101 protein-coding genes, 2 tRNA genes and 3 pseudogenes (2 of these 106 cut by a window edge) are annotated in these 113,551 nt (G+C 69.9%); 58 read left to right on the top strand and 48 right to left on the bottom strand.

The window, feature by feature from the left end:
• The 6 genes in view from ACYVF7_RS12645 to ACYVF7_RS12670 are tightly spaced (at most 30 nt apart) and all read left to right on the top strand, a layout consistent with a single transcriptional unit that may run on beyond the window.
• On the top strand, positions 1-353 hold the 3' end of the coding sequence (locus ACYVF7_RS12645; RefSeq protein WP_460339116.1) for an ATP-binding cassette domain-containing protein. The gene continues 496 nt to the left of window position 1, outside the view; 353 of the gene's 849 nt are visible here — the last part of the coding sequence; its start codon lies off the left edge, out of view; its stop codon occupies positions 351-353.
• On the top strand, positions 346-1,590 hold the full coding sequence (locus ACYVF7_RS12650; RefSeq protein ID WP_460339118.1) for a sugar ABC transporter permease: 1,245 nt from the start codon (positions 346-348) through the stop codon (positions 1,588-1,590). The genes ACYVF7_RS12645 and ACYVF7_RS12650 overlap by 8 nt, the downstream gene beginning before the upstream one ends.
• 30 nt (positions 1,591-1,620) lie before the next feature.
• Positions 1,621-3,111, top strand: coding sequence for an FGGY family carbohydrate kinase (locus tag ACYVF7_RS12655; protein ID WP_460339120.1), 1,491 nt, complete (start codon positions 1,621-1,623; stop codon positions 3,109-3,111).
• Positions 3,108-4,685, top strand: coding sequence for an FGGY-family carbohydrate kinase (locus tag ACYVF7_RS12660; protein WP_460339122.1), 1,578 nt, complete (start codon positions 3,108-3,110; stop codon positions 4,683-4,685). Before ACYVF7_RS12655 ends, ACYVF7_RS12660 begins: the two co-directional genes overlap by 4 nt.
• Positions 4,682-5,308, top strand: coding sequence for a histidine phosphatase family protein (locus ACYVF7_RS12665; protein ID WP_460339124.1), 627 nt, complete (start codon positions 4,682-4,684; stop codon positions 5,306-5,308). Before ACYVF7_RS12660 ends, ACYVF7_RS12665 begins: the two co-directional genes overlap by 4 nt.
• Positions 5,305-6,318 carry a 2-hydroxyacid dehydrogenase gene (locus ACYVF7_RS12670; protein ID WP_460339126.1) on the top strand — a complete coding sequence of 338 codons (1,014 nt, stop codon included), beginning with the start codon at positions 5,305-5,307 and terminating at the stop codon, positions 6,316-6,318. Before ACYVF7_RS12665 ends, ACYVF7_RS12670 begins: the two co-directional genes overlap by 4 nt.
• 145 nt (positions 6,319-6,463) lie before the next feature.
• Here ACYVF7_RS12670 and ACYVF7_RS12675 read toward each other — a convergent pair whose 3' ends face one another.
• Complete coding sequence (locus ACYVF7_RS12675) at positions 6,464-7,462, bottom strand: NmrA/HSCARG family protein (RefSeq protein WP_460339128.1); 999 nt, start codon at positions 7,460-7,462, stop codon at positions 6,464-6,466.
• A 21-nt stretch (positions 7,463-7,483) separates the two neighbouring features.
• Positions 7,484-8,311: a polysaccharide deacetylase family protein gene (locus tag ACYVF7_RS12680; protein WP_460339130.1), complete on the bottom strand. Its 828-nt coding sequence runs from the start codon at positions 8,309-8,311 to the stop codon at positions 7,484-7,486.
• A gap of 171 nt (positions 8,312-8,482) precedes the next feature.
• Between ACYVF7_RS12680 and ACYVF7_RS12685 the strand changes: the two genes are divergently transcribed.
• The 3 genes from ACYVF7_RS12685 to ACYVF7_RS12695 all read left to right on the top strand — a co-directional run bounded on the left by ACYVF7_RS12685 (position 8,483) and on the right by ACYVF7_RS12695 (position 10,382).
• A complete protein-coding gene (locus ACYVF7_RS12685; RefSeq protein ID WP_460339132.1) occupies positions 8,483-8,899 on the top strand; it encodes a LysR family transcriptional regulator in 417 nt (138 codons plus the stop codon).
• A 19-nt stretch (positions 8,900-8,918) separates the two neighbouring features.
• On the top strand, positions 8,919-9,383 hold the full coding sequence (locus ACYVF7_RS12690) for a LysR family transcriptional regulator substrate-binding protein (RefSeq protein ID WP_460339134.1): 465 nt from the start codon (positions 8,919-8,921) through the stop codon (positions 9,381-9,383).
• 144 nt (positions 9,384-9,527) lie between these two features.
• On the top strand, positions 9,528-10,382 hold the full coding sequence (locus tag ACYVF7_RS12695) for a hypothetical protein (RefSeq protein ID WP_460339136.1): 855 nt from the start codon (positions 9,528-9,530) through the stop codon (positions 10,380-10,382).
• Between the two features lie 29 nt (positions 10,383-10,411).
• Here ACYVF7_RS12695 and ACYVF7_RS12700 read toward each other — a convergent pair whose 3' ends face one another.
• Both ACYVF7_RS12700 and ACYVF7_RS12705 read right to left on the bottom strand, forming a co-directional pair.
• Positions 10,412-11,350 carry an alpha/beta fold hydrolase gene (locus ACYVF7_RS12700; RefSeq protein WP_460357869.1) on the bottom strand — a complete coding sequence of 313 codons (939 nt, stop codon included), beginning with the start codon at positions 11,348-11,350 and terminating at the stop codon, positions 10,412-10,414.
• A gap of 78 nt (positions 11,351-11,428) precedes the next feature.
• Positions 11,429-11,503: pseudogene (locus tag ACYVF7_RS12705) on the bottom strand (twin-arginine translocation signal domain-containing protein); the annotation flags it as partial.
• 296 nt (positions 11,504-11,799) lie between these two features.
• Here ACYVF7_RS12705 and ACYVF7_RS12710 point away from each other — a divergent pair.
• Positions 11,800-14,109: a serine/threonine-protein kinase gene (locus ACYVF7_RS12710; protein ID WP_460339138.1), complete on the top strand. Its 2,310-nt coding sequence runs from the start codon at positions 11,800-11,802 to the stop codon at positions 14,107-14,109.
• A gap of 96 nt (positions 14,110-14,205) precedes the next feature.
• Here ACYVF7_RS12710 and ACYVF7_RS12715 read toward each other — a convergent pair whose 3' ends face one another.
• Positions 14,206-15,186 carry an alpha/beta hydrolase family protein gene (locus ACYVF7_RS12715; RefSeq protein ID WP_460339140.1) on the bottom strand — a complete coding sequence of 327 codons (981 nt, stop codon included), beginning with the start codon at positions 15,184-15,186 and terminating at the stop codon, positions 14,206-14,208.
• A 413-nt stretch (positions 15,187-15,599) separates the two neighbouring features.
• On the opposite strand from ACYVF7_RS12715, the gene ACYVF7_RS12720 reads away from it, so the two are divergent.
• Positions 15,600-16,826, top strand: coding sequence for a hypothetical protein (locus tag ACYVF7_RS12720; RefSeq protein WP_460339142.1), 1,227 nt, complete (start codon positions 15,600-15,602; stop codon positions 16,824-16,826).
• Between the two features lie 19 nt (positions 16,827-16,845).
• Here ACYVF7_RS12720 and ACYVF7_RS12725 read toward each other — a convergent pair whose 3' ends face one another.
• On the bottom strand, positions 16,846-17,610 hold the full coding sequence (locus tag ACYVF7_RS12725; RefSeq protein ID WP_460339144.1) for an SDR family oxidoreductase: 765 nt from the start codon (positions 17,608-17,610) through the stop codon (positions 16,846-16,848).
• A 100-nt stretch (positions 17,611-17,710) separates the two neighbouring features.
• On the opposite strand from ACYVF7_RS12725, the gene ACYVF7_RS12730 reads away from it, so the two are divergent.
• The 8 genes from ACYVF7_RS12730 (at position 17,711) to ACYVF7_RS12765 (ending at position 27,389) form a co-directional block, all read left to right on the top strand.
• Positions 17,711-18,559, top strand: a complete 849-nt coding sequence (locus ACYVF7_RS12730) for a helix-turn-helix transcriptional regulator (protein WP_460339146.1) — start codon at positions 17,711-17,713, stop codon at positions 18,557-18,559.
• A gap of 141 nt (positions 18,560-18,700) precedes the next feature.
• Positions 18,701-19,132, top strand: coding sequence for a DUF6623 family protein (locus ACYVF7_RS12735; RefSeq protein WP_460339148.1), 432 nt, complete (start codon positions 18,701-18,703; stop codon positions 19,130-19,132).
• Between the two features lie 12 nt (positions 19,133-19,144).
• The gene (locus tag ACYVF7_RS12740; protein WP_460339150.1) at positions 19,145-20,911 is read left to right on the top strand and encodes a hypothetical protein; all 1,767 of its coding nucleotides are present in this window, start codon (positions 19,145-19,147) and stop codon (positions 20,909-20,911) included.
• A 14-nt stretch (positions 20,912-20,925) separates the two neighbouring features.
• Positions 20,926-21,375, top strand: a complete 450-nt coding sequence (locus tag ACYVF7_RS12745) for an LGFP repeat-containing protein (RefSeq protein ID WP_460339152.1) — start codon at positions 20,926-20,928, stop codon at positions 21,373-21,375.
• A gap of 174 nt (positions 21,376-21,549) precedes the next feature.
• Positions 21,550-23,484 (top strand): arabinofuranosidase catalytic domain-containing protein, encoded by a 1,935-nt coding sequence (locus ACYVF7_RS12750; RefSeq protein WP_460339154.1) that lies wholly within the window; start codon positions 21,550-21,552, stop codon positions 23,482-23,484.
• Positions 23,485-23,572: 88 nt separating this feature from the next.
• The gene (locus ACYVF7_RS12755; protein WP_460339156.1) at positions 23,573-25,417 is read left to right on the top strand and encodes a glycoside hydrolase family 76 protein; all 1,845 of its coding nucleotides are present in this window, start codon (positions 23,573-23,575) and stop codon (positions 25,415-25,417) included.
• Positions 25,418-25,597: 180 nt separating this feature from the next.
• On the top strand, positions 25,598-26,467 hold the full coding sequence (locus ACYVF7_RS12760) for an LLM class F420-dependent oxidoreductase (protein WP_460339158.1): 870 nt from the start codon (positions 25,598-25,600) through the stop codon (positions 26,465-26,467).
• Between the two features lie 133 nt (positions 26,468-26,600).
• Entirely contained in the window at positions 26,601-27,389 is a 789-nt protein-coding gene (locus tag ACYVF7_RS12765) for a polysaccharide deacetylase family protein (protein WP_460339160.1), read from the top strand.
• A 61-nt stretch (positions 27,390-27,450) separates the two neighbouring features.
• On the opposite strand, the gene ACYVF7_RS12770 is transcribed toward ACYVF7_RS12765, so the two are convergent.
• Positions 27,451-29,445: a putative Ig domain-containing protein gene (locus ACYVF7_RS12770; protein ID WP_460339162.1), complete on the bottom strand. Its 1,995-nt coding sequence runs from the start codon at positions 29,443-29,445 to the stop codon at positions 27,451-27,453.
• 217 nt (positions 29,446-29,662) lie between these two features.
• On the opposite strand from ACYVF7_RS12770, the gene ACYVF7_RS12775 reads away from it, so the two are divergent.
• Positions 29,663-30,454, top strand: a complete 792-nt coding sequence (locus ACYVF7_RS12775; protein ID WP_460357872.1) for a TrmB family transcriptional regulator — start codon at positions 29,663-29,665, stop codon at positions 30,452-30,454.
• 94 nt (positions 30,455-30,548) lie between these two features.
• Here ACYVF7_RS12775 and ACYVF7_RS12780 read toward each other — a convergent pair whose 3' ends face one another.
• Both ACYVF7_RS12780 and ACYVF7_RS12785 read right to left on the bottom strand, forming a co-directional pair.
• On the bottom strand, positions 30,549-31,223 hold the full coding sequence (locus ACYVF7_RS12780; RefSeq protein WP_460339164.1) for an NPCBM/NEW2 domain-containing protein: 675 nt from the start codon (positions 31,221-31,223) through the stop codon (positions 30,549-30,551).
• Entirely contained in the window at positions 31,220-34,684 is a 3,465-nt protein-coding gene (locus ACYVF7_RS12785) for a beta-galactosidase (RefSeq protein WP_460339166.1), read from the bottom strand. Before ACYVF7_RS12785 ends, ACYVF7_RS12780 begins: the two co-directional genes overlap by 4 nt.
• 380 nt (positions 34,685-35,064) lie before the next feature.
• Between ACYVF7_RS12785 and ACYVF7_RS12790 the strand changes: the two genes are divergently transcribed.
• Positions 35,065-35,820 (top strand): SDR family oxidoreductase, encoded by a 756-nt coding sequence (locus ACYVF7_RS12790; RefSeq protein ID WP_460339167.1) that lies wholly within the window; start codon positions 35,065-35,067, stop codon positions 35,818-35,820.
• 19 nt (positions 35,821-35,839) lie between these two features.
• On the top strand, positions 35,840-36,271 hold the full coding sequence (locus ACYVF7_RS12795) for a cupin domain-containing protein (protein ID WP_460339169.1): 432 nt from the start codon (positions 35,840-35,842) through the stop codon (positions 36,269-36,271).
• Positions 36,272-36,323: 52 nt separating this feature from the next.
• Here ACYVF7_RS12795 and ACYVF7_RS12800 read toward each other — a convergent pair whose 3' ends face one another.
• Positions 36,324-37,442 (bottom strand): PrpF domain-containing protein, encoded by a 1,119-nt coding sequence (locus tag ACYVF7_RS12800; protein ID WP_460339171.1) that lies wholly within the window; start codon positions 37,440-37,442, stop codon positions 36,324-36,326.
• A gap of 156 nt (positions 37,443-37,598) precedes the next feature.
• On the bottom strand, positions 37,599-38,420 hold the full coding sequence (locus ACYVF7_RS12805) for an SAM-dependent methyltransferase (protein WP_460339173.1): 822 nt from the start codon (positions 38,418-38,420) through the stop codon (positions 37,599-37,601).
• Between the two features lie 262 nt (positions 38,421-38,682).
• Here ACYVF7_RS12805 and ACYVF7_RS12810 point away from each other — a divergent pair, with 262 nt between their 5' ends.
• A complete protein-coding gene (locus tag ACYVF7_RS12810; protein ID WP_460339175.1) occupies positions 38,683-39,696 on the top strand; it encodes an arabinan endo-1,5-alpha-L-arabinosidase in 1,014 nt (337 codons plus the stop codon).
• Positions 39,697-39,734: 38 nt separating this feature from the next.
• Positions 39,735-40,763 carry an SGNH/GDSL hydrolase family protein gene (locus tag ACYVF7_RS12815; protein ID WP_460339177.1) on the top strand — a complete coding sequence of 343 codons (1,029 nt, stop codon included), beginning with the start codon at positions 39,735-39,737 and terminating at the stop codon, positions 40,761-40,763.
• A gap of 468 nt (positions 40,764-41,231) precedes the next feature.
• On the opposite strand, the gene ACYVF7_RS12820 is transcribed toward ACYVF7_RS12815, so the two are convergent.
• Entirely contained in the window at positions 41,232-41,417 is a 186-nt protein-coding gene (locus ACYVF7_RS12820) for a hypothetical protein (protein WP_460339179.1), read from the bottom strand.
• A 795-nt stretch (positions 41,418-42,212) separates the two neighbouring features.
• On the opposite strand from ACYVF7_RS12820, the gene ACYVF7_RS12825 reads away from it, so the two are divergent.
• Positions 42,213-43,199: a hypothetical protein gene (locus ACYVF7_RS12825; RefSeq protein ID WP_460339181.1), complete on the top strand. Its 987-nt coding sequence runs from the start codon at positions 42,213-42,215 to the stop codon at positions 43,197-43,199.
• Between the two features lie 94 nt (positions 43,200-43,293).
• On the opposite strand, the gene ACYVF7_RS12830 is transcribed toward ACYVF7_RS12825, so the two are convergent.
• From ACYVF7_RS12830 to ACYVF7_RS12840, 3 genes are all read right to left on the bottom strand, one after another.
• Positions 43,294-46,014, bottom strand: coding sequence for a hypothetical protein (locus ACYVF7_RS12830; RefSeq protein ID WP_460339183.1), 2,721 nt, complete (start codon positions 46,012-46,014; stop codon positions 43,294-43,296).
• Positions 46,015-46,675: 661 nt separating this feature from the next.
• The gene (locus ACYVF7_RS12835) at positions 46,676-48,292 is read right to left on the bottom strand and encodes an FAD-binding oxidoreductase (protein ID WP_460339185.1); all 1,617 of its coding nucleotides are present in this window, start codon (positions 48,290-48,292) and stop codon (positions 46,676-46,678) included.
• Between the two features lie 249 nt (positions 48,293-48,541).
• Positions 48,542-50,434 carry a sialidase family protein gene (locus tag ACYVF7_RS12840; protein ID WP_460339187.1) on the bottom strand — a complete coding sequence of 631 codons (1,893 nt, stop codon included), beginning with the start codon at positions 50,432-50,434 and terminating at the stop codon, positions 48,542-48,544.
• Positions 50,435-50,807: 373 nt separating this feature from the next.
• Here ACYVF7_RS12840 and ACYVF7_RS12845 point away from each other — a divergent pair, with 373 nt between their 5' ends.
• The gene (locus tag ACYVF7_RS12845) at positions 50,808-51,890 is read left to right on the top strand and encodes a sialidase family protein (RefSeq protein WP_460339189.1); all 1,083 of its coding nucleotides are present in this window, start codon (positions 50,808-50,810) and stop codon (positions 51,888-51,890) included.
• Positions 51,891-51,922: 32 nt separating this feature from the next.
• Here ACYVF7_RS12845 and ACYVF7_RS12850 read toward each other — a convergent pair whose 3' ends face one another.
• Positions 51,923-52,702: an SDR family NAD(P)-dependent oxidoreductase gene (locus ACYVF7_RS12850; RefSeq protein WP_460339191.1), complete on the bottom strand. Its 780-nt coding sequence runs from the start codon at positions 52,700-52,702 to the stop codon at positions 51,923-51,925.
• An 86-nt stretch (positions 52,703-52,788) separates the two neighbouring features.
• Between ACYVF7_RS12850 and ACYVF7_RS12855 the strand changes: the two genes are divergently transcribed.
• The 4 genes from ACYVF7_RS12855 to ACYVF7_RS12870 all read left to right on the top strand — a co-directional run bounded on the left by ACYVF7_RS12855 (position 52,789) and on the right by ACYVF7_RS12870 (position 56,564).
• A complete protein-coding gene (locus tag ACYVF7_RS12855) occupies positions 52,789-53,640 on the top strand; it encodes a helix-turn-helix transcriptional regulator (RefSeq protein ID WP_460339193.1) in 852 nt (283 codons plus the stop codon).
• A 115-nt stretch (positions 53,641-53,755) separates the two neighbouring features.
• Complete coding sequence (locus ACYVF7_RS12860) at positions 53,756-54,631, top strand: SAM-dependent methyltransferase (protein WP_460339195.1); 876 nt, start codon at positions 53,756-53,758, stop codon at positions 54,629-54,631.
• A gap of 147 nt (positions 54,632-54,778) precedes the next feature.
• The gene (locus ACYVF7_RS12865; RefSeq protein WP_460357875.1) at positions 54,779-55,633 is read left to right on the top strand and encodes an MEDS domain-containing protein; all 855 of its coding nucleotides are present in this window, start codon (positions 54,779-54,781) and stop codon (positions 55,631-55,633) included.
• Positions 55,623-56,564, top strand: a complete 942-nt coding sequence (locus ACYVF7_RS12870; RefSeq protein WP_460339197.1) for an anti-sigma factor RsbA family regulatory protein — start codon at positions 55,623-55,625, stop codon at positions 56,562-56,564. Before ACYVF7_RS12865 ends, ACYVF7_RS12870 begins: the two co-directional genes overlap by 11 nt.
• Positions 56,565-56,688: 124 nt before the next feature.
• Here ACYVF7_RS12870 and ACYVF7_RS12875 read toward each other — a convergent pair whose 3' ends face one another.
• Together ACYVF7_RS12875 and ACYVF7_RS12880 are read right to left on the bottom strand one after the other, a co-directional pair.
• A complete protein-coding gene (locus ACYVF7_RS12875) occupies positions 56,689-56,898 on the bottom strand; it encodes a hypothetical protein (protein WP_460339199.1) in 210 nt (69 codons plus the stop codon).
• A 19-nt stretch (positions 56,899-56,917) separates the two neighbouring features.
• Positions 56,918-57,319 (bottom strand): LUD domain-containing protein, encoded by a 402-nt coding sequence (locus ACYVF7_RS12880; protein WP_460339201.1) that lies wholly within the window; start codon positions 57,317-57,319, stop codon positions 56,918-56,920.
• Positions 57,320-57,594: 275 nt separating this feature from the next.
• On the opposite strand from ACYVF7_RS12880, the gene sigJ reads away from it, so the two are divergent.
• The 3 genes from sigJ (at position 57,595) to ACYVF7_RS12895 (ending at position 59,895) form a co-directional block, all read left to right on the top strand.
• Positions 57,595-58,476, top strand: a complete 882-nt coding sequence (sigJ, locus tag ACYVF7_RS12885; protein ID WP_460339203.1) for an RNA polymerase sigma factor SigJ — start codon at positions 57,595-57,597, stop codon at positions 58,474-58,476.
• A 142-nt stretch (positions 58,477-58,618) separates the two neighbouring features.
• Positions 58,619-59,206 carry a DUF4126 domain-containing protein gene (locus ACYVF7_RS12890; protein ID WP_460339205.1) on the top strand — a complete coding sequence of 196 codons (588 nt, stop codon included), beginning with the start codon at positions 58,619-58,621 and terminating at the stop codon, positions 59,204-59,206.
• 89 nt (positions 59,207-59,295) lie between these two features.
• Positions 59,296-59,895 carry a hypothetical protein gene (locus tag ACYVF7_RS12895; protein WP_460339206.1) on the top strand — a complete coding sequence of 200 codons (600 nt, stop codon included), beginning with the start codon at positions 59,296-59,298 and terminating at the stop codon, positions 59,893-59,895.
• A 66-nt stretch (positions 59,896-59,961) separates the two neighbouring features.
• Here the strand turns inward: ACYVF7_RS12895 and ACYVF7_RS12900 are convergent, their stop codons facing one another.
• The 4 genes and pseudogenes from ACYVF7_RS12900 to ACYVF7_RS12915 all read right to left on the bottom strand — a co-directional run bounded on the left by ACYVF7_RS12900 (position 59,962) and on the right by ACYVF7_RS12915 (position 63,610).
• Positions 59,962-60,840, bottom strand: a complete 879-nt coding sequence (locus tag ACYVF7_RS12900; protein ID WP_460339208.1) for a GNAT family N-acetyltransferase — start codon at positions 60,838-60,840, stop codon at positions 59,962-59,964.
• 187 nt (positions 60,841-61,027) lie between these two features.
• Positions 61,028-61,862: pseudogene (locus ACYVF7_RS12905) on the bottom strand (IS5 family transposase).
• An 84-nt stretch (positions 61,863-61,946) separates the two neighbouring features.
• Complete coding sequence (gene def, locus ACYVF7_RS12910) at positions 61,947-62,486, bottom strand: peptide deformylase (RefSeq protein WP_460339210.1); 540 nt, start codon at positions 62,484-62,486, stop codon at positions 61,947-61,949.
• Positions 62,487-62,587: 101 nt separating this feature from the next.
• A complete protein-coding gene (locus tag ACYVF7_RS12915) occupies positions 62,588-63,610 on the bottom strand; it encodes a hypothetical protein (RefSeq protein ID WP_460339212.1) in 1,023 nt (340 codons plus the stop codon).
• A gap of 380 nt (positions 63,611-63,990) precedes the next feature.
• Here ACYVF7_RS12915 and ACYVF7_RS12920 point away from each other — a divergent pair, with 380 nt between their 5' ends.
• Positions 63,991-64,566, top strand: a complete 576-nt coding sequence (locus ACYVF7_RS12920; protein ID WP_460339214.1) for a dihydrofolate reductase family protein — start codon at positions 63,991-63,993, stop codon at positions 64,564-64,566.
• A 138-nt stretch (positions 64,567-64,704) separates the two neighbouring features.
• Here the strand turns inward: ACYVF7_RS12920 and ACYVF7_RS12925 are convergent, their stop codons facing one another.
• Positions 64,705-68,967, bottom strand: coding sequence for a molybdopterin-dependent oxidoreductase (locus tag ACYVF7_RS12925; RefSeq protein ID WP_460339216.1), 4,263 nt, complete (start codon positions 68,965-68,967; stop codon positions 64,705-64,707).
• Between the two features lie 367 nt (positions 68,968-69,334).
• Here ACYVF7_RS12925 and modA point away from each other — a divergent pair, with 367 nt between their 5' ends.
• Together modA and ACYVF7_RS12935 are read left to right on the top strand one after the other, a co-directional pair.
• A complete protein-coding gene (gene modA, locus ACYVF7_RS12930; RefSeq protein ID WP_460357878.1) occupies positions 69,335-70,132 on the top strand; it encodes a molybdate ABC transporter substrate-binding protein in 798 nt (265 codons plus the stop codon).
• A 246-nt stretch (positions 70,133-70,378) separates the two neighbouring features.
• Positions 70,379-70,588, top strand: coding sequence for a TOBE domain-containing protein (locus tag ACYVF7_RS12935; protein WP_460339218.1), 210 nt, complete (start codon positions 70,379-70,381; stop codon positions 70,586-70,588).
• A gap of 170 nt (positions 70,589-70,758) precedes the next feature.
• On the opposite strand, the gene ACYVF7_RS12940 is transcribed toward ACYVF7_RS12935, so the two are convergent.
• The 6 genes from ACYVF7_RS12940 to ACYVF7_RS12965 all read right to left on the bottom strand — a co-directional run bounded on the left by ACYVF7_RS12940 (position 70,759) and on the right by ACYVF7_RS12965 (position 75,047).
• Positions 70,759-71,322 (bottom strand): TetR/AcrR family transcriptional regulator, encoded by a 564-nt coding sequence (locus tag ACYVF7_RS12940; protein ID WP_460339220.1) that lies wholly within the window; start codon positions 71,320-71,322, stop codon positions 70,759-70,761.
• Between the two features lie 88 nt (positions 71,323-71,410).
• The gene (locus ACYVF7_RS12945; RefSeq protein WP_460339221.1) at positions 71,411-71,746 is read right to left on the bottom strand and encodes an SPW repeat protein; all 336 of its coding nucleotides are present in this window, start codon (positions 71,744-71,746) and stop codon (positions 71,411-71,413) included.
• 157 nt (positions 71,747-71,903) lie between these two features.
• Positions 71,904-72,941: a zinc-dependent alcohol dehydrogenase family protein gene (locus ACYVF7_RS12950; RefSeq protein ID WP_460339223.1), complete on the bottom strand. Its 1,038-nt coding sequence runs from the start codon at positions 72,939-72,941 to the stop codon at positions 71,904-71,906.
• A 26-nt stretch (positions 72,942-72,967) separates the two neighbouring features.
• Positions 72,968-73,876 carry a glycosyltransferase family 2 protein gene (locus tag ACYVF7_RS12955; RefSeq protein WP_460339225.1) on the bottom strand — a complete coding sequence of 303 codons (909 nt, stop codon included), beginning with the start codon at positions 73,874-73,876 and terminating at the stop codon, positions 72,968-72,970.
• The gene (locus ACYVF7_RS12960) at positions 73,873-74,133 is read right to left on the bottom strand and encodes a hypothetical protein (protein ID WP_460339227.1); all 261 of its coding nucleotides are present in this window, start codon (positions 74,131-74,133) and stop codon (positions 73,873-73,875) included. Before ACYVF7_RS12960 ends, ACYVF7_RS12955 begins: the two co-directional genes overlap by 4 nt.
• A complete protein-coding gene (locus tag ACYVF7_RS12965; protein ID WP_460339229.1) occupies positions 74,115-75,047 on the bottom strand; it encodes an MFS transporter in 933 nt (310 codons plus the stop codon). The genes ACYVF7_RS12960 and ACYVF7_RS12965 overlap by 19 nt, the downstream gene beginning before the upstream one ends.
• Before the next feature lie 561 nt (positions 75,048-75,608).
• On the opposite strand from ACYVF7_RS12965, the gene ACYVF7_RS12970 reads away from it, so the two are divergent.
• Genes ACYVF7_RS12970 through ACYVF7_RS12980 form a run of 3 tightly spaced genes read left to right on the top strand, consistent with a single transcriptional unit; the run spans position 75,609 to position 78,231 of the window.
• Complete coding sequence (locus ACYVF7_RS12970; protein WP_460339231.1) at positions 75,609-76,400, top strand: radical SAM protein; 792 nt, start codon at positions 75,609-75,611, stop codon at positions 76,398-76,400.
• 11 nt (positions 76,401-76,411) lie between these two features.
• A complete protein-coding gene (locus tag ACYVF7_RS12975; protein ID WP_460339232.1) occupies positions 76,412-77,047 on the top strand; it encodes a hypothetical protein in 636 nt (211 codons plus the stop codon).
• Positions 77,044-78,231: an HD domain-containing protein gene (locus ACYVF7_RS12980; protein ID WP_460339234.1), complete on the top strand. Its 1,188-nt coding sequence runs from the start codon at positions 77,044-77,046 to the stop codon at positions 78,229-78,231. Before ACYVF7_RS12975 ends, ACYVF7_RS12980 begins: the two co-directional genes overlap by 4 nt.
• Positions 78,232-78,363: 132 nt before the next feature.
• Here the strand turns inward: ACYVF7_RS12980 and ACYVF7_RS12985 are convergent, their stop codons facing one another.
• The gene (locus tag ACYVF7_RS12985; protein ID WP_460339236.1) at positions 78,364-78,753 is read right to left on the bottom strand and encodes a helix-turn-helix transcriptional regulator; all 390 of its coding nucleotides are present in this window, start codon (positions 78,751-78,753) and stop codon (positions 78,364-78,366) included.
• A gap of 203 nt (positions 78,754-78,956) precedes the next feature.
• Between ACYVF7_RS12985 and ACYVF7_RS12990 the strand changes: the two genes are divergently transcribed.
• Positions 78,957-79,370, top strand: a complete 414-nt coding sequence (locus ACYVF7_RS12990) for a Dabb family protein (RefSeq protein WP_460339238.1) — start codon at positions 78,957-78,959, stop codon at positions 79,368-79,370.
• Between the two features lie 54 nt (positions 79,371-79,424).
• Entirely contained in the window at positions 79,425-80,468 is a 1,044-nt protein-coding gene (locus ACYVF7_RS12995; protein ID WP_460339240.1) for a medium chain dehydrogenase/reductase family protein, read from the top strand.
• Between the two features lie 124 nt (positions 80,469-80,592).
• On the opposite strand, the gene ACYVF7_RS13000 is transcribed toward ACYVF7_RS12995, so the two are convergent.
• Positions 80,593-81,276, bottom strand: coding sequence for a LysR family substrate-binding domain-containing protein (locus ACYVF7_RS13000; protein WP_460339242.1), 684 nt, complete (start codon positions 81,274-81,276; stop codon positions 80,593-80,595).
• 55 nt (positions 81,277-81,331) lie between these two features.
• On the opposite strand from ACYVF7_RS13000, the gene ACYVF7_RS13005 reads away from it, so the two are divergent.
• The 4 genes and pseudogenes from ACYVF7_RS13005 to ACYVF7_RS13020 all read left to right on the top strand — a co-directional run bounded on the left by ACYVF7_RS13005 (position 81,332) and on the right by ACYVF7_RS13020 (position 83,805).
• Positions 81,332-81,715 carry a DUF5997 family protein gene (locus ACYVF7_RS13005; protein WP_460339244.1) on the top strand — a complete coding sequence of 128 codons (384 nt, stop codon included), beginning with the start codon at positions 81,332-81,334 and terminating at the stop codon, positions 81,713-81,715.
• A gap of 396 nt (positions 81,716-82,111) precedes the next feature.
• A complete protein-coding gene (locus tag ACYVF7_RS13010) occupies positions 82,112-82,600 on the top strand; it encodes a DUF6597 domain-containing transcriptional factor (protein WP_460339246.1) in 489 nt (162 codons plus the stop codon).
• 48 nt (positions 82,601-82,648) lie between these two features.
• A pseudogene (locus tag ACYVF7_RS13015) lies at positions 82,649-82,855 on the top strand (helix-turn-helix domain-containing protein); the annotation flags it as partial.
• 23 nt (positions 82,856-82,878) lie between these two features.
• The gene (locus ACYVF7_RS13020) at positions 82,879-83,805 is read left to right on the top strand and encodes a hypothetical protein (RefSeq protein ID WP_460339247.1); all 927 of its coding nucleotides are present in this window, start codon (positions 82,879-82,881) and stop codon (positions 83,803-83,805) included.
• Here ACYVF7_RS13020 and ACYVF7_RS13025 read toward each other — a convergent pair.
• Positions 83,774-84,217: a hypothetical protein gene (locus ACYVF7_RS13025; protein WP_460339249.1), complete on the bottom strand. Its 444-nt coding sequence runs from the start codon at positions 84,215-84,217 to the stop codon at positions 83,774-83,776. The two genes, ACYVF7_RS13020 and ACYVF7_RS13025, sit on opposite strands and share 32 nt — an antisense overlap.
• A 441-nt stretch (positions 84,218-84,658) precedes the next feature.
• Here ACYVF7_RS13025 and ACYVF7_RS13030 point away from each other — a divergent pair, with 441 nt between their 5' ends.
• The gene (locus ACYVF7_RS13030) at positions 84,659-84,898 is read left to right on the top strand and encodes an AfsR/SARP family transcriptional regulator (protein WP_460339250.1); all 240 of its coding nucleotides are present in this window, start codon (positions 84,659-84,661) and stop codon (positions 84,896-84,898) included.
• On the top strand, positions 84,805-85,164 hold the full coding sequence (locus tag ACYVF7_RS13035; RefSeq protein WP_460339252.1) for an integrase core domain-containing protein: 360 nt from the start codon (positions 84,805-84,807) through the stop codon (positions 85,162-85,164). The genes ACYVF7_RS13030 and ACYVF7_RS13035 overlap by 94 nt, the downstream gene beginning before the upstream one ends.
• 49 nt (positions 85,165-85,213) lie before the next feature.
• Here ACYVF7_RS13035 and ACYVF7_RS13040 read toward each other — a convergent pair whose 3' ends face one another.
• From ACYVF7_RS13040 to ACYVF7_RS13080, 9 genes are all read right to left on the bottom strand, one after another.
• A complete protein-coding gene (locus ACYVF7_RS13040; RefSeq protein ID WP_460339254.1) occupies positions 85,214-86,461 on the bottom strand; it encodes a hypothetical protein in 1,248 nt (415 codons plus the stop codon).
• Between the two features lie 56 nt (positions 86,462-86,517).
• Positions 86,518-87,864 carry a family 43 glycosylhydrolase gene (locus tag ACYVF7_RS13045; RefSeq protein WP_460339256.1) on the bottom strand — a complete coding sequence of 449 codons (1,347 nt, stop codon included), beginning with the start codon at positions 87,862-87,864 and terminating at the stop codon, positions 86,518-86,520.
• 1,750 nt (positions 87,865-89,614) lie between these two features.
• Entirely contained in the window at positions 89,615-90,784 is a 1,170-nt protein-coding gene (locus tag ACYVF7_RS13050) for an acyl-CoA dehydrogenase family protein (protein ID WP_460339258.1), read from the bottom strand.
• Positions 90,785-90,796: 12 nt separating this feature from the next.
• Positions 90,797-91,966 carry an acyl-CoA dehydrogenase family protein gene (locus ACYVF7_RS13055; RefSeq protein WP_460339260.1) on the bottom strand — a complete coding sequence of 390 codons (1,170 nt, stop codon included), beginning with the start codon at positions 91,964-91,966 and terminating at the stop codon, positions 90,797-90,799.
• A gap of 16 nt (positions 91,967-91,982) precedes the next feature.
• Complete coding sequence (locus tag ACYVF7_RS13060) at positions 91,983-94,037, bottom strand: acetate--CoA ligase family protein (RefSeq protein WP_460339261.1); 2,055 nt, start codon at positions 94,035-94,037, stop codon at positions 91,983-91,985.
• A complete protein-coding gene (locus ACYVF7_RS13065; RefSeq protein ID WP_460339263.1) occupies positions 94,034-94,225 on the bottom strand; it encodes a ferredoxin in 192 nt (63 codons plus the stop codon). Before ACYVF7_RS13065 ends, ACYVF7_RS13060 begins: the two co-directional genes overlap by 4 nt.
• Positions 94,222-95,451, bottom strand: a complete 1,230-nt coding sequence (locus tag ACYVF7_RS13070; RefSeq protein ID WP_460339265.1) for an NADH-ubiquinone oxidoreductase-F iron-sulfur binding region domain-containing protein — start codon at positions 95,449-95,451, stop codon at positions 94,222-94,224. Before ACYVF7_RS13070 ends, ACYVF7_RS13065 begins: the two co-directional genes overlap by 4 nt.
• Before the next feature lie 79 nt (positions 95,452-95,530).
• A complete protein-coding gene (locus ACYVF7_RS13075; protein ID WP_460339267.1) occupies positions 95,531-95,923 on the bottom strand; it encodes a hypothetical protein in 393 nt (130 codons plus the stop codon).
• A 152-nt stretch (positions 95,924-96,075) separates the two neighbouring features.
• Positions 96,076-96,438, bottom strand: coding sequence for a hypothetical protein (locus tag ACYVF7_RS13080; RefSeq protein WP_460339269.1), 363 nt, complete (start codon positions 96,436-96,438; stop codon positions 96,076-96,078).
• Positions 96,439-96,468: 30 nt separating this feature from the next.
• Here ACYVF7_RS13080 and ACYVF7_RS13085 point away from each other — a divergent pair, with 30 nt between their 5' ends.
• The 9 genes from ACYVF7_RS13085 (at position 96,469) to ACYVF7_RS13125 (ending at position 105,456) form a co-directional block, all read left to right on the top strand.
• Entirely contained in the window at positions 96,469-97,488 is a 1,020-nt protein-coding gene (locus tag ACYVF7_RS13085) for an aromatic ring-hydroxylating oxygenase subunit alpha (RefSeq protein WP_460357881.1), read from the top strand.
• Positions 97,485-98,165, top strand: a complete 681-nt coding sequence (locus ACYVF7_RS13090; protein ID WP_460339271.1) for a TetR/AcrR family transcriptional regulator — start codon at positions 97,485-97,487, stop codon at positions 98,163-98,165. The genes ACYVF7_RS13085 and ACYVF7_RS13090 overlap by 4 nt, the downstream gene beginning before the upstream one ends.
• A gap of 382 nt (positions 98,166-98,547) precedes the next feature.
• Positions 98,548-99,282 (top strand): polyamine ABC transporter substrate-binding protein, encoded by a 735-nt coding sequence (locus ACYVF7_RS13095; RefSeq protein ID WP_460357884.1) that lies wholly within the window; start codon positions 98,548-98,550, stop codon positions 99,280-99,282.
• 3 nt (positions 99,283-99,285) lie between these two features.
• Positions 99,286-100,167: an ABC transporter permease gene (locus tag ACYVF7_RS13100; RefSeq protein ID WP_460339273.1), complete on the top strand. Its 882-nt coding sequence runs from the start codon at positions 99,286-99,288 to the stop codon at positions 100,165-100,167.
• Positions 100,164-101,027, top strand: coding sequence for an ABC transporter permease (locus ACYVF7_RS13105; protein WP_460339275.1), 864 nt, complete (start codon positions 100,164-100,166; stop codon positions 101,025-101,027). The genes ACYVF7_RS13100 and ACYVF7_RS13105 overlap by 4 nt, the downstream gene beginning before the upstream one ends.
• A 33-nt stretch (positions 101,028-101,060) precedes the next feature.
• Complete coding sequence (locus tag ACYVF7_RS13110; RefSeq protein WP_460339278.1) at positions 101,061-102,149, top strand: ABC transporter ATP-binding protein; 1,089 nt, start codon at positions 101,061-101,063, stop codon at positions 102,147-102,149.
• Entirely contained in the window at positions 102,146-103,456 is a 1,311-nt protein-coding gene (locus ACYVF7_RS13115; RefSeq protein ID WP_460339280.1) for a flavin monoamine oxidase family protein, read from the top strand. Before ACYVF7_RS13110 ends, ACYVF7_RS13115 begins: the two co-directional genes overlap by 4 nt.
• A gap of 66 nt (positions 103,457-103,522) precedes the next feature.
• Entirely contained in the window at positions 103,523-104,953 is a 1,431-nt protein-coding gene (locus ACYVF7_RS13120) for an aminobutyraldehyde dehydrogenase (protein WP_460339282.1), read from the top strand.
• A gap of 242 nt (positions 104,954-105,195) precedes the next feature.
• Positions 105,196-105,456, top strand: a complete 261-nt coding sequence (locus ACYVF7_RS13125; protein ID WP_460339284.1) for a hypothetical protein — start codon at positions 105,196-105,198, stop codon at positions 105,454-105,456.
• 461 nt (positions 105,457-105,917) lie between these two features.
• On the opposite strand, the gene ACYVF7_RS13130 is transcribed toward ACYVF7_RS13125, so the two are convergent.
• The 6 genes from ACYVF7_RS13130 to ACYVF7_RS13155 form a co-directional block, all read right to left on the bottom strand.
• Positions 105,918-105,990, bottom strand: a tRNA-Lys gene (locus ACYVF7_RS13130).
• Between the two features lie 75 nt (positions 105,991-106,065).
• Positions 106,066-106,617: a response regulator transcription factor gene (locus tag ACYVF7_RS13135; protein ID WP_460339286.1), complete on the bottom strand. Its 552-nt coding sequence runs from the start codon at positions 106,615-106,617 to the stop codon at positions 106,066-106,068.
• 331 nt (positions 106,618-106,948) lie between these two features.
• A tRNA-His gene (locus tag ACYVF7_RS13140) sits at positions 106,949-107,024 on the bottom strand.
• A 47-nt stretch (positions 107,025-107,071) separates the two neighbouring features.
• Entirely contained in the window at positions 107,072-107,668 is a 597-nt protein-coding gene (gene orn / locus ACYVF7_RS13145) for an oligoribonuclease (RefSeq protein ID WP_460339288.1), read from the bottom strand.
• A 20-nt stretch (positions 107,669-107,688) separates the two neighbouring features.
• Positions 107,689-108,696 (bottom strand): DUF2510 domain-containing protein, encoded by a 1,008-nt coding sequence (locus ACYVF7_RS13150; protein WP_460339290.1) that lies wholly within the window; start codon positions 108,694-108,696, stop codon positions 107,689-107,691.
• Between the two features lie 26 nt (positions 108,697-108,722).
• On the bottom strand, positions 108,723-109,409 hold the full coding sequence (locus ACYVF7_RS13155; RefSeq protein ID WP_460339292.1) for a pyridoxamine 5'-phosphate oxidase family protein: 687 nt from the start codon (positions 109,407-109,409) through the stop codon (positions 108,723-108,725).
• 35 nt (positions 109,410-109,444) lie between these two features.
• Here ACYVF7_RS13155 and pdxR point away from each other — a divergent pair, with 35 nt between their 5' ends.
• Positions 109,445-111,589 (top strand): MocR-like pyridoxine biosynthesis transcription factor PdxR, encoded by a 2,145-nt coding sequence (gene pdxR, locus ACYVF7_RS13160; RefSeq protein WP_460339294.1) that lies wholly within the window; start codon positions 109,445-109,447, stop codon positions 111,587-111,589.
• A 189-nt stretch (positions 111,590-111,778) separates the two neighbouring features.
• Positions 111,779-112,849, top strand: a complete 1,071-nt coding sequence (locus ACYVF7_RS13165; RefSeq protein ID WP_460339296.1) for a phosphotransferase family protein — start codon at positions 111,779-111,781, stop codon at positions 112,847-112,849.
• A gap of 6 nt (positions 112,850-112,855) precedes the next feature.
• Here ACYVF7_RS13165 and ACYVF7_RS13170 read toward each other — a convergent pair whose 3' ends face one another.
• Positions 112,856-113,551: the 3' portion of an isocitrate lyase/PEP mutase family protein gene (locus tag ACYVF7_RS13170; protein ID WP_460339298.1), read on the bottom strand. The gene runs 93 nt beyond the window's last position; 696 of the gene's 789 nt are visible here — the last part of the coding sequence; the start codon falls outside the window, past its right edge; its stop codon occupies positions 112,856-112,858.

The following is a 113,551-nucleotide window of genomic DNA, read 5'->3' on the forward strand; positions in this document are numbered from 1 at the left end:
CGAAGATCGTCATCCTCGACGAGCCCACCGCGGCACTCGGCGTCGCCCAGACCGCCGAGGTCCTCAACCTGATCGACCGGCTGCGCGAAGGCGGCCACGGAGTGATCATGATCAGCCACAACATGGACGACGTGCTGTCGGTCGCCGACACGGTGGCGGTGCTTCGCCTCGGCCGCAACAACGGGGTCTTCGACGCGCTCGAGGCCTCCACCGAGCAGATCGTCACCGCGATCACCGGGGCCGCCGACAACGCGGTCACCCGGCGCAGGAGGCGCGGGCGCCGCACCGCGTCGGCGGCCGTAGAGGAGGGCACCGTGTCTGCGGGCGCCAAGGAAGGGGCCGACCATGAGTGACGTGGGCACCGCGCCACCGCTCGCCGAGCCCGAGCAGCCGGAGCCGTACGAGCCGGAGGAGCCGGGCGGGCTGCGCGCGCTGGCCTCCCGCTTCCGCGGCGGCGACCTCGGCGTCCTCCCGGTCGTGGCGGGCCTGGTGGTGATCTGGACGGTGATGCAGTCCCTCAACAGCGTCTTCCTGTCCAGCACCAACCTGGTCAACCTGACCCTCGAGTGCGCGCCGGTCGGCGTCATCGCGCTCGGCGTGGGACTGATGCTGCTGGTCGGGCAGATCGACCTCTCGGTCGGATCGCTGAGCGGGCTGGCGGCGGCCCTCACCGCCATCCTGTTCGTCGATCAGGGACTGTCGCCCTGGCTGGCCGTGCCCGCCGCGGTGGTGACCGCCGCGGTCATCGGCTGGCTCTACGCGCAGGTGTTCAACCGGCTCGGCGTGCCCAGCTTCGTCATCACCCTCGCGGGCCTGCTCGGCTTCCTCGGCGTGCAGCTGTGGGTGCTCGGCACCAAGGGCGCGATCAACCTGCCGTACGACTCCGGGCTCGTCACCTTCGCCCAGCTCGACTTCCTGCCCCAGTGGCTGTCGTACGCGCTGACGGTCGTCGCGGCGGGCTGGCTGTTCGCCACCGGATACCTGCGGGCCACGGCGCGGCGGCGCGCCGGGTTGCCCGCCGCGTCGCTGCGCGGTCTGCTGCTACGGAGCGTCGTGCTGCTGGCCGGCCTCGGGGTGTCGGTGTGGTACCTCGGCCAGACCCGCGGCGTGGGCTGGATGTTCGTGCTCTTCCTCGCGCTGGTGCTGGCGACGCACTACGTGCTGGCGCGCACGAAGTTCGGCAAGTCGATCTACGCGGTGGGCGGCAACGTCGAGGCGGCCCGCCGGGCCGGCATCAACGTCAAGGCGGTGTACACCTCGATGTTCGTCCTGTGCACCACGCTCGCGGCGATCGGCGGCGTGCTGGCCGCGGCCCGCCTCGCCGCGGCGAACCAGAGCACGGGGGGCGGCGACGTGAACCTCAACGCCATCGCCGCCGCGGTGATCGGCGGCACGAGCCTGTTCGGCGGGCGCGGCAACGCGTTCGCGGCGCTGCTGGGCATCGTGGTCATCCAGTCCATCTCCAGCGGGCTCACCCTGCTCAACCTCGACTCCTCCTTCCGCTACATGGTCACCGGAGCGGTGCTGCTGCTCGCGGTGGCGCTGGACGCGGTGGCCCGGCGTTCGCGCGCCTCTCACGGCCGTGCCTGACGACATGATGAGACCAGGAAGGAAGTAGCCATGGCGGTGGTCTGCGTCGACGCGGGCACCACGATGATCAAAGCGGTCGGCTACGGTGACGACGGCGCAGAACTGGCGGTCGAACGCCAGAACACCACCGTGCGGAACCCTGCGCACGGCCACGCCGAGCAGGACCCGGCCGAGGTCTGGCAGGCGGTCGTCCGTGGCATCCGGCGGGTGGTCGAACGCCTGGACACACCCGTGACGCACCTGGCCCTGACCGCGCAGGGCGACGGATCCTGGCTGGTCGACGCGGCGGGAGCGCCGACGGGGCCGGCGATCCTGTGGAACGACGGGCGGGCCGGGGCGATCGTCGAGCGCTGGGCGCGCGACGGCGTCCTGGAGCGCGCGTTCCGCCGCAACGGGTCGCTGACCTTCGCCGGCCTGCCCAACGCGATCCTCAGCTGGCTCCGTGAGCACGACCCGGAGCGGCTCGCGCGCTCGGCGGCCTCCCTGACCTGCGGAGGCTGGGTCTTCCTGCGGCTCACCGGGGAGGCGGTCGCGGACGTGTCGGACGGCTCGGCGCCGTTCATGGACATCCGCGAGCGCCGCTACTCCGACGAGCTCCTCGCCCTGTACGGGATGGAGTGGGCGCGGCCGCTGCTGCCCGAGCTGCGCGGCGACGGGCGGCGCGTCGGCGAGCTGACCGCGTCGGCCGCCGCGGAGCTCGGCCTGCCCGAGGGCACGCCCGTGGTCCTCGCCCCGTACGACATCGCGACCACCGCGATCGGCGTCGGCGCGGTCGACGCCGGTCAGGCGTGCACCATCCTCGGCACCACGCTGTGCACCGAGATCGTGCTGGACGAACCCGGGCTCGACGGCGACCCGTCCGGCCTCACCGTGGCGCTCGACCGGCGTTACCTGCGGGCCTTCCCGACGCTCGCCGGCGGTCAGGTGATCGACTGGGCCTGCCGCATGTTGGACCTCGGCGGCGACCCGGCCGCGCTGTCGCGGCTCGCCGAGCGGTGCTCGCCGGGCGCCGACGGGCTGGTCTTCCTGCCCTACCTGTCACCGGCGGGGGAACGGGCGCCGTTCCTGGACCCTCGCGCGCGTGGATCGTTCCAGGGGCTGTCCGTCGATCACGAGCGCGAGCATCTGGCCCGCGCCGTACTGGAGGGGCTCTGCCTGGTGATCCGCGACTGCCTGACCGCCTCCGGGGCGCGGCCAGTGGAACTGCGGGTCAGCGGCGGCGGATCCGCCAGCGCGGCCTGGCTGCGGATGCTGGCCGACGTGACCGGCGTCCCCGTGGTGCGCACCGCGGACGCCGAGGCGGGCGCGCGCGGCGCGTTCATCGTCGGGGCCGTGGCGACCGGCCGGGCCGCCGGCGAGCGGGAGGCCGCCGACGCGTTCATCCGGCCCGGCGACGTCTTCGCACCGGATCCCGGCAACGTCGAGCGGTACGCCCGCCTGTACGAGGCGTTCCTTGAGGTGCGCGGCGCCACCGCGGCGGCCTGGCCGACCCTCGCGACCCTGCGCGGCGGAGCGGCGTGAACGGCCACGACGAGGTGTGGCTCGGCATCGACCTGGGCACCCAGAGCGTACGGGTCGTCGCCGCGACGGCCTCCGGCCGGATCGCCGGGGCCGGCGCGGAGCCGTTGACCGGACGGCGCGAGGCGGGCCGCCACGAGCAGGACCCGGAGCAGTGGTGGCGGGCCACCGCTGCGGCCTGCGCTCAGGCGCTCAAGGACGTACCGCCCGGCGCGGTGCGCGCCGTCGCCGTCGACGGCACGTCCGGGACGATCCTCCTGACCGACGACGACGGGACGCCGCTGACCCCGGGCCTGATGTACGACGACACGCGCGCCACCGAGGAGGCCCGTCGGGCCGACGAGGCCGGCGCGGCGGTGTGGGATGAGCTGGGGTACCGGCGGATGCAGCCGGCGTGGGCCCTGCCGAAGCTGCTGTGGCTGCTGGAACGGCACGAAGGACCCGCCCGCCTCGCCCACCAGGTCGACTTCGTCAACCGGCGGCTGGCCGGCCACGCCGTCCCCACCGACCTGAGCAACGCGCTCAAGACCGGCGCGCACCTGATCGAGGAGGCCTGGCCGACGGCCGTCCTGGACGCGCTGGGAGTACCGGCCGGCACGCTGCCGGAACTCGTCCGTCCCGGCACGCCGATCGGCGCGGTGTGCGCGGCCGCGGCCGAGGCCACCGGCATCCCCGAGGGCACCCCGATCATCGCCGGGACGACCGACGGCTGTGCCGCGCAACTCGGCGCCGGGCGGCTGACCGTCGGCTCGTGGAACTCCGTGCTCGGGACCACGCTCGTGCTGAAAGGCGTCTCCACCGAACTCGTACGCGACCCGTACGGCGCGGTCTACTCGCACCGCGCGCCGGACGGCGAATGGCTGCCCGGCGGCGCGTCGAGCACCGGCGCCGGCGTGCTCGCCCGCGACTTCGCCGGCCGCGACCTGGCCGCGCTGGACCGCCTCGCGGCGGGGCACGAGCCCGCCCGCGCCCTGGCGTACCCGCTGGTCTCGGAGGGGGAGCGGTTCCCGTTCGCGGCACCGGACGCCCGCGGCTTCCTGCTCGACGGCACCGGCGACGAGGCCGACGACTACGCCGCCGTCCTGCAGGGCGTCGCGTACGTCGAACGCCTGTGCTTCGACCACCTCGACCTGCTGGGCGCGCCCACCGGCGGCGACATCACCCTCACCGGCGGCGCGGCGCGCAGCGCATACTGGTGCCGGCTGCGCGCCGACGTCCTCGGGCGGCCGGTGATCGTGCCGGCCAACCCCGAGCCCGCGCTCGGCGCCGCCGTCCTGGCCGCCTCGCCCGGCCGCCGCGTGGCCGAGGTCGCGGCCGAGATGGTCGAGGTCCGCGACACGATCGACCCGGGCCCGCACGCCGGCCGGTTCGACGACGGGTATCTGCGCCTGGTGGGGGAGCTGGAGCGACGCGGCTGGCTGCCCGCCCCCACGGCCGCACACGCACGCGCGCGGGCGACGTCCGGCGGGACCGCGTCCGGAGAGGCGGGGCCCGGAGGGATTGCGTCCGGAGGGACGGGGCCCGGGGGGACCGCGTCCGGAGGGGCCGCGCCGACTCAGGAAGGAATGCCGCGATGACCCAGTTCGTCCTCGTCCGCCATGGAGAGACCGAATGGCACGCGGAGAACCGCTACGCGGGCACCAGTGACGTCTCCCTGACCGCGCGCGGCCTGGAACAGGCACGGCAGCTCGCCGCCTGGGCGGGGAAGGCGGGGTTCGCCGCGGTGTGGACCTCCACCCTGACCCGGGCGCAGCTCACCGCGGCTCCCTGCGCCGACGCCATCGGCGTACCGCTGAACGTCGACGAGCGGCTGCGCGAACTGGATTTCGGGCAGGCCGAGGGGCTGACCCGTGCCGAGATGCACGAACGGTTCCCCGAGGCGCTGCAGGCGTTCCGCGCCGACCCGGTCGCGGACCACCTTCCCGGCGGCGAGGACCCCACCGAGGCGGTACGCCGGTTCACCGGATGCCTGTACGACCTCGTGGACCGGTATCCCGGCGACCGGGTCCTGGTGGTCGCGCACACCACCGCGATACGGCTCGTGCTGTGCGAGCTGATCGGGGTCCCGCTTCGCGACTACCGGCGGATCTTCCCGTCCGTGCGCAACTGCGCGCTGACCGAGATCCGCCTGAGCCGCGAGGAGGCCGCCCTGTTGGAGTTCAACTCGCCCATCGAGAGCATCCAGGAGATCACCACATGACCACCCGCCTGCTCGCCGCCGGAGACCACTTCGTCCTCAACCGGCTCCTCATCGACGCCGTACGGGCGCGGGCTCCTCGCGAACTGGAGTTCGCCGAGATCACCCTCGACTGGCCGCTGGTGCCGTTCGGCCGGGTCGCCGAGGTCGACGAGGCGTCCGGCACCGAGGAGCAGCTGATCGAGGCACTGGGCGACGCCGAGATCTGCCTCACCCAGATGGCACCGCTGACCCGCCGGGTCATCGAGGCGTGCCCGCGGCTCAAACTGATCGGGATCGGCCGCGGCGGACCCGTCAACGCGAACCTCGAGGCGGCGGCCGAGCACGGTGTGACCGTCTGCTACGCGCCCGGCCGCAACGCCGGCGCCACCGCCGAACACACCCTCGGCATGATCCTCGCCGCCGCGCGCCGCATCCCCCAGACCCACGCCGACCTGACCGCCGGCCGCTGGCGCAGCGACTATTACCGGTACGACGAGGTCGGCATCGAACTGGACGGCAGCACGGTGGGCCTCGTCGGCGGCGGAGCGGTCGGCAACCGCGTCGCCCAGATGCTGGACGCCCTCGGCGCGCGGGTCCTCATCCACGACCCGTACCTGACCGAGACCGCGGTCGGCGAACTGGTCTCATTGAAGGAACTGCTGTCCCGCGCGGAGGTCGTCACGCTGCACGCCCGCGTCACGCCGGAGACCACCGGAATGATCGGCGCACCGGAGATCGCCGCCATGCCACCCGGCGCGATCATCGTCAACTGCGCCCGCGGCGCCCTGCTGGACTACGAGGCCGTCTGCGACGCGATCGACGGGGGCCATCTGTTCGGCGCCGCGTTCGACGTCTTCCCCGAGGAGCCGATCCCAGCCGGGTCGCGGCTACTGACCACGCCGGGCATCGTGCTGACACCGCACCTGGCCGGCGCCAGCCGCCAGACCGCCGCCAACGCCGCGAACATCCTCGCCGAGGACGTCGCCCGCTACCTGCGCGGCGAGCCCATGGCCCACACCGCGAGGGCCTGACCGGGGCAGGCCGCACCCGGCGCGCCGGCAGGTCCGCCCCCGGATCGTACGGTCGGGGTCGGGCATGGCGGCGCGTCATCGCCGGACCCCGGGCATCTCGCATCAGAGTGAGCGCACCAGCGGCGATCCTGGCGTGCGACTTCTTTCACAAGCTGGTCGTGAAGACCCTTCGCTCGTTTTCGGACACCTCGGTCCCATCCCATCCTGTCGAGCGCAGCCAGCCCTCGAAAGTCATCATCTCGGGGTGGATCTCACGGAGGAGTTCGATGTCCCGATCGAGGCTGAAGACGTCGCGTTCCTGGAAGAACCGGAACATGGCTGCGTAATCGTGCCCCACGTCCGGTATGGAGGATCGCAGGACGTCGAGGGGCACCGGGTTGTATCCGCACGGCGTTCCCGTGACGCGCTCGAAGGTCGCGGCGATCTCTTCGCCGGTGAGGCTGTCTCCCGTGACGGCCAGATCGCGGCTGCCCCAGCTCTGCCAGTGCTTGAACATGAAGTCGCTGAACCAGGCGATGTCGTCCAGGCCGATCAGCGGATACTTCCCCGTTCCCAGCGGGATGGAGAGGACCAGCCCGGAACGGCCGTTGGGCAGCGGGCCGTGTCCCGGCGCGAGCCGCACTCGCAGGTTCTCGAAGTACGGCGATGTCGTCAGGATCGACACGTGTTCGCTGTACCAGCCGTCCTTTTCCTCCCGCATCATCTCCTCCGACCGGAGCAGGTTGATGTGTGCCGCGACCGCGGCCTTGGCGTCGTAGTGCGGAACGGGGATGGCTCCGTTGGTCAGGGTCACAGCGCTGTCGAGCGACGACCAGATGAACCTCTCGACGCCGGCCGCTTTCGCGGCCTCGAGAACGGTGATCCCCTGCCGGTGTTCGCCGAGTACGCTGCCGCTCGAGAAGAAGTCGGTGTTACAGAACACCTGTTCCGCATTGGATACCGCCGCGTGGATGCTGCCGGGATCGTCCAGGTCACCCTGGAGCATCCGGACCCGGCCGCCGCCCCGCGCGAGCAAGTCGGTGGCTCGTTCCGAACAAGGATCGCGGGTGAGCACGGCAACGGTCGCATCCGGTGATTCGAGAAGGTGGGAGACGACCCTGCGTCCCATCGCGCCCGTGCCGCCGATGACGAGTGTTTCACCCATGACGGGTAACCGGTCCTTTCGTTATGAGAGACGATGTCCGAGAACGTGCTCGGCGACCTGCTGGTGCGTGGCGATCCACACGTCGTCGCGCACCTGCTCGACGTGCTCGAGGATTCGGTCGAACATGCCGGACAGCAGCGGTCTTCCGCTGACGTGCGCGTGCACGGTCAGGTTGAACACCCCGGGACGGGATGCGCCGAGCAGGTGGTCCAGCAGGTCGGCATGGCTGTCGAGAAAGGCCCGCGGTCCCGCGGCGCCACGAACATCGGACAGCTCACTGTGCATGATCGTGACGAGCGGGCCGGCCGAGGTCGGTATCACCTGGGGCAGTTCGTGGTCGTTGTAGTCCCCCGACCACGAGTAGCCTGACTCGGCCAGCAGCTCCGGAGTGCCGGCGGTGCCGGAGGCGCGGGGGCTCATCCAGCCGGTCGGACGGACGCCGGTGAGGCTTTCGAGTATCTCGGTGCAGCGGCGGATGTTCGCGCGTTCGGCCGGGACGTCGAGCAGCGCCGGTATGACGTCCTGCGCGTAGGAGTGCGCGGCGATCTCATGTCCCGCTTCGTGTACGGCCAGCACCGCCTCGGGGAACCGTTCGGCGACCAGACCGTTGACACCGAAGGTGGCGGGCATGCGATGGGATCGCAGGATCTCGAGCAGCCGCCATACCCCGGTCGTGCAACCGTATTCGGACCAGGAGACGCTGTGCGTGTCGTTCACCCCCGGCAGGGGCCATGCCGTGGCCATCGGAGCGTAGACCGGCCAATGGCCCGGTGACCACAGTTCCACGGCCACCGTGATCATGATCGCGACCTTCTTATGGCCGGGCCACACGGTCAGGGGGACGGCCATGAGATGTCTCCTGTCGCGGCAGCGGGTGGAAGGCGCGGTGCTCACCCTGTGGCCGGCGCAGGACCCGCGTCCAATGCCCATGCCAGATCCGGACATGCCCAAGAGGCATCGCCTCAGGTGAGCGAAGCAAAGGACGGCAGGCGAAATGCGCGCCCTGGCTACAGTGGAGGCATGATCGAGGTCACTCCGTCCACGCCGGATCTGCCGCTCCGGGTGGTCCGGTACTTCGTGGCCGTTGCCGATCACGCGCACTTCGGCCGGGCCGCTGCCGCCCTGCACGTGGGACAGCCTTCGCTCAGCCGACAGATCCGCGGCCTCGAGCGGCAACTGGGTGTGCGACTGCTGGACCGGACACCACAGGGCAGCCGCCTCAGCGAGGCCGGGGAAGCGTTTCTGCCCAAGGCCAGGGCGTTGCTCCGAGCCGCGGATGAGGCTGTCGCCACGGCGCGGGCGGCAGTCGGGCTCGGCAGCGTATCGATCGGATACATGCCGGGCCTCGTCGTCACCGCGGCGACCCGCGAACTGCGTCGCCGGCACCCGGACGCAACAGTGCGGACGGTGTACCTCGGGGTGGCGCCGGCCCGCTGAGGCCCTCCTCGACCACCATGTGGACGCGGTCGTCGCCCGTCTGCCGTTCCCGGCCGACCGGCTACAGGTCACGCCGCTCTACGACGAGCCACGCGTCGTGGTCGTCCCCCGCGGTCACCGCCTGGCCGGACGGCCGTTCGTCGTCCTCGAGGACATCGCCGACGAACCCTTGCCCCAGGTATCCGGCCTCGACTCCGCGTGCCGCGCCTTCTGGCACCTGGAACCGCGGCCGGACGGCCGCCCCGCTCCCACCGGGCCCACCATGAACTCGCTGGACGACACGTGGGAGTTCGTAGCCTCCGGCGACACCCTCGCCGTCGCCACCCCCGACCACGTCCAGACCACCCGATCGGATCTGGCACTGATCCCTCTGCTCGGGGTCGCCCCGAGCAGAGTCGTGCTGGCGACCCGGGCCGACGACGACGGGCGTCTGGTGGCCGAGTTCCGACAGTGCGCAATCGAACACCTGCCGGCACAGACCTGATGACTGAACAGCCCACAGAGCCCAGCACCTGCGGCCTGAACCGGCCAGTTTTCGCCTGAATCTGCATCTGCCATGGACTGACATCGTCTTGGGCGATGTGTGACGATGCGTCGTGATCGGCATCGGCATGCCAAGGAGTGCTGCGTGGACAACATCTGGGAGCCTGTGCTGGACCCGGCCGAACTCTGGGGTCCCAAGATGGCCGAGAAACTGGGCGAGGCCATCGGCGACCGGTGGACGGACATCGCGGCGGCCGAGACGTCCAAGCTTGAGCGGCTGCGGGACCGCGCCAAGCTCGCGGTCGATCTGACCGGCCAACTCATCTCTGCGGAATCCAACGCCTCCGCACGGGAGCGCATCGAAAAGTCGATCACCGACGCCGCAGCGCTCATCCCACCGTCGTCGGAGACCCTGGTCGAGGGCGTACCTCTCGCCGTCCTGCCGAGGGCGAACAGCTGCGTGACCAGCAATGGGCCGTACAACCAGTGGGGTGAGACCACGGATCCGCGAGCACTGCAGCATCGGCGTGCTCCGGACGCGATCAACACGACCACACCTCGGGTGCTGCACCCCCGGATCGTCGTCGCGGTGGACGGGGAGCTGGACCAGATCATGGGATCCGGGTGCTGGTTCCAGGTCGGTGTCTCGGGACGGGTGAGACTCAACGTCGAGTGGTTCTTCAATGCCGGATGCGATGTCTTCACGCTGCTGGCGGGTTATGGCTACGCGTCCATCGGCATGTTCGGCTCTGTCTGGGGAGCACGGGAGAACGGGTGGGTCGACCACGGCGGCGCCGGTGTGACCCTGGCCGACCAGCACTACATCGGCGTCCAGGAGTGGTCGGGCCAGTCCCGGCGGTTCAGCGTGGGCTTCGATGCGATCGCCGGCGGCGCGTATTACTGCGCGGGCTGGCTCCGCTTGCACGCGTTCGCCGCCGGGCTGAGCGGTGCCCGCGCTGAGGTCGCCGCCGTGCTGAACCCATTGCAGGTGTGCACCTGACGATCGTCGATGTGGTCTGGCGGGCTCTGTCAGGTGCGTGCGTACGCTGATCGCAGGAAGCGGATGAGGTGGTCATTGACCTCGCGGGGGCGTTCCTGCTGGGTCCAGTGGCCGCAGCCCGGCATGACGATGACGTCGCGTAGGCCCGGCACATTCGCGCGCATGGCATCGAGGGAGGAGTTGAAACGGTAGGCGGAGTCGAGTTCGCCGGTCACATACAGCGTGGGCTGGGCGACCTTCAAGGTTCCCACCTGCGGTAGATCCGACCAGTCGAAGTCGAAGGTGCGGTAGCGCCGGATCGCCCCGTCGAAGCCCGTACGCTCGAATTCCCGTGCGTACCTGGCGAATTCGTGGTCGGTGAGCCAGTCACACCAGTCCGATGGCGGGCCGGCGTCGGGCAGCGGGTCGAGGAATCCGGCGCCCTCGGGGGTGTCGAGCAGCCACCGTGGTACGAGGTCGGGTGGTGCCTGGCCCGACAGCGCGTACAACGTCATGCGCAGGGTACGGGCCGCGTCCGCGTCCAACTCGGCCTCAGCGACGCCCGGGTTCTGGAAGTAGAGGACGACGTTGAACTTGCCGGGGTAGTACTCGCGAAGTACTTGGGTGATGGGCATGGGCAGCCGGGCCGCGTACGGCACCCCCAGCGCGACCACCGCCGGGAAGCGTTCGGGGTGGAGCTGGGCACCGGCCCAGGCGAAGGTGGTGCCCTGGTCGTGGCCGACGACCGCCGCGGTCGACACGCCGAGGGCGTTAAGCAGGCCGGTCAGGTCCGCCAGGTTGTTGCGGAGGCTGTAGCCGGCGACGTCGGCCGGGGCATCGGTGTGGCCGTAGCCGCGCAGGTCCGGGGCGACGGCGTGGAAGCCGGCGGCGGCAAGGGCGGGAAGCTGATGGCGCCAGGAGTACCAGAACTCGGGAAAGCCGTGCAGAAGCAGGACGGTCGGCCCCGCCCCGGCCTCGGCCACGTGCATGTCGATACCGTTCGTCCGAACAACGCGGTGCCTGATCGACACCCGTCCCGGCGGAGAAGCCGCCGTGTCGGCGGGCGCTGTGATTCCGGCCGCCAGCCCGGCGGCGGATGAGGTCTTCAGAAAACGTCGGCGGCTGAGAAACTCGGGCATCATTCGCTCCCGGTCGATCCCTGTGTCAATGGGCCTGGTCACCCGTTGATCCTCGACCGGGGACGGCCCCGCGTCGTCTGCCCAGCGTCGTATCCAGGGCTACCACGCTGGGCGCAGGTCGCCGACCGGCCCAAGCCCGCCAGGCCGAGTACGGCAACCGGCGCAGCGCCGTGGAGGACGCATTCGGCTGAATTCGGCCAACGTACGGCTGAACCCTTTCCGACCTCCCCTGCGTACGGTCAAATGTCCAATAGGTGCCGCACCGCGGCGAGCGGTGCGCGACCGTGTCAGGGAGCGTCATGCCGGATCCGCGCCCACTCCGGGAGGACGAGCCCAAGCGGGTGGGCTCGTACCGGCTCACGGACTACCTCGGCGAGGGTGGCCACGGAGCCGTCTACCGCGGCACGAACGTGTCCGGGGGGACCGTCGCGGTGAAGGTCCTGCACCGCCGGCTCGTCTGGGGCAACGCGGCGCGGCGGCGGTTCGTCGAGGAGATGAGCGCGGCCCGCCGGGTGACCGAATCCCGCACCGCTCGCGTCCTCGACGTGGGCCTCGACCTCGACGTCCCCTACGTCGTGAGCGAGTACGTGCCCGGGGAGTCGCTGCACGCGGCGGTCGCCCGGCACGGTCCCTTGGACATCGACGCGATCACCCGCCTCGCGTCCGGCACCGCGGCCGGGCTGGCCGCGATCCACCGGGCGGGCGTCGTGCATCTTGGATTCAAGCCGCACAATGTGCTGCTCGGCGGCGATGGTCCCCGTGTGATCGATTTCGGCCTCGCCCGCGCTCTCGGGGCTCCGGAGGCGGGCTCCGGTGTCGTCGGCACGCCCGCCTACCTGGCGCCGGAGCAGCTCGCCGGTCAGGACGGCGTGCCCGCCTCCGACGTGTTCGCCTGGGCGGGGACGATGGTGTTCGCCGCGACCGGCCGACCGGTCTTCGGGGACGACCATGCGCCCGCGGTGCTCTGGCGGATCACCAACGGCGAGCCGGTGCTGTCCGGTGTGCCCGACCAGCTCGTGCCGCTGCTCTCCGCCTGCCTGGACAAGCGTCCCGACCGGCGGCCGAGCGCCGCTGAACTGATATCCGCGTTGACGGGACGGGACAACCCGGCTCGCATCGGAGCAGCTGGCGATCGGCCGGCGCGCGACGGCGTCGTACCGCCGACCGGGGCCGTACGGCCCCAGCGGCCCGCAGCGGCGGCACCCGCCCGCACCGGACCCACCGGCGAGGCCGCCGCGACCGCGACGGACCGTCCCGCACCCGCCGTCACCGGGACGGGCCGCCACGCGCCCACCGCGACCGGGACAGACCGTCGCGAACCAGCCGTCACCGGCACGGATCGCCCCGCGCCCACCGTGACCGGGACGGGCCGCCACGCGCCCACCGCGACCGGGACGGATCGTCCCGCACCCGCCGCGACCGCGACGGGCCGCCACGCGTCCGCCGCCCTGCCCGACCTCGGCAAGCCTGTGCCGGGCGAGGAGGCGTGGATCCGGCGACCGCGGCGCCGGGCGCTTCCGTTGGGCATCGCGGCGTCCGGTGCCGCACTGGCGATCGCGGCCGGGCTCCTCTTCGTCCTGTGGCCGTCGGAGCGGGCGATGGACACGGCTCAGCGCACGCGGACCAGGCCGAGTCCCGGACATTCGGTGAACATTCCGGCGGTCGGCGCTCCGCTGGGACGGCCGCTGACCCTGGGCGCGGCCGGATCCGTTTCCGCCGTCGCGGAGCCGACCTTGAACGGCAGGCCGGTTCTCGTTGCCGGCGGGCAGGACGGAGACCTACGTGTGTTCGACCGGTCGAGCGGTCGGCAGATCGGCGCGCCGCTCACCGGTCACAAGGGCGAGGTCACCGCGCTCGCCGTCGGCACGCTGAACGCCGGGCCGGTCGTCGTCTCGGGCGGCGCCGACCACACGATCAGGGTGTGGGACATCGCCGCGGGCCGCGAGGTCGGAGACCCTTTCACCGGCGACACGGACACGATCACATCCCTGGCCACCGCGACCGTGGGCGGTCGCTCCGTGGTCGTCTCCGGAAGCGCGGACTGGTCTGTACGCCGCTGGGACATGGCCACCGGCCGCCAGATCGGGCCGCCGATCCTCGGCCACAAGAGCCCGGTCACGTCCGTCACCACCGCCACGCTGGACGGTAAGCCCGTCGTCGTGGCGGGCTGCGCGGGCAAGATGGTCCGCGCCTGGGACATCGCCTCGGGCGCGGAGATCGGCATGGGCTTCATGGGCCACACCGCGGCGCTGACCTCGGTGGCCGCCGCGACGCTGAACGGCGAACTCGTCGTCGTCTCAGCCGACGCCGACCGGACCATGCAGGTGTCGGACGTTGCCACCTGGCACGCGACGAGCCCCGCGTTTCCGCGCCGGCCCAGCGCGGTGACCACGATGGCCACGGCCGACGTGAACGGACGCGTCGTGGTGCTCACCGGGGAGGGCCACGCCGTGCACGTGTGGGACCTGGCGACCCGGCGAGAGATCATCTCCCCGCTCACCGGGCCGACGCGCTCGGTGATCTGGGTGACGACCGAGACCGTCGACGGCGTCACGGCCGCGGTGGCGGGAAGCACCGACGGCACGGTGCGCATGTGGAGGCTTCGGTAGAGCTCCATGCGATGGAGCTGCCGGCCGACGCCGTACGGTCGTGAACGCCGGTCGGCGGCCCGGGAAGACCCGGGAAGACCCGGGCGGCGAACCGGCTCAGCTCGGCGGGGCGAGTTGCTGGAACCAGGTGAGGATCTGCGGGAGGGCCAGCCGAGCGGAGCCGTCGTGGTCGACCCGCGCCCCGAGGTCGACGAGACCGCCGCCCGACGCCGCCTGACAGGCACGGGCGTTGGTGATGGGCACGCGCCGGTCGCCGGTCGCCGCGTAGATCCGTACCGGCACCCAGGGTTTCCACGCGCAGGTGTCGTCGCTCGACTGCATCGCGCGCAGCAGCCCCCCGGCCGGATGCCGGAGCCGGTCGGCGAAGGCCGGCGTCAGCAGCCGCTCCGGCGTCGACGGCAGGGACGCGACGATCGTCGCCTCGTCGTGATGGCCGTCGAACAGCCGCGTCACCGAAGAGGCGTACGGCTCCTGGAACGCCTCGGCCGGCCGGCGATACAGGTGGTAGACCCGGCGCGTCGACGCCAGCCAGTAGGCGAGGTCGAGGACCGCCTGGCGCTGGGAGAGCCGCCCGTCGAGTTCGGCCGGCACCTGGACGTGCTCCAGGTCGTACGGCCCGCTCACCGGCGCCACCGCGCCCGGCCCGAAGTGCGGCACCTTGCCGTCCTGGAGCTTCTCGCCCAGCGCCATCGCGGCCGGCCCGCCCTGCGCGAAGCCGGTGACGAGCACCTTCGGATCGAACTTCCGATGCTGCCGGCCCGCGACCGTACGCGCCGCGCGCAGCAGGTCCACCGACGCGTTGAGCTCGGAGGACACGTGCTCGTACGCATGACGGCCGATGCCCTTGCCGAGACCCAGGTAGTCGGGCGCCACCACGGCGTAGCCGGCACTCGCGAACATGATCGCCCGCGCGCGGTCCGGCTGGGTGGCGTCCACGGACGGGGCGGTCCGCCGGGCGGTCAGCGTGCCGTGCTCGTACGCGACCAGCCGCAGCCGGTGTGTGCTGCCGGCGGGCAGGACGAGGAGTCCGCTCGCGGGCGTCGAATTGCCTCGCGTGTTGACCGTCCGGTAGAGCACCCGGTAGGCGTCGACGCCGTTCTGGCCGGCGAAGCGATCTTCGCCTTCGTCAGGAGGTCGGTGGTCTCCGCGCTGGACAGGTGCGCGACGCGGACGGTGGACATCACCGCGCCGCGCGCGTAATGGTCGGCCGTGCGCGCTGCCAGCCCGGCGAAGACGAGCAGCCCCGAGCAGGAGAGGACGGTGACGGAACGATCGAATATGCGGCTGACTCTCACGGCCGTCTCGGTGCCTCGGTGTGTCGCGGGTGAACGGAACCAAACTTTTTACCGTCCCATCGCCAACGCCCGGCGAGGACTATGGAACGACGGCGTGAACGCCGGGCGGCAGATCTCCTCGGCGCTTCGGCAAAGCCAAAAGCCTCGCCCCGCCGAGCGGCGGACACCGGTTTCGGGAAGAGGTTGAACGGGAGCATGCGCGCGACAAGACACACGAGCCGGCATGAGAACGGCAACCATCCGGTCGTGGCGTTAACGCTCATCGTCGGCTACCTCGGGTTCGGTCCCCTTCGGAGCCTGCGGGACCTGTTCCGCCATCCGGAGTTTCCCGACCGTACGGCCCCTGCGAGCACGTATCCCTGGGTGGAGCCAGACCATCCGTCCGCCGTCGAGGTGGCGCCGCCCGATGGGTTCCTGGACGCGCTCGTGGTCGACGATGTGATCGTCATGACGGAACGGACCACCGATGTTCCCGGCCGCACGGGCGCCCGGGGCCTGCGCGTGCGTGGCGTGGACCCGAAAGGACGCACCCTCTTCACCGGTCGGACCTGGCCGGCCGACTCCGGTCGGTGGCCGGGCCCGGGCCTGCGACTGCTGGGCGAGGGCAGGAGGACCCGTGTCGCCTTCACGAACCAGGGGATCGACCCCGGCGGGCGATCGGCCTACGTGGACATCTACGACCCGGCCGCACGCGGCGACGTCCAGCCTCAGACCGTGCGGTTTCCCACGGACGAGGAGCTGCAATGGGCCGGTGGCACCGCCATCCAGGTGACAGCGGGCATCCAGGACGGCCCGAGCACGATCCTGGACGCCGACGGGATGGTGAGCCCATGGCATCGCTCCGGACGGCGGCCGGTCGCGGCGACCGGTGACGTCGTCGTCGACGTTCACCGGAGCGAGGACGGCGACGAGGAGGGGTTTCAGGTCGTCGACCGCCGTACGCGCCGGGTGCTGTGGTCCCGCCGCGGCCAGACCGTCTATGCCGTGTCCACCCATGCCGTCATCGCCGGCCGCACTCGGCGGCTGCGGCTGTACGACCTGAAGACGGGGAAGGTCGTCGCCCGCAGCCGCGATCCGCTGGCCCAAGGCGGCACGACCTCCAGCGCCGACATCACCCGGCGATACGGGGACGTGCTCATGACCTGGCAGGTCGCCGGCAGCACCCGTCACCGGTGGGTGCACGGCGGCTGGAACGTCGGCGACTACGCCATCTGGCAGGACGACGTGTACGGCTTCCAGTCCCCGGAGAACCCGTTCGACGAGAATCCGATGGCGCTGTGGATCCCGCCCGACGGCACGCCGGCCAAGTTCCCGGTCAGCGGGCGTGCCGCTCCGCTGGGCGTCACCACCGACGGCCTCGCCGTCGCCCTCACCGGCACGTTCCGCGATCGTGCCCTGTACGTCCTCCCACTCCGCGGCTGAGGTGGTCGGCGACGTCCGGCTAGTCGCCGTGCGGGTCGGAGGCGTTGAGGGTCTCGACGACCTGGTCGTAGTCGCCGCGTGCCTCGGCGTAGCGCAGGAACTTCACCCGTTCGACCTGGATCTCCTTCGCGTCGGGCTGGGACTCGATCAGCGAGATGACCTCCGCCACGTACTCGTCGAGCGGTACCGCGAACTCGCTCTCCTCCTGGCCGGGCAGCAGCGAGGTGCGGACGGCCGGCGGCTCGAGTTCCACGATCTTCACCGTCGTGTCGGCGAGCTGCAGCCGGATCGACTCGCTGAGCATGTGGATCGCGGCCTTCGAGGCGTTGTAGCTCGGGGTCACCTTGAGCGGCACGAACGCGAGACCCGAGGAGACGGTCATGATCGTGGCGTCCGGCCGCGTCCGCAGGTGCTCGATGAACGCGGCGATGAGCCGGATCGGGCCGAGCACGTTGGTCGTCACGACGGACTCGGCCGAAGCCAGGAACGACTCGGGGGCGTGCCAGTCCTCGATGCGCATGATGCCGGCCATCGTGATCAGGACGTTGAGGTCCGGATGCTTGGCCAGCACCTCTTTCGCGGCGGACTCGATGCTCCCGGCATCCGCCGTGTCGATCCGCACGGTGTCGATGCCGGGGTGCTCCGCGGCGATCCGTTCGAGCAGGTCGGCGCGCCGGCCACCGACGATGACGGTGTTCCCCCTGGCCTGTAGCTCGAGGGCGATGGCGAGCCCGATGCCGCTGGTGGAACCGGGGATGAAGACGGTGTTTCCGGTTATGTTCATGCTTCGAGTCTGGACGCTCGGCCGCGACGAGGGGCAGAGACCCGTTATCGGGGGATCGGCGGTCCCTGGTTCGCCCGGGGCACCGGCCGATAATGGACATATGGATCGTGCATCACTGGCGGACTTCCTGCGCCGCCGCCGGGAGGAGCTGCGGCCCGAGGACGTCGGGCTGCCTCCGGGCGCGCGCCGCCGCGCCCCGGGCCTACGGCGTGAGGAGGTCGCGGCCCTCGCCGTGATGTCGACCGACTATTACACGCGCCTCGAGCAGCAGCGCGGCCCGCAGCCGAGCGAGCAGATGCTCGCGTCGCTCGCCCGCGCGCTCCGGCTGACGGAGGACGAGCGCGCCTACCTGTTCCGGGTGGCCGGGCGGGGCACCCCGGCGTCGGTGTCGACCGCGCAGCATGTCGCCCCCGCGCTGCTGCGGGTGCTGGACCGCCTCGAGGACACCCCGGCGCTCATCCTGTCCGACCTGGGCGAGACGCTCGTGCAGAACCGGATGGCCGCGGCACTGTTCGGCGACGAGTCGGGCCATACGGGCCTCGCCCGCAGCGGGATCTACCGGTGGTTCACCGACCCCTCCGAACGGCTGCGCTATCCGGAGGACGACCGCGACCGGCAGAGCCGCGCCCAGGTCGCGAACCTGCGGGCCGCCTACGGGTCGACGGGCCCGCAGTCGCGCGCGGGCGAGCTCGTACGGGCGCTGCAGAAGAGGAGCGCGGAGTTCGCCGGGCTGTGGGAGCGGCACGAGGTGGCGAAGCGCTACGAGGACCACAAGACGCTCATCCATCCCGAACTCGGCGCGATCGAGGTGGACTGCCAGGTGCTGTTCACCGAGGACCAGTCGCAGGCGCTGCTCGTGCTCACCGCCGCCCCGAACACCGAGGGCCACGAGAAGCTGCGGCTGCTCGCGGTGCTGGGGCGGCAGCGCTTCACCGAGTCCCGGACCTGAACCCCGAGCTCGCGGATCGTGTCCGCTTGCGGTCACTGCGCGATGACATCCTGTACCGGCCGCCGCCACGGGCTTAACTGAGCAGCACGGGGCGGACGGCGACGGCCGCCAGCGCCCTTCGCGGGATGAGGGGGTCAGAGCATGGCGATTTCGCAGGCCAGTTGGGTCCACGGGCACGCTGTTCAGCCGGAGGATCCCACGTTGACCGTCGGCCGGATCGGATGGGCCGGCCAGATCAGGCATCCCGGGAGTCAGGGGTGGTATCACATCGCCGTCCCGACCCCGGTGATCGTGACCGACATCCGGTTGCGCATCGATTCGGCGATGCTCCAGTACACGACCGGAAGCCAGGGAACCGTCAAGCACGTCCACGTATACGACGGCCCGACCAGGATCGCCAATTTCGACAACGTGAACCTCTCCGGAGCCGATCGGCTCGACCGGTTCACCCTTCCGCAGACGCCGAAACCGTCGGTCGGTCTGGGCATCGGGATCTCGATCTTCATGGCGTTGGGCACCGATCCGGCCCAGGCGTGGATCGACCTCCATTCGGCCGGGGTCGACTTCCTGTGAGGAGCCTTCGGCATGGCTGACGTGCTCACGCATCACAACGACAACGGCCGGACCGGCGCCTATCTCGCCGAGACGAGGCTGAAGCCGAGCAATGTCAACGCTTCGGCCTTCGGGAAGCTGTACGAGCGGAACGTGCAGGGGGACGTCTACGCCCAGACGCTGTACGTGCACGGGGTGCAGACCCCGCAGGGCGCGAAGAACCTGTTCTACGTGGCGACGTCGACCAACCACGTGTACGCGTTCGACGCCGACGACCTCGGCCAGGATCCGGACACGCCGCCGGTATGGTCGCGGCAGCTCGATCCGTTCCGGATTCTGACGAGCGACGAGATCTGCCGGGAAACCGTCGGCTCGGTGGGGATCACGAGTACGCCGGTGATCGACGCGAGCACCGGGACGATGTACGTCGTCACCCGCTCCTCGACGCCGTCTCCCGGCGGGCCGGGAGACGGCGCGAACTACCTGCACGCCGTGGACATCGCGACCGGAGCGGAAAAGCCGCACAGTCCGGTCCAGATCAGTGCGTCCGTGCCCGGCACCGGGCCGAAAGCCGGTCACACGCTGGTTTTCAACCCTCATTGTCAGCGGAACCGGCCAGGCCTGCTCCTGCTGAACGGCGTCGTGTACCTCGCCTTCGGCACGTTCAGCTGCGACACATGGTGCGGCCCGGACGAGCCGTACTACGGCTGGGTCATCGGATATCGCGCGTCCGACCTGCAGCAGGTCGCCGTGTTCAACACGGCGACCGCGGCGGCCAACGCCGGAATCTGGCAGTCGGGCGCCGGGCTGGTGGGCTCGCCGGACGGGTCGATCTATTTCATGACCGGCAACGACGGCCTGCTACCCGGCAGCCCACCGCCGGGCAGCGTGGACAACCTCGGCGACAGCGTGATCAGGCTGCGGGTGACCGCCGGCTGGCCGGGACTGCAGCTCGCCGGCCACTTCACACCGCGAAACGCGGCGTTCCTGCGGGACGGCTACGGCACGCCCGAGCAGGGGGGCGACACCGACCTCGGGTCCGGCGGCCCGACCCTGCTGCCGGGCGGCACCCTGATCGCGGGCGGCAAACAGGGACGGATCTACGTCATGGACGCCGGCACCATGGCCCTGCGGCAGGACTCGGACACGGCCGGCGCGCAGCCGCCGGACTGGCAGCTGGCCGGGGTCAACCCCGATCACGTCGGCGAGGGGTTCCAGGCGTTCTACAACCAGCAGATGGAAACCGATCCGCACACCCCGCGCGCCCTGGACAACTACGCGAGCGCCGAGCACTACGGCTGCAACATCCACGGCAACCCGATCTACTGGCCGGGCACGGGTTGCGTCTACCACATGGCGGAGAAGGATCACCTCAAGGCGTTCCAGTACGACGCCGCCGCCCGCGTCGTCCGCTACGGCGTCGATCCGAACCCGGTGTCGAGGGCGATCGTGCCGTTCGCGGCGAGCACCGAACCACCGAACCGGGGAATGCCGGGCGGTGCGTGTTCGGTGTCGGCCAACGGGAACACCGACGGCATCGTGTGGGTCAGCTATCCGCAGTCCGACGGGCAGTGGCAGAAGGTCACCGGCTATCTCGTGGCGTACGCGGCGGCGCCGGGCGGCGGCGACGGGCGCACGCTGGTGGAGTTGTGGCGTGACTCCAGTCCGGTGCTGTTCGCGAAGTTCTGCCCGCCGACGATCGCCGACGGCAAGGTCTTCAGGTCCGCGTTCGCTCCAAACGCGGCCGACAACTCCTACAACGGTCCGGGCAAGGTCGTCGTCTACGGGCTGAAGGCGTGATCTCGGAGGTCGATATGGACAGTCCGATCCATACGCACTACCTCAGTCATGGCGCGTCGGCCGGCGCGCTCGGGAATCCGATGGGCGACGAGGAGGACGTGACGGGCGCCGACGGGCTTCCCGGGCGGTGCCGTCACTTCCGTGGCGTCCTCTACGGCGCGGAGCACGCGATCTCGCTGCGAATACCGCCGGAAAGGGCGCACCCGACCTGCCACCGGCCAAGCGAGGACGGCACGCCGGTCGAGTCCACGATCGCGTGGAGCGAGCCGACCGGCGCGCACGTCGTCCACGGCGAGATCCGCGACCTGTGGCTGACGCTGGGCGGACCGGGCGGGGAACTCGGCTACCCGGTCTCCGACGAGATGCCGACACCGGACGGCCGCGGCCGCCGCAGCCGGTTCCAGTTCGGCGAGATCTGGTGGTCCCCGGGCACCGGGGCGGTGGTACGGCCCTTGATGTTCTAAAAGGCAACAAAAACGAACGTCTCAGCGCGACGATTCCAACAAGTTCGCGAGCGTATTGACGCAAACCGATAAGACTGTTTACTGTCATTTCAACATCGCGATGTCACCCCGCCATCACGTCTGCCCCCGCCACCGCAGACGATTCAGCGTTCCTCCGCCCCTGGAGAGGTCGCCATGCGCAGACATCGCCCCGCCCTACGCGTGACTTCCGCCGCCCGCCGGGCCGCGCCACCGACAGCGCCGATCGAAGACGAGCCGTACGCACACCGCACCGGCCTCACCGCCAAGGCCCGACATGTGGTCGCCTTCATCGGCGCGATCGCCGCACTCGTCCTCGGCCTGGCCGGCCTGTCCGGTACGGCGCAGGCCGCCACGTCCCTGCCGTGCGACATCTACGGCGCCGCGGGTACGCCCTGCGTCGCCGCGCACAGCACCGTACGAGCCCTGTTCGGCGCGTACACGGGCCCGCTGTACCAGTTGACCCGTGCGTCCGACCACGCCACCCACGACGTGGGCGTGCTCTCCGCGGGCGGCTACGCCGACGCGGCCGACCACGACGCGTTCTGCAACGGCACGACGTGCGGCATCACGAAGATCTACGACCAGACGTCGCGCCACAACGATCTGACGCCGTCCCCGTCGGGCACGGCCGGCACCGGCGCCGACTACCCCGCGGACGCGAGCGAGATCGCCGTCACCGCCGACGGGCACAAGGCGTACGGCGTCTGGATCTCCCCGCAGCACGGCTACCGGCACGCCGTCGGATCCGGCGTCGCGCAGAACGGGCAGCCCGAGGGCATGTACATGGTCGCGAGCGGCACGCACGTCGGATCCGCGTGCTGCTTCGACTACGGCAACGCCGAGGCGGTCCCGGCCGACACCGGCAACGGCCACATGGACGCCGTGAGCATCGCGACCACCTGTTACTTCACGCCGTGTACGGGCTCGGGGCCGTGGGTGGAGGCGGACCTGGAAAACGGCATGTTCCAGGGCGCCAACGGCTCCAACACCGCGAACCAGGGCAACAACAGCACCTACGTCACGGCGCTGCTGAAGAACAACGGCCAGACCACCTACGCCCTCAAAGGCGGCAACGCGCAGTCCGGCGGCCTGTCGACGTGGTGGAACGGTGCGCTGCCGAACCGCGGCGGCTACATCCCGATGCACCAGGAGGGCTCGATCATCCTGGGCACGGGCGGGGACAACAGCAACTGGAACATGGGCACCTTCTTCGAAGGCGTGATGACCTCCGGCTACCCGACCGACGCCGCCGACGACGCCGTGCAGGCCAATATCGTCTCGGTCGGCTACTCCGGGCAGACCAACGTGCCGAACGGCCCGCAGGGCACGATCACCGGCCCGGGCGGCAAATGCGTCGACGTCATCGGGGACGACACGGGCGTCAACAACGCCGCGATCAATCTCTGGGACTGCCAGTCCTACGCCGAGGATCAGCACTGGGAACACTTCGCCGACGACTCGCTGCGCACTCTCGGCCGTTGCCTCGATGTCACCGGCAACGGTACGGCGAATGGCACGCAGGTGCAGTTGTGGGACTGCAATGGTGGGGGTGCTCAGGTCTGGCAGCAGCAGTCCGACGGTTCGTTGCGCAATCCGCAGTCCGGGCGTTGCCTGGACTCGCCGAGTGGGGCGACCGCCAATGGCACGCGACTGCAGATCTACGACTGCAACGGCTCCCCGGCGCAGAAGTTCGCGGTCAACGGCGGCGGTGTGACCCTCGGCCCCGGCGGGAAATGCGTCGACGTCCTCGGCGATGACACCGGGACCAACAGCGCCGCGATCAATCTCTGGGACTGCCAGTCCTACGCCGTGGACCAGCACTGGGTGCACCTGTCCAACGGCGCCCTGCGCACCCTCGGTCGCTGCCTGGACGTTACCGGCAACGGTACGGCGAATGGCACGCAGGTGCAGTTGTGGGACTGCAATGGTGGGGGTGCTCAGGTCTGGCAGCAGCAGTCCGATGGCTCGTTGCGCAATCCGCAGTCGGGCCGCTGCCTGGACTCGCCGAGCGGGGCGACCGCGAACGGCACGCGGTTGCAGATCTACGACTGCAACGGCTCCCCGGCGCAGAAATTCACGCTGAGCTGACTCACCCAGGCGAGGCCCGCCGACCCGGCGGGCCTCGCCACCCCCTCGTACCGCAGCGCCCCCCACGGCACCGAGGTTGGAGCTCCCCATGCGCGTACAGCGACGTATCCTCCCCGCCCGTACCGCTGCCGCCGCCGTCGCCGGACTGGTCCTGCTCGGCGTCGCGCCGAGAACAGGCGTCGCGTCGGCGGATGCCGCATCCCAGGCGGCGGTGTGCTTCCTGTCCTGTGACACGCTCGACCCGTCGAAGGCCGGGCAGGAGACGTTCCCCGTCCCGGAAAAGAACATCAACGGCCGCAGGCTGGTTCTCCACGTCTCCGACGCGGACGGAATGGCGTGGGGCAGCATCGACGACGGCACCACCGGCGACGCCGTGTGGCTCGACCGGTCCTGGGACGGCGGGCAGACGTGGGACGGCCTGCTCGGCAAGGCGAGCATCCCGAGCACGTGGACCGGCACGCGGACGCTGATGTACAACATCTCCGACCCGCGAGATCACCGCCGTGGCCTCATCCGCGCCTGCGGTGACGCCGGCGCGGTCACGTGCACGGACTGGGTCTACCCGACGGTCTGCGACGTCCACTGCGACCGCACCGACCCTGGCCAGGCGAACGGCGACACCGAGCCCGTCCCGGCGACCACGCTCTCCGGCCGCGTGATCCGGCTGCACGTCGACCAGAACGGGATGGCGTGGGCCGGCATCGAGGCGGGCGCCACAGGCGACGAGGTGTGGCTCGACCGCTCGTGGGACGGCGGCGCCACCTGGCCCGACGGCTCCTCGCTCGGCCGCGTATCGGTCCCCGGCGGCGCGACCGTCACCCGTACGACGATGTTCGCCACCCGCGACCCGCGTGGCCGCCTCTACGGAGGAGCCGTCCGAGCGTGCGGCCGAGCGGTGTCCGGGCAGAACGGCAGCTGCACCGCGTGGGCCCGGCCCGCGCCGTCCCGCGCGTCGGCAGACGCCGACGCGCTGATGTACTCCTACGACCCCTACACCGGCTGGTGGCCCAGCAGCTGGTGGAACTCGGCGGCCACGCTCACCGCGCTCATCGACCACGGCGACCACCAGTACGACTGGGTCATCGCCCGCACGTTCGACCAGAACAAGGGCGCGTTCGCGGCCGGGCAGCGCAGCAGCGACCCGGTCGAGGGGAACTTCATCAGCCGCGCCATCGACGACAGCGCCTGGTGGGGCCTCGCGTGGGTGGCGGCCTACGACCACACCGGCGACCAGCGGTACCTGAAGATGGCCACGACGATCGCGGACTACGTGCAGCAGTACTGGGACCCGAGCACCTGCGGCGGCGGCGTGTGGTGGGACCGCGAGCGTACGTACAAGAACGCGGTGACGAGCGGCCTGTACCTGCGGCTCGCCGCGTCGATCCACCGCCGGACCCCCGGCGACACGGTCTGGCTGCAGCGCACCCGCACGGCCGCGACCTGGTACCTGAACAGCGGCCTGATCAACTCCGCGAACCTCGTCAACGACGGCCTCACCCAGGACTGCCGCAACAACGGTCAGACGGTCTGGACGTACAACCAGGGTCTGGCCATCGGCGGCCTGGTCGAGGCGTGGCGCGCCACCGGCGACGCCACGCTGCTCGACGCGGCACGACGGCTCGCGGACGCGGCGATCACCGGTCTCACGCGCGACGGGATCCTGGTCGAGTCGTGCGACGTCGGCCAGAGCACGTGCGACGACAACCAGAAGCAGTTCAAGGGCATCTTCAGCCGCTACCTCGCCGATCTCGCGGTGGCCACCGGGACGCCCGCGTACCGGTCCTTCGCGCAGCGGCAGGCGGACTCAATCTGGGCCCACGACCGCGACCCGCTTAACGGGATCGGCCAGCGCTGGGCGGGCGGCAGCCCCAACGTGTTCGACTGGCGCACCCAGGCGAGCGGCCTCGGCGCGCTCGACGGCGCGAGCCGATGACCCGGGACGGGTCGCGCCGACAGCCAGGTCCTTGAGCGTGGGGCGCGCCGACGGCCGGGTCCTTGGGCATGAGGCGCGCCGACGGCAGCGTGGGGGCGCCGACGGCCGGGTCCTTGGGTACGGGGCGCGCCGACGGCCGGGTCCTTGAGTTTCGCCCGGCGGTCGGCCACCGTCTCGGACATGCAGGTGGGGTTGCACGCGCTGGGCATCGGGGACGGCGCCCGCCCGGAGATCGTACGGGCGGTGGCGGAGGCCGCCGAGGCTCACGGCTTCGCGAGGTTGTGGGCGGGCGAGCACGTGGTGCTGGTCGACGCGCCGGCCTCCCGCTACCCCTACTCCGCCGACGGACGGATCGCCGTGCCCGCCGACGCGGACTGGCTGGACCCGTTCCTCACCCTGAGTTTCGCGGCGGCCGTCACCACCACGATCGGGCTGGCCACGGGCGTGCTGCTGCTGCCCGAGCACAACCCGGTCGTGGTGGCCAAGCAGGCCGCGACGCTGGACGTGCTCTCCGGAGGGAGGCTCACGCTCGGGATCGGTGTCGGCTGGTCGGCCGAGGAGTTCGCCGCGCTCGGCGTCCCCTTCGCCGACCGCGCCCGGCGTACGGCGGAGTACGTCGCCGCGATGCGCACCCTGTGGTCGCACGAGGTGGCCTCGTTCCACGGGGAGTTCGCCCGCTTCGACGCGATCCGGGTCAACCCCAAGCCGGCGCGCGGCCGGCGGATCCCGGTCGTGGTGGGCGGGAACAGCGACGCGGCGCTGCGCCGCGTCGCCGTGCTCGGCGACGGCTGGTACGGATTCAACCTCCCGGCCGCCGCCGTCGAGGACCGCGTCACCGCCCTCATGGCGGAATGCGCACGCCAGGGCCGCTCGCCGGCGGAGCTGACCATCGCCGTCGCGGTGAGCGACGGCGGCCCCGACCTGCTGTCCGGCCTGGCGGAGATCGGCGTGACCGAACTGGTCGTCGTCGCGGCACCGCCGGCGACACCGGACGCGGCCACCCGTTGGGTCGCCGACCTCGCCGACCGCTGGATCACTCCCGGCCCGTAAGCGGTCACTGATCAGCGTGTGGGTGAACCCGGCCGTTACCGCGCGCCATACGTTTCGCGGGCCCCGAACTTCTCGACGAGCCGGGGAGTCGTAGCCGATGAATCACAGTCGAATACGGCGGTAGGGGATTGAAATGCGGAAGCTGGACCGGCGTCAGGCGTTGCTGTCGATCGGTGCCGCCGGTGTCGGCTTGGCGGCCGGTGCGGTGCCCGAATTCCTCCGCGGCACCGATGCGACGACGACGCCGAGACACGTACGCAAGGCGGCCCACACCCTTCCGCCCGATCCCGGCTACACGCACGGACGGCCGCTGCAGGCGCTGCGCCGCCCGATCCACAACCTGCACGACCTCCAACCGGCGGCGCCGCCGAACGCGGTGGCGTTGACCATCGACGACGGCCCGCATCCGGTGTGGACCCCGAAGATGCTGGATCTGCTGGCCGAGTTCGACGTTCCGGCGACGTTCTCGCTCATCGGGACGCAGGTCACCGAAGACCCGCGGTTGGTCCAGCGGCTCGTCGCGGGCGGGCACCAGGTGTCCGACCACACGGTGACGCACCCGTTGAACCTGCCCCATCTCACAGCGTCCCGGATCCGGGAGGAGATCGGCGGCGCGCACGACAGGATCGCGCAGGTCACCGGGGTGGCACCCAAGTTCTTCCGCTCTCCGGGCGGCGCGTGGTCGCAGCAGATCATCGACATCGCCGCCGAACACTCTATGATCTGCATCGACTGGCAGGTCGACCCGCGTGACTGGGCCCGTCCCGGCACCACGAGGATCACGGACCAGTTGCTGCGCGCACAGGCGGGCGACATCCTGCTCTGCCACGACGGCGGCGGCGACCGGTCCGAGACCATCCGCTCGCTGCGGACGGTCATCCCGGCGCTGAAGCAGCGGGGTCTCACCTTCGTCGCCCTATGACCCCGCGGCAGACGGAGAGGGGCCCCGCGCGTTGGACGCGCGGGGCCCCGATGGATCACGGTCAGGATGCGTTGATGGCGACGTCGTCGAGTACGAAGCTCGTTTGCAGTGCCGAGTCCTCGGTGCCGCTGAACGATAGCGTCACGGTCTGGCCGGCGTAGGACGACACGTCGAAGGTCTTGTTCACGTATCCGCTGGCGGCGTTGGCGTTGCTGTACGTCGCGAGGGTGGTGCTGCCGATCTTGACGGTCAGTTTGTCGTAGACGGTGCTGCCGGATTCGGCGGTGTCGATGTGGAGCCAGAAGCTGAGCGAGGCCTTGCATCCGGAGGGGATGGTGACGGACTGGGTGGCGCTGTCGGTGTGGGTGGTGCCGTATCCGTCGAGCCAGGCGAAGTAGCTGCCGGAGTGGGCGGTCTCACCGCTGCCGCTGGAGGACACGACGCCGGAGGTCGTCGTCCAGGGCGTGGTGCCGGACTCGAAGCCACCGTTGGTGACCTTGTTGCCCGGCGAGGAGCAGCCGCCGCCGACCGAGTTCACGGTCCAGGTGAACGACGCCGAGCCGGAGGCGCCGGTGGAGTCCTTCGCGGTGACGGTGACGTTCGAGGTCCCGGCGGTGGTGGGCGTGCCGGAGATCAGGCCGGTCGAGGAGTTGATCGACAGCCCGGCGGGCAGGCCCGTCGCGCTGTAGGTCAGCGTCTGACCCGAGGCGGAGTCCGTCGCGTGGATCTGCAGGCTGACCGCCGTGCCGACCGTGCTGGTCTGGCTGCCCGGGTTGGTCACCGTGACGGTGTTGCCGCCGCTGGAGCCGCTGCCGAACGCCGTCACCCCGTTCGGGGTGCCGAGCCCGGTCGGGCCGTCGTACCCGGAGCCGGCCGTGCACAGGTACGAGGGGCTGCACGACCCGTTGCTGCCGGAGGTGACGTCGTTGAGCGAGCCGGTGTGCGCGTACGGGTAGGACGCCGGGTAAGCCCCGGACGCGGGCGGGCCCGCCAGCGCGTACACGCCGGCGATGAGCGGCGACGACGCGCTGGTGCCGCCGACGACCAGCCATCCGCCCGTCCCGTAGGTGTCGTAGACCGCGAGGCCGGTGTTCGGGTCGGCGACGGCGGAGACGTCGGCCACCGACCGCTTGGAGCAGCCCGAGTCCTTCTGCCAGGACGGCTTCGGGTCGTAGGAGGAGCAGCCGGATCCCGCGCCGGACCAGGCCGACTCGCTCCAGCCGCGGGAGTTCGAGGCCTTGGACAGCGAGGTCCCGCCGACCGCGGTGACGTACTGCGACGCCGCCGGATACTCGACCCCGTACCCGTCGTCGCCCGAGGACACGGTGATCGCGACACCCGGGTGGTTGAAGTACGTGGAGTCGGTGCTCGTGTCGCTGGAGTCCTCCGAGCCGCCGTAGCTGTTCGACACGTACTTGGCGCCCAGCGAGACCGCGGTGTTGACCGCCGTGCCGAGGTCGTCGGTGGACGGCTGGCTGGCCTCGACGAGCAGGATGTGGCAGTTCGGGCAGGCCGCGGAGACCATATCGAGGTCGAGGGACTCCTCTTCGCCCCAGCCGGAGTCGGCGGAGGGCGGGGTGCTGCCGCCGTTCTCGTTGACCTTCTTGAAGCAGCCGTTCGCGGTCGTGCAGGCGGACAGGCCGTACTGGGAACGGTACGTGGCCAGGTCGGACTCGGCGTTCGGATCGTCGTAGGCGTCGACGATGGCGACCGTCTGGCCCGATCCGGCGGATGAGGACGGCAGGGCGTACGCGCTCTGCAGGTCGGAGGCGCCGAGCCCGGAGGGCGCGAGGTTCGGCTGGATCCCCCGGTGCGCGGTCACATCGGTGCGTACGAGCGAGAGGCACGCCATCTGGCCGCGACGGGTCGGGGTCGCACACGCCCGTTTGACCGGCGCGGACAGGTGCGGTGCGGCGGCGGCGGGCCGGGCGGCGGAGGGGGCCGTTGAGGCGTGCGCCGGTGTGGTGGTGGTGAGCAGGGCGGCGGGCAGGGCGAGTGCGGCCATGAGGGTGAGGCCGATGCGCCGCAGACGAGCGCGGGTGGATGGGGGTGACATCCTTGCTCCCTTTCTGGCGGGAGGCCGGATACGGCGGGGTCGACCGTTCTCCGGCCGTTGACACCACGGCTAGTGGTGTTGCGCGCAACGTAGGATCCGGATATAAGGCGGTCAATGTTCCTTTACTTTCTTTTGACCTGGAGTGTCCAGTTCCGGACTTTTTGGGACTGAACGAGGTGGCGCGGACACGCCCGGTAGCGTGGGAGGCGTGGCGGAGATGGGAGATCTGTCCCAGCAATTCATCGACTTGGGGCTGACCGGATATGAAGCGCGCGCCTACATCGCGCTTCTCGCCCGAGACCGCTACACGGCGGCACAGATCGCGCGCGAATCGGGAGTGCCGCGCCAGCGCATCTACGACGTGCTGGCCGCGCTGACCGAGCGCGGACTGGTCCGGGTGCTGCCGGGCGGCACCACCCGATATACCGCCGTCGAGCCGGCCGCGGCGGTCGAACGTCTCATGGCCGCCCGCCGGGCGGAGATCGACCGTCTGGAGCAGGCCACGGCACAGCTCGTCGAGTCGCTGGCGCCCGTCTGGTCCCGTGGCAGGCAGGAGAGCGACCCCCTGGACTACGTCGAGGTGCTGCGCGGCCGCGAGGTGCTGGGCGAACGGATCGGGGAGATCCAGTCCGACGCGCGGCAGGAGATCCTCGCGGTCGCCAAGCTCCCGTACCTGCTCGACGACAACACCGCCGGCGCCGCCACGATCCGGCGGCTGACGCGATCAGGCGGACGCGTCCGGTGCCTCTACGAACGCGCCGCCCTCGACGATCCGGCTCTCCTCACCGACATCCGGCGCTACACCGCCGCGGGGGAGGAGGCGCGGGTGGCCGCCCACCTGCCCATGCGCATGTGGATCGTGGACGGCGTCCGGGTGGTGATGTCGCTGCGCGACCCGGTGGCGGGGTCCGACTCCACCACCAACATCGTGATCGAGCACGCTTCCCTGGCGCAGTGCCTCACGTACGCCTTCGAGACGATCTGGACCGGCGCCGACCCGGTCACGTGAGCCGACGGCGCGGATCGGGCACGCGTGCCTGCGCCGCCGGGGCAGGTTGCCCCGCTCTGTCGCCGACAGAGCGGGGCATGAGGGTGCCTTGTTGTCAGGCGCCGCCGCAGGTCAGTACCGGGTTTGCCCAGTCCCCGTGGTCGTTGCCGTTGCCGTCACCGCCGTCGCCCACGGAGAGATCGAGGACCTGGCCGCCCGTGACGGAGACGTCGAGGTCGACGGGTGTCGACTTCCCGTTCAGCACCGGGGTGGTGGTGAGCACCTTGCCGTCGAGGACGACGGAGAAGGTGACCGTGCCCGGGTCTCCGTTGTCCACGCCCACGGTCGCCGTGAACCGGCTGCACCGACCGGCGAGGTACACCTGGACGTCGCTGGGCGAGTTCGTGCCCAGGCCCTTGGCGTACACCGTGCCGCCGAGCTTGAGCGGGGTGCCGTCGCCCGCCGCGGTGTTGCCGACGCTCTGGTCGCGTTCCACCGGCCCCCAGCCGTTGGAAGCCGACATGAACGGCAGGTCGCTGACCTGGTCCTTCCCCGCCGGCGGGACGGGCGGCACGGCGGTGACGACCCGTTCGTCGGTGACGGTGGCGGACCGGCCGCGCTGGACCATTCTTGCGGTGGCCGTGAACGCGCTCACCTTGTCCACGGTCGCGGGCGCGGTGACGTCCCAGCCGAACGTCGCCGACGTGCCGGGTGCGATCCGCTTCGCGCCGGGCGGGGCGGGCTGCGGGCTGACCGTCCAGCCGTCCGGCGCGGCGAGCTTGGCCGTCACATCGAAGGCCGTCGGCCGGCCGGTACGGAGACCGTCGCGGTCGCGGTGAAGTGCTGCCCGGCCGCGGCCGATCCGGGCACCCGGAGGGCGACCTGCGCGCCGGGCGCGGCGGGCACGGAGTAGCGCGCCCTGCTGTACCGGGGGCTGTCGTTCTGCGCGACCTTCAGCGAGGAGGCGTAGCTGCCGTAGTTGGTGAGGGCGACCGTGCCGAGGCCGCCGGTGGAGCCGTCGAGGTTCCATACGGCGATGGCGATGCGGTTGCTCCCGCGCGGGTTCAGCACGCCGTTCGGGATCGGGAAGCTGTGCTGTGGCCCGAGGTAGTTGACGTAGTTGCCCATGTGCCAGCCGTTGACGTAGATCTCGGCGCGGTACTTGCGGGACGGGTTGTCGGTGAAGGCCAGGCCGAGTGAGGTGTCCTGTCCCCTCGGCAGGTTCAGGGCGACGTCGGTGGTGTACCAGGAGACGCCGGGCGTGGTGTCGGTGCTGGGAAGCCGCACGGCGGACCAGTTGTCGGTGGGGTACCCGGGCAGCATCCAGCCGGCCCGCTCGCCGTACAGGCCGCCGGTGGCCAGCGGGCCGCGCACGGTGTCGACGGGCGTCTCGCCGCCGCGTACACCCTGCAGTCGCCAGGTGACGGTGTTCAGCGGGTCGCCGGTGAGGGTGGCGCCGGTCAGGCCGCGGGCGGCCTTGTTGCCGTTGGAGGCGTTGTAGTCCTCCTCGTGGCCCATGTTCACGGTGAGCACGGAGACGACGTTGTCGCCGCCGGTGTGCACGGTGCCGGCCGGGAAGGCGTACGTCTTCTGGCCGTCGGCGGTGGAACTGCCGAGGAAGGTGCCGTTGAGCCACACCGAGGAGGCCGCGGCCCCACCGCCGCTCTGGGCGCTCAGGGTGATGCCGGTCTCCTTGCCGGTTCCGGTGAACCGGCCGCGGTACCAGGTGCTTCCGGTGTGGAAGCCGTAGTCGTCGGCGAACAGCACCGGGAGCGAGCCCGGGGAGGTGGTGCTGTTGGTGGTGGTCTTGTCGGCGGTCTGCCAGGTGGAGTCGTCGAACCCGGGCTGGGACTCGGGCGACTCCTGCGCGTGCCGCCAGTCGGTCAGCGCGGGCAGGGTGACGGATGCCGCCGTGGGCAGCGTGCCGGTGAGGCTGCCGCCGTCGCCGCGCCCGGTCGTGACCGGCCGGCCGTTCCAGGTCAGGGAGCCGGCGGTGGAGAAGACCTCGACGGCGCCGTCGCTGCCGGTGTCGCCGGTCAGGGCGAGGGTCGTGCCGCTGGAGTCCGCGCCGCGCAGCAGGTGGGTGCCGCGGACCAGCACCGGACCGGCCGCGGTGTCCCGCCGCCAGAACGTCTTGGCGGTGGCGGTGTCGGCGAGCAGCAGGAGCAGCGGGTGGGCGCCGCCGGTGATGCTCACCCGGGTCAGGCCGCTGTGCTGGTAGTTCAGCCGCAGGTCGCCGGTTGCCGGGTCCCAGGTGGAGTCGACGGTGCCGCCAGTGGCCGTCACGGTGGGCTTGGCCGCGTAGTGCAGGACGGTCTCGCCGTCCGAGCCGTGGTCGCCGTAGAGCACGGCGACGTCCCGGCCGCCGATGGTGGCGTTGGTCATGACCTGCGAGGTGGAGTACCGCAGCTGGTTACCGCCCAGGTCGTACCCCGCGACGATGATCGTGGACTCCCGGCCGTTCAGGGTGAGGGCGGTGCCCGCCTGCTGCGGGATCGTGTACACCGGTGCCGGCGCCGAGGAGCCGGTGAGGACGTCGATCGCGTCGATCGTCACGAACGAGCCGGACGCCGCCGCGTTCTTGCCGCCGGTCACGACGATCTTGAGCGTGTGCGCTCCGTTGGTGAGGCCGGTGGCCTGGTAGGCGACGTACTGGTTCTGCTTGGCGGCCCCGTACAGGTCGACGGTCTTGACCTTCGCGCCGTCGAGGTAGACGTCGGCGATGCCGTGGTTGCCGTCGAGGTTGCTGATCCACTTCACGCCGGTGCCGGTGAAGTCGACCGAGGCGCTGTCGCCCTGGGTGCTGGAGAAGGACTCGGTGTGCTTGTAGTCGCCGCCGGTGTAGTTCTGCTCGGCGCCGACGTGCGACCACGCACCCGTGTAGTGAAGGGCCGCGTCGGGGTCGTCGTAGGTGTATCCGGGGTGCGCGCCGAAGTCGAGCGTCACGTGGGCGGAGTCGGTGGTGGTGGCGGTCGAGTCGCTGTGCCGCAGGACGTGGAACTGGGTCCCGGTGTCGGGGTTCATCCGGGCGGTGTCGGTGACCTTGGCGTTGTCGGTGGTCGCGGCGATCGCGTCGGTCTTGGTGAGGGGCGCGACGGCCTGGGTGAAGTAGCCGATCAGCTTGTCCTGGTCGTACTTGGGATCGAGCTGGCGGGTCTCGCGGATCGCCGCGCCGTAGTCGTAGGAGGTGTAGTTCTGCGGCATGCCCAGCCAGCCCCAGTTGGTGCCGCCGTAGGTCATGTAGAAGCTCTGCGAGGTCGCGCCGACCGCGATGTTCTGCTTGTAGAACACGTCGGCGAACTGGTCATTGATCAGCTGGGCGCACTTGTCGTACCCGGGGCCGCCCCACGGGTCGAAGGCGCCACCCTGGAACTCGGCGGTAGCCAGCGGCTTGCCCTCGACATGGTCGTAGCTGATGTCCGGCACGCCGCGCCACTTGGTGGGGTTGGAGCAGTTGAACCCCTGCGGGTACGAGTCGGCGGCGTCCACGTCGAGGGCGGCGTCACCGGCGTTGAACGTGCCGTTGTTGTTGCCGACCAGCGGGACCTTGATGCCGTCGGCCGTCGCCTGGTTCTCCAGGTGTTTCATATACGCCCGGCCGGCCGCGTTGCCGTTGTAGTACTCGTTCTCCACCTGGTACTCGATCACCGGTCCGGTGCCGTCGGTGAACTGGTGGCGGGCCAGGATGCGGTCGATCCGCGTCTGCCACTCGTCGCTGTACTTCAGGAACTTCGGGTCGCCGGTGCGAGTGTTGCCGGCCTTCGTGGAGAGCCAGCCCGGGAAGCCGCCGCCGTCGACCTCGGCGTTGATGTACGGGCCGGGGCGCGCGATCACGTACAGGCCCACCTGGTCGGCGATGTCGAGCAGCTTGTCCACGTCGCGTACGCCGGTGAAGTCGTAGACGCCGGGCGCGGGGGAGTGGTAGCCCCAGTCGAAGTAGAGGGAGACCGCGTTGAAGCCGGCGGCCTTCATCTTCTGCAGCACGTCCCGCCACAGGTCCTGGTTGGGCAGCCGGAAGTAGTGGAACTCGCCCGACCACAGGTACGTACGCCTGCCGTCGATCTTGAACGAGTAGCCGTCGTACGTCACCGAGTGCGCCGTCCCGGCGGCGGAGGCGGGGGCCGCCGCCGGGACAGGTGCGGCGTTCGCCACCGAAACGGTGCCGACGCCCGATCCCAGCAATGTCAGGGTCAGGATCGCGGCCACGGCCGCGCGCGAGCGGGCCAGGAGTCGCAGGATGCCAGGGAGCATGTGGGGAGCCTCGCTTACCGGCGGGACGCGTTTAAAGCTGTGTAAACGCGCTGTTTCGTGTGCAGTGTGAGGCTTACGAAAAGAGCCGTCAAGAGTCGGCTTGTGCGGTTTTCGCCCGCATGTGCGGATGAACGGACATCCTGCGCGAGGGCCGCGAGGCCATCGATGCGGTACGCCTGGATCCGGTGAGCGCCACGGCCGTGAGGCGGGCGGGAAACCGACATGTTTCCGTGTTGGGAAATGTTCGTTTCGGGCCGGCCGTGGTCTGCCCGGCAGGCCGGGGAAGGATTTTCTCGGGGGCTGTCACAGGTGGTGGGGCTGTCCGGTCTTAGCTGGCGGACCGGGTGCCGAACGACGCCCGGCGGACAGGAAGGCATGTCATGAAGATCGTTGTCATCGGCGGCACCGGCCTGATCGGGTCCAACGTCGTGGCGAACCTGCGCGAGCAGGGTCATGAGGCGGTGGCGGCGGCGCCGAGCACCGGCGTCAACACCCTCACGGGCGAAGGCCTCGCCGAGGTCCTGACCGGCGCGTCCGTGGTCGTCGACGTGTCGAACTCCCCCTCCTTCGACGACGCCCCGGTGCTGGAGTTCTTCGTGACCTCCACTCACAACCTGCTGGCCGCCGAGGCGGCGGCGGGCGTCGGGCACCACGTCGCGCTGTCGGTGGTGGGGAACAAGCAGCTGCCCGACAGCGGCTACCTGCGGGCCAAGGTCGCCCAGGAGACGCTGATCGAGGCCTCGCCGATCCCGTTCTCGATCGTGCAGGCGACGCAGTTCTTCGAGTTCACCCGGGGTATCGCCGACGCCGGTACCGACGGCGACACGGTCCGGATGGCCCCGGTGGCCTTCCAGCCCATCGCGGCCCAGGACGTGGCCCGGGTGGTCGCCGACGTCGCGGCCGGGACACCGGTGAAGGGCCGGGTGGAGGTCGGCGGACCCGAGCGGTTCCGGATGGACGAGTTCTTCCGGGACGTCCTGGCCGCCTGGAACGACCCACGCCAGGTCGTCACCGACCCGCACGCCCGCTACTACGGCACCGAACTGAGCGAGCGCTCCCTGGTACCGGGCGATGACGCGATCCAGGGAGAGATCCGCTACCGCGACTGGCCCGGCCGCATCCCGGCCGCCAAGTAACGTCCCGGAGGTACGTCTCATGTCAGACAGAACACAGCAGACCAGGTCGAGCGTGTGGCAGACGGCGCTCACCACGCTGCAAGAGGCGGAACCGCCCTTCATCCCCGACGGAGCGCACGCGATGACCGTGGTCATCGAGTACCCGCCTGGCGATCCGGGCGCGCCGCCGCACCGCCACTCCGGCCCGGCTTTCGGCTACGTGCTGGAGGGCGAGATGCGGTTCGAGCTCGAAGGCGAGCCGGAGCGGGTCGTACGCGCGGGCGAGGCGTTCTGGGAGCAGGGTGGCGACGTCATCCACTACCAGGACGGCAACAACCGCGACGACGTCCGGCTCCGCTTCACCGTCACGATGCTGTGCGAACCGGGGAAGCCGATGCTCACCCTGGTCGATGAGGACGAGCTCGCCCAGCGCGCGGACCGCCGCGCCCCTCGGCCGGTAGAACGTCCATGAGGTGACCCCTCGCCCCTCGGCCGGCAGGACGTCCATGAGGTGACGTCGCGGCTCATGCGGGGCGTCCGTCCGGAGCGGGAACGAGGAGCTCGGCCCGTACGATGCGCCGGGCCGCGCGGTGCAGCAGCACCGTGGGGGACGCGCCATCCGGTGTGAGGACGGCCCGGGTGATGATCACGCCTGCGGGAGTGCCCAGACGCAGCGTGCCGTCGGCGGCCGGCCGGGCGACGCGGTGGGCGAGGGTGCCGGGAATGGCGGCCGCGGTGGCCAGGGCGATGGCGGAGGTGAGGCCGATCGCCGGGTGCGGCGCGTGCATGGAGACCATGCGAACGGCCAGGTCGTACTCGTCCTGCTCGACCGGCATGCCGTGCGTGGTGCGGAACGCCGCCGGACTGCCGACGATGCCGACCTTCGGCACGGCGTGGCTGACCGGGTCGTCCGGCCCGGCCAGTCCCATCGCGAGGGCGGCCTGCCGGCGCAGCGCGATGAGCGCGGGGACGGCGGCGGCGAATTCGGCGACGGATTCGCTGCCGCCGAGGCCGAACGCCTTGGCGTCGAAGAGCGCGACGGGAGCGCCCGAGTCGACGAGCGACGCCTCGACGGGACCGTCCCGTCCGGCCAGGGTGTCCAGGGGGCGGCCGGTGGGCAGGGCACTGCCGGTGACCGAGCCCGCCGGGTCCTGGAACCCGAGCAGCACCGGAACACCGGGCGCGGACGTACCGGGAACCACGGCCGTGCCCTCGTGAGGAGGCACGAGGCCCGGAGTGGGGATCGTCCCGGTGAGCCGCGCCCCGGTGTTGGTGTTGATCATGTGGACGGTGGTGGTGTCCGAGGTGATCGATACGAGGCCCCGGTGGAGGGCGTAGAGCGCCACGGCGGTGGCGCAGTTACCGCAGTTGCCGGCCCACTCGACGCGCTCGTCGCCGACGCCGACCTGGGCGAAGGCGTACTCGACGTCGACGCCGGGCTCGGCGGACGCCCGTACGATCGCGGCCTTGGACGTGGTGGAGGAGGCGCCGCCGACGCCGTCGATCTGACGGGGGTCGGCGGCGTCGAAGGCGGCGAGCAGCAGGGTGTCGATGTCCACACCGGTCGCCACGACATCCTGGTGCTCGAAGATCCAGCACTTGCTGGTTCCTCCGCGGACCATCTCCCCCTGCAGACGCAACACAGCTGACTCCCTCGTGGAACCGGCGGCCTCCGTTGGGGGGTGCGTTCCACAGTGGGTTACCTGCTGTGCGGTCCTGGAAATCTGCGGGGGAGTCAAACCGACGTTAAAGCTCGCCCCGTTGCGGGCTTCGAGCCGTGGATGGAAGGTTCCAACCGGTCAGGGCTTGCGCCCGACTCCACAGAACTGGTCACCGTCACTCGACCGGGAGACCTCGTTCAGAACGGGACGCCAGCGGGTGCACGCCACGACACCCGGCGGCACGAGGTCCAGACCGTCGAAGAACTCGGCGAGCCGCTGCGGGGAGCGCATCGTGACCTCACTCGTGGTGAACTCGTTCCAGTGGCGTACGGCGTCGTCCATCGCCTCGCCGCTGCCCTCGTTGGTGGAGTGGGTGAGCACCAGATGGCTGCCGGCCGGAACCGCGTCCAGTAGCCGCTTGACCGCGGTGAACGCCGCATCGTCGTCCAGGAAGATCAGGGACCTGCCCATCAGCATCAGCGCGACAGGGCGGCTGAGGTCGAGCGTGCCCTCGATGGAACGCAGGATCTCATCCGGTTCGTGGAGGTCGGCGTAGATGTAGTCGGTGACACCGGGCGCATCGCCGGTCATCAGGGCGCGGGCGTGGGTCAGCACCATGTGATCGTTGTCGCCGTACACGATGCGTGATTCCGGGGCGACGGCCTGCGCGATCCGGTGCGTGTTGTTGGAAGCGGGCAGGCCGCTGCCGATGTCGAGGAACTGACGCATGCCCGCCTCGCCGACGAGGTACTCGACGGCCCTGCCGCGGAAGGCCTCGTCGGCCTGCGCCATCGCGATGACACCAGGGAGAATCACGCGAATCTGGTCGGCCACCTCGCGGTCGGCGGCGAAGTTGTCCTTGCCGCCCAGGAGGTAGTTCCAGACGCGCGACGGGTGCGGGGTGCTGACGTCGATTCTTGCCGACAGCTCCCGGCCGTGGGCGAAATCCGCTTCTCCCATCGCCGCCTCTTCTATCCGTAGAGGTCCGATACGTCCTCTGACCGAACACCCTACTGGGTGGGGAGAGTGCCCTCTTGCCGTCACATCGCCATGTCGTGCCACTTCGTACGGTTATGACAGTTTTTTCCGATTGAGGTAACCGATCGTGTCGAGCGGCGTCGGAACCAAGCCGAACGTGAAAGCCGATGAAAGCGCCGTTGACCGGACTCATGAGCCGACTTAGCTTCGCGGATGCAGCTTCTCGAGCAACTGAGGGGCGACGATGCGCAGAGGCCGCTTCCCCCGCCGGGCCACCGCCATGCGAACCACGCGCCTGCGGCGTGCCGGACTGACCGTGGCGGCCACCGTCGCCGCCTTCACCACGATGACCGGAACCGCGTTCGCCTACCCCGACCCGAGTACGGTCACCGGCGCGACCGGAGTGCACGATCCGTCGCTGACGAGAACCTCGGCCGGCCGGTACTACGTGTTCTCCACCGGCACCGGGCTGCCGATGACCACCTCGACCGACCGGATCGCCTTCTCCTCCGCCGGGCAGGCGCTGCCCGGCGGCGCCTCCTGGGCCGCCGCCTACACCGGCGGCAACCCGGCCGCGCTGTGGGCGCCCGACGTCTCCTACCACGGCGGCAAGTACCTGCTGTACTACGCCGCCTCCACCTTCGGCTCTAACACCTCGGCGATCGGCCTGGCCGGGAGCACGTCGGGTGCCCCGGGCACGTACACCGACTACGGCAAGGTCTACTCGTCCTCCGGCAGCAGCGACTACAACGCCATCGACCCGAATCTCACGGTGGACGCCTCCGGCGACTGGTGGCTGGCGTTCGGCTCCTGGTGGACCGGGATCAAGCTCATCCAGATCGACCCGAGCACCGGCAAGCAGGCGTCCTGGAACACCACGCGTTACAACCTGGCGAGCGCCTCGGGCGGCATCGAGGGTCCCACCGTCTTCTACCACGGCGGCTACTACTACCTGTTCACCTCGCGCGGCCTGTGCTGCCGCGGCGTGGACAGCACGTACTGGATCGCGGTCGGCCGCTCGACGAGCATCACCGGCCCGTACTACGACCGGAACGGGACGTCGCTGATGATCGGCGGCGGGACCGCGGTGCTCGCCTCCCACGGGCGCTACATCGGCCCGGGTGGCCAGATGGTCTACCACGACACCGACCACGACCTGCTCGTCTACCACTACTACGACGCCGACGCGAACGGGGCTTCAAAGCTCGGCATCAACTACCTCGGCTTCGACTCCGCAGGCTGGCCGTACGCCTACTGACCCGGTTCCGGCACCGCCCGTACTCAGAAGGAGATCCCATGCGGACGATACGCAGGCGGTCGGCCGCGATCGTGGCGGCCGGCGCACTGGGATGGGGCACGATGACGGCGGCCGTCGGCCCGGCCGCGGTCGCGGCCCTCGGCGACGGCGGTCCAGGCGACGGCAACATCGCCTTCGTGGGCCGCTGGACGCAGTCGGCGTCCGACGCCGTCCCGAACTGGACCGGCGCCTACCTCAAGACCTCCTTCACCGGACGGACCCTGCACATCAAGCAGCGCGACGCGGTCAACATGTACGTCAGCATCGACGGCGCGCCGGAGGTGTTCTACGCGGGCGTACGCGGCACGGTGAACCTCACGCCGACCGCTCTGACCGCCGGCACCCACACCGTCCAGGTCTCCTACCGGTCCGGCGACACGATCTTCCAGGGCTTCACCTTCGACTCCGGCGCCGGAACCGTCGCGCCGGTGATCTCGCCCAAGCTGATCGAGTTCGTCGGTGACTCCATCACCGCGGGGTACCTGTCGTCGAAGCTGGCCGTCACCGCGTACGGCTGGGTGCTCGGCGAGAAACTCGGCGTCCGGCATGTCCAGATCGCCCGCGCGGGCTACTGCCTGGTCATGACGGCCGACGGGTGCACCGGGCAGAGCACGCAGTTCTTCCGGTTGGCCAGTACCGGCACCACGGCCTGGGACTTCACCCGGTACCAGGCCAGTGCCGTCGTCATCAACCTGGGCACCAACGACGTCGGCCACGGCGTCACCGACGCCACGTTCCAGTCGACCTACACCGCCTTCCTGCAGAACATCCGGGCGAAGTACCCGAGCGCGGCGCTGTTCGTCATGGAGACCTTCAAACGGCGGTACGTGGCCGCCACCAAGGCCGCCGTCGCCGCCCGGGGCAGTGCCGGCGACCACAACGTGTACTTCGTCGGCACCGAGGGCTGGCTGACCGACAACGTCGACTACGCCGACGGCAACGGCCACCCCAACGACGCCGGCCACATCAAGATCGCCAATGACCTGGCCCCGATCATCGCCCCGAAGATCGGCGTCCCGATCCCGTAGTGGAGCCCGCCATGTGGAAACCGCTGCTCGCAGCCCTGATCGTCGCCAATCGGCTGGCCCCGCTCATCGCCGTCGAGCTGTAACCGCAGCGCTCTCGTCGATGGAGGGCGGGGAGACGCCTGTGCCCTTCGGGGCCCGGCGTGCAGGGGGGGGCGCCGGGCCCCGATCAAAGGGGGGCCGGGGGAGGAGGGCAGGCTTGGCTCCCGTCACGATCCAGCGTGCCGGGGGTCCGGCTACCTGAAACCGGGAGAAACACCCCATCGACTACCTGCATCGAGGGGGCTTATGTCAGCGCGGTGATCACCGTACGGGGTCGCCGGACGACGGGATCAAGGCGGGTGAGGCCGTGGAAGCGCGTCCGTTGTCCGAGGGCGGCCCAGCTCCTTGGTCCGGCACGTTGCCGACGTTGACAGTGCACGATCGTGACCACGCCGCCGACCGTGGTGACCTGGCCTTATGTCGTCATCGTCACGCCGCCTGGTGCGGAGCGCCCCGGACACCGGGGACGGCACACCGGGCCTCGGCCTGTCGGGCGCGACGCTCGGCCGCCGCGCTGCGGGCCGCGGCCAAGCCGGCGCGAACCTGGGCGGCGCCGCTGCGGGCGGTCGCCGGATCGACGACCCGGCCCGCGTACTGGGCCAGCACCTCTTGCACCGGTGGTGGGTACGGCGGATCCCGGGGAGCCAGAACCGGCGGGAGAGCGCCGTCGGCGGCTGCGAGTACGAGCGACGTGTGACAGCTCGGGCACGTCAATGCGGACCGGTCGTCCTTGCACATACCACTGATGATTCCCCGCACCACTGACAAAACAAGCACCATGCGGTCGGGGCCTTCTCCGCTCGGAAATGCGCCAAGCGGTGGTCGTTGCTCTGGGGGCGCTCGCTCGTTGTCGTTCGGTCTGCAGCGGCCGGCGTCATCCCCGAGTCGGCCGTGGCCGGGGACCAATTGATTAATTGATCGGGCTTTGATCAGACATGCGGTCTGATCTGGGGAATCATCCGTGGGCTGTCCGACAATCGGCTCATGATCGATCCTCGACCTACCAAATGCGCTCTGCCGTGGTGTGACGAGGCCATTACGCAGCCACCGCAGGGCGGCCCCCCGCGTAAATACTGCACCCCGGCCCACCGAGCAGAGGCACGCCGCAACCGCCACCAGGAGAAAACGGAGCAGAAGCAGTCGGCCGCGCCGCCGAAGACGTCTCCGCAGACGCCCTCGGCCGCGGATCGCACCAGTCCCAGCGATCCCGTGCCACCTCCCGCCGAGCGTCATACCGTCCGTACGGCACGCCACCCGGGCGGCCGCAAGCGACCGGTGCGCCGCGGCATGGCCGCCTCCGCCGTCCTGGCATCCGCCGCACTGTTGGCCAACGGGGCCTCCAGCGCGGGAACCGGCCACACACGTCACCCGACGGCCGTGACGACACGCCCGGCCCCGCCATCGCCTGCGATGCCGGCAGGCGATCCGTTGCTGGCCGAGAGCACCACCTGGTTCCACCAGGCCACCACCAGCCTGGGGGCCGTCCATCGACAACTCGCCGTCTTGTCCCGTGCCCAGCAAGCCGGACGTGCTGTACCACCGGAACGCCGCACACCGCGACTACGCGAGCTGCTGCACCGGCTGGCGGCGCAGATCACCATGTTGCGGCACGAGGAGACCGGTCTGCAGACCGCACTGACCGTTCATGATCTCTACCAGAGTTCGAGCGGTCAGCTCGCGGCCCTCAACACCGCGCTGGCCCGCCTGCACCAGACCTCCTCCCCACCCGCCGCCGGCACCGACCCGCAACTGACCGCCACACTCGCCCAGCAGCAGTCCGCACTCGCCCAGCAAGTCCGCGCGTGGTCGTCCGGGTTGCGGCAAGCGCTCACACTTCCGCTCCCGGTCCCCGCGCCGACCGCCACCCGGCTCGCGCACCGCGTCATCACCGCGGCGACCGAGCCGCCGCCCATCCGGCACGCGCTGCCCCTTAGGCCGCCCGTCCTGCAGCCGGCACCTCTACGCAAGCTCCGGCTGCTGACCCACCCCCACACTCCGATCGTCCCCACCGCTCCACTCAAACGACGGCACCTGTCCGCGCCCCTCGCCCTTCCCGGGCATCCTCAACCCGAGCCGGCCACCACATCCCCACAACTGCCGTCGGCACACCAGACGCCGACCGCACCGCCGCCCGTCAACCGGCACATCCGCCGACCACTCACCGGTGCCACCCCCACCAAGTCGGCCACGTCCCTAGCCACCCACCCCAAGCCGGCCGCCGATACCGACGCCGACAAGTGCCACACCGCGCCGGCGCACGTGAAATCGACGGGAGACCAACACGCCGCCGGAACCTTGACGACGCGCCGGCGATCCGGGTCCGTGCACGGCGAATCCGCTGACGCCTCCACGGCCACCCCTGAACACGAAAAGGCCGGAGACACCGACGACGACTGACGAGCCGGGAGCCGCCCAGGGCCGGCCGCTCACAAAGGTCTGAGGGCCGCGCTGACCAGCGCGGCCCTCAGATTTGATCACCTGACGTCAGGGCTCAGGGAATCAGGTTGAGATTGGTCGGCGAAGTGGCCGGATTGCTGATCGGATTCGGTTGGGTGATCGGATTCGGTTGGGTGATGGGATTCGGCTGGCTGATCGGGTTCGGTTGGATGATCGGGTTGGGCTTCGGGGCCGGGTCGGGCTGAGTGATCGGGTTGATCGGATTGATCAGGTTCGGCTGCGGCGTGGGCTGGGGATCAGGCGCGGCAGCCGGGGGAGCGGGCGGGGTGATCTGGGGCAACGAGACCTGAGGCAACGAGACCTGAGGAAGCGAGACCTGGGGAAGAGAGATCTGTGGAGGCGTGATCTGCGGTAGCGAGATCTGGGGAAGCGAGATTTGCGGAAGCTGCGGGGTCGGCTGAGTCGTCGGGGTGTCAGGTTGCTTGATCACCGAAGTGTCCGGCTGATTGACGACCGGAACATTCGGCTGCTTGATGACGGGGATATCGGGCTGGCTGACGTTGGGCTGATTGGACGGGTTGGTGTCGGGCTGCTTGACGACTGGCACCTCTGGCTGGTTCACCACCGGCACGTCGGGCTGCTTGACCACCGGAACCTCCGGCTGGTTGACGACCGGTACGTCGGGTTGCTTGACGACCGGGGCCTCCGGCTGGTTGACGACCGGCGTGTCAGGCTGCTTGACGACCGGGGTATCCGGTTGGCTCACCACCGGTGGATCGATCTTGGTGGTCTCGCTGTCCTTGCACTCTTCCGGCGTGGTGTCGGGGCCAGGCTCGGGCACCCCGACGTTCGGCGCGGGGCAGCCGTCGTCGCCGCCGGACGGTGCCGGAATCCGTGGCATCGGGCAGTCGTTCTTGATCTTCCCGCTCATCATGCAGGCCGCCCAGTCCGGCAGCGGTTCGCAGTTTTGCCGGTCTTGCGTCGTCATGGCGTCGTTGCAGACGGGTCGGGGTTCCTGGATCGGTTCGCAGTTTTGCCGGTCCTGGGTTGTCATGGCGTCGTTGCAGACGGGTCGGGGTTCGTGGGCCGGTTCGCAGTTTTGCCGGTCTTGCGTTGTCATGGCGTCGTTGCAGACGGGTCGGGGTTCGTGGGCCGGTTCGCAGTTTTGCCGGTCCTGGGTTGTCATGGCGTCGTTGCAGACGGGTCGGGGTTCCTGGATCGGTTCGCAGTTCTGCCGGTCCCGGGTCGTCATGGCGTCGTTGCACGGCATGGCGATGTCGGGAACCTCGAACGCGCTGCCGGTCTGGTGCTCGTCGCCGGTGGACTTGCCGCCGTTGTCCTGCTGATCTTGCGGCGTGCTGTCGCCCCTCAGGATCTGCAGCCACTCTTCCCCGGTGTGTTCGCCGGTCGCCTGCGTAGAGGCCTGCACGGCCACCGGTTTGATGAGGGGAACGGAGATGCTGCCGTTGCCCGTGACGGCGATGGTCTTCTTCAGGTCGCCGTTCTCATCCTTCGTGGTTTTGTGCTCCAGGGTCCCTCCCCCCTTCAGGAAGGGGCCGAGGCCGATATTTCCTATGGCGCTGATGGTCCTGGTGGGCTCACCTCCGTCGTGATCAATCGTCGTCGCGTGCTGCAGAGTCACTCCCGCGAGCCAGGGGACGGTGATCTGCACGCCCAATTTCTTGGTCGTGTTCCCGGAGCTGACGGTCACCGTGTCCTCGCCATCGGGCTCGGCGATGATGGGAATCTCGTCGCGGAACAGGGTGTCGTTCGGGCTTTCCACCTTCTTCGCGGTTCCATTGAAGGTGCTCGTGACGACGCTGATGCTTTCCGCGCTGGTAGAACGCGTGTAGAACGGCGTCACCGGCGAGACCTTCTTCAGCAGATCAATGATCGGCTGTAGCGCGGAGTCGGAGGAGACGTCCGTGGTGCCGGGGAGTTTGGCGCTCGACGTCGACTTGGTGACGTGACCCTCGACCTCATAGACGTCTCCGTTCGCGAGCGTCACCTTGTAGCGGATCCGTGGCCCGACCTCCGTCGAGCGGTGGTATCCGCCGAGGGCGGCGTTCGCCTTGGACGCAGCGTTGGTGTGGCCGACGTCGTCACGGGCCCGGGACGAGGTCCGGTCGGTCTTGTTGAACGCCGGAGGCGGGCCGACCGTCTCCGGCTCGGTGACGCTGACCACCCCGTCCCAGTTCTTTGGGTTTCCTTGTGCGTAGGGTGCCTGCTCCGGGTGGAGCTGGTAGTACAGGTCCCACACCTCGGCCGCCTTCGCTGCGGCGGCGGTCTTGGCGGCGTTGTGCCGCTTGTCGATCGCCTTCGTGGTGTCGTGCAGGGACGCGTTCTTGCCGAGTACCTGGTCCGGCCGCAGTCGGCTCAGCCGGGCGATGTCCCGTGCGATCGGATCATTCGTCGGGTCGCTCATGAAGTTCTTGACGGCGGACCGATCCGGTTCGGTAGCGGAGACGCCGTCGAGGACGTCACTGACCAGATCTCCGATCGTGACGGCGTGACCTGCCGCGTTCGCCGTGGAAGGCGGCAGCTTGTTCTTACCGCGCAGCAGTTCCTCTTCGATCGCTTGCCGCAGATCGGCGGGAAGTTGCTGACGGCGGGTCTGCGCGATGAGTTCACGGCGCAGCAGTGCGGTGTCGACGTCGCGGCGCAACTCGGTGAAATGCTTGCGCGCCTTGGCGTTCTTGCCCTCCGCGATCAACTGCTGGAGAGCGTCGTGACGCCGCCGCAGATCGGCGTGCTCGTCGTGCCACGTGCCGACGTGACCCCGCACTTTGGCCAGGCCTTCAGAGAATCGTTTCAAGCGCTCGGCGCGGGCCTTCGCTCGTGCGGCCTCCTCTCGTAGGCGACGCAGTCGTGCGGCCTCCTGCGATGTCGGTGGCCGCGACATGCGTGGTTTGCGGTGGTGTGGAGGGGTTGGGGATTGAGACGAAGACGAGGACGGCGTAGGCGGAGGCTCCGAAGAGCCGCTCGCCGCGGAAGCCGTCCCGGCCAACGTCATCGAGAGTGCGCCTGCGGCTGCCACCGTGAACACGGCGAGCAGAATCCACCGCCAGGCGCGAATCAATCGACGCCACATGCCAGGAACTCCTTGTTCCGACGCTGGGTGCCCCTACCGGGGCCGAACGGAGTGCAGATGGGCGCGCGCTGAACAGCGAACACCCGGACATCGGCAGCTCGCCGCGCAAGGACAGCGGCGACCGCTCCAGCGCCGTCGCGGCAATGTCAGCGACGGATCACGAACGACGTGTCAGGACATACTCACCAACACATCGATCAAGGAATAACACGCGCGCGCGGCCCCGGCAAGCGTTCCCAACGACTGAGCATGAGTTCCCCCGGCCCGTGCGGCTTCCAGCGGGACGGTCGTGACCGGCCGGATCGTCCAGGAGACGGCATCATGCTGAACCACCGGCGCCGGCGGTTTCCGGAACGCGACTCATCCTGGGTCCCCCGCGAGAGGTTCAGCTGGGGCGGATCGACAGCGCGTGGTGGAACACGTCGCGTGGATCCCAGCGGCGCTTGACCTGCTGAAGCCGTACGTAGTTGTCCTTGTAGTAGAGGGCGTGCCATGGAGTGCCCGACGTGTTGTACCGAGGATCGGCCAGGTCCGCGTCCGCATAGTTGATGAACGCGCCGCCGTCGTCTCCACCGGCCGGAACGCCGCCGCCGGCGGCGTAGAAGTCGCGGTAGAACTCTCGGATCCACGTCAGGTGCCGGGAGTCCTCGGCCGCGCCCTGCCAGCCGGCGAGGAAGCCGATCAGGAAGATCGAGTCACGGTGCGGCGTCGCGGTCGTGCCGGGGGAGACGGCGTTGACGCGCCCACCGTAGGTGTTGATGAACATGTGACCGTTCGGATCGTTGTAGCCGGTCTCGGTGAGGTGCCGGTAGGCGGTGGCCATCTGCCGGTCGGTGAGGCGGCGGCGTCGATACCCCGACTTCAGCTTGAGGCGGCGGTCGAAGGGCGTGGGGTCGTCGATCGCCTGTGTCGCCGAGGCGAGCCAGGGCAGCGTGGACGCCTGCCGCACCGGTCGTACGCCGACGCCGCGGCCGAGTGTGGTCACCAGGCCGTCGAGTAGCCGCTCCGCACCGCTGTCGGCGGCCACTTGACCGGAGATGCCGATCGTCTCGCTGGGCTTGGCGGAGAGGGCGAACTCACCGTAGAGAGCGGCCGCGGGGGAGCCGGGTGCCGAGTTGCGCTCGCCCCATTCCCCGTGGTTGCGCATCAGTCCGACGAACGAGTCCCGGTCGAGTTCCGCCCATGGCCAGTCCAGGGAGTAGCTCAGGACCGTGGAAGGCGGCCTGGGCAGAAGCCGGCCGGGGTCGGTGCCCTGGGCGTCCGGGGAGCGGAACCAGTAGCGGGTGACGATCCCGAAGTTGCCGCCCCCGCCTCCGGTGTGCGCCCACCACAGGTCCCGGTTGGGATCCGACGGTTCCCGGGTGGCCACCACGCTTCTGGCCTTGCCGGACCGGTCCACCACGACCACCTCGACCGCGAACAGGTGGTCGACGGTCAGCCCGTACATACGGCACAGCGCCCCGTATCCGCCGCCGCAGACGTGTCCGCCCGCTCCGACGCTGGGACAGGTACCGCCGGGGATGGTCACGCCCCAGCCCAGGAACAGCTTCCGGTACACCTCCCCGAGCGTCGCTCCCGCCTCGACCATGAAGGCGTTGCGGCGCCTGTCATAGTCGACCCGCGTCATCGCGACCATGTCGATGAGCAGGCGTACGTTCGGGTCGTCCACGAAGTTCTCGAAACAGTGCCCGCCGCTGCGCACGGCGACCCGCCGCTCCGTACGCACCGCTTCGTCGACCGCGCGTACGACGTCCGCTGTCGAGCCGACCACTCGGATCTGCTCCGGTTTGCCGTAGAAGCGATGGTTGTAGCCCCTGAGCACCAGCGAGCGGTAACGCGGGTCATCCGGGCCCACCGTGACCGAACCGAACGCAGGGGCGCCTCCGGGCTGCGGAGCGGCCTGTGCCGTCGCGTGCCAGGAAGCCGCGAGTGCGGCCGCGGGACCCGACACGGCAGCCGCCGCGCCCGCACGCAGAAGGGTGCGTCGGGTGGACTCGACCATGGTCGTCCTCCTTGAGGCGATCACATGCGATCGAGCAACCGCCTCTTCCCCACCGCTGCGTCGCCCGACCGCGATCTGTGCACGGACCTTTGAAGCTAAGGACCCGTCGTACGGCCGGACAGGGAGCTATCACCTTCCCGCAGGTGGAACCACGCCCCAACGGATCCGGTGGCTGGCCCGCTTCTCTCCACAGGGGCGATTTGGTAAGAGACCCTCGGGCGGGGCGTGTGGCCCCGCCCGAGTGTGTGGTCAGTGGATGGGGACCGCGGCGGCGTAGATGTCTTCGTCGTTGGCGATGGAGGCGTTGGTGGCCGAGGCGTGGCAGAGCCGTGGCGGGCTGCCGGTGGTGCCGGTGCCGGGGCACAGGAACAGGGCGGCGTTGCGGGTGTCGGACCAGACCGGGTAGGCGGTCGTGGCGGTGGCGTCGACCATGATGTAGTCGCCGTAGAACTGGCCGTTGAACTCGCTCGGCGGCGGCATGCTCGAGGAGGTCGCCCGCCTGCTGGCGAAGTGGGTCAGATCCGTGGACGTGGTCACGGTGATGTCGGAGAAGCCGGTGGCCTCGTCCGAGCCGTACTGCCGGTCGTAGTAGGCCGTCACGAGCGTGCCGCGGGGGCTGAAGACGGTGCCCTGCCAGTACTGGTCGCTGCGGGCTTGCGCGGTGTTGTCGCCGATGACGGGCAGTTTCCGTACGTCGGTGGCCGTGCCGGTGAACGAGGAGCCACCGTCGGCGGAGTTGGAGATCACGATGCCGTTGTTGCATCCGCCGGTCTTGACGCCGTCGTACAGGCTGCCGAGTCCCTCGGCGGCGGGGGTGAGCCCGGCGGGTGTGCAGCCGCCCGCCTCGTTGGAATCGCGGTTGAGGTAGGAGCCGGTGGTGACGACCACGCGCTTGGGGTCGGTCGGGTCGACCGCGACGTTGGGATAGTTGGTGGCGCGGAACACCGAGTTGGTCCCGGCTCCCTTTTCCGGCACGCAGTCACGGCCGGGGTCCTTGCCGTCGCCCTGGTAGGTGTCGCAGTCGGGCAGGTCGTAGTAGTCGGTGGCCTTGACGGGGGCGGAGAAGGTCTTGCCTCCGTCGACCGAGCGTGAGAGCAGGACCTGGAAGCGATTGTCCTTGCCCGGGTTCGCGGTGTTGTAGTTCGCCCACGCGACGTACAGGCTCCCGTCCGCGGCGACCACCGGCTGGGAGAACTGGTTGTCGTTGCAGCGCCCGTGCGGCGTGGGGATGCCATAGCCCTGCGGGCACAGCGCCGAGTCGGAACTGACCAGGACGGGCGCGCTGAAGTGCTCGCCGTAGTCGCTGGAGTAGGCCTCGTAGATGTAGGCGGTGCCGTCTTCGGGATAGGTCGTCCAGGTGACGTAGACGCGGTCCCGGTACGGGCTGCGGACGTGATTGTCGACGGCGATGAGCTGCTTGTCGAGCAGGAAGTTCCCCGCGCCGGCGGTGTCGTCGTGCTCGGCCACCGGGCGGCCGGCGAAGTTGAACGACGCCCCACCGGACCCGGTCGAGCGGTAGACGTAGAAGCCGCTGGACTGGTCCGCGTCCGGCGTGACGCCGCTGCCGCGCTTGAACTCCTGGCACGACAGGTAGGCGTTCCCGCGCGTGTCCCAGGCCACCGAGGTGTCGCCACTGGACTGGAAGTACTCGCGCGGCTTGCCGGCGAAGGCCGTGCCACGGACGAACCCGTTCGGCGTCGTGGTGTCCGCCCAGGTCCGGCCACCGTCGCGGGAGTAGGTGACGCCGCAGGTCCCGTCTCCGCGCCGATAGTCGTTGTAGCTTGCGATGACCTGCTTGGGGTTGTTCGGGTTGGCCGCGACCCAGGTCTCGTTCTGCGCCTGCCCTCGCCCGGCCAGGTCGGGGTCGGAGACGTTGAGGCAGTTCTGGTTCACCTTGACGTTGCCGCCATGGTTCCCATAACAGCCGGACGAGGCGGTCGCCTTCGGGGCGGTGACCGCGTTCTTGCTCAGCCGCTGGGGGCCGAGCGCCTCGGCCAACGCTCCCGAGACATGTCGTTTCTGCACCGCGCTGAGCTTGGCGTATCCGAACGGCTCGGCATTCGCGCCCGGTGTGAGCAAGGTCAGCCCGCCGATGAGCAGGCCGCCGACGGCGACCAGGCTCAGGGCACCACGTTTCCGCATCCCTACCTCCGATCAGGCTCCGTCGCCTGAAGGGCGCGAGTTCCGCGCCCGGGCGGAACGTAGATCTGCAAGGAGGGACAGACAATCCCAAAGTTCCCGGATGGCCAGCAGCGGTCAAAGAAGTAATGCGTGACCAGGATGAGCGCAGACATCTGAAGGGATGACGGCGTGGCATCGCGTCAGGTGTCACCGCAGGCGGGTTCACTGGCCGGATCAGGCCGCCACATGCAGGTCAGGGGCTCAGTCCAGATCCGGGCCGTTGACACAGAACATGACGCCATTCACATTTGGGGCGCTCTGCCTGAGTGACCCCGCCGGCCCCAGACCCGTGCCGGCCTCAGTGCCGGAGCATTCAGGAGGTTGCCGTGGGCCGGTGTTCTCGCATGCGCGAAATCGTGACTCTCCCCCTCTCCGCCCCGATCGTGGCGGCGGCGTCACCGGCGCGGCCGTCGTGACGAGCCGGTCCACCGACGGCGGGCTGACCTGGACCAACCCGGTGACCACGGCCACCGGCGGGAGCCTGGACAAGAACTGGATCGCCTGCGACGACACCGCCTCCAGCCCCTTCTACGGCAACTGCTACACCGAGTTCGACGACAACGGCGGCGGTAACGCCGTCAAGATGGCGACCTCGAGCAACGGCGGCGCGTCGTGGACCGTCCACTCGACCAGCGCGACGGGCCTCGGCGGACAGCCCGTCGTACGCCCCAACGGCACGGTCCTGGTGCCCTACCTGAGCAACAGCGGACAGATCCGCTCGTTCCGCTCCACCAACGGCGGCGCCGGCTGGAACTCCACCGTGCTGATCGCAACGGCACAGGACCATGAGGTCGCCGGGGATCTGCGCACCGAGACGCTGCCCTCCGCCGAGATCGACGCCGCCGGAACCGCGTACGTGGTCTGGCAGGACTGCCGGTTCCAGTCCGGCTGCCCCGCCAACGACATCGTGATGAGCAAGTCCACCAGCGAGACCACCTGGGGACCCGTCACCCGCATCACCAGCGACGGCGGCGACCACTTCATCCCCGGCATCGGCGTCGACGGCGCGACCTCCGGTTCGACGGCCCGGCTCGGCCTCACCTACTACCGGTACCCGACCGCGAACTGCACCGCCTCCACCTGCCAGCTCACCGTCGGATACACCTCCTCCACCAACGGAGGATCGACCTGGAGCACCCCCACGCAGGTCGCCGGGCCGATGACGCTGTCCTGGATCGCCGACACCAGCCAGGGCCGCATGGTCGGCGACTACATCTCCACCTCCATCACCGGCGGACGTGCCTGGCCGGCAATCGAGGTCGCGAACGCGCCCTCCGGCAGCACCTTCGACGAGGCGACGTACGAACCCACCGGCGGCCTGCCCATCACCGGCGGCCCCGTCCGCGCCGTCACCGGCCCCACCTACCCGAACGGCATCCACCCCAGCACCGCCGGCACACCGATGACCGCCAGATAGGGGCAGGGATCAGGTTTCATCCGGCCGAACGCTCAGGCCCGCGCGCCGCCGTCGACCCGTAGGACAGTGCCGGTCACGTACGAGGAGCGGTCGCTGAGGAGCCAGGCGGCGGCCTGCGCGATCTCCTCCGGGTCGGCCGCGCGGCCGAGTGGGGTGTGCGCCGTGAGCCGCTCTCGCAGACCCGGCGATCCCTCTTCCCACGTACGGATCATCTCGGTCGGCGTGTTGCCGGGGGCGATGGCGTTGACGCGGATGCCTTCCCGGCCGTACGTGACGGCGGCCGACTCGGTGAGGCTGTTGACCGCTCGCTTCATCGCGCCGTAGGCGGGTAGCTCGGGGTTGCCCATCAGGCTGCCGACGGATGAGTTGTTGACGATGGCGCCCGTCCCGGCGGTGGTTCGGATGGCGGCGATCTCGGCGACCATGGCCAGCCAGACGCCCTTGAGGTTCACGTCGTAGACGTGGTCGAAGGCGGCCTCCGGCATCTGGTCCATCGGGCCGGGCCGCTGGATCGTCGCGCCGTTGTTGAAGGCGACGTCGAGCCGGCCGTACAGGTTCACGGCGCGGTCCACGGCGGCGGGCACGCTGGTCGCGTCGGCCAGGTCGCACACCACGTACTCCGCGGTGCCGCCCGCCGCCCGGATCTCCTCGGCCACCGCCTTCAGCTGGGCCTCCGTACGGGCCGCGAGAAGCACGCGGGCGCCCTCGCGGGCGAATAGCCGAGCCGCGGCGGCGCCGATGCCGCGCCCGGCACCGGTGATGAAGGCGACCTTGTCGGCCAGCAGGCCCAGGGGGGTAGGTGTGTTGTTCATGCCGGTGAGCCTGCGCCCGTTCGTGATGGCGATCCAGGCACCAGCGGTACCTGGCTGGGCCGCCGGCGTCCGTACACACTGGGGACGTGGATCGAAGAGAACTGGCGGACTTCCTGCGCAGCCGACGTGAGCGGATCACTCCTGCCGAGGTCGGGCTGCCCGCCGGCCCGCGCCGCCGCACCCCGGGACTGCGCCGGGAGGAGGTGGCACAGCTGGCGTTCATCTCGACCGAGTACTACACGCGGCTGGAGCAGGCCCGCGCGCCGCACCCGTCGCACGAGGTGCTGGCCGGACTGGCCCGCGCCCTGCGCCTGTCGGACGTCGAGCGTGACCATCTCCACCACCTCGCCGGCGCGCCACCGCTCCCGCCGGCCGGGCCCTCGCGCGAGGTACGCCCGAGCATCCTCGACCTGCTGAGCCGACTGCCGCAGGCCGCGGCGACCGTGACGTCCGCGGCCTTCGAGGTCCTCGCCTGGAACGATCTGGCGGCGGCCCTCATGGAGGACTTCTCCGCCCTGCCGCGGCGCGACCGCAATCTTGTGCGCCGTCTCTTTCTCGGGCCGCACGCACACGGGCAGCGGCTGTACGGAGTGTCGGACGCGGACGCGTTCGCCCGCACCTCCACGCAGCGCCTGCGCGCCGCCGCCGCCCGCTACCCCGAGGATCCAGAGGTGGCCCGGCTGGTAGCCGAACTCCTCGACGGAAGCGAAGAGTTCACCCGCCTGTGGGAGTCCCACGACGTGTCCGCCGAGCCCACCCTGTGCAAGACCTTCCAGCACCCGCTGGTCGGCCCGGTCACCGTCAACTGCGACGTCCTCGACATCTCCGACCGCGACCAGCAGGTCGTCATCTACACCGCGGCGCCCGGCTCGCCTTCCGAAGAGGCACTACGGCTGCTGTCGGTCATCGGCACACAACGCATGGACGTCACCAGCTGAGCCACCTGGCCCGGACCGACACGAGGTCTCGGCCGTGCGTGCGCGACGGCGTGTCAGCGCAGCGTCGCCTCGACGAAGGCGGTCGCACCGGCGCGGCTAACGACATATAGGACAAATGGCCATTTCATCGCTCATCGCGTACGTGGCCGCGTTAAACTCTTCACCCCGCTTCCGGACCGCGAAGGACTCTGTCATCGCCGACCGCGAACCCCTGCCGAAGGATGTAGATCCCACCGCGCCGAATGATGCGCGGATGTACAACTACGCGCTCGGCGGGAAGGACAATTACTCAGCCGACCGGCACACCTCGGAGCAGATCCGCGCCGTCCTGCCCGTGGCCATCAACGCGGTACGGGAGAACCGCCAGTTCATGCGGCGGGCCGTACGTCACATGCTCTCCACCGGCATCCGGCAGTTTCTCGACCTCGGCTGCGGGCTGCCCGGACGCGGCAACGTACACGAGGTGGTGCACGGGGTGGACCCGGAGGCCACGGTCGTCTACGTCGACAAGGACCCGGTCCCCGTCACCCACTTTCAAGCACTGCTGTCCAGCTCCCGCACCGCGACCGCCGTTCATGCGGACATCCGGCGCCCGGACGAGATCCTTTCCAACCGGGATGTCACGAGCCTGATCGATTTCAGCCGGCCCGTCGGAGTGCTGATGGTCGCCGTCCTGCACTACGTCTTCGACGAAGACGATCCTGCCGGGATCGTGACCGCGTTCAGCGACGCCCTGCCCTCCGGGAGTCACCTGGCGATCTGCCACTTCACCTCTGAAGGGTGGGGTCCGGAAGAGCTGGCCTTCATCAACGGACTGGCCGAGAGCGCCGGCGTGCCGGTGGCGCTGCGTGACCGAAAGCAGATCATGGCCCTCCTCGACGGACTCGACCTCATCGAGCCTGGGCTGGTTCTCCCCCCGGACTGGCGGCCCGACCGGCCCCTGTCCGAGCCCTCGGGATGGCTGCTCGCCGGCATGTGCCGCAAGAGCTGAACGACGGACCGCCTTCGGGATTCCCCGGGCGGCGAGGCAAAAGGCAACCCCGCCGGACTTTTTCGAACTAGGCTACTGTCCGCACACGGACGGCTACTCTGGCGGTGGTGTGTGGACCCCTCGTTCGTCGAACGCCCGGTCGCGCAGATGCGTCCCGGTGATCATGGGTGGTTGCCGTTCGTCACGGCCGAGCACCGGCGGCAGATCGTCGGCGGGTTCGTCCGTGACGGGCTGTCCCGGTCGGAGAAGGTGGTGTGCATCGGCGAGATCACGCCTGAGCGGATCGAGTGTATCCGCCGGTCGGCATCTCCGCGGGCGGTCCGCTTCTTGGAGGGCGGGCGGCTGCGGCTGATTCATCGCGGGCAGGTGTGCGGTGCCGGCGGTCGCCCGGATCCGGACCTGATGGCCTCCACGGTGAGGCGGGAGATCGATCGTGCCACCGACGAGGGATATCGCGCCATCCGGTTGAGCATCGATTTCAGCTGGGCGCTGCGCCGTGCCTTTGGCACGCGGCTGTTGCTGGAGTGCGAGGACCGGTTCGACGCGGTGGTGGGGACCAGCGCCATGGCGATGGCGATCTGCCAGATCGACCGCGGTCTCTGCTCACCTGATCAGCTGGCCGTTCTGGGCGGCAGCCACCAGGTGCTCGTGGTGGCCGACCCGGATTTCGACGACGGCATCTTGCGGATCACGCGGACCTTCGTCCCTTCCGGCCTGCGGATCGAGGGAGACATCGACCGGCCACGTCACGTGGTGTTCGCGGGGGCGTTGACCGCGGCGACCAGCCGGGCCGGCCGCGTACACCTGGACTTGAGCGGGGCGAAGTTCCTCGATCTGGGAGCCTTGACCCTGCTGGTGACCCACACTGTGAGTCTGCCTCCCGGCCATGAACTGGCGCTGGATAACCTGCCGCCCCACCTCGAAGCGGTGATCGACACGGTGGGATGGCATCGCCTGCCGGGCGTGGCCCGCGTGGAAAGAGAGCCCGGCCGTGACCATTGACCAGGGCGCCCTTGAGCACCGAGCGCTCTTCTATCGCAACGATGAGGACTACCTGACCACCACCGTCCCGTTCCTGCTGGACAGGCTCGCGGTCGACGACATCGTCGTGGCGATCTCCCCGGCTCCGAAAATCCACCTGCTGCACGACGCGCTCGGCACCGACGCGAGGGCGGTGCACTTCATCGACGCGGCCGAGTTCTACCGGCATCCGGTCCAGGTGATCGCCGCCTACCAGGACCTCATCACCGCCTACGCGCCCCGCAGACTCTCCGGGGTCGGCGAAGCCGACCCACGTACGCTGCCGTCCCTCGAGCTGACCGAGTGGATCCGCTACGAGGCCGTCCTCAACGCCGCCTTCGCCACGTCCGGCGCCAAGGGAATCTGCGCCTACGACACCCGCCGCGCCGACCCGCGTGCGGTTCGGGCGGCTCGGCGCACCCACCCGGTGATCCTGGGCGAACAGCGGCCCGCCACCTACACCGCCCCGGAGGCGTTCGCCGCCGAACTGGACCGCGAGCCTCTGCCGCCCCCGCCCGGCCATGCCGAGTCGCACCGGATCGAGGCCGAGGATCTCAGCCTGCTGCGGAGCCTTGTCGCCGAACGCGCCTCCCGGCACGGTCTGGCGGCCGATTCGGCGGCCAAACTCCTGGTCGCCATCGACGAGGTCGCCGGCAACGCGCTGCGGCACGGCGCCCCGCCCGTCGTCTTCGAGCTGTGGGCCAGTGACCGTTACCTGATCTGCCAGGTCACCGACCACGGCCACTGGCGTCCCGCCGCGCTCACAGGGCACCTGCCGCCCGCCCCGGACTCGCCACGATTCGGGCTGTGGGGCGTGCGCATGCTCGTCGACATCCTCCAGCTGCGGACCATCCCCACCACCACCGTACGGCTCCTGACACGTCTGCCGGCACGACGCCGCGACGCCAGATGAGCCGCACACGGAGCCTCAAGATCACTCGGGTGTCTACTCCCTGATCGAAAACGAGGACGTCCGTGCCTGCGCTGCCATCATGGCTTCAAGCTGGAGGATCTGGGCCCGCCGGCCGACGGGCGGTTCAGAATCCGATGGCTTCGCGGAGCAGCAGGACGGTGCCGCGCCCGGGGTGGGGTTCCGCGTTGAGGACGAGAAGGCGATTGAGGGCGCTGGGCACTCCGTAGGCTTTCAACGCGCGTTCGTTCTCCAGCGGGACGCAGTGGTCTTCGATGCGGCGCAGCGCGGTGCTCAGGTCAGGCACCACCTTCTGCGCTCCGACGATCCAGATCACGCGGGCCGCGGCGCCCGAGTCAGCCGGCCAGCTGGCTTCCGCTGGCCGAGGCGGCCACAAGGGAGCCGGTCTCGGTGACCGCGGCGACGCTGCCCACGATGACGTCGGGGCAGGCGATCATCTGCCAGATCTCGGCCATTTGGGTGGCGCGGTCCATGGTCACGGAGCGTGCCTTGACGGACGCGTATCGCCCGCTGCCGTTGAGGTCGTCATCGATGCCGGACAGGCGGAGGGTCTCGCTGGCTCCGGTGAACACGCTGGCGCCCTCGGGAACCAGGTCTTTGACACGGGTACGCGCGGCGGCGGCGTCATCGAGGATTTCGACGGCGAAATTGTGCTCCCTCAACGCGGCGGCCACCCGGTCCAGGGTCTCCGCGGGCGCCGGGTCGGTGAACGACGTTGCTGGAACCGAAGTCGTCATGGTGCCTCCTGGCTGGTCGTGTGCGGCGGGTCAGCGCGAGCGCGGGGGAGATGAGGAGCGGGTCCTGGTGTCTCCCGAACCGCCTGCCCGCTGGATGATGTGTTCGTCTCGGCAGTACGACGACGCAGCCCGCCGGAATGTGAGGCGACATGTGACCTCACATTCCGGGGGGCTGTCTCGTCGAACCGGTGAGAGCGGACGCGACCAGGGGGCGACACCATGACCACCGAATACGGACCAGGACAGGGCCGCCCGATCCGGGCCTGGACGCGATCATGAGCGAGCGGCGTCAGCTGACCAATCTCGCCTACCGGCTCCTCGGCTCCCTGGCCGAGGCCGAGGACGTCGTACAGGAGACCTACGCCCGCTGGTACGCCATGTCCCGGCAGCAGCAGGAGGCCATCGAGTCGCCCGGTGCCTGGCTGACGAGGGTCGCCAGTCGCATCTGCCTGGACGTACTCGGCTCGGCGCGCGCGAGGCGAGAGCAGTATGTGGGCGAGTGGATTCCCGAGCCGCTGCCCGAGCGTACGGAGTGGATCAGCGGCCGGCCGGGCGCCGCCGCGCCGGACCCGGCCGACCGGGTCACCCTGGATGAGTCGGTCAACATGGCCTTCCTGGTCGTGCTCGAATCGATGACCCCGGCCGAACGCGTCGCGTTCATCCTGCACGACGTCTTCTGCCACTCCTTTGCCGAAGTAGCCGAGATCGTCGGCCGTACGCCGGCGGCATGCCGCCAGCTGGCCTCCTCGGCCCGCCGCCGCATCCGCGAATCGCGGGGCCCCGCGAGTCCGACGGCCCAGCAGGCCGGCATCGTCCGGGACTTCAAGCAGGCGTGGGAGGCCAAGGACATCGACGCCCTGATCGGCCTGCTCGACCCCGACGCCACGGCGATCGCCGACGGCGGCGGTCTCGCCCTCACCTTCCTGCGCCCCATCGAAGGCGGCGAGCAGATCGCGCACGCCTGGATCGAGATCGCCGACCGCAGGCCCGGCGACATGACGTTCCTGGAGCGTACGGTCAACGGTCAGCCCGGCCTGGTGGCTCAGCAGGACGGCGTGACGGTGACGGTGTTCGCGTTCGAGGTCGCGGGTGACCGGATCAAGCGCATCTGGGCAGTACGCAACCCCGAGAAACTCCGTCGCTGGACGACGGACTGAGGCGCGTCTCCCCACCCTCGGGTCCGTTCACAGCCGCCAGCCGGCAGTGGGACACCTTCACGGAGTGGGAACGAATCGACGCTTTTGAGGGGCGGCGGTTCGCGAAGGAACCTTCCTCCGCGTCGATGACGTCTTACCTGTCATGTTCGCGACGTTGACCGGGCTCGGCCTGTCCGCATCGGCCGGTCTGAACGCCTATATCCCGATCCTGGTGGTCGGGCTACTCGCCCGCTTCACCGACGTGATCGCGCTGCCGCACCAGTTCGCGTGGATGGGCAACGGGTGGGCGCTCACGGCAGTGGCAGTCCTGCTCGCCGCCGAAGTCGTTCTCGACAAGATCGCCGTCGTCGACCATGTCAACGACGCGATACAGACATTCGTACGGCCCGCGGCCGGCGGCGCCGTCTTCGCCGCCTCGGACGCGGCCGCGCGGATCGACCACTCCGGATGGATGACCGATCATCCCTGGGTGGGCTGGGCGCTGGGCATCGTCGTCGCGCTGTGCGTGCACGTCACCAAGGCCGGCGTGCGTCCGGTCATCAACGTCGGCACGGTCGGCGTCGGAACGCCCTTCGTGAGCGCGGCGGAAGACACGATGTCACTGGTGATGAGCCTCGTCGCGCTCCTGATCCCAGCGCTCGTCATCCTGTTCCTGATCGTGCTCGTCCTGATCGGATGGCGGTTGACACGAATGATCCGCAAGCGACGTAAGAAGGCCTTGATCGCGTGATCTGAGGTCAGGCCTGGAATCGGCCGCCAGGAGCATCGCGGTCAACGGTGGCGTTGCCCGGATCGGGCGGGTCGGCTATTGATTCGGTCATGGACGGGTTCGGGCGGCGCGAGTTCCAGTTGGTCCTGCTGCGGCGTATGGCCGACTACCAGCCTGATCTCGTCGGCTCCGCGATCCGTTCGCTGGATGCCTCCCGAACCGAGATGCGTCAGGTGAACGCCAGATGGCAGCGCATTCTGCGATCGTCGAGGTTCCCCGGCGGTGAGCGGCGGCTTCGGCTGGTACTCGGGCAACCGGAGAGCGGAACGGAACGGCGGTCGGGCGACGTGATCTGCCGTGCGGTCTGGTGGACGCTTCCGCTGTGGCCGGACCTTCGGTTCGAGGCGTTCATCGGGCCCGACGGGTCCGTCCTGCAGGAGTGGCTGATCCGGCCCGGCACGACTGCGGCGCCCCGGCTGGGGGACGTCACGGACCTGGCCCCGTGGCGGTATGTCGTCAACGACGTGGCCGAACGGTTCGCGCCGGTCCGGCACCAGGCCGAATCGGTACCGAGCCGATGGCACGTGACCTTCTCCGCACCCGATGGCGGCCGCCGGCGCTCATACGTGGCCCACTTCGTGTGGGGCCTGCTGCAGGCCGTGGAAGAACTTCCCGGAAAAGACCTCTCAAGCCGCGATGTAGCCGACTAGGGAGTGTATCGAAAGCGCGGACAGGCCGGGCGGGGTGATGCCCCGGTCCGGCCCGTCCGCTCTCTGCTAAAGGTCGAGCTGATGCTGGTGTGTCGTGTGCGTGGGTGTGTAGCCGAGACCGTCGTTGATCTGTCTCATGTGCGTGTTGCTGTCGGCGGTGTCGGTCAGAAGGCCACCGAGGTCCGGATAGTCCCTATGGGCCTGTCGGATCGACTCGGCCTTCATCCATCGGCCGAGGCCGTGTCCACGGTGCTCGGGCAGCACACCGGTGCCGTAGTGCTGGCCGTCACCTGCGCCGTTGCCGGGGATGACGAGTTCGGTGAATCCGGCGATCGAGCCGTTGGAGGCGTCGATGGCGACGACGGTGTGCAGGTGGTCGCCGCGCTGTTCGACGGCCTTCGCCGCGGCCCGCACGCGGTCCACGTCCCAGGTCACGGTGCCGTAGTCGGTGTCGTCCATGGGCATGTCGTCCATGGCGCGGCGTGAGGCGGCGAACGTCTGGGCGAGGTCGTCGGGGACGGTTCCCTGCCATGACATCAGCCGGTAGCCGGGATACGGACGCTCGATGATCTCGGCGAGGACGGCGGTATCCACCTCAGCCAGTGGCAAGCGGGTGAACCTCAAGGTGAGGACCTTCCGGAAACCGCGCGCTGCCAGGAAGTGGTCGCCGGGCGATCCGGCTTCTGCCTGCGCGACGACGCAGCGTCGGGCGTTGTCCCGGGCGGTGGCCACGGCGGTGTTGAGGAGCCGGGAGCCGACGCCCTTGCGGCGCTCCGCGGGATGAACACGGAGGTCGAGCTCGGCCAGGTGCTCTTGTCCGCCATCGAACAGGCGCAGAAAGGCCGTCCCGGCAGGGATGGAATCCGCGTCCGACGCCAACCAGGCAAGACGCCGGCCGTGCGGCCCGTGAGCGGGGTCGGTCAGTGGGGTGATGCGAAGGGACAAGGTGTCTCCGTCGTGAGGAGGTGGCAAAGGTCAGTACGCGAGCTCAACTCCTGGGCACTCCTGCGCATGTGCTCCACACCTCCTGGTCGACAGCGCCGGCCTGCGTCAATGCAGGCGGCTGGGTGAACCTAGCTGGCCGATTGGCTCCAAGGCAACGGGTTATCGAAAAGGCGGTGCGCGTGTGTGGTCACAGCCACTCGTTGATGGCCGCGACGAGGACGGTCGCCTCGTAGCGGACCGCGAGCTTGTCGTATCTCGTGGCTACGGCACGATGCCTTTTGAGACGATTGATGCCACATTCGACCGCGTGTCGAGCCTTGTAGTCCTCGGCGTCGAACTTGGGCGGCCGGCCGCCGCTAGCGCCGAGTCTCTTGCGGTTGCGGGCCTGGTCGGCCTTGTCCGGGATGGTGCAGCGAATCCCGTATCGGCGCAGGTAGGCGCGGTTTCTGCGGGAGGCGTACGCCTTGTCGGCCCGCACGCGATCGGGGCGGACGCGTGGCCGCCCGGCCCGATGCGGGGCACGCGAATCTTCTCCAGCACCGGTTCGAACTGCGGTGAGTCTCCACGCTGCCCGGCCGTCACCACGATCGATATGGGCTTCTGCCCCTGCTCGACGGCCAGGTGCAGCTTGGTGGTGAACCCACCGCGCGAACGCCCCAGCCCGTGATCACCAGGCTCGGTGAAGGCACCACCTGGTGACTCCTTCTGCAGGTCACCCCGCTCCCGGGCCCCGGCCGCATGCTGATGGGCACGGCATACCGTGGAGTCGACGCTCAGGTCCCAGGTGATCGCACCCTTCGCGTCGGCCAGGGACTGGAGCTGGGTGAGGACCCGGTGCCAGGTGCCATCCCGTTGCCATCGGCGGAACAGGTCGTAGATCCGGCCCCACGGCCCGTACTCACGGGTACGTCCCGCCACGGAACACCGGTCCGGACCCGGAACCGTATGCCGTCGATGAGCCGCCGCCGAGACCAGACAGGCGGCCGACCTGCCTTCACGCCCTTTGGCAACAACGGCTCCATTGCCGCCCACTGATCGTCCGTGAGATCTCACCGCGCCATGAACCAAGATCATTCACGCCTCAAGATCCACTTTCGCCACACGGCCTAGTGCGGCGAACGTTTGATCCCCGGCAGGGCATCCTCGTCGAACCAGGCGGCCGCACGCAGCGTGGCAATCCACCGCTCCTGCTGCACAGGGGTCAGCCTGTCGATGAACAGCACACCATCCAGGTGGTCGGTCTCGTGCTGGATACAACGCGCGAGTATCCCGTCTCCGACGACCTGAACCGGGTCGCCCTGGACGGTGAAGCCCTTCGCCACCACATTCATACGACGCTTGGTGTCGAGGTGGATGCCGGGGATGGAAAGACATCCCTCCGGACCGTCCTGTTCCTCCTCGTCCGGGAAGTCGACGACCGGGTTGACCAGGTGATCTGGACCGCCGTCGGACAGCTTGGGGCTCCAGACGAACACCCGGAGCCCGACACCGAGTTGAGGTGCCGCAAGCCCGGCCCCTCCGCTGTCGCTCAGCGTTTCGCGCAGGTCGCCGACCAGTGTGCGCAGTTCACCGTCGAAGTCGGTCACCGGCTTGGCCTGCTCTCGCAGAACCGGGTCGCCGAGCTTTCTGATCGGGATGACCGTCACGTGAATCTCTCCTCGTCCAGTATCTGGACCATCATCCACGTCGGGCGGACGACGCGTCACCCGCGCATAGAAAGCGGCGAGCGCTGCGGGGTCCCGCGGAGTCACCTGTTGGTATTGGTCGCCCATGTCGCGTCGTGGCCGTTGTAGATCACCATGTTGTCGTCGGCCTGGAGCACCAGCGTCGCGCCATCGTGGCCGAACGTTCCCGACGCCCAGACCGCGTTGTCGTTGACGTAGACGACCAGATTGCCGTCGGACTGGAACTCGGCGTGCGCACCGGCGTGATGCGTCCCGGTGGACCAGATTATCTTGCTGCTCGTGTCGCGCAGCACGAGGTCGCCGCCCGTCTGCATGGTCAACGCGAGGCGGTTCGTGCGAAGGGTCTTACCCGGGCCAATGCCGAACGGCGCATGCACTTCGAGCGCCCACGGATTCCCGCCCGACATCGGCCTCTCACCCGCCGGAACGCCCTTGCGGGCCGATTTACTCGACGGACCGCCCTTGGGGGCCACCTGGGCGCGAGATGAAGGCTTGCCGGAGGGCTTGGGCTCGGCGCTCTTGGAGGCCGCCGGTTTGCCCGTCGCGTGTGCGGAGGGTGTCGAGGTCGGGGTGGCCGACGGGGACGTGGAGGTGTACGCGCCCGGCGGCGGTTGCTGGCCGTTGCCGGGCAGCACCCTGGCGGCCGCCGCAGACGTGGGGTGTTTCTTGGCGTGGTGCGAGCCCGTGCCGATCAGCAGGATCGGGACCGCGAGCAGGACGGTCCCGCCGATCGCGACCGCGGCCAGCACGGGTTTCTTCGGCCGGTCCGGCGGCATCTCCTCGGCGTTCACCGCACGGATCCGTGGGGCGGCCGCCGTCGCGACGTCCGTGTCCGGGGCGGAGTCCTCATGCTCCTTCGCAGCCGACGGTGCGTCCTTCGGCTGCTCTTGGGTCTCGCCGGCCTTCTCCTCCTCGGTGCCGGCCTTCTCCTCCTCGGTGGCGGACCGGTCGTCCTCATGGGCCGGCTCAGCGCCAGCGGCCGGCGCCAGGTCTCCGGCCTCCTCGATGTCCGTCTCGGGCAGTTCCACCGGTCGGCGAATACCGAGCGTCTCCATGCGTTCGCCGGGTCCTGACTGCGAAGACAAGATCGCTCTCCTTAGGTCCGAATCAGATCGCGGGCGGCGCCGCGTCCAGCGGCGCGCCGGCCAGGCGCTGCGGGACGTCCCCGGTATCGGCGGTAGGCCGACCCGTCGCTAAGGCATACGAACCCCACCGTGTTCGGGTTCACCAACGGACGGCTCCATTTTCCGACTTCGAGACGACCCTGCCGAGCGCGGTCGAGGAGTTGGTCCGGCAGCGGGCCGAGCGTGAGCGCGCCTGAACACGGTCCCGACGATCATCGAAGTTTTTCGGCGAGGCTGTCGATTCCGCGTGCGCTGGTTCGTCGGTGGGGCGAACAACCCTTCCGGGCCGAAGACACGCCCGGTGGGAACCCCGCCAACGGGGACACTCGCAGGAGGTGGACATGCGGAACCTGATCGCCGCAATGAAGATTTCCCTCGATGGGAAGACGGAGGGACCGGAGGGCTACGCGGACTGGGTGGAAGCGTGGTCGGAGGACTACGGCCTGACAGCCCAAGTGGACGCGTGCGTGCTCGGCGGAGGCATGTATCCCGGCTACGAGCAGTATTGGACTGCGATACAGAATGAGCCGGACAAGCCCTACTGGCTCGGCGACGAGCCGCCGACGAAGGGCGAGATCGAATGGGCCCGCTTCGCCGCGCAGACCCCGCATTACGTGCTGTCGAACACCCTGACCTCGGCTCAATGGCCGACGACCAGCTTCGTCCGGGGACTCGAAGACATCGCTGCCCTCAAGCAGCAGCCCGGCAAGGACATCTACTTGATGGGGGGTGCTCACATCACGGCGAGCTTCATCGATGCCGGGCTGGTGGATGAGATCCGGCTCATCGTCTATCCGCTGATCGCCGGCAACGGAACGGCGCTCTTCGCGACGATGGAACGTCGTCGCGGGCTCGAACTACGGAAAGTTCAGCAGCTTTCAGATGGCCGCCTGAGCCTCATCTACAAAACCGGCTGACGGGCCAGGCCAGGTTCGCCGAACGAAGTTCTCCTTGAACACATCCGAAGGCGCCGCAACGGCCCGGCGGTTCGTTTGCCGGGCCGTCACGGCTTGGGCGGGCCGTTCGACGTTCGTGCGCTCGCAGCCGTTGGCGGGTCAGTAGATGTCGCGGACGTAGCGTTCGGTGGAGAGGCGTTTGAGGTAGGCGGTGGTCGCTTGTTCGGTGAGACCGCCATGGGTGGTGATGATGTCGCGGAGGGCCTTGTCGACGTCTTTGGCCATGCGCGAGGCATCGCCGCAGACGTAGAGGTGGGCGCCGTTCTCCAGCCAGGTCCAGAGCAGGCGGCCGTGTTCGCGCATGCGGTCCTGGACGTAGATCTTGTTGCGTTGGTCGCGGGAGAAGGCGGTGTCGAGGCGGTCGAGCGTTCCGTCCGCGTGGAGGGCGGTGAGCTCATCTCGGTAGTAGAAGTCGGTGGCTCGGTGCTGTTCGCCGAAGAACAGCCAGTTGGGGGCGGGGTGTCCTTGGGCGCGGCGGTGTTGGAGGAAGCCGACGAAGGGGGCGACACCGGTTCCGGGGCCGATCATGATCATGGGGGTGGCGGGGTCGGCGGGCGGCCGGAAGTGGAGGGAGGGCCGGACGTGGATGGGTATCCGGGTGCCGGGTTCGACGTCGGCGAGGAAGGCGGAGCAGACGCCTTTGCGGGCCCGGCCGAGGGGGCTTTCGTAGCGGACGACCGAGACCGTGAGGGAGACCTTGGTGGGGTCGGTGCGCGGGCTTGAGGAGATGGAGTAGAGGCGGTTCTGGAGTCGTTTGAGGACATTGGCCCATTCCTGGGCGGTCGCCTGGACAGGGTGCTCGGCGAGGGCGTCTACGGCTTGCCGCCCCCAGGACCACTGGGAGAGTTCGCCCTCGTTGCCTCGGCGGAGCAGTTTGAGCAGGAGTCGGTCCTCGTTGCGTTCGGCGAGGAACCTCAGGAGACCTGTTGTGATCTTCGTGATGTCGAGGTGCCGGTGGAGCGCCTCGTCGAAGGGGACGGTTCCGAGGTCGTCGAGGTCGACGGGGACCCGGGGGGCGATCCCGGTGAGGTCGAGCCATTCGGCGACGAGGCCGGGGTCGTTGACGGGCCGGACGCTGAGGGCGTCGCCGACCTCGTACGCGAGCGGGGTTTCGCTGAGGTCGAAGGTGAACTGCCGGACCTCTTTGCCTGCTCCGGCGAGGCTGAGGAGCCGGTTCTCGATGAGCGGGGCCATCACCGAAGCGGATGCGCCGCTGCGGTCCGGTGTGGATGGCGCCGGAGTAGCGGTGGCGGGTGCGGTGGTGGCTGCGACGGCGGAGTCGGTGAGCGATGCGAGGACCTGGTCGAGCCAGGCGGTGGCGGCGGTTTCGAAGTCGGGTTCGCAGTCGGTGCGCGGCGACAGGCGAGTGGCGCCGAGTTCTTCGAGACGCTGATCGAGCCGGCGGCCGTGGCCGCAGAAGTCGTTGTAGGAGGAGTCGCCGAGAGCCAGGACGGAGTAACGGAGGTGGTCGAGCCGGGTGGTGGTGGCGGCGAGGGCGTCCCAGAAGCCGCTGCCGTTGTCGGGCGCGTCGCCGTCACCGAAGGTGCTGGTGATGAGGAGGGCGTCGGAGGCGGGCAGGGCGGCAGGGTCGGCGTCGTCCATGCCGAGGAGAGTGACGCGGTACCCGGCGGCGGTGAGCTGCCCCGCCGCGGCGGCGGCGAACTCCTCGGCGTTGCCGGTCTGCGACGCCCACAGGACGGCGATCGGGTGGCCCGGGTCCGGCACCGGCTCGGCGGCGGTGAGCCGTTCGTACGGTGTGCCCGCGGAGGGAGGCGGAAGCCGGGAGAACCGCCCGGCCAGGACGCCGTCAACCCAGAGCGCCTGTTCGGGTCGCAGCGGGGCGGTGGCGGGCAGGACCGGGATGCCGGGCGTGCCGGACCGCAGTCCGGCGAGGAACCCGGCCAGGTAGTGCCGTTCGCGCTCGTCGAAGGCCGGCGGCAGGAGGTCCTGGACGCCGAGCAGGCTCGCGAGCGCCGCCCGGTCGTCGGCATCGGCCGCGGTGGTGGGCGCCGCTTGCGCCACGGGGGTGGTCTCGGCCGTGGCGGGCATCGCCTGTGCCACGGGCGTGGTCTCGGTGGTGGCGGGTATCGCGTGTGCCACCGGCGTGGTCTCGCTGGTGCCGGTCTCGCTGGCGACGGGTACGGCGGCCCTGGTGAGAGACACCGCGCAGATCTTGAATTCCGGCTGGAAGGACAGGGGGTCGACGGCGTCGTTGGTCACGGCGTTGACGCTGAGGTACTCGCCGAACAGGTCGTTCCAGTGGAACGGGGCGAAGCAGCATCCGGGGCGAACCCGGTCGGTGACGGCTGCGGGCAGGACGGCTTTGCCGCGGCGTGAGGCGACTTCGACGGGGTCGCCGTCACGGATGCCGAGGTCGCGGGCGTCGTCGGGGTGGACCTCGATGAACGGGCTCGGGTTGAGCTTGTTGAGTTTGTCGACCTTGCCGGTCTTGGTGAGGGTGTGCCACTGGTGCTGGAGGCGTCCGGTGTTGAGGGCGAACGGGTAGTCCTCGTCCGGCATCTCCTGGGCGGGCAGGTGCGGTCTGGGGAAGAACGCCGCGCGCCCGGTGGCGGTCGGGAACCTCGGGCGCCCGTCCTCGCCCAGATAGCGGATCGGGTTGCGGTCGGGGCCGCCGGGCGCGGCCGGCCACTGGACTGGTGTCTCACGCAGGCGTTGGTAGGTGACGCCGCGCAGGTCGTAGCCGGTCTTCGGGTTGTGGGCGCGTTTGATCTCTTCGAAGATCTCCTCGGCCGAGGAGTAGCCGAAGTCGTCGGCGTAGCCCATGGCGCAGGCGATGCGGGCGATGAGCCGCCAGTCGGCGGTCGCGTCGCCGGGCGGGTCGGTGGCGGGTTGGGCGAGGGTGAGGTTCCGCTCGCTGTTGATCAGGATGCCTTCGGTCTCGGTCCACAGGGCGCCGGGCAGCACGATGTCGGCGTAGCCGTTGGTCTCGGTGTCGGCGAAGACGTCCTGGGTGACGACGAGCTCGGCGGCTTCGAGGCCCTCGATCACCGTCTTGCGATTGGCGACCGAGGCGACCGGGTTCGTGCAGATGATCCAGCAGGCTTTGATGTGGCCCTCGGCCATCCGCTCGAACATCTCGATCGTGCCCTTGCCGACGCCGTCCTCGCGGAGGGTTCCGAGCCGAAGACCCCAAAGATCCTCGATGAAGGCGCGGTCCTCGGCGACCAGGACGGAGCGCTGGCCGGGCAGCCCGGGACCCATGTAGCCCATCTCGCGGCCGCCCATCGCGTTCGGCTGTCCGGTCAGGGAGAACGGGCCGCTGCCCGGGCGGCAGATCGCACCGGTGGCCAGGTGCAGGTTGATGAGCGCGTTGGTGTTCCACGTGCCGTGGGTGCTCTGGTTGAGCCCCATCGTCCAGCATGACATCCACTCGCCGGCCTCACCGATCCATCGCGCGGCCGTCCTGATGTCCTGTTCCGCGATGCCGGTGAGCTCGGCGACCGTGGCGGGCGGGTAGTCGGCGAGGAACTCCGGCATCGCCTCCCAGCCATCGGTGTGGGCATCGATGAAGTCCGGGGCGGTTTGACCGTTTTCGGCCAGGAGGTGCAGCAGCCCGTTCAGCAGTGCCAGGTCCGTGCCCGGCTTGATCGGCAGGAAGAGATCGGCCTTGTCCGCGGTCGCGCTGCGCCGGGGGTCGACCACGATCAGCTTCGCCCCTGCCTTGACCCGTTCCATCAGGCGCAGGAACAGGACCGGGTGGCAGTCGGCCATGTTCGAGCCGATGACGAAGAACAGGTCGGCCTTCTCGAGGTCCTGGTAGGAGCCGGGTGGCCCGTCCGCGCCGAGGGACAGTTTGTAGCCGGTGCCCGCGCTGGCCATGCACAGCCGCGAGTTCGACTCGATCTGGTTGGTGCCGATGAACCCCTTGGCCAGCTTGTTCGCCAGGTACTGGGCCTCAAGGCTCAGCTGGCCCGACACGTACAGGGCGAAGGCGTCCGGGCCGTGCTCGTCGATGACGGCGCGGAACCGGCGGGCGGTCTCGGCGATCGCCTGGTCGAGACCAGTGGGGGCCGGCTCGCCTTCTCGCTCGGCCCGGATCAGTGCCGTCGTCAGCCGCCCCGGTGCCGACAGCATGTCCGCGGTCGTCGCGCCCTTGGTGCACAGCCGTCCGAAGTTCGCCGGATGCTGCTTGTCGCCCGACGCCTTACGTACGGTACGTCGCCCGTCCGATCCGATCGCGACGTCGAGGATCATCCCGCAGCCGACGCCACAGTAGGAGCAGACCGTACGGACCTGCGCCTGCTTCGGCCGCGCGTTCTCCGCTGTCACAACGCCCCCCAACCACAGGTCGGCGTTGACCGTACGAGACGTCCGTAACGCGGGCGTGACGTCGAGCGGCACCCGATGTTTCACCTCCCGCACAACGCCCCCGAAGGGGAGTTGCCACCACAAATCGTCTGGACGCAGTGGGCTTCGACCGGTACGCGCGGCGGCGGTCGTTGACGGAGACAGCGCCGCCGGCGCCGCGGCGAGGGCTGTGAGCAGGCGGCGAGGCGATGAGAACATGAGGGCGCCCGTGTGCGCAGATCTTAGGATTCGTCCCGCATCCACCTCGTAGCTGCGGTGGTGATCGCGCTTTTCGCCTGGATTGTGCGGGCATAGGGTGACCGCCGTGACGATGTTCCGGATCGGTCGCTGTGATCAAGTCCACCAACGTCGTCGTGGAGATCCCTCAACGCCCGGGGGAAGCTGAAAAGGAGAACCAGTGATCGAACGTCTGCCCCGGCTCGGCCGCGTACTGCTCGCCACCGCGTTGGGCGCGAGCCTGACCGTGTCGGCGGCGTGCGGCAGCACCGACGACAAGAAATCCTCCACATCGGGGAAGAGCGGCGGTAAGACCCTGTTCGTGTTCGCGGCGGCGTCGCTGACCGGAACCTTCACCACGCTCGGGAAGACCTTCGAAGCCTCCCACCCGGGAGTGAGGGTGAAGTTCAACTTCGGCGGCAGCTCCACGCTCGCCCAGCAGATCACGCAAGGTTCACCGGCCGACGTGTTCGCCGCCGCGAGCCCGGCCACGATGAAGACGGTGACCGACGCCAAGGCCGCTGCGGGGGAGCCGAAGGTCTTCGTCCGCAACCGCCTGGAGATCGCCGTGCCGCCGAGCAACCCCGGCAAGGTGAAGACGCTCAAGGACCTGACAAACCCCAAGCTCAAGGTCGTCGAGTGCGCGCCTGAGGTGCCGTGCGGCGCGGCCGCGGCCAAGGCCCTGGCGGCCGCGAAGCTCAAGGTCAAGCCCGTCTCACAGGAGCAGGACGTCAAGGCGGCGCTCAGCAAGGTCCAGCTGAACGAGGCCGACGCCGCGCTCGTCTACCGCACCGACGTCAAGGCCGCGACCGGGAAGGTGACCGGCATCGACTTCCCCGAAGCCGCCCAGGCCATCAACGACTACCCGATCGCCGCCCTCGCCAAAGCCCCCCAGCCCGCACTGGCCGGGGAGTTCGTCCAGCTGATCCTGTCCGACCAGGGCAAGAGCGTCCTGACCCAGGCCGGATTCGAGTCCCCCTGACCGCATGTCTCGGGAGGGACGGCACACGTCCCTCCCGAGCCCACCGCACAGAAGTTGCGGCGATCGCGCCGGTAGACCTCAGCTCAAGCAGAGGTTGTGTCGTCGACCGGTGATGCCACTGCCGACCATGGTGGAGACGCATGGGCCTGGAGGGCGTCCCGCCCGGGGCATGAGGGCAGCGGCCGGTGGGCACGTCCTGCAGGGCTTGCCTCTTGTGGCAGCGATATCGAGGTGAAGGGGGCACCGATGCGGCTGAGCGCACGAAACCAGATTCCGGCCCGGGTCACGGGGGTCACCACGGGTGAAGCCATCGCGAACGTGGAACTGGACGCAAGGGGAGTACGGCTGGTCGCCTCGATCACGGTGGAGGCCGCCCGCGAGCTTGGACTCGCCGAGGGCAGCGAGGTCACCGCGGTGATCAAGGCCTCCGACGTGGTCGTCGCCGTGGACGGATAGGCCGCAGCGATCCGGCACGCAGCCGAACTCACCACGAGGTCGGTGGAGCTACCGCAGGATCGCCGGGGAACGCAGGGGCGCGCCGTCGACGGTGTGGGCGATCGTGAAGAAGGCCGGGATCGACCCGGCGCCCCGCAGGTAAGAGCCCGAGCTTCACCTTCTGGAGTAAGTCACGCGCCGAGGGCGTGGACGATGAGCTCGGCGACCGCGTCGGGATCGACGTGCTGGCCGGTGAGATGCTGGAGGCCCTCCTGGTAGAGCAGGACCGTGGCGAACGTGGCCGCGGCGGCCTCGAGGCGTGCGGCGTCACCGCGGCTGCCGGGCAGGGTGAGTTCGAGCGCGCTGCGGGCGCGGCGTACGACCTCGGCGTTGACCCGTCTGAGGCGCTCACGGGCCGAGCCGTGCGTGTCGGCCTCGCGGAAGAGAATGCGGCGCATGGTCGGCGAGGCCCGCAGCGGAAACCGCCGCGCGAGCCCGGACAGCGCAACGGCCGGGTCACCGTGCGCGGTCTCGTCGTCGGAGACCTCCTCGACGAACGTTCGCTCGTCGATCAGTGCGGTCAGGACGTCGATCTTCTGCGGGAAGTAGTGGAAGACCAGCCCCTTGGGGACCTTGGCCCGCTTGGCGATCACCGCGGTGGAGGAGCCGTTGTAACCGGCCTCCGCGAAGAGCTCCTCGGCGGCGTCGAGGATCCGGGTGCGTGCATCGGCGGATACGTCATGTGACCGTCTCATTCGCCCTCCCGGCGCTATTTCGTGGAACCGCCGAAAAGAGTCGCGGCCCCTGGGCGGGAGCGCCCAGGGGCCGTCTCGGGGCCTTGGGTTACGTCGCCGCTGACGTGCTCCGAACCTGGATCGCGTCCCACACGCCGACGATAGTCGCGACACCGCCGGCGATCCATGCCGTCCAGGCCGCAGCGTCCGAACCGGTGAATCCGAAGGCCCACGGCGAGACGAAGATCAGCGCCGCGAAGGCCGTTGTCGTCCACGGCAGAGGACCCGCCGCCGACAGGAGCGCGTACAGACCCGAGAGCGTGAGCAGGGCGCCGAGCACCATGAGGGGCTGCTTGCCCGCGTTGTCCGCCCACAGGCCGGGGGCGAGCAGTACGGCGAGTCCGGCCAGGAACGCGACCGCGTTCTGCCACGTGATTTTGCCCATTGGGCCGCCTCCGGGAGATTCGATGTGGAGGTCTTGTCCCTTCAAGAATTCCCTGACTGACCGCCCGGTCAATCGAGATCGGGTGGACATATGAGAGAGGTGAGAAAGATAGCTTTGTATGGCTAAATAGTGCTACGAGCCAGGGATGCCGACCCGGTCAAGGTCGGATCAGCACCTTGAGCGCCTCGCGGGAGTCCATGGCCCGGTATCCGTCCGGAACGCCGTCCAGCTCGACGGTGCGATCGAACACCCGGCCGGGGTCGATCACGCCGTTCAGGACGTCGGGGAGCAGTTCCTCGATGTACGCCCGGACCGGCGCGAGCCCCCCGGTGAGCGTGACGTTGTGGGCGAACAGGACGTCGCGTCCGATCGGCTGGTCGGCGTACTGTGGCACGCCCACCCGGCTGATCACGCCGCCGGCGCGTACGACGCCGACCGCGGTCTCGTAGGCGGGCAGGTGCCCGACGGCCTCCAGCACAGCATGGGTTCCGTCGCCGCAGGTCAGTTCACGCACCCGGGCGATGCCCTCCGCCCCGCGTTCGGCGACGACGTCGGTCGCGCCGAACTCCCGGCCGAGGTCGGTGCGCTCCTTGTGCCGGCCCATCAGGATGATCCGCTCGGCACCCCGTCGCCGGGCGGCCAGCACCGCGCACAGTCCAACCGCGCCGTCACCGATCACCGCGACGGTCGTGCGTGGACCGACGCCGGCGGTGACGGCGGCGTGGTGCCCGGTGCCGAGGACGTCCGACAGCGTGAGCAGGGCGGGCAGCAGGGCGGAATCCTCGCGTACGGGCAGCTTCACCAACGTGCCGTCGGCGTGGGGCACCCGCACCGCCTCCGCCTGTCCGCCGCCCGCGTCGCCGGAAGCCCAGAACCCGCCCTGCGGGCAGGAGGTCTGCAGTCCTTCCCGGCAGAACGCGCACGTGTTGTCCGAGTAGGCGAACGGCGCGATCACCACGTCACCCCGGCGCAGTGTCGAGACCTGCGAGCCCACGTCCGCCACCACGCCGAGAAATTCGTGACCCATCGGCCGGCCCTGCGTCGTGGCCGGCATCTGACGGTACGGGTGCAGGTCGCTGCCGCAGACGCAGGCTCGCAGGACCCGCACCACGGCGTCGGTGGGCCGTCGCAGCGTCGGGTCGGGCAGGTGCTCGACGCGTAGGTCCCGGGCACCGTACATCACTGCCGCTCGCATGCTGTCCTACCTCCGGGTTTCCGGGCTCAGTGGGCGTCGAGGGCTTCGGCGAGGCGAACCGGCAGCCGCGCCTCGGGCGCGGCACCGGTGAAGGCGTCGAAGAGCACCCGCAAGCAGCGCTCGTACCAGTGCAGGCCCGGTGGTCGTCCGGATTCGAGGCGGTCGAACACGAGGTGGTAGACGTGGCGCATCCAGTCGCGGTAACGCGCGGCCGGCGAGCCGTCCGGGACCGGCCATCTGGCGGTGATCGTGCCGTAGGCGTCGTAGAACATGCGGTGTACTTCGACGTCGCCGAGGACTGCCGTCGTCGCACTCGCCACGTCGGCGATGCGATGGTAGACGACGGTCGGCCGGGTCAGGTGTGCCATCCGGTAGCGGTGGTCGACCACCAGCCGCTGCCACATGTCCCAGTCCTCCTCCACCCGTAGGTCTGGGTCGAAGCGCGCGCCGATCCCGCGTACATCCCGGCACACCACGGCCGATGTCGCGATGAAATTGGTGACGTTCAGGAAGTCGATGTGCAGAGGCAGGTTGAAGGCGACCGGGTGTGCCGACACGTCGATCTGCTCCGGGCGTACCCGGCGGGCTGCCACCACGGCTGAGGTGTAGACGATGTCGGCGCCTGACTCGAGCCGGTCGAGCGCGGCCCGCAGATGCCCGTCCAAGAAGAGATCGTCGTCGTCGAGGAAGGCCGTGTATCGGCCGCGTGCCTGGTCGATGGCGGCATTGCGGGCCGCGGACGGGCCCCGGCCGGGCTCGTGGGGGACGAGTCGCGCGCCGAACTCCGCCGCGATCGATGTCACATCCGTGCTCCCGTCGTCGGCGACCAGCATCTCGACGCCGTCGAGGCGTTGGTCGGCCACGCTCTTCAGCGCCCAGCGCAACGCCGCCGGCCGGTCCTTTGTGGGGATGACGACGGACACCTCGACCTTCATGTGGCCTGCCTCTCCTGGTCGGCGGGTGACGGTGCGACGGCGCGGGGGGCGTCGGCGCCGACTGCGGTCAGCAACAGCACCGGCAGCACGAGCGCGACGGTCAATCCGTACGCCTCGGTGATCGCGCCGATGATGACCGGCCCGGCGAGCACGCCCGCGTACGAGACGGTCGTGAATCGAGCGATGGCCGGGCCGACCGCGCCGTGGCCTCGCCCGAACTGCTCGCCGACCGCGCTGATCAGGACTGGCAGCAGCACCGACAGACCCAGGCCGCAGACGCCGAACGCCAGCGCCGAGGCCGGGGGCGACGGCACGAGCAGGGCGGCGCCGAGCGCGGCCGCCGCACACCAGGCCCCGGTACGCAGCAGGCCGCCCTTGCTCCAGCGTGTTCGCAGGGGGTCGCCGCGAGCTGGCCGGCGGCCATCGCCGCGCTCAGGGCGAGGTAGGCGATGGAGGCGAATGCGGACGAGGTCCCCCGCTCGTCGGTCATGAAGACGGCGCCCCAGGTCAGGGTCGCGCCTTCGGCGAGGGCGCACGCAGCGCCGAGAAGACCGAGCCGTACGAGGCGGGGCCGCCACCTGGTGCGTACCGGGCGGTCGGCGGGAGCGCCACGATCCGTCTCCGCCGGAAGCAGCGCGCGAATCGCGACCACCGATCCCATCACGAGCAGTAAGCCGACCGCGGTGAGATGCGCCCGCGGTGAGATCCCGGCAGCGGCGGCGCCCCCGGCGCCGGCCGCACCCGCGATCGCGCCGGCACTCCAGGCGGCATGGAATCCACTGAGCACCGGTCGTTCGAGCACGCGCTCCACGGTGACGGCATGGCCGTTCATGGCGACGTCGAGCGCTCCGACCGTCAGCCCGAAGACGGTGAGCGCGGCCCACAACCCGCCGCTGCCTGGCGCCATGGTCGCGGCGGCCGGTAGTAGCGGCAGCCCTATGACGCTGGCGCGCAGCAGCGACACCGTGCCCATGCGAGCGGTGAGACGGCCGCACGGGTACATGGCGAGGATGGCGGCGCCGGCGACCACGAAGGAGGCCAGGCCGATGTCGCGGTCGGTCAGCGCCAGCGCGTCTCGTACGTCGGGCGTCCGGACGAACCACGACGACAGGGTGACCCCGCTGGCGAAGAAGCACCAGGCCGTCGCCGCGCGAGCAGTCGGTGCTCGCATGCCTCGCCCTTCCGGTCGGTCCTGCCGTCCCATGCCGGGAAGTCCGGAATGGCTCAGGGCGCGCCGCGAATCAAACAAGCGCTGGTGCGCACGCGACCCGATAGGCAATCGGTGAAATACGGTAAGTAATGAAAGATGATCAATACATTGACCGACACCGTAACTCTTTCAAAACCTTTCGTCAAGGCTCGGATTGCCGAGTAAACACAGGGGTCGACGACGGCAGATTCTTGTGATTGTCAGGCCCTGGTCGCGGCAGTACTCTGTCGGATAGTTGGCCCCCAGCAAGCTTCTCGGCACACTCCTCCAAAGCGGAACGTGAGGTCATTCATGCCCACAGCTTCTACAGACGGGACATTTTCGGACCTGACACCGATGGCACGACGAGCTCTTCGCATCGTAAATGTCTCGCCCGATGCGTTCGCATTCACGGATCTGACCAAAACCAAAATCGGCGGCGACCAGAATCGCTTTTTCCGGCTTTTCACGCCGGTGAAGCGGGAGCGGATGCGGCTTCCGACGTCCCTGCCGGAATTCCGCGCCTTACGGCACTATGCGCCCTTGTCGGACAGCCCCGTCACCACGGCGAGCCACCTGGGCGGGCACTGGACCGACTACAACCTCGCCGCGATCACCCAGGTGGCGGCGTGCAACTTCCGGTGTTCCTACTGCTACGTCGACTTCCGCCACCTCGCCGGCGCGGACTCCTTCACCGCCGGGCCGGGCGAGCTGGTGGACGAGTTCGTCGCCCTGCGCACGGCCCTGGCCGCCCGTGGACAGCACCTGGCGATTCTGCGGATCAGCGGCGGGGAGCCGCTCCTGGCCCCACGTCTGCTGATCGGCGTGTACGACGAACTGGTGCGCCGGCGCATGCTGGACAGCTGCATCCTCAAGGTGGAGAGCAACGCGAGCATGCTCCCGGCGACCGTCGCGGGACTGGACGAGGCGGACCGGGCCCGGCTCGCTGCCGTCGCGCCCCACATCACGCTGCACGTCACCATTCATGCCCGGCCGGGCACCCACGATTGGGACGACATCGTGCGTGGGCTCGGCGTGGCCGTTCGGTTGGGCTTCGACCTCTATCCGGCGATCGGGGGCGCCGACTGGCCCGAGGCCGACATGCGGCACCTCTACACCGTGCTCGCCGGCATCGCGCCGGGATTGCCGCTGCGCCTGGCAGTGCGACCGTTCAACCTCACGTACGCGATGCTCCGGGACCGGCGTAACCTGCCACGGCTGGGCGAGGGCAATGACCCTCCGTCGTCAGTCTGGGAGGGAATCCTGCGAGAATCCGCTGGTGTCGAATACCTCGCGCGGCCCCGGCACGAGATCGCCCTCAATCCCGCCGTTTAGGAGGCCGCCTGATGGTCACCCGGATCGCTCTGCCCAGCAGCACAAGCCGCATTCACAGTTCCCTATTAGGAATTATCCGTGACGCCATCGACCGTCCGGACCTCACCTTTAACATGCGCAACCTTCACCTGCCGATCTCCGACGACTATGAGCTGATCCTGTGTCGCGGCACCGACGTGCCCACTGTGATCGGGAATGGCGCCGCCGACATCGGCATCACGGGATACGACATGGCCGTGGAGTGGTCCCTGGAACACAATCTGGACCTCGAAATCCGCTCACTGCCGTCGCGAACCTCGTTCGTCACCTTCGCCACCGTTTCCGGACGCACCGTAGAGCGCATTTACACCGAGTACTGGAACCTGACAAAGGCATGGCAGGCGACGTCCAGCCGCTGGGCCGACGCCGAACTGGTACGCCTACACGGCTCCTCGGAGGGCGTGATCCGTACGGACGAGCGCTCCGGTGGGGTGCTGCTGGTGACCAGCGGCGTGACCGCCGAGGTCAACGGCCTCGACGTGACGATGCCGTTGATGGCGACCGACGCGGTGGTCGTCCGCCCGAAGGGGAGCGATCATCGGATCGGCAAGATCGATCCCGCCGCGCTCCCGGCGCTGGGCATGCCGACCTTCGTACCGAGCCGATGACCTGGGTCACCGCAGGCCGGCCGGGTCATCTGGGCAGCCGTCGCGCGGCGCGGTACGCCGAGTGGGACGCCCGGTACGGATCCGGGAACTGGCGGCTGCGGTGGCGGGTAGGCCCGATGCTGCATGAGCGGGCGGCGGCCGTGGCACTGTACGAGGACGCCTACGTCGCCCGTCTCACCGGCGATCCCGAACTGCTGAAGACGCTGGTGTCGACGGCCCGCGACGTATGGGACCACGAACCCGCCGACACCGCGTCCGGCCTCGACTACACGATCCAGCGCGGCAACTCGACTCACCTGCAGGACATCGCCGTGCGCCGGGCGCTGGTACGGCTCGGAAGCTGGTTCGCCGGCTCCGAGCTGATCCGCCTGCGCCGGCCCTCGGACGCTTCCAACGGGGTCGCGGCGCGGCTGGGCAGCCAACTGGACTCCGGCTTGGTGCCATTCCACCGGCCGGACCTCATCGCCCAGGACGAACTGCCCGGCTGGTGGCAGCCGGGCAGCGTGGAGAGCTTCTACCAGTCCAACCGCGTCCTGCAGCACCGCACCGGCACCGCGGCGGCGTGGTCCATGCCCGGCACGCTCGCCGACCGGCCGCTGGACCCCGATCTGCGGGCACGACTCGACTTCCTGGTGGAGGCGCACCGCCTGACCGGCATCGACCGGTTGAACCGCCTGGTGACGGACGCCCGCAGCGAGTCGAGTGCCGAGCACAGCTGGCACCTCGGTCTCATGGCGACGGTCCTCGGCCCGGTGCTGGCATCGGGGCTCGACCATGGGCGTGTCGCCACCATGCTCGCCATCCACGACCTGGTCGAGATCGAAGCGGGGGACGTGCCGATCTACGATGCCGGCGGCCGCTCCGATATCGCGGCGCGCGAGGCGGCTGCGGCGGCCCGCATCTTCGGTCGCCTGCCGGCCCCGCAGGCAGCGGACCTGCATGCGCTGTGGCACGAGTTCGAGGCGGCCGAGACCGCGGAGGCCCGCTTCGCGAAAGCGATCGACCGCCTTCAGCCCGTGCTCCTGCATTGGGCCGGTGACGGCCAGGTATGGCGTCGCCGCGGGACCAGCGCGGCGGAGGAGCGCCGTGTCACGTCCTCGATCCAGCGGAACTGGCCGGAGCTGTGGCCGTTGACCGAAGCGCTGATCGACGACGCCCGGGCGCGGGGCATGCTGGCAGGCTGACGTACTCCGCTCCCGCCCGGAGGGTAAGGGCGGCGCAAGAGCGTTGAGTTGCTCGTCGGTCCCGGAGCGTGGTCCGGCGCTTGCCGAGTTTCACACGTACGTGCGCGAGATCGGCGCCGTACCGGTGCCTCGTCAGTCCTGCGTGCGCTGACCGGTGTTGAGGTCGGGGCGGTCTCTCAGCTGCCGGCGGGAGGAGATTCCCAGTTTGCGGAAGATGTTGCGCAGGTGGGCGTCCACCGTACGGGGGCTGATGAACAGGCGGGCGGCCACCTCGTTGGACGTCGCGCCGGTGGCCACCAGGCGGGCTATCGACATCTCCTGCATGGTGAGCTGGTCGTAGGTGTGGTCGGATCTGCTGCGCGCCTTCTCGCCGGTGGCGCGGCGCAGGACCAGCGCGTCGCCCCGGCCGGCGCGCGCGGCGCCGAGCAACTCGTCGAGTCGCCGGGTCTCGGCCTGCCTGCCGACGAGCAGGTCCCGGGCCGACGTCCGCAGGCCCCGTACGTTAGCGACTCCTTCCGGCACAAGTCGCCCGTACGGCAGTCGCGGGCCGGTCTACGTAGTGTTCGCCGACGCGATGGCGTGCCCGGCCGCGGGATGGTCGCATCAGCCCTTCGCCGGGCCGGGGAAAGCACTGACATCCCACCGTCGACCCGCGAGCACGTCTCGCGCCGTCGACGGCCGTGCCGGCCGGCGGAACCCGAACACACGACAAGAGGAGAGACCCGATGATCTACCACGGCAACCGGATCAAGGTCAGGGAAGGCGTCGACCCGGTCCGGGTCGAGGAGGCGCTGGAGAGCCTGCATGAGCAGGGCCGGGCGATTCCGGCGGTGCGGTCGTTCATCGTCGGCCACGAGTCCGGCACCGATTTCGACTGGGGCGCGATCTTCATCTTCGATGACCTGGACGGCTACTGGGAGTACCTGGTCCACCCGGCGCACGCCAGGACCGAACGGCTCGGCATCCCGCTGATGGCGAAGTTCGAGACGTACGACATCACCGACGATGACGTCCCCGACTTCAGCGCCAAGGTCGCGGAGCTGCAGAAGCGCCACTACGAGACCGACCCGGAGCTGGTGAGGCTGATGGCAGACCTGCCGTCCCACACCGGCAGCAGTGCCCTGGCACAGGACGGCTGACGGACCCGTTCGCCGCTCTTGACCGATCGCCTGAGATCTCGTGAGGAACACGCCATGACAAGCACCGTCACCACCCGCGCCACCGAGGTCGTCCTGCCGGACGCGGTCGAGCCGAGCGGTCGGGAAGTGCGGACCCGAGACCTTCCCGCGCCGGGCACGGGAAAGGTCATCCTGCGGATGGACGCGACCGGCGTCTCGTTCGCCGAACAGCAGATGCGGCGCGGCAAGTACTACAACCAGCCGCCGTACCCCTTCGTGCCCGGCTACGACCTGGTCGGCACGGTCACCGCCATCGGGCCCGGTGTGGCCGCGGGGATCAACGGCCGCCGGTTCGCCGCGGTCACCAAGATCGGTGCGTGGGCCAGCCACGTACTGCTCGACGCCGAGGATCTGGTGCCCGTGCCGGACGGCGTGTCCGCGGCCGCCGCCGAGACGGTGGTGGTCAACGGGATCACCGCCTGGCAGATGCTGCACCGGCTGGCCGAGGTCCGTTCCGGGAACACCATCGTGGTGCTGGGCGCCAACGGCGGCGTCGGCTCCACGCTCGTGCAACTGGCCCGGCACGCCGGGATCACCGTGATCGGCACGGCGTCCGAGCGCCACCACGAGACCGTGCGCAAGCTGGGCGCGACCCCCGTCGACTACCGCGCCCCGGACATGTACGAGCGGATCGCCTCACTCGCCCCGGACGGCGTGGACGCGGTGTTCGACCACGTCGGCGGCGCCGGGCTGAAGCGGTCCTGGCAACTGGTGCGCAAGGGCGGGACGCTGGTCTCCTACGGAACCGCGGCGACGAAGGACGAAGAGGGCAACTCACAACTGCCGATACTGAAACTGTTCGGGCAACTGAAGATGTGGAACGCCTCGCCCAACGGCAGGAACGCGTACTTCTACAACTTCTGGGCGGGCCACCGTCACCTGGCGTCCTTCCGGCGCCGGCTGGCCGACGACCTCACCCAGGTGTTCCAGCTGCTGGCCGAGGGCGTGCTCACCCCGCAGGTCGCCGCGGAGATCCCGCTGGTCGACGCCGCCTCGGCATTGGTCCTCGCCGAGTCCCGTACGGTCGCGGGAAAGGTCATTCTCGTGCCGGGAGCGTAAGCGTGGTCTGAACCGGTGTGGGGTGCGGAAACAGGCATCGCGGGTCCGGATCCAGCGCCGCCGCGGGGTGGATGGACATCGCCACCGGGAGCTCTCCTGAGCCGCGCCGACGCATGACCCCTCTTCACGTCCGGCGGCGCGTCCGGCGGCGATGCTTGGGAGGGGACTGCTTTTGCGGGGGCTTCTTACGGGTGGGTTGTTGCTGGGGCGCGCGGCCACGGGAGCTGTTCGGGGTGCGGCCGCGGACGATGCCGATCAGTTCCTCCATGAGGTCGGTCGTCGCGGCCTCGAGCCAGGCCAGGCCGATCTGGGACTGGGGGGCGTCGGTCACGGCGCGGTAGGTGAGGTCTTTGCGGTGGTGGAGGCGGGCCAGAGACTGAGGGAGCAGCAGGACGCCGGCCCCCGTCGCCACCAGCTCGACCGCGTCCGCCGTGCTCTTGGGACGGGTGAAGGCAGGCTGCCCGGGGCGGTCGACCCAGGCCAGGACCTCGTCGAGCGGCTCGAACACATCCTCGTCGGCGAGATCGGCAAGCTCCACCTCCTCGACCGCGGCCGCCGCGTGATCCTTCGGCACCACCACCACGGTCGTCTCCAGGTACAGCGGGATCACGTGGAGGGCCTCGCGGTCGACGGGCAGGCGCACGAACGCCGCGTCCACGCCGCCGTCCCGCAGCAGGGGGACAGCCTCGGCGGCGGGCACCTGGACCAGCCGAAGCGGCACCTCCCGCACCCGCTCGGCCCACACCCCGGCCCATTTCCCGGGCGTCACCCCCGGCGCGTACGCCAGCCGGAACTCACCCTTGCTCACTTTCTCAGCCTAGCCGCGTCCAGACGGCTCCCTTCCGCTGGCTACCCTTGCTGTCATGAGCACGTCCAAGGCGAAGACCCCGCAGACCATGAAGCCGGCGACCGCGGCCAAGAAGCTGGGGATTCTGCTGTCGGCAGCGCCCGCCGAATTCCAGGAGGGCGTCGTCTCCCGGGACGAGCTGAACGCGCTCCAGGCCGATCCGCCCTCTTGGCTCGCCGACCTGCGTCGCGAGGGCCCCCACCCCCGCCAGGTCGTCGCCGCCAAGCTCCGCGTCTCCGCCTCGGGCCTGGCCCGCGCCGGCATCACAGGCCCCCTCACCACCGCCGAGATCGAGACCCTGAAGGCCGAAAACCCCGACTGGCTGGAACGCGAGCGGACCATCCAAACCGGGGTCCGCAAAGAGGAGCTCCGCCTCAAGCAGCAGCGCGCCAAGGCCTGACCCAGGGGAACAAGGCAGGACTCTGCAGCTGGACGGCCCGACCAACCTGCCCAAGCGGGGTTATCGGCCTGGATCAACCTTGTGCGATCTGTCGTCCTCGGTCACCTCCGAAGGGCGCCTGACCTGGTCATGGCAGATCCCACCTGAACCGTGGCACAGCCGGTCCGCGTAGTGACACCGTCAACCGCCCTGCTCAGACGAGCCTGGACGACCGCCCACATATGGATCGAGCACTGGGACGACGACGTCGTGAAGGTCTCCCGGATGCCCGTACCCACCGACCTCCGCGACCGCCCTGCATGGCCGGCGTCCGTCCTAGGGTAGGCGGCGGTTCGCGGCCCGCGAGGTACGGACCGCGAGCGACCTGACGCGCCCTCAGGACGGGAGCCCGATCACGTGGAAACGGCACCGAGAGCCCGCACGACGAGCTACGCCGAGTGGGCGCCTCCGGCGGAGTTCGCCGCGGATGTGCGGTGCGTGTGGTGGTCGTCCTTTGGGGGCACCGCGCCGATTCTTCCCGACGGGCATCTCGATCTCGTGGTGGGAAACGGCCGCGTGCGCGTCGCCGGACCGGACACGGCGGCGGCCGCCAACGACTCGCCAGAAGGTCTGGTCGTCCACGGCATTCGGTTCCGCACCGGGCGGGCGCGCAGGATCCTCGGCGTGCCCGGCGGACGAGCTGCGCGATCTCCGTGTCGATCTCGAAGACCTGTGGGGCGCGGCCGGGCGACGAACCTCCGAGTGGCTGATCGACGACCCGGAACGGCTGCTCGACCTGGTCAGGGATCGGTTGACTCGGACGGCGCCGGGCCCGGACCGGCAGATCGACGGTGCCGTGCGACGCCTGACCGCGGACCGGCCGCGCGTCGCGGATCTGCACGATGAGGTCGGTCTGTCACAACGGCAGCTGCGGCGCCGCTTCACCAGCGAGGTGGGCTACGGGCGGCGACGTTCCTGCGCATCGTCCGGCTGCAACGCGCCCGGCACCTCGCCCGCGAGCGTCCCCTGGCCCGTCTCGCGGACATCGCGTCCGGCGCCGGCTACGCCGACCAGGCGCACATGTCACGCGAAGTCAGGAACCTCACCGGGATGAGCGCCCGCGCCCTGTTGCGTGGCCGATCTGTTCAAGACGGCTCGTAGGGACCGCTCCTAGGCTCGGCCGCATGGCAGTGAACATCGAGGCCGCTCGGACCTTCATCCGCACCAACGCCCGGATCGTCGAGCGACGGCTTGCGGAGTTCTGCCTCGACGGGGAGGAAACCGCGGCACCCGCCGCGATCGCCGGACTCGAGGCGTACCGCAACGGCGACGGCGGATTCGGTCATGGACTCGAGCCGGACGCGCTCGCTCCCGAGAGCCAGCCGCTCGCCGTCGATTCCGCCTTCGACATCCTCGGCGACATCGCCCGCACGACGTCGAACCCGGCGACCCGGACGCGGGCGGCCGATGCCGTCCGCGCCACGATGCCCTACCTGGCCAGCATCTCGAGCCCGGATGGCGGGCTGTCGATCGTCTTTCCCACGGTCGCGGCACACCCGCGCGCCGAACACTGGGGCGATGGGGTCTTCGCTCCAGGGCTCAACCCGACGGCCAAGATCGTAGGCGTCGCGCGCGAGCTGGGGATCGAGCATCACTGGCTGGACCGGGCCGCGACCTTCTGCCGCACGGCGATCAACACCCCCGGCTCGGTCGGCGACGCGCACAGCGCCCTCTGCGTCCTGCCGTTCCTCGAGACGGACACCGACCACGACTGGGCGGCCAAGGCGTACCACGACCTGCGAAGCCGGATCACCGAACTCCCGCTCTTCAAGGAGATGCCCGGCCCGGACTACGGACTCTCCCCGCTCGTCTTCGCCCCTTCCCCGGACAGCCCGCGTCGCGAGCTGTTCTCGGACGAGTCCATCGCGGCCCACCTGGACGACCTGGCCGCCACCCAGCACGACGACGGCGGTTGGCCCCTCGCGTGGGCGCCGCCGGGCCACGCCTCGGTCCTCGCCTGGCGCGGCGTCGTGACGCTGCACGCCCTGCGGGTACTGCGTGCCTACGGCCGCATCCCGGCTAGTCGCATCCGAGGGTGCGGCCGGTGTTGAACACCCAGTTTCCGTAGTTGTCCTTCATTCCGAAGTGGAAGTCCTTGCACAGCGCACCGTAAACGTCGGAGATCTGGATCGGGCCGGCGAAATACAGGTAGTAGCCGTTGTCCCAGATGGAGCCCGTTCCGTAGCCGGGCACGTCGGTGATCCCATCGGACATCCACTTGTTCATGCCGTAGTAGCGGCCTTGCGCAACGAGCATTGTGCAGACGCTGCTCGAGTATTCGTATACATAGCCGACCGCGGCGAGGCTCCCCGACCCGTCATAGAAGTTGTAGGTCTGGTGGCCATAGGAACCAGACGGGCAGCCGGATGCGGCCGAGGCGGGGGTGGCTGAGCCGCCTACTGCGGCGAGCGCGGCGGCGGTCATGGCGAGCGCGGCGAGCCCGGAGGTAAGCCGAACCTTCACAGTGCATCTCCTTGCGTCGTGCCCGGCAGGGGCGGGCGTCGTGGATGGCCGGTCGGCCGGGCGAACGGGGGTGCCCTTTCAATGGGGGGTGGAGCAGGCGGCAGAGGACAACGCCGCAGCCCCCTGAGCAGCCGACCGAACAGATTTAGCGATTGGGCCACTCGGCCGGCTCGGTTGATTTCCACTGCGCGATGATCCACGCGGAAACGCAGCGGTCACTCCCGGTCGTTTGGCAGGCTCATCACGTGGGTCTGGCCACCTCCCCTGGTCGCCTCAAGCACGGAATCCGAAGGCACGCTCCGCACGCATTGCCTGCCCACTGGTCTTCGGTGAGCCCCGCTACGGTGACGCTAGGGATACGGGTCCGTCGGCCGTCCTAGATTCGTCCTAGTGCGAGGTCGGCCGGGGGATCGGCGCTGGTCGTCACGTGCCGGGGGGAGCATGAGATTCGGCGTGCTGGGGCCGTTACACGTGCAGATCACCAGGCGCGAGGTCCGGCTTGACGGGCTGCGGCAGGCCAAGATGCTGGCCGCGCTTTTGGCCGACGCCAACAACCTCGTCGCCACCGAACGGCTCGTCGCGGTGATGTGGGACGGGAAAGCACCCGCCACCGAGGTCCGTCAGGTCCAGGACGCTGTCTCCGGGCTGCGCCGCAACCCCTGCCGCAGACGCCACGGTTGAACGCCATCTGCGAACGCGTCATCGGAACCCTCCGCCGCGAACTCCTGGACCAGAACTTGATCCTCGGCGAACGCCACCTGGCCCTGGTACTCGGCGAGTACCTGGCCCATTACAACGCTTCCCGACCGCACCAATCCCGACAACAACGGCCACCGGGCCTTGAAACGCCGCCGACCCGGGACACAGCAAGCCTCACCGGCCCGCAGACCATCCGACGAAGATCCGTCGTGACAGGCGTGATCAGTGAATACCACCACGCCGCATAACCTCAGCTCAGGCCGCGTGACCCAATATTCGAGCGGCACAGGCTAGAGGTCAAGCTCGCTGGTTCTGTAGGGCGCGGAACTGGCGGCACCAGGTGCGGTTCTGGCCGGGCAGGCCGCTCGGCTCGGGTTTGCACACGTACGGGCAGTACAGGCTGTTGAGTACCCAGGGGGTGCTGTGCGGGCCGAAGTTCGTCGACATGGCCGCGTCCTGGGTGATGCCGTAGGCGGCCACGGCGAGTTTCCCGGTGTTTCGGAAGCGCTGCATTTGGTCGGTCAGGAAGTTCTTGTTGTCGGCGTACCAGGTGTTGGAGAGCAGGAAGTCGTTCCATTTCTGTTCGTCGAAGGGGTGCTGGGTGGCGTCTTTGATGACCTGCCAGACGGGGGTTCCCTTCGGGATGGCGTGGCTGCGGGCGAAGGCGGGGTTGACCGGGTCGTTGATGTGTTGCTTCCAGAGTTGGACCAGGGAGAACTCGGTGGCGAGGAACTTCTGGTCGCTGCGGAGGAACGGCAGCACGTAGTCGAGGTACTTCTGCGCCGCGGCCGGGCTCGGCACGTGCGGGTGGATGTCCACGCCCGCGATGGAGGGGGTGTGGGCGGTGAAGGTCATCCAGCGCCGCGTCTGCGTGGTTTGGGCGCCGGGCCGGTAGAGGGCGGTGAGTGCTCCCATGTAGATGGCGGTCTTGCAGTTGGCTCCGAAGTGCGCTTGCCGGTAGCGGGCGGCGTGCAGGGCGAGCGCCTCGTAGAAGGCGTTGATGCGAGGGGACGTGCGGTCCGTCTGACTTGTTTCGAAGAACGGTTCGTTGCCGATGGTCAGGATGTCGACCTTGCCCATGGTCGCGGCCAGGACCTTGTCCAGGCGGGCCAGGGCGGTCTTCATGGCCGGGCTGCCGGGTGTCGGTATCGGCTTGTCCTGATATTGGAACTTCGTGGTCAGCACGGTGCCGTAGCCGTGAGCGGCCGCCTGGAGCAACTTCGCGAGCCCGGGCTGGGTCGCCGGGTTCTCCTGGTCGGCGTGGGCCATCACGTAGAAGCCGCGTATCCAGGTGCCCGAGACGGCCTTCAACTCGGCGTAATCGATCTTCTCCAGTGCCTGGTTGACATTGGCAGCGAGCACGCCGGAGGCCGGCGGCGCGCTCACCTTGCCCGGGATCGAGGAGGAACGTGCGACGGGCGAGGAACTGTTGCCCTCCGAGCCGCAAGCTGCCGTCCCCAGGGCCGCCAGCACGGCGCCCCCGGACAGGGCGAGCATCTGACGCCGGGAGGTCTCCCCGCCCCGCCGTCCCGTGTCGAATTCCATTTCGCTTCCTCTCATACGCCTGCCCGCCTCCCGACTTGCCCCGCTCGTGACCCTGGTCATCGAGGACGTCGCCGATGACGGCGCTCGACGTACAGGCGATTGCCCTCCGGTCCAGTCCATTCCACCCGCGCGACACCAGGTACGGCGGCGTCGGCGATGCGCGACGGGTCGGCCCAGTAGCCGAAGTTGGGGTTGCGGAAGAACGTCGTCCATACCTGGTCACTGCGATCCACGAAGAGGTTGTTGTGGCCAGCGCCGACGCCCAGGGTCCACCGTTTGGAATACGGTCCCTCGAACGTGTCCGCGACGGCGATGATCGTGTCGTACTGGTACTGCGCGCGGCCGGGGCCGGAAGTGTCGTAGGCGTACCGCGTGCTGCCGTCGGGATTGGCCGAGGTGCGGTCCCACGCGGACTGGAGGAGGTAGTACTTGCCTTCGTACTTGAACACGGACGCGCCTTCGAGATACGGCTCAGGTGAGTACGGCGTCTGCCGGAATGTCGGGAGGTTCGTCGTCGGGACGATGTCCTCCATGTCATCCCGAAACTTTGCGTACAGGTTGTTGTGCAGCACCAGCCATGCATCGTCGCCCTCGCTGTAGAGGCCGCCGTCGATGTGGTAATAGGCGCCGGGCTTGACGAAGCCGGGCCCTCCGATGAAAGAGTCGCCAAAGGGTTTGTCGAGGTTGCCGTGGACGAGCCGGTACGGACCCTCGACCCCGCCCTCGCTTACGAGCATGAACGAACCGACCTTCTGGGAATGGTCGCCCATGCACGCGACGATGTACCACGTGCCGCGGAAGTAGTGCACCTCCGGAGCCCAGACCTCGCCGCGCTTGCCGAACTGGTCGTCGTACCAGTACTCCTGCCACGGAGCGACGACCGTGCGTCCGGGCCGGTTCTCGCCGACGAATTCGGGCGACCACACCTTGCCCTTCTCGGCGCCGGGCCGGAAGCCGGTGGTGTCGGCCAGCCTCCACGGCCCGTGAAGGGATGGGGCCACCCACACGAAGATGCCGTCGTTCCACGGGGCGGCTGCGTTGAGCCCGGACACCCGGGTGGTGCCCGTGGCAACGTAGATCGGACGACCGTGGACGACGAAGCAGTTGACGTAGGTGTCCCGCATCCAGACCCGGCCGAGTTCCTTGTCACGGGGGCGCAACTCGAGCGGGAGGACGAAGGAGTTGTCCTCACGTGGCCACAGGTCCAACCTGGTGTCCGCGAGACCGTAGGGCTCGAGGTCGGGCCAGTTCGATGGGTACCGCCGCATCGACGCGATCTCCTCCGGAGCCGCCTGTGCTGCCCGCACAGCGGTCGCGGGCAGTGCCGCCGCTCCCAGCAGGCCGGCGACACCGACCAACAAGGACCGTCGGTCGACGTGCGATCCGTTATCGGAACCAGTCATCAGTCACGTCCTCCTATCGTGCAGGCGCCGGTGCCCGGCCCAGCGAGAACCCTAGTCATGCTTATTTCGACAGTGAACAGGCGACAAAAAACCTGTCTTCTGCGGTTGATAAGGCGATCTGGACCACACACGATAGTTTGCGTGAACTCCTCTTCTCGAGGATTAGAGATGTGCTCGTCAAATGCCCGACTTGCTTGACCGCATCACAGCCCTGCACACCTACACGGCCACGATGGTCACCTACAACCTCACCATCGACGGCCTCCACACCTACTGTGTAGGGGAGGTCATTCAATGACGCTCTGGAGTTCGTCGTTCTCGGCGGTCGAGAACCCAAGCGAATAGATGCCCATTCTTGATGTATTGGAGATCTCTAGTCGCGATCGATTTCGCGGTAAGGCTGGCATATCGATGGGTGTCTATTGGGCGGCCGGGTAAGAGAAATGGCGGACCGCCATCAGCTGCTCCGGTGACCGCGCCACCGTCAACCCGCCGGAGTCACCGTCGACCCACCGGACGGCGGAACCCCCACCACGATCACCGACGCCTGCGGCAACACCACCGGAGTCCGCCAATAAAGGCCGACAGCCCCAGCGGGCGCCGATAAATCTACGACAGCCTAGCGGGAATTCGTCACTGTTCGTTTACACGAGTGTCGGCTCGGATCAGTCCTCATCGTTCCTTTCCGGCTGGACTCATGTGTCTGGACTGCTGGCCGGATTGCCGTCGTACGCTACGGTGACGATGACGTCCGACGGGACCAGCAGCGGGACCAAGATCGCCCATCCGGGAGCTTTGCTCGATGCGAGCGCCAAGTGGAATGCGTACTGGGATAGGTAATGGCTAGAAGGCGTCTCAGCGCTGCACTGATCGTCGGCGGCCTGGTCGTCGTGGGGGCGGCCTCTGGCTGCCGGACGGTCGACAATTGCGGTGGCGAACAGCACAGCTGCGCGGGCAGGCACAGCGAAGTGACCGAGACGCCGAGTCCTTAGCGGGACGACTGCGGGAGCCAAGGTGCCGGTATCCCCAGTCCGGGTTCTCGGCAGCCAAGCGCAATACCAGGGCTCGGATGGTGGGTCGGATCGGTGGTCGTCCGGGCCCGCGCTTGGGGTAGGTCCAGCGTCGTTTCACCAGGTCGGCATGCCATCGTAGGAGCGTCCGCGGTGTGACGAACAGGTGGTGCCGGCGGCGTCGCTGGAGCAGACGCGCGAGCGCGGAAAGGATCGCCCGATCCGCCCACGCTGGCCGGGGAACGGCGACCTGGCGGCGGAGCACCGCGAGCTGATGACGCAGTACCAAGATCTCGGCGTCTTTCGACGCCTGTGATCGGGCGAGCACCGCGATCCAGCTGAACACCCGTAAGACGATCAAGTACAGCAGCCGCAGTGCCATCCTGCGATCCTGCCGGAGCCGAGACTGTCGACCACAGCGAAACCCCAGATCAGACCCTGTGACACGATATTCGGCACCCACAGGCTCAGCAGGCCCGCAACATGGTCATGGACCTGGGGGAGCGGGCCGAACAGGTGCGGTTCCTCATCAGAGACCGTGACGCGAAGTTCACCAGTGCCTTCGATGAGGTGTTCACCTCGATGGGTGCCAGGGTGATCCGGACACCGGTCCGCGCACGAAGAAACAGCCGAAGCCGAGTATCCGCACCCCACAGGCATCTCTGCGCCGATACTGCGCGTTCTCGTCACGATTGACCGACGCAGGCGCCGGGCGGCAGGCCAGCGCCCGCGACGGAGGCTCAGCTCTCGGCGGGGAGGTTCAGCACACCGATGCCGCGCTTGATGAGTTCGCCCGCGATGATGAGGCGTTGGATTTCGGAGGTGCCTTCCCAGATGCGGTCGACGCGGAGTTCTCGGTAGAGGCGTTCGACGGGGTAGCTGCGGTCGTAGCCGCGTCCGCCGAAGATCTGGACGCAGCGGTCGATGACGCGGCCGGCGGCTTCGGAGGCGGAGAGTTTGGCCATGGATGCTTTGGCGTGGAGGGTTTTGCGGTCGGTGCCGTGGTCGGCTTCCCAGGCGACTTGGTGGGTGAAGGCGCGGTTGACGGCGATGTCGACTGCGGAGTCGGCGAGCATGCCCTGGATGAGTTGGAAGTCGGCGATGGGGTGGCCGAACTGCCGGCGTTCGGTGGCCCAGTCGCGGGCGAGTCGCAGGGCCCGTTCGGCCGCCCCGACCGTACGCGCCGCGATCATCAGGCGTTCCTCGGTGAACCAGGACCGGGTGAGGTCGTACCCCTGGCCGATCTCCCCGAGCACATTCCCGTCCGGGACGAACACGTCGGTGTAGGTGAACTCCGGGTGCTCGTAGACGAAGGTGTGCATGAAGCGGGGGATTCGCTTGATCTCGATGCCGGGCGTGTCCCGGTCCACGAGGAACAGCGTCGGCCTGCGCTCCGGCCCGGCCCCGGCGAGCACGATCTGGAAGTCGGCGTGGTCCCCGACCGTCACGAACCACTTCTCGCCGTTGATCCGCCAGCCGCCGTCGACCCTGTCGGCGGTGGTGGAGATGCTCTGCGGGTCCGAGCCGGCGTTCGGCTCGGTGACGGCGTAGCAGTCGCGGCGCTCGCCGATGATGACCGGGGTGAGGTAGGTCGCGCGTTGTTCGGGCGTGCAGTAGCGCAGCGCGTTGGCGGGCCGCCAGACCATGTCCCACAGCGCGCCGGTCAGCTTGCCCAGTTCCTCCTGGACGATGACCTGCTCGGTGACGGTGAGGCCGGCGCCGCCCCACTCGGCGGGCATGTTGACCGCCTGGAGGCCGGCGGCCAGCACCGCCGTGGTGACGTCGGCGTGCACCGCGCGCGGCAGGCCGTTGTTCTCCTCACACGCCTGTTCGTGCACGGCGATGACCTCGAACAGCGCGCGGGCGGTCGCCTTCAGTTCGAGCTGACGAGGGGTGTAGCGGAAGTCCATGGCGTGCTCCGATCAGGTGGTGGGGAGTTGGAGGGCGCGGGTGCCGCGCTTGATCAGCTCGTTGGCGATGATGAGGCGTTGGATTTCGGAGGTGCCTTCCCAGATGCGGTCGACGCGGAGTTCTCGGTAGAGGCGTTCGACGGGGTAGCTGCGGTCGTAGCCGCGTCCGCCGAAGATCTGGACGCAGCGGTCGATGACGCGGCCGGCGGCTTCGGAGGCGGAGAGTTTGGCCATGGATGCTTTGGCGTGGAGGGTTTTGCGGTCGGTGCCGTGGTCGGCTTCCCAGGCGACTTGGTGGGTGAAGGCGCGGTTGACGGCGATGTCGACTGCGGAGTCGGCGAGCATGCCCTGGATGAGTTGGAAGTCGGCGATGGGACGGCCGAACTGCCGGCGTTCGGTGGCCCAGTCGCGGGCAAGTTGCAGGGCCCGTTCGGCCGCCCCGACCGTACGCGCCGCGATCATCAGCCGCTCGTCGGTGAACCACTCCCTGGTCAGCTCGTACCCCTGGCCGACCTCGCCGAGGACGTCCTCGTCGGCGACGAACACGTCGGTGAAGGTGAACTCCGGATGCCCGTTGACCGCGCTGTGCATGAAACGCGGGGTCCGGCTCATCACCACGCCGGGGGAGTCCTTCTCGACCAGGAAGATCGTGGTGAGCCGATCCGGCCCGGCGGCGGCCTGGACCAGCAGGAAGTCGGCGATGTCGCCGCAGGTGACGAACCACTTCTCGCCGTTGAGCAGCCACCCGCCCTCGGTGCGCGTCGCGGTGGAGGCGCCGGCGGCGGCGTCGGAGCCGGCGCCGGGCTCGGTCACCGCGAAGGCGTCGAAGCGCTCGCCGCGCAGCACCGGCAGCAGGTACTTCGCGCGCTGCCCCGGCGTGCCGTACGCCAGGACGTTCGACGGCCGCCAGGGGATGTCCCACAGGCAATTAGTGGCCTTGCCGAACTCCTCCTCGACGATGACCTGGTCGAGCAGTGAGAGCCCGGCGCCGCCCCACTCGACCGGCATGTTGATGCCGTAGACGCCGGCCTCCATCGCGGCGCGCGTCAGTTCGGCGACGGTCTCGGCGGGCAGCGGGCCGCCGTTGCGCTCCGCCTCGTCCTCATGCCGCATCAGCAGCTCGGTGTACGCGGCCGCGCGGCGTTTCAGGTCGAGCTGGTGCGGGGTGTAACAGAAGTCCACGGTTCCTCCAGAGGGGTCAGGCGAGGATGGTGCGGGCGTCCAGGGCGAGAGCGCCGTCCGGCCGCACGAGCAGCGGGTTGACCTCGATCTCGGCGATCTCGGGATGGGCGGCGGCGACCGCGCTGATCCGGGCGATCGCCTCGGCGGCCGCCTCGACGTCCACGGCGGGCCGGCCGCGTACGCCGTGCAGCAGGGCGGCCGTGCGCAGGCCCTGGAGCAGGCTCCGGGCCTGCTCGGCGGTCACGGGCGCGAGCGCGAACGCGACGTCCCGCAGCGTCTCGGTGAGCACGCCGCCGAGCCCGACCATCGTCACCGGGCCGAAGCGGGGATCCCGGTCGACGCCGACGATGAGTTCGACGCCATCGGATGTGCGGGCCATCTCCTCCACGGAGTACGTCATGTCGCCGAACCGCCCGCGCATCTCACGGAAGGCCGCGACCAGGTCCTCCTCGCCGCTGATCCGCAGGACGACGCCGCCCGCGTCGGACTTGTGCAGCAGGCCAACGGCCTTGAGCGCGAACGGGCCCTCCAGCTCACCGGCGGCCCGGCGCAGCTCGGCCTCGGTGCGCACCGCGCGGGCGGCGGGGAACCGGACCCCGGCGGCGGCGAGCATCTCCCGGGTGCCGAAGTATCCCGGGTCGGCCGGTGGCCCGGCGGGCGCGGGCAGCGCGGCCACGCCCGGCCGGCCGCCCTCAGGTCCCGCCACGGCGGCCAGCGCCAGCGCCGCGTCCTCAACGGCGCCGAACACCGGGATCCCCGCCGCGGCGAGCCTCCGGCACGACGGTGAGTCCGGATACATGGACTGCACGACGACCGGTACGGACCCGGCGGTGACGGCCGCGGCGATCCGCTCGGCGGCCTCCAGCTCACCATGCCCCAGCGCGCCTCCGCCGAGACCGTCGTCCGCGGCCGAGTATCCGCCGAAGAACCCCGTCATCAGCACGGCATCGACGGTGGGCTCGGCGACGAGCGCGGTGACCGTGGTCGCGTACGAGCGGGGGTCCTGCTCGCCCATTCCGGCCAAGTCGACCGGGTTGCCGACCGCCGACGGGCCCCACAGCAGGCCGCGCAGCCGCCGCTGCACGGGCTCGGCCAGCTCGGGAACGGCCAGCCCCGCCCGCTCCGCGACGTCGGCCGCGATCGAGCCGTGCCCACCGCCGTCGGTGAGCACGGCCGTCCGGCTACCGGCCGCGCGGCGTGGCCCGCTGAGCGTCGTGAGCAGGGCGGCCAGCTCACGGGGGGTCCGCGCCTGGTGGATCCCGGCGTCACGGCAGGCCGCCGCGACCACCTCGGACGGGCTGGTGAGCGAGCCGGTGTGCGAGGCGGCGCCCCGCGCCGACGCCTCGCCGCCGCCCGCCGACAACAACGCGATCGGCTTGCCGGCCGCGGCGGCCGCCCGCGCGAAGGCCCGGCCGTCGCCGAAGTCCTCCGCGTAGACGGCGATCGCACTGGTCGCCTCATGCGCGGCGCAGTCGGACAGCAGGTCGACCAGCGTCACGTCGGCCTGGTTGCCGAAGGACACGAACCGGCTGATGCCGAGGCCATGGCCGGTCAGCCGCAGGTCGAGCTCGAGCGCCAGGTTGCCGCTCTGGCTGAGGAACGCGACGCCGCCGGGCGCGAAGGCGTCCGAGGACAGGTACACCTCGGTGGTGTTGTCGACGAGGCCGAGGCAGTTCGGCCCGACCAGCACGGCGCCCGCCGCGCGCACCCGCTCGGCGATGGCCTGCTGCCGGGCGCGGCCGTCCGCGCCGGTCTCGGCGAAGCCCGCGGTGATGCCGACGATGGCGCGGGCGCCCTGCGCGAGGGCGTCGTCGACGGCGCCCTCGAAGAACCGCGCGGGCACCGCCACCACGACGAGGTCGACCGGCTCACCGATCTCGGCCAGGCGCGTCGCGGCCGTACGGCCCAGCACCGTCCCGCCGCGGCGGTTGACGAGGTGGATCGGGCGGCGGCCGTTCGCCCGCAGTGCCTGCCGCGCCACGGCGTTGCCCCATTTCCCCGGGTCGTCGCTCGCGCCGACGATCGCGACCGAGGCCGGATCGAACAGCGCGCTCAGGTCCCGGGCCGTCATTTGTCCAGCCGGAGAGCCTGGGCGGGGCAGACCTCGGCGGCGGCGCGGGCGTCGGCCTCGGCGCCGTCCGGTACGGCCGGGTCCGCGACCGAGGCGTACCCCCACTCGTCCAGCTCGACGAGGCCGGGCGCCTTCTCGTTGCACAGGCCGTAGCCCTGGCACCGGGTGGGGTCCAGGTGCAGCTTCATGACGTTCCTTCCAGGGTGGTGTCGGGGGAGACCCGCAGGCGTTCGCCGGCCCGCGGCGGGCGGGCGAGGCAGTCGTCGCAGGGTGCGGCCAGGTGGTCGGCCACTGTGCTGGGGAAGTCCCGCAGCAATGCGGCGGTGAGCGCGGCGGCGGCGTCCAGGAGCGCGCAGGCGCCGCGGCCGGGCAGCCGTTCGGACCAGCCCGCCAGCCGGTCGAGGGCGCTCGCGTCGGCGGCGCCGAGGACCAGCCCGGCGACCGTCTCGGCCAGCGACCGCGTGCCCATGACGCAGACCCCGCACTGTCCGGAGCTCTCGGCGCTGAGGAAGGCCAGCGCCTCGGCGGCGAGCGCGACCGGGCACTCGCCGGGGGCCAGCAGATGGACCGCCCCGCCGGCGTCGTCGATGCGGAGGCCCGCGGCGTCGGGGCCGCGCACGCCGCCGAACAGGCCGCCGGTCATCGCTCCGCCGATGGCGGGCACTCCGTGCGCGGCGGCCAGGTCGCCCAGACGGGTCCCGGCCGGCACCTCGTACAGCGCCGGGGGACGCCCCGCCCCCGCGACCGTGACCAGCGTCGTCGACGCGTCGCCGCGGGGCGATGCCAGGAGGGAGACGCAGGCCAGCGTCTCGACGTTGGCGACCAGGGTGGGCGTGCCGCCCACGCCTCTCTCGTACGCCCTCGGCGGCTTGGCCGTCGGCTGCGCGGGGCCGCCGTCGAGGAAGCGCACGACGGAGGACTCCTCGCCCGCGACGTAGGCGCGCGGCACCTCGGCGACCTCGACGGGCAGCGCCGGTCGGCGTTCGGCGAGGGCCGCGCGCGTCGCCGCGGCGGCCTCGGCGTCGGAGACGTAGACGAACCCGCGGGCGGCGCCGACGATGCCCGCGCAGCGCAGGAGGCCGTCCAGGACCAGGTGCGGCCGGGCGCGGAGCAGGTGCCGGTCCTTGATCGACCCCGGCTCGCCCTCCTCGCCGTTCGCGACCACCACCGTCCCGCGCGAGCGCCCGGCGCCGGCCCGCCCCCGGTCCCGTACGCCGCGCAGCTTCACGGCGGTGGGAAAGCCCGCGCCTCCTCGTCCGCGCAGGCCGGCGGCCTCGACCCGGGCCAGCAGCTCGCCGCCCTCGAGCCCCGGGGAGCGATCCGTGGTGGCGCGGAACCGGGCCAGTTCCTCGGCGCGGCCCGGGTCGGGGCCGAGCAGTCCGGCGGCGCCCGCGTACGAGCGGATCACCGTCATCGATCTCCTCCGTGGTCAGCCGGGCCCGCAGTCCGCGGGTCGTCTCTTCCAGCGGCGCCCGCGTACGAGCGGATCACCGTCATCGGGACACCTCCTCCGTGGTCAGCCGGGCCCGCAGGCCGCGGGCCGTCTCTTCCAGCGCCGCCCGGTCCGCCGCCGTGGCGTCGTAGCCGGGCCCAGGAATGCCGATGAGCAGCCGGTGGTGGTCCAGCACGATCTCGGTGACCAGCAGCGCCACGGCCGGATCGCCGGGCCGCCGACCGGCCGCGACCTCCTGGACGAGGACGAGGACCTCGTGGAGATAGCGCAGCCAGCCGCGCCGTGATCCGCGTAGGACCAGTCCCTCCACCCGGTCACGTTCAGTGCGCACACCGTCGGGATCGTCGCGGCGCAGTGCGGCGACCAGGCGGGGCAGCTCCCGCTCGGGTTCGGGGGTGAGCCCGAGCCAGGCGAGTCGTTGCCTGTGTCGCATGGGACGCCTCCGCAGGTAGGAGCGGTGAGGAGACGCTAACTAATTGATTAGTCAGTGCGCAAGAGGGAAAAATAGGGGAGCCGAAACCGTTGACACGCGACCTGGATCACATCCAAGCTGACCAACCAATCAGTCAGCGCTGCTACTGGCGGTCACCACCGAGCCGCAGGATCGGAGCCTTCGATGCACTCTGAACCGGTCGTCGACGCGACCAGCACGCTCACGCCCGGCGACGCGACCAGCACGCCCACGCCCGGCGAGGCGAACGGCGCTCCGGCGCCCATCGGCTCCGACGGCGCTCCCGAACCGGCCGCCGCCGTGCGGTCGGCCGAAACGGTCCCCGAGCGGGCGCCCGAGCCGTCCGGCGGAGATCGGGCAGGGCCGTCCGCCCCACCGGGGATCGCCGCGAGGTCCGTGTCGCCGGGCCCTGCCCGGCGCACTACTACACCGACCCGGCGGTACAGGAGCGGGAGAACCACCGGATCTTCGCCCGGTCGTGGCAGCTCGTCTGTCACGAGACCGACCTGGCGGCACCCGGAGCGCGGCTGGTCGGCACGGTGGCCGGCCAGGAGGTCCTGATCGTCCGCACCGGGGACGGCGGCCTGGCCGCGCACCTCAACGTCTGCCGGCACCGCGGCGCCCGGCTGGTCGCGGGCCCGGAGCCGGAGGGGAAGGCGATCCGCTGCCCGTACCACGGCTGGACGTACAAGCTGGACGGCCGCCTGGTCGGGGCGCCGGAGGCCCGGCGCATCCCCTGCCTGGACAAGCCGAACCTCGGCCTGTTCCCCGCGCGGGTGGAGTCCTTCCTCGGCTTCGTCTTCGTCAACCTCGACCTGGACGCGGTGCCGCTCGCCGACCTGGTGCCCGGCCTCGCCGAGAGGATCGGGCGGTACGCCACCGACCTGGTGCCGGTGGGCGGCTACCGCATCCACGATCTGGAGGGGGCCGAGCGCCAGCCCGCCAACTGGAAGGTCGCGGTCGACAACTACCTGGAGGGCTACCACGTGCCGGTGGCCCATCCCGGGCTGATGCGCCTGCTCGACTACCAGCGCTACGACGTGGAGCTGCACGAGTCCTACGCGCTGTTCGAGGTGCCGCTGCGCGACAAGCCGTCGGCCAACCGGCTGGAGCGCCTCTACCAGCGGTTCGTGGAGCCGATGCCCGGCCTGCGCGAGGAGGACCGGCGGGTCTGGCGGTACGTCACGATCTATCCGAACACGATGATCGACATCTATCCCGACCACGTGCTCGCCTGGTCGATGGTGCCCACGGCGGTCGACGAGGTCGCGGTCCCCGGTGCCTTCTACGGGCGGCCCGGCGCGAGCTGGAGGTCCCGGCTCGCGCAGCGGCTCAACATCCGGATCGGCTGGATCACCAATGACGAGGACGTCGAGCTCGTCGGCCGGGTCCAGCGCGGCCTGTCCACCCCCGGATACGCGATGGGGCCCCTGTCCGAACGTGAGATCGCGGTCTCGTGGTTCGCGGACCGGATCCGGGCGGATCTGTCGGCAGACTTGACCGTCCCAGCCGACTCACGACGAGACCCGAGGGCCGACGAGACATGACGACCGACACCTCAGCGTCCGAGCCGCTCAGCGACCGCGCGGCCGAGACCCGCCAGCAGATCCTCATCGCGGCCTGCGACACGATCGCCGAGATCGGGTTCGAGAAGGTCCGGATGCGCATGGTGGCCGAACGCGCCGGCGTGTCCACCGCGCTGCTGCACTACCACTTCGAGAACCGTGAGCGGCTGTTCGCCGAGGCGCTTCGCTACACGTTCGAGACCTCCGGGCGCGACGAGTACGTCGCAGAGCCGCCGGACGCGCGGCCGCTGACGTGGAAGCTCGCCCGGATGATCGAAAGCTCCCTGCCGGTCAACCCCGAGCTGCGCCGCGACGCGCTGCTGTGGGAGGAGCTGTGGCTGCGGGCCGCCCGCGACCCGGGCTCCCGGGAGCTGACCGTGCGGCTGTACGCCGAAGCGCAGGAGTGGTTCGCCGAGACGATCGAGGCCGGTGTCGCGGCGGGGGAGTTCGCGCCCTGCGACGCCCGCGCGGTCGCCGAACTCATCATCGTGCTCACCGACGGCTACGCCGTCCACCTGGTGTTCGACGACCCGCTCGTCGAGCTCGCGCGGGCCAAGGCCGAGATCTGGGCGCTGGTCGGCGCCCGTCTCGGTCTCACCGGGCCTTTCCCGGCCCGGGACCTCGGGGGCGAAGATCGATCGAAGGAGATCAGCCCATGAGAGCCTCCCCCACGCGTCGGGAGACGCTCGGCCTCTTCGGCGCGGCCGGGCTCGCGGCCCTGGCCGGCTGTGGCTTCGCCGGCCGGGACGCGGCCCCCCGGGCCGCGGCGACCGAACCGGTCATCGAGCCGAAGGTCGACGGCGACCTCGTCTACTTCAACTGGGCCGACTACGCCGATCCGACGGTGCTGAAGGGCTTCTCCAAGGAGTACGGCGTCAAGGTCGTCCAGTCGAACTTCGACTCGATGGAGAGCATGGTCGCCAAGCTCGCCGCCGGGAACCGCTACGACATCATCTTCCCCTCCGACAAGTTCGCCGAGCGGATGATCAAGGCCGGCGGCTGCACCGCATCGACCATTCCAAGCTCCGCAACGTCGAGGCCATCTTCGGGACCTACTCCCACTTCGCCGATCCCTGGTACGACCCCGGCTCGGCGTACACCGTCCCCAACACGATGTACAAGACCGGCATCGGCTGGCGGAAGGACAAGCTCGGCGACACGCTCGGCGGCTCCGTCGCCGACCTGTGGGACCCGCGGGCCAACGGCCGCAAGTTCCTCATCGACGACCGCGACGAGGTCCTCGGCCTGGGCGCGCTGCGACTCGGCTTCGACATCAACACCGCCGACCCCGGCCGGCTCGCCCAGATCGTCAAGCTGATCAGCGACCTGCGGCCGAGCCTGCGCGGCTTCTCCGGCGACGAGGTCAACGAGTTGCTGAACGGCAGCGCCTGGATGCATCAGATGTGGAGCGGCGACATCGTGGCCGTCCTGAACCAGGCCAAGGGCAAGGCGGCCTACGGCTTCGAGTCCCCGCGCGAGGGCGCGCCGATCGGCTCGGACTGCTACGCCATCCCCTCCAACGCCCCCCACCCCGGCACCGCGATGCTCTTCATCGACTACATGCTCCGCCCGGAGAACGTGAAGAAGAACATCGCCTACATCGGCTATCCGATGCCGGTGAAGGGCACCGAGGACACCTACGCCAAGCTCGTCGAGTCCGTTCCCGAGGCCATCGTGACCGTCGCGGACGTCGCCAAGGGCATCGACTTCAAGAACGGGACCGAGGCGCAGATCCAGGCGCGCGACGCCGCGTACACCCAGATCAAGGCGGGCTGAACCATGGCACGCGCCCCTCATGCCCCTCGCGCGGACCGCTCCTCGGCCCGCCTGTGGGCGGCCTTCACCCTGCCCGGCACCGTGTGGATGGCGCTGTTCTTCGTCTCCGCGCTGCTACTGATCATCACACTGTCGTTCGGCACCACCGACGACCTCGGGAATCCGCGCTTCGGCACGACCACCGCCAACTGGTCGGCGCTGGCCGACGCGGCGTACCTGCGGGCGATCCTGCGCTCGTTCGTCTTCGCCGCCCTGTGCTCCCTCATCTGCCTGCTCATCTCCTATCCGGTCGCCTACGTCGTGGCCCTGCACGGCGGCCGGTACAAGAACGCGCTCATCGCCGCGCTCGTCGTGCCGTTCTTCGCCAACTACCTGGTCCGGATGTACGGCTGGTCGACGGTGCTCGCCGACGACGGGCCGCTCCTGCGGGCGCTGCGGGCGATAGGGCTGCCGAAGTCGGCGCACATCCTGAACACGAGCGGCGGTGTCGTCGCCGGCCTCGTGTACGGGTTCGTGGTCTTCATGATCCTCCCGCTGTACGCCGCCCTCGAACGGATGGACGTCTCGCTCATCGAGGCCGGCCGCGACCTGTACGGCGGGCCGCTGCGCACCTTCCTGTTCGTGACGGTCCCGGCCACCCGGCAGGGCGCGCTGGCCGGGCTGGTCCTGGTCTTCCTGCCGGCGATGGGCGACTTCGTCAGCGCGCAGCTGCTCGGCGGCCCCGACCAGATCATGATCGGCAACCTCATCCAGCAGAAGTTCTTCGACGGTCAGAACTGGCCGCTCGGCTCGGCCCTCACGGTGCTGCTGATGGCGCTGCTGTTCATCGGGATGTCCGGCTACCTCCTGCAGGCCCGGCGCGACGAGAAGGAGACCACCCGATGAGCCGGACCCTCGAACGCCCGGCGGTCGCCGCCCGTACGCCCGTGCGGAAGCGCCGCCGACCGTCCCGCAAGCCCTGGTTCGCGCTCGCGGTGACCGTGGTGTTCTTCGCCGTCCAGTACCTGCCGATCGTCGTGGTCGCCGTGTTCTCGTTCAACGGCCAGAAGTCGCTGACCGTGCTCAAGGGCCTCAGCCTCCGCTGGTACCGCGCGTTCTTCGCCGACCATGACCTGCTGGCCTCCCTCGGGCTCAGCCTGAAGGTGGCCCTGGTGGCCACGGCCGGCTCGGTCATGCTCGGCGTCCTGCTCGCGCTCGGCATCGTCCGCTCCCGGGGCCGGCTCGGCGCCGTGTCCGGCCTGGTGCTGCTGATCCCCCTCATCACGCCGGAGATCGTCACGGGTGTCGCCTCGCTGATGCTCTTCAAGGGCGTCGAACTGCCGCTGTCCACCGGCACCCTCATGATCGCCGAACTGACGTTCTCCATCTCCTACGTCACCGTCATCCTGCGCTCGCGGGTGGCGGCGCTGAACCCGGAGATCGAGGAGGCCGCCATGGACCTCGGCGCCACGCGGCTGCAGGCCGTCCGATCGGTCACCCTGCCCGCCCTGCTCCCCTCCATCATCGCCAGCGCGATCCTGGTCTTCGCGATCGTCTTCGACGACTTCGTGCTGGCCTACTTCACCACCGGCGTGACACCGCAGCCGCTGCCGGTCCGCATCTACTCCTCGATCCGCTTCGGCGTGCAGCCCACGATCAACGCGGTCGGCACCCTCATGCTCCTCGGCTCGATCACCCTGATCGGCCTGGCCCTCCTGGTCCCGCGGTTCTTCGGCCGCAAGGAAGGCCTCAGCGACCTGCTCTGACCCCTCTCGGATTCCTCGAAGGAGGCCGATTCCATGAGCCAGCCCGAAGCCCCGTCGGCGGTCCGCCTGGACGGCGTGTCGAAGGTCTACGGCGACGCGTACGCCGTCGACGACGTCACGCTCGACATCCGCGCGGGCGAGTTCTTCTCGCTGCTCGGCCCGTCCGGCTGCGGCAAGACCACCTCCCTGCGGATGATCGCCGGCTTCGCCGACCCGGACTCCGGCGCGGTCCTGCTCGACGGCGAGGACGTCACCGGTCTGCCGCCGAACAAGCGCAACGTCAACACCGTGTTCCAGTCCTACGCCGTCTTCGAGCACCTGTCGGTGTGGGACAACGTCGCCTACGGCCTCAAGCGCAGGGGCGTCGCCAAGGCCGAGACCAAGGAACGGGTCGGCGCGATGCTCGACCTGGTCCAGCTCGGCGGTCTGGCCCAGCGCCGGCCCCGCACCCTGTCCGGCGGCCAGCGCCAGCGCGTCGCGCTCGCCCGCGCGCTGGTCAACCGGCCCGCGGTGCTGCTGCTCGATGAGCCCCTCGCCGCCCTTGACCTGAAGCTGCGCCGCCAGATGCAGGTCGAGCTCAAGCAGATCCAGCGCGAGGTCGGCATCACGTTCGTGTTCGTCACGCACGACCAGGACGAGGCGCTGACCATGTCCGACCGGCTGGCCGTGATGAACGGCGGCCGGATCGCGCAGATCGGCACGCCTGAGGACGTGTACGAACGCCCCGAGGACGCCTTCGTCGCCGGCTTCATCGGCACCTCCAACGTCATGGAGGGCACCTACGACGGTGGACGGCTGACCCTTCCGGGCGGCGTCTCGGTCCCCGTCGCGGCCCGGTCCGATATCGCCGACGGGTCGGCGGTCTGCGCCTCGGTGCGGCCGGAGAAGATCTGGCTGTACGACTTCGAACCCGGCATGGTCCGGGTCCAGGGCATCATCAAGGAGACCGTCTACTCCGGCGCGACGACCACGTACCTCGTCGAGCTCGCTCCCGGCGTCCAACTCGCGGTGCTGGAGCAGAACATCGCCCGGTCCAGGCGTGAGGAGCGCTGGGCGGGCGGCGAGACGATCGACCTGGGCTGGAAGCCGGAGTACTGCCTCCTGCTGGGCGGCGCCCCATGAACCACGACGTCATCGTCCTGGGCGCCGGACTGGCCGGCCTCTCCTGCGCCCGGGACCTGATGAACGGCGGCGCCGACGTGCTCGTCGTCGAGGCCCGGGACCGGGTCGGCGGCCGGGTGGAGCAGACGCGGCTGCCGGACGGGCGCCTCGTCCAGCTCGGCGGCGAGGTCGTCGGCCGGGCACACACCGCCTACCTGGAGCTCGTCGCCGAACTCGGCCTGACGGTTACGCTCAGCTACGTCGCCGAGCCGGGCGAGATCGTCTACGCGACGCCGTCGGAGGTGAGCGACTCCGTGCCCGGCTGGTTCGCCGGCGAGGACGCCGCCTCCGGCGAGAAGGCGAACGCCGCGTTCGCCGACCTCGTACGGACCGTGGACCCCGCCGACCCGTGGGCGCATCCCGACGCGGCGCGGCTGGACGGGCTGTCGGTCTCCGACTGGCTCCGGTCGGCGGGGGCCACACCGAACGTCGTGCGCAAGTGGGAGATCGGCCAGCTCGGCCTGGCCGGCGGATCGAACGACCGGATCTCGATGCTGTCCGCGCTGCGCAAGAGCGGCGCGGTGCCCAGCGACGGGCACTACGACTACGACGACTGGGAGGGCCTGCGGGTCACCGAGGGCTCGGCCACCGTCGCGCTCCGGATGGCCGGCGCGCTCGGGCATCGAGTCCGTACCGGCTCGCCCGTCACCGCGGTGGACGTGTCGGCGGCCGGCTGCGCGGTGCGGCTGGCCTCCGGCGAGACCCTCACCGCCGGGGCCGTGGTCAGCGCTCTGCCGGTGGGACCGCTGCGGTCCGTGCACGTCACGGGCGTGTCCGACGAGCGGCTGGCCTCACTGCGCCGGCAGCGGAACGCCCTCGCCGCCAAGCTCGCCGTCGCCTACGACCGGCCGTTCTGGCGGGACCTGGGCCGCAGCGGCCTCTCCGAGTGCGAGGGCGTCCTCGGCAGCACGTGGCCGCAGAACGACGGCGTGCTGTCGGCGCTGGTCCCACCGGAGCGGTACGCCGTGCTACTCGGCGCGCCGCCCGAGCGGCGGGTGCCGGAGCTGCTCGCCGAGATCGCCCGGCTGTACGGGGACGAGGCGCTGACCCCACTCACGGCCCATCTGCGGTTCTGGGGCACGGACCCCTGGACCCAGGGCTACGTGACCCAGTGGGTGCCCGGTGACGTCATGGCGGTCGGGCCGCTGCACGGCACCCACGAGCCACCGTTCTACGTCTGCGGCTCCGACCAGTGGGTCGCCGGCTACATGGAGGGCGCCGTCCGCACCGGGCGGGCCGCCGCGAAGGAGGCGCTGCGCCGTGGTTGACCGGCATCTGACGGAGGAGGCGCTGCGCTGTGGCTGACCGGCATCTGACGAAGGAGGCGCTGGGCCGTGGCTGACCGGCATCTGACGAACCACATCGGCGGCCGGGACCTGCCTGCGGCGTCGGGGGAGACGATGGACCTCATCGACCCCGCGACCGGCGAGGTCCACGGCACCGCCCCGCGCTCGGGGCCGGCCGACGTCGACCGCGCCTGCGAGGCCGCGTCCGGCGCCTTCGCGCGCTGGTCGCGTACGACCCCGGCACGGCGGCAGGACGCGCTGCTGCGGATCGCCGACGCGATGCGGGAACGGGCCGGGGAATTTCTGGCGGCCGAGGTCCGCGACACCGGCAAGCCGCCGGAACTGTTCCGGTCCGACGAACTGCCGGCGGTCATCGACACCCTACGGTTCTTCGCCGGCGCCGCACGCGCCCTCCCGGGCGCTCCGGCCGGAGAGTACGCCGAGGGCTTCACCTCCATGCTCCGCCGCGAGCCGATCGGCGTCTGCGCGCAGATCGTGCCGTGGAACTACCCGCTGATGATGGCCGTCTGGAAGATCGCCCCCGCGCTGGCCGCCGGGAACACCGTCGTGCTCAAACCGGCCGAGACGACGCCGTCGACGGCGCTCCTGCTGGCGCGCGTCGCCGCGGAGGTCCTGCCCGACGGCGTCCTGAACGTGGTCTGCGGCGACCGGGACACCGGGAGCGCCCTGGTCGAGCACCCGATCCCGCGCCTAGTGGCGGTCACCGGCAGCCTCCGCGCGGGACGGCAGGTCGCGGCCGGCGCCGCGGCCGACGTCAAGCGCCTCCACCTCGAGCTCGGCGGCAACGCGCCGGTCATCGTGTACCCGGACGCCGACCTGGCGGCCGCCGCGTCGGCCCTCGCGGGGATCGGCTTCTACAACGCCGGACAGGACTGCACGGCGCCCAGCCGGATCCTCGCGCATCGGGACGTCCACGACCGGTTCGCCGAGATGCTCGCCGCCGCGGCGGCCGAGACGCGTACCGGCGCGCCAGAAGAGCCCGGTGTCGCCTATGGCCCGCTCAACAACGCCGCCCAGTTCGCCACCGTGCGCGGTCTGCTGGACCGGCTGCCCGGCCACGCCTCGATCGTGGCGGGCGGCTCCGTCCTCGACCGCCCCGGATACTTCCACGAGGCGACCGTGGTCACCGGCCTGCGCCAGGGCGACGAGATCGTCCGCGAGGAGATCTTCGGTCCCGTGCTCACGGTGCAGCCCTTCGCGGACGAGGAAGAGGCGATCCGGTCGGCCAACGACACGGCGTACGGCCTGGCCGCCGGCGTGTGGACCCGCGACCACGAGCGAGCCCTGCGAGCCGCCCGGGACCTCGACACCGGCATCGTGTGGATCAACACCCACGCGACGACGGTGTCGGAGATGCCCCACGGCGGCACCGGCCACTCCGGCTACGGCAGCGACCTGTCCATGACCGGGTTGCTGGAGTACACCCGCCCCAAGCACGTGATGAGCTCCCTGCCATGAAGCTATCCCGCACCTGCTGGCTCAGCCGGGCTCGATGCCCGACACCCACCAAGTCTCCTAGACCCGGCGGTTCGGTTGCTTCTTCGGGCACGAACAGTTCGTATTCGGCGAAGATGGCACCAGCTCAGCCGATGGCCATCTGTCCAACGCCGGCCAAGCGGAGTTCCGTAGCGATATGGAGCTGATCTTCAGACGTTGCGGGATTGCGTTCACCCTGGGCAACGACATGCGCATCCATCGTCTTGGGCGAGCAAAAGCGGACCTCCATCACTCAGCTACTCAACAAAGCCGCATCGGAGCCGTTCCGCACCGAACCCAAGAACGAGTTCAAGATGCTTTCCGATATCGGGAACGAATTCAGGATCCGGCATCACGAGCACGGCAGCCACGACCTCCCCAGTGACGCGGCCAAGGACTACCTGTTCATCCGATGCGCCAGCGTGATCGCCCATGTGCTGCGCCAGGCCAGCCGGACAATCGATGCCGAGATGCCTCACCGGTAGAGGTGGCGGCAGCGCCGGTTCGTTGACGAACAGTGCAATCTCGAGCTTCCAGAACAGGGCGGTGTCGGTGGCTCAACAGGGTGGTGGACCGCTCGTCCTCACCCAGGGCGGGTCGATGCGATCGAGTAGCTTCTGGTCGGGCGAACGAAGAACACCTGCCCATCCTGTCGCCCAGCCCAGTTGTTTCGCTGGTGTCGCCCACAGGCGGCAGCTTGGTAGGTGAGGGTGAACTCCAGAACCTCTCGGCGGGCCAGGAGTCGGTTGGCGGGTTGGCCCGGGATAGATCGCTGACCTCTGGGGCGTTTCGCCGTTGCGACCAGCTCCGTGTGGGGCTGTAGGGCGCCAGCCGGGGCTGTGTTTTGGCAAGATCGTGGCATCCGAGCAACCACGGAGCAACCACTACCCCAAAACGGACACTGGGCGTCCTCGATCGGAACCGAGAACGCCCAGGTCAGGACGGGTGCGCCGTCAGGGACTTGAACCCCGAACCCGCGGATTAAGAGTCCGCTGCTCTGCCAATTGAGCTAACGGCGCTTGCGACGTCCGTAACTTTAGCAGCCCCCTTGCCCTGCTTGCGAATCGAATGATCCACACCGCCGGAGGCGCAGGTCACAGGGGTTGTCGGCGGGCCTGCCAGAGGGTGATCGCGGCGGCCCGTGAGCCCACCCGGAGCTTGGCGTAGATGCGGTTGACGTGGTTCTTCACGGTCTTCTCGCTGAGGAACAGCTCTCGGGCGATCTCGCCGTTCGAGCGGCCGCTGGCGATGAGGTCCATGACCTCGGCTTCGCGGGCGGACAGGTCGAGGTCGTCGCGGCCGGCGTCGCGGAAGACCTGGAGGAGTTCTCGGGCTGTGAACCGGCCGGGGGTGAGGTGGCCGGTCGCGCCGTCGCGGAGGGCGGCCGATGCGGCGGTGGGCTCGCTGCAGACGACGAAGACGCGTGCTCTGCGGCTCAGAGGGGCCGTGTGGGCCGCGAACTCGGGGCCGAGGATCACGACGTCGGGTCGGAGGCGTTCGGCGGCCTCCAGGGCGTCTGCGGGCTCGGCGGCATCACCGGGCTCGTTGACCACATCAAGCTCGTCGCTGTCCTCCAGCAACGAGAGGAGGGTGGGGTCGCCGTCGACGACCATGACCCGTAGGGGGAGCGGATTGTCGGGATTCATCCTGCCTCCGGGGGACGCCTGTCACGGCGGGGCGCGAACCGGGCGATGTCCGAGGGGGGACCGGCCCGGCCGATGTCCGAGGCGGAACCAGCCCGGGCGGTGTCCGAGGCGGAACCAGCCCGAGTGATGTCCGAGGGGGAAGCAGCCCGGCCGGTGTCCAAGGGGAGACGCGCCTGGCCGGTGTCCGAGAGGGGACGGGCCCGGATGGTGTCCGGTGGAAGACCGGTCCGGGCGCCTTCGGCGGGGACCCGCGCCCGGGTGGGAGACCCAAGGCCGGGGCCGGTCGGAAAAGGGCGACGGCCCCGGCGCGTTTGCGCTGGGGCCGTCGTATTGGGGTGAGTGAGGGGACTTGAACCCCCGACACCCAGGACCACAACCTGGTGCTCTGCCAACTGAGCTACACCCACCATGTCCGCACTAGGCGGCGTCATGAAGTGTAGCGGTTCTTCGGACCTCATCGGTCACCGATATTCGTCGCGATGGCGCGTGCCGTCTCGGAGTCTGGCCCCGGTTGTGGGACGAAGACGGTCTCTCGGTAATAGCGGAGCTCGGTGATGCTCTCGGTGATGTCCGCGAGGGCCCGGTGGCCGCCCTTTTTGACCGGGCTGGCGAAGTACGCCCGCGGGTACCAGCGGCGGGCCAGCTCCTTGATCGAGGACACGTCGATCATGCGGTAGTGCAGGTGGGAGTCCAGGGCGGGCATGTCGCGGGCGAGGAAGGACCGGTCGGTCGCGATGGAGTTGCCGCACAAGGGGGCCTTCTTCGCCCCGGGGATGTGGGTGCGGACGTACTCGAGGACGCGGTCCTCGGCCTCGGCGAGGGTGATGCCGCCGGGCAGCGCGTCGAGCAGCCCGGAGGTCGTGTGCATGTCGCGTACCACCTGCGACATCTGCTCCACGGCCTCCTGAGGAGGTTTGATCACCAGGTCGATGCCCGCGTCGAGGATGTTGAGCTCACTGTCGGTCACCAGGGCGGCGATCTCAATGAGCGCGTCGCGCCGCAGGTCGAGCCCGGTCATTTCACAGTCGATCCAGACCAGCCGGTCGTTCATGACCTTCACCATAAGTCCTGTCAGGACACTTTGAGTGAGGACAGGAGTAGATCGAGGTCGCCCTGGCGCCCGTGACTGTCGGGAATCGAGACGTAGAACTCCGCGGGCGACCGGCCGTTCCCACGGTCGACCATCAGGATCGCGGCCGTCTCCGTACGGAAGTTCCAGCCCTCGGATTTTGCCTGAGGGAACGTGAATTTCACCTTCAGGAGCCAGCCGTCGTGCCCGTCGACGGGGTGGGAGGCGGAGGTCAGGTCCTGGCGCGTGTGCGCCGGGTAGGCGACTGGCTCCAGCTCCGCCAGAAGTGCCCTGGCCTCGGTCTCCGGCGAGACGGGGGCGGTGTTGGTGGCCGCTCCGCTGTAGACGCTCGCGAGGTACGGCTGGCCGTTCTGGTAGTTGGCCATGACCTGGGCGGCCTCTCCCTGGTCGAAGCCCAGCTTGCCCAGAGGGCTCGTGGCGGTGACGCCCTCGGTGTGCCACGTTCCGCCCAGCTTCGGGTAGGAGATCCCGGCCTGGGCGTCGGTGATCGTCCCGGCGACCGGGGAGCGGCCGCCCTTGCTCCCGCCGAAGACGTTGGTGGCGAACAGGATCGCGACGACCGTGATGATGATCACAACGGCCGCGCCACCGCCGAGCAGGAGAGGGAGCCGGGAGCGGCGGCCGGCGGGCGGCGCGGGCGCGTTCTGCGCCCACGTCGGCGGGGCGCTGCTCCAGTCCCAGCCGGCCTGCGGGCCTCCGCCTGTCGGCGGAACACCCCCTTCGCCGGGAGCTTGAACACCGCCCCAACCCTGCCCTACGCCGCCCCAGGCCTGTCCTCCGCCGCTCCAGCCCTGCCCTTCGCCGGGAGGCTGAGCGCCGCTCCACTCCTGGGTGGCCGGCTGGCCTTCGCCGACCGCCTGCTGCCCGCCCCAGGCGGTCTGCTGACCTTCGCCGGTGGGCTGCGTCGCCTGGGTCCACTGCCGACCATCCCACCACCGCATGAGACCCGGATCGCCGTACGGATCGCGGTACCAGCCCGCAGGATTCATGGGGTCAGAGTATGTGGCTCATATCACTATTTGGAATACCCGATGCCGGGCCGCAGCAGTGGGTCGGGGATCGGATCCCCGACGACCTCGCGTACCGGGAGCACGCCCGCCCAGACGTCCAGTTCGTAGTCCTCGTCGTCGTCGGAGGGCGGTCCCTGCCGGAGCTTCACCGACGCCTCCTCGAGCGAGAGGGCGACGACGGCCGTCGCGGCGAGTTCCTTGCGGGTCGGCTGCCGGGCGGCGTCCCAGCGGCCCGGCGCGAGGTTCTCCACGATCGCGCGGAGCCCGGTGAGCTTCTCCTCCGGGTCGGTGACGAGCCGGGGCCGGCCGTAGATCACGGCGCTGCGGTAGTTCATCGAGTGGTGGAAGACCGAGCGGGCCAGGACGAGGCCGTCGAGGTGGGTGACGGTGACGCAGATCTCGCCGCCCGCGCGCAGGCTCGTGGCACCCGTGGAGCCGTGCAGGAACAGGGTGTCGCCCTCCCGCCCGTACCCGGTCGGCAGGACCCGGGGGCACCCGTCGACGATCACGCCGAGGTGGCAGATCCGCCCGGCGTCGAGGACCTCGTACAGCGCCTGCCGGTCGGTGGCGGCGCGCTCGGAGAGACGGCGGACACGCGTGCGCTCGGTGCCCGACAGCCCCGACGGCGCCGCGCCGTCCGGAGAGGCCGCGTCGTACGGCGGAGGAACGTCGTGCGGTGCGGAAGTCGTCATGGCCATGACGATAAGGTCGAAGTGGCCTGTCCAGTATGGCCACTTCGTCGCGGAACAAGGGAACCACTTTGTCGCGGGACCAGTTCGACCTGCCGCTCACCGTCGACCGCGGGGCCGGGACGCCCCTCAGCGTCCAGCTCGGCGGGCAGCTGCGCGCGGCGATGAACGACGGGCGCCTCAAGGCGGGGGAGCGGCTGCCGTCCAGCCGGGCGCTGGCGTCGGCGCTGGGGGTCAGCCGCACCGTCGTCACGGAGGCGTACGAGCAGTTGTACGCCGAGGGCTGGATCGAGGGCCGGCACGGCTCGGGCACCTACGTGGCCGACATCGCGCCGCCGCGCGCCGGGTCGCTCCGCGCCCTCAGGCCGGTGCCGGAGGACCGGTCCCAGGGCGCGGGGGCGGCCATCGACCTGCGGCCCGGCATGCCGTGGGTCGACGGGCTGGACACGCCCGCGTGGCGGCGCGCCTGGCGGCTCGCGGCGACCGTGCCCCCGGCGGGGCGGCCGGATCCGCGCGGCCTGCCCGGCCTGCGCGCCGCGCTCGTCGACTACCTGCGGCGCAGCCGCGGCGTGACGTGCCCGGTGGACCGGGTGCTGGTCACTCGCGGCGCGACGAACGGCCTGGATCTGCTGGGAGCGGTGGTCCTGCGGCCAGGCGACCGGGTCGGCGTCGAGGAGCCGGGCTACACCAAGGCCCGGTCGGCCCTGGCCATGCGGGGCGCGGAGGTGGTGCCGTGCCCGGTGGACGAGTCCGGCCTGATCGTCGACGCGATCCCCGACGGGCTGCGCATCGTCTACACCACGCCGTCGCACCAGTACCCGCTCGGCGGCCGGCTGCCGGTGCCTCGCCGCCAGGCGCTGCTGGCGTGGGCGCGGCGCAACGGCGCGCTGATCGCCGAGGACGACTACGACAGCGAGTTCCGGTACGACGTGGCGCCGCTGCCCGCGCTGTACGGGCTGGATCCAGAGGTGACGGTCTACCTCGGCACCACGTCCAAGACGCTGGCGCCCGACGTCGGCGTCGGCTGGCTGGTGGCGCGTCCCGACCTCGTCGAGGCGATCACGGACGTGCGCGAGCACGTCAACGACCGTACGGCGGTGGTGCCGCAGGAGGCCGTGCGCATCCTCCTGGAACGCGGTGACCTGGACCGCCACGTACGGCGGATGCGGGCGGAGTACGCGCGCGGCGGGCCGCCGTCGTCGACGCGCTGGGCCACCTTCCGCTTCTGGGGGACACCGCCGGGCTCCACATCGTGGTCGCGCTGCCCGAGGACGTCGCCGCCCGGGTCGTCGAGCGCGCGTCGGAACGCGGCGTCCTGCTCGCCACACTGGACCGGCGGTTCGACGGACCGCCGGCGGTGCACGGCCTCGAACTCGGGTACGGCAGTGCCACGCTCGCGCAGGTCAGGAGTGGCTGCTCGCTGGTGCGTGCACTGGTCCGGGAGGCTCTATCCGGCCCAGCGCGTGCGGCCGCCGGCTGAGCAGTTCGTCCGGGTCGACCGGCCCGGTCTCCTCACTCGGGGGGATCCGGGGCCGTGGGATTCCCACGGGTGCCTCCGGGCCGGTGATCTTATGGATGTCGATCCGGCCGGGATCCGCGGACGTCCCCCCGGGCACCTGGGACGCTCCGAAGTGCCCGCCGCGGGCCCAGGGCCGGCGCTCGCGGACGGCGTCGTACGCCTCCGGCCGGGGCAGCGGCTCGCCGGCGGGCCAGCGGCGCGGCACGCGCCAGCCGTCGAGCCAGCCGACGATCCTCTCCAGGCCCTTCAGCGGACCCGCCGTGAACGGTTCGCGGGCGAACCCGACGACCATGATCTGGAAACACGAGCGGCCCTCTCGGCCGACCTCGCCGGAAAGCAGTTTGGCCGCCCGCGTGGCGGGCACCATCTGCACGATCTCGCCGGTGGAGGGGTTCCACACGAGGTGGGCGCTGTGTCCTTCGTGCTCCAGGCGCTGAGCCACCGAGCGTGCGGAGATCTGATGCGGGTCGTTCTCGCTGGTGTGCCAGACCGCGCGGGGCGCGCCTCCCTTGGGCGATCCACCGTCATGCGCGGTGTGCAGGCGTCCGGCTCCAGGCAGCCAAGCGTCGGCCACTATCGGTTTCCCTCCATCGGGTCGGATCCGTGCCCGGATGGTGTTCCGCTGACTAGGAAGTTTGTCCCACTGATAGGACATTTGGGGTAACGGTCACGTTTCGCCTTTCTGATACCCCAACGGGCCGAATGCCTACCCCTGGTGATGCGCCGGTACCCAACCGGGGCCGGATCCGGCCGGACGGGGCCGGTTGGCGTCTTGATACCGAGTCGCGTTCTAATAGGCGCGTGACCGGCGAACCTCGCCCGGCGCGTCACCATGGAACGGAGTGGAGGGTCCATGATCGAGCAGGTCGCCGGAGTTCCCGGGATCGACGTTCCGCGATTGTCGTCCTGGCTGGCGGACAACCTGCCGAGCGGCGGTCCGATCACGGGCATCGAGCTGCTCGCCGGCGGCCGGTCGAACCTGACCTACCTCATCCGCCTCGGCGACCGGCGCGTCGTGCTGCGCCGCCCACCGCTCGGCCACGTGCTGCCCACCGCCCATGACATGCGCCGCGAGCACACCGTGCTGGCCGCGCTGGCCGGCACCGACGTCCCGGTGCCCACGCCGCTGGCGCTGTGCCAGGACGAGGACGTCATCGGCGCGCCCTTCTACCTCATGGAACACGTCGACGGCCGCGTCCTGCGCACCGTCGAGGACGCCGCCGACGTCACGCCGGAGGAGGCCCGCGCCCTCAGCGAGCGCCTGGCGGACGCGTTCGCCGCGATCCACACCCTCGACGTCGAGAAGGCGGGGCTCGCCGGATTCGGCCGTCCCCAGGGGTACATGGCGCGCCAGCTCGCCCGCTGGCGCAAGCAGTGGGACGCCTCCGTCCCCGCCGACCCCACCCTCGCCGACGCCACCCGCGCCTCGTACGACCGGCTCGTCGAACGCCTCACGACCCGCCTGCCCGGCGACGGGCTCACCGGCCTGGTGCACGGCGACTTCCGGCTCGACAACGCGCTCGTACGGCTCCGGCCGGAGCCCGAGATCGCGGCGGTCGTCGACTGGGAGATGTCGACCCTCGGCGACCCGCTGTCCGACCTCGGCCTGACACTGGTGTACTGGACCGATCCCGGCGACGACGAGCGCGGATCGATCCCGGTGGGCTCAACGGTCACGACGGCGCCCGGATTCATGTCGAGCCGCGAGTTCGCCGACCGCTACGCCGCGACCACCGGCTACGACCTCACCGACCTGGACTTCTACGTGGCGTTCGGCTGTTTCAAGCTGGCCGTCGTGCTCGAGGGCATCCACGTGCGGTACCTGCAGAAGGCGACGGTGGGCGAGGGTTTCGAGGGGATCGGGGAGTCCGTCCCGATCCTCCTCGACCGCGCCCACCGCACCCTCGACAACGGCGCTCGTTGAGAGTGTTCAGGAGGTGAGGACGTCCGGGGCCTCGCCGGCGCGGAGGCCCTCGGCGAGACGGCTCAGCAGGTCGAGCGTCGCGCTGTGCAGACCGGGCCCGAACGTCACCCGCCGGACCCCGAGCTCGCCCAGCCGGGCGAGGGAGGGCATGCCGGGGTGGTGCAGCACGTTGAGCGGCGCGGGGATCCGCTCGACGAGGGTGGCGATCGCCGCCTCGTCGGCGACCATGATCGTGAAGATTCCGTCGGCGCCGGCGTCGAGGTAGGCGCGGGCGCGGCGGACGGCCTCCTCCAGGCGTTCGGCGTCCGACAGCTCCGGCATCGCCCCGGTGCCGTACACATCGACCCTGGCGTTGATGAACAGCTCGGGGTCGGCCTCCCGTAGCGCGGCGATCCGTTCCGCCTGCCGGTCGACGTCGGCGAGGACGCGGCCCGCGTCGGCCGGTCCGTCGTGCAGCGTGTCCTCGAAGTTGCAGCCCGCCGCTCCGGCCTCGCGCAGCCGGTCGGCCAGTTCGGCCGGCGGCAGGCCGTACCCGGCCTCGGCGTCCACCGAGACCGGCACGTCGACACTGCGGGTCACCCGCCCGGCCGCGGCGAACATCTCCTCGGGCGGCGCCGCCTCACCGTCGTCGTAACCGAGGCTCGCGGACACCGCGTGGCTGGCGGTGGCGATGGCCGCGAACCCGGCGTCCACGAGGACGCG

It is taken from the genome of Actinoallomurus acanthiterrae, from assembly GCF_054775715.1.

What these genes read in the sequence shown, in the direction of transcription:
- ACYVF7_RS12990 (WP_460339238.1), top strand. Translation starts at nt 78,957, where the DNA reads ATGATCTACCACGGCAACCGGATCAAGGTCAGGGAAGGCGTCGACCCG.
- ACYVF7_RS12850 (WP_460339191.1), bottom strand. Translation starts at nt 52,702, where the DNA reads ATGAACAACACACCTACCCCCCTGGGCCTGCTGGCCGACAAGGTCGCC.
- ACYVF7_RS12750 (WP_460339154.1), top strand. Translation starts at nt 21,550, where the DNA reads ATGCGCAGACATCGCCCCGCCCTACGCGTGACTTCCGCCGCCCGCCGG.
- ACYVF7_RS12775 (WP_460357872.1), top strand. Translation starts at nt 29,663, where the DNA reads ATGGGAGATCTGTCCCAGCAATTCATCGACTTGGGGCTGACCGGATAT.
- sigJ (WP_460339203.1), top strand. Translation starts at nt 57,595, where the DNA reads ATGAGCGAGCGGCGTCAGCTGACCAATCTCGCCTACCGGCTCCTCGGC.
- ACYVF7_RS12655 (WP_460339120.1), top strand. Translation starts at nt 1,621, where the DNA reads ATGGCGGTGGTCTGCGTCGACGCGGGCACCACGATGATCAAAGCGGTC.
- ACYVF7_RS12680 (WP_460339130.1), bottom strand. Translation starts at nt 8,311, where the DNA reads ATGGCCGTCCCCCTGACCGTGTGGCCCGGCCATAAGAAGGTCGCGATC.
- ACYVF7_RS12765 (WP_460339160.1), top strand. Translation starts at nt 26,601, where the DNA reads ATGCGGAAGCTGGACCGGCGTCAGGCGTTGCTGTCGATCGGTGCCGCC.
- ACYVF7_RS13070 (WP_460339265.1), bottom strand. Translation starts at nt 95,451, where the DNA reads ATGACGGTGATCCGCTCGTACGCGGGCGCCGCCGGACTGCTCGGCCCC.
- ACYVF7_RS12735 (WP_460339148.1), top strand. Translation starts at nt 18,701, where the DNA reads ATGGCGATTTCGCAGGCCAGTTGGGTCCACGGGCACGCTGTTCAGCCG.
- ACYVF7_RS12835 (WP_460339185.1), bottom strand. Translation starts at nt 48,292, where the DNA reads ATGGTCGAGTCCACCCGACGCACCCTTCTGCGTGCGGGCGCGGCGGCT.
- ACYVF7_RS12950 (WP_460339223.1), bottom strand. Translation starts at nt 72,941, where the DNA reads ATGCGAGCGGCAGTGATGTACGGTGCCCGGGACCTACGCGTCGAGCAC.
- ACYVF7_RS13135 (WP_460339286.1), bottom strand. Translation starts at nt 106,617, where the DNA reads ATGAATCCCGACAATCCGCTCCCCCTACGGGTCATGGTCGTCGACGGC.
- ACYVF7_RS12760 (WP_460339158.1), top strand. Translation starts at nt 25,598, where the DNA reads ATGCAGGTGGGGTTGCACGCGCTGGGCATCGGGGACGGCGCCCGCCCG.
- ACYVF7_RS13165 (WP_460339296.1), top strand. Translation starts at nt 111,779, where the DNA reads ATGATCGAGCAGGTCGCCGGAGTTCCCGGGATCGACGTTCCGCGATTG.
- ACYVF7_RS12700 (WP_460357869.1), bottom strand. Translation starts at nt 11,350, where the DNA reads ATGCACGTGGCCGAGGCCGGGGCGGGGCCGACCGTCCTGCTTCTGCAC.
- ACYVF7_RS12720 (WP_460339142.1), top strand. Translation starts at nt 15,600, where the DNA reads ATGCGCGCGACAAGACACACGAGCCGGCATGAGAACGGCAACCATCCG.
- ACYVF7_RS12710 (WP_460339138.1), top strand. Translation starts at nt 11,800, where the DNA reads ATGCCGGATCCGCGCCCACTCCGGGAGGACGAGCCCAAGCGGGTGGGC.
- ACYVF7_RS12995 (WP_460339240.1), top strand. Translation starts at nt 79,425, where the DNA reads ATGACAAGCACCGTCACCACCCGCGCCACCGAGGTCGTCCTGCCGGAC.
- ACYVF7_RS12890 (WP_460339205.1), top strand. Translation starts at nt 58,619, where the DNA reads ATGTTCGCGACGTTGACCGGGCTCGGCCTGTCCGCATCGGCCGGTCTG.
- ACYVF7_RS13040 (WP_460339254.1), bottom strand. Translation starts at nt 86,461, where the DNA reads ATGGAATTCGACACGGGACGGCGGGGCGGGGAGACCTCCCGGCGTCAG.
- ACYVF7_RS12825 (WP_460339181.1), top strand. Translation starts at nt 42,213, where the DNA reads ATGCCGGCAGGCGATCCGTTGCTGGCCGAGAGCACCACCTGGTTCCAC.
- ACYVF7_RS12755 (WP_460339156.1), top strand. Translation starts at nt 23,573, where the DNA reads ATGCGCGTACAGCGACGTATCCTCCCCGCCCGTACCGCTGCCGCCGCC.
- ACYVF7_RS13150 (WP_460339290.1), bottom strand. Translation starts at nt 108,696, where the DNA reads ATGAATCCTGCGGGCTGGTACCGCGATCCGTACGGCGATCCGGGTCTC.
- ACYVF7_RS12725 (WP_460339144.1), bottom strand. Translation starts at nt 17,610, where the DNA reads ATGAACATAACCGGAAACACCGTCTTCATCCCCGGTTCCACCAGCGGC.
- ACYVF7_RS13020 (WP_460339247.1), top strand. Translation starts at nt 82,879, where the DNA reads ATGGCAGTGAACATCGAGGCCGCTCGGACCTTCATCCGCACCAACGCC.
- orn (WP_460339288.1), bottom strand. Translation starts at nt 107,668, where the DNA reads ATGAACGACCGGCTGGTCTGGATCGACTGTGAAATGACCGGGCTCGAC.
- ACYVF7_RS13075 (WP_460339267.1), bottom strand. Translation starts at nt 95,923, where the DNA reads ATGCGACACAGGCAACGACTCGCCTGGCTCGGGCTCACCCCCGAACCC.
- pdxR (WP_460339294.1), top strand. Translation starts at nt 109,445, where the DNA reads ATGGCCACTTCGTCGCGGAACAAGGGAACCACTTTGTCGCGGGACCAG.
- ACYVF7_RS12955 (WP_460339225.1), bottom strand. Translation starts at nt 73,876, where the DNA reads ATGAAGGTCGAGGTGTCCGTCGTCATCCCCACAAAGGACCGGCCGGCG.
- ACYVF7_RS12940 (WP_460339220.1), bottom strand. Translation starts at nt 71,322, where the DNA reads ATGAGACGGTCACATGACGTATCCGCCGATGCACGCACCCGGATCCTC.
- ACYVF7_RS12670 (WP_460339126.1), top strand. Translation starts at nt 5,305, where the DNA reads ATGACCACCCGCCTGCTCGCCGCCGGAGACCACTTCGTCCTCAACCGG.
- ACYVF7_RS13110 (WP_460339278.1), top strand. Translation starts at nt 101,061, where the DNA reads ATGAGCCAGCCCGAAGCCCCGTCGGCGGTCCGCCTGGACGGCGTGTCG.
- ACYVF7_RS12785 (WP_460339166.1), bottom strand. Translation starts at nt 34,684, where the DNA reads ATGCTCCCTGGCATCCTGCGACTCCTGGCCCGCTCGCGCGCGGCCGTG.
- ACYVF7_RS13050 (WP_460339258.1), bottom strand. Translation starts at nt 90,784, where the DNA reads ATGGACTTCCGCTACACCCCTCGTCAGCTCGAACTGAAGGCGACCGCC.
- ACYVF7_RS12650 (WP_460339118.1), top strand. Translation starts at nt 346, where the DNA reads ATGAGTGACGTGGGCACCGCGCCACCGCTCGCCGAGCCCGAGCAGCCG.
- ACYVF7_RS12935 (WP_460339218.1), top strand. Translation starts at nt 70,379, where the DNA reads ATGCGGCTGAGCGCACGAAACCAGATTCCGGCCCGGGTCACGGGGGTC.
- ACYVF7_RS12805 (WP_460339173.1), bottom strand. Translation starts at nt 38,420, where the DNA reads ATGGGAGAAGCGGATTTCGCCCACGGCCGGGAGCTGTCGGCAAGAATC.
- ACYVF7_RS13155 (WP_460339292.1), bottom strand. Translation starts at nt 109,409, where the DNA reads ATGACGACTTCCGCACCGCACGACGTTCCTCCGCCGTACGACGCGGCC.
- ACYVF7_RS13045 (WP_460339256.1), bottom strand. Translation starts at nt 87,864, where the DNA reads ATGACTGGTTCCGATAACGGATCGCACGTCGACCGACGGTCCTTGTTG.
- ACYVF7_RS12790 (WP_460339167.1), top strand. Translation starts at nt 35,065, where the DNA reads ATGAAGATCGTTGTCATCGGCGGCACCGGCCTGATCGGGTCCAACGTC.
- ACYVF7_RS12815 (WP_460339177.1), top strand. Translation starts at nt 39,735, where the DNA reads ATGCGGACGATACGCAGGCGGTCGGCCGCGATCGTGGCGGCCGGCGCA.
- ACYVF7_RS12730 (WP_460339146.1), top strand. Translation starts at nt 17,711, where the DNA reads ATGGATCGTGCATCACTGGCGGACTTCCTGCGCCGCCGCCGGGAGGAG.
- ACYVF7_RS13090 (WP_460339271.1), top strand. Translation starts at nt 97,485, where the DNA reads ATGACGACCGACACCTCAGCGTCCGAGCCGCTCAGCGACCGCGCGGCC.
- ACYVF7_RS12865 (WP_460357875.1), top strand. Translation starts at nt 54,779, where the DNA reads ATGCGTCCCGGTGATCATGGGTGGTTGCCGTTCGTCACGGCCGAGCAC.
- ACYVF7_RS12860 (WP_460339195.1), top strand. Translation starts at nt 53,756, where the DNA reads ATGGCCATTTCATCGCTCATCGCGTACGTGGCCGCGTTAAACTCTTCA.
- ACYVF7_RS12770 (WP_460339162.1), bottom strand. Translation starts at nt 29,445, where the DNA reads ATGTCACCCCCATCCACCCGCGCTCGTCTGCGGCGCATCGGCCTCACC.
- ACYVF7_RS13065 (WP_460339263.1), bottom strand. Translation starts at nt 94,225, where the DNA reads ATGAAGCTGCACCTGGACCCCACCCGGTGCCAGGGCTACGGCCTGTGC.
- ACYVF7_RS13100 (WP_460339273.1), top strand. Translation starts at nt 99,286, where the DNA reads ATGGCACGCGCCCCTCATGCCCCTCGCGCGGACCGCTCCTCGGCCCGC.
- ACYVF7_RS12920 (WP_460339214.1), top strand. Translation starts at nt 63,991, where the DNA reads ATGCGGAACCTGATCGCCGCAATGAAGATTTCCCTCGATGGGAAGACG.
- ACYVF7_RS12965 (WP_460339229.1), bottom strand. Translation starts at nt 75,047, where the DNA reads ATGCGAGCACCGACTGCTCGCGCGGCGACGGCCTGGTGCTTCTTCGCC.
- ACYVF7_RS13030 (WP_460339250.1), top strand. Translation starts at nt 84,659, where the DNA reads ATGAGATTCGGCGTGCTGGGGCCGTTACACGTGCAGATCACCAGGCGC.
- ACYVF7_RS12675 (WP_460339128.1), bottom strand. Translation starts at nt 7,462, where the DNA reads ATGGGTGAAACACTCGTCATCGGCGGCACGGGCGCGATGGGACGCAGG.
- ACYVF7_RS12840 (WP_460339187.1), bottom strand. Translation starts at nt 50,434, where the DNA reads ATGCGGAAACGTGGTGCCCTGAGCCTGGTCGCCGTCGGCGGCCTGCTC.
- ACYVF7_RS12745 (WP_460339152.1), top strand. Translation starts at nt 20,926, where the DNA reads ATGGACAGTCCGATCCATACGCACTACCTCAGTCATGGCGCGTCGGCC.
- ACYVF7_RS12880 (WP_460339201.1), bottom strand. Translation starts at nt 57,319, where the DNA reads ATGACGACTTCGGTTCCAGCAACGTCGTTCACCGACCCGGCGCCCGCG.
- ACYVF7_RS12795 (WP_460339169.1), top strand. Translation starts at nt 35,840, where the DNA reads ATGTCAGACAGAACACAGCAGACCAGGTCGAGCGTGTGGCAGACGGCG.
- ACYVF7_RS12740 (WP_460339150.1), top strand. Translation starts at nt 19,145, where the DNA reads ATGGCTGACGTGCTCACGCATCACAACGACAACGGCCGGACCGGCGCC.
- ACYVF7_RS12685 (WP_460339132.1), top strand. Translation starts at nt 8,483, where the DNA reads ATGATCGAGGTCACTCCGTCCACGCCGGATCTGCCGCTCCGGGTGGTC.
- ACYVF7_RS13005 (WP_460339244.1), top strand. Translation starts at nt 81,332, where the DNA reads ATGAGCACGTCCAAGGCGAAGACCCCGCAGACCATGAAGCCGGCGACC.
- ACYVF7_RS13060 (WP_460339261.1), bottom strand. Translation starts at nt 94,037, where the DNA reads ATGACGGCCCGGGACCTGAGCGCGCTGTTCGATCCGGCCTCGGTCGCG.
- ACYVF7_RS12945 (WP_460339221.1), bottom strand. Translation starts at nt 71,746, where the DNA reads ATGGGCAAAATCACGTGGCAGAACGCGGTCGCGTTCCTGGCCGGACTC.
- ACYVF7_RS12895 (WP_460339206.1), top strand. Translation starts at nt 59,296, where the DNA reads ATGGACGGGTTCGGGCGGCGCGAGTTCCAGTTGGTCCTGCTGCGGCGT.
- ACYVF7_RS13105 (WP_460339275.1), top strand. Translation starts at nt 100,164, where the DNA reads ATGAGCCGGACCCTCGAACGCCCGGCGGTCGCCGCCCGTACGCCCGTG.
- ACYVF7_RS12975 (WP_460339232.1), top strand. Translation starts at nt 76,412, where the DNA reads ATGGTCACCCGGATCGCTCTGCCCAGCAGCACAAGCCGCATTCACAGT.
- ACYVF7_RS12665 (WP_460339124.1), top strand. Translation starts at nt 4,682, where the DNA reads ATGACCCAGTTCGTCCTCGTCCGCCATGGAGAGACCGAATGGCACGCG.
- ACYVF7_RS12980 (WP_460339234.1), top strand. Translation starts at nt 77,044, where the DNA reads ATGACCTGGGTCACCGCAGGCCGGCCGGGTCATCTGGGCAGCCGTCGC.
- ACYVF7_RS13115 (WP_460339280.1), top strand. Translation starts at nt 102,146, where the DNA reads ATGAACCACGACGTCATCGTCCTGGGCGCCGGACTGGCCGGCCTCTCC.
- ACYVF7_RS12810 (WP_460339175.1), top strand. Translation starts at nt 38,683, where the DNA reads ATGCGCAGAGGCCGCTTCCCCCGCCGGGCCACCGCCATGCGAACCACG.